This is a genomic window from Edwardsiella sp. A.80236 (assembly GCF_044540725.1).
Taxonomy (GTDB): Bacteria; Pseudomonadota; Gammaproteobacteria; order Enterobacterales; family Enterobacteriaceae; genus Edwardsiella; species Edwardsiella tarda.
On record NZ_JBIUCY010000004.1, the window covers coordinates 57,672 to 173,014 of the forward strand.

Consider the following 115,343-nt stretch of genomic DNA (forward strand, 5'->3'; position numbering starts at 1 on the left):
ACTGCTGCGGGCTGTAGTACCCCCCCTGTCCTAGGGTGTAGCCACTCAGATCTTTATCGTAGTGCCAGAGCATATTGCTCAGCCCAACGCTAACACGACGATGATCTTCGTTGATGAGCTTATAATAGTAGCCCCCCATCCAGCGCACGCTGCTATTACTCTCGACATTTTTTCCCGTCAAGTAATCGGCACTCAACGCCCCCCACAACCCCGATGGGCCACCACGATCATAGCTGGCGTTCAACGTCACGCCATTGCGTCGCACCCCGCCCCATTCCGTACCGCTAGCGGGATCACGCTGACCTCCCAACGCCAGCAATGAACTGGACAGTGGACGCCGATGAGCCTCCAGCGTCCAGCCAATATTCCGCCAGTCGCCGTTGTAAGCGATTCCGCCCACCCAATCCACCACACGCATCCCGATGGGGGTGGTGCCCAAATCCATCTGCCAGTCCGCATTTTGCCAGCCGATGGCCAGGCTAGCGCCGGTGCTGCGTTGCCGCTCGCCGGGTGGGCAACCATTCACGTAACAGCTACCGAATTTATCCTGGTAGGCTCCGCCCGACAGGCGCCCCTCATCCATATCGACCAGATCACTACGGGCAAACAGTCGACCGTCATAAAGCGGCATGTCGGCCTGTAGCATCGTCGTATGCGCCTTCAGATCGGAATAGCCGCCGCTACCACTCGATCCCCAGTAATCATGCTCCAGGGTGAAACGGACCTCCTGCTGCCGATAGAGATCGGCGCTATCGGATCGAATACTGCGTTTAAGCCAATCATCTTGGCTATCGATACGCGTAAGACGCGTAAAACCCTCGTTATCTTGGGCGGCAACTTCGCCGATCGCCGCCACGCCCATCGCCGCGCGCAGATCGTCCTGCGCCCGAGGGGTCTGCCCCAACTGGCGCGCCAGACGCGCATCATCGCGCAACAGCAAAGCACCATTCATTCCCGGCGTGCGTCGCGCCTCGGACAACAACGGATCGAAGAGACGCTGCGCCTGTGCCGGATCGCCACTGGCAGCCCAGGCGTTGGCGAGACGCCGTTGCGTGCCGAGATCGACCGGTACACGCGGTGGTGGCTCGTTTTGCAAGGCGGCTCGAGCCGCCGGATAGTCCCCCTGTGCCACGCGTGTCTCTATCATCCCGAGACGCGCATCGGCATTCTGCGGATCTCGGGCCAGCACCTGCTGATAACCTTGTAAGGCGGTGTGATAGTCATCGCGCGCCAGGGCCCAATCGGCCAAGGTCAGATCGATGGCCGGAGAGGAGGGTTGGCGTTGTAAGTAAGCGATCGCTTGCGTCTCATCGCCCGCATCGCGTAGCTGGTTGGCATGCGCCAAGATACGGTTTGCCTGCAAACGTAGCGCCAAGGCCTGCATCCCGTCGCTCCACTGGTCGCGCGGCAACTGCCGTAACACCGCCTCCGCCTGCTGGGTCTGATCGCGTGATGAAAGGTAGAGGGCATGCGCATAGATTTGATCGCGATCGTGCGGGAAACGCTGTGCCATCCGCTGCATCAAGGCATCGCCACGTAGCGGTTGTCCCGCGCTGACCAGCGTACCGGCCAAGCGATAATTCAGCCAAACATCATCCGGCGTCAGCTGTTGTGCCGCCGTCAGGCGCTCAAGTGCGGGTCCCCACGCCTGGCGCCCCGCCAAAACAGCGGCCTGCTGTTGCAATGCATCACTCTGCAACGACTGATAGTTGGCCTTGAGGGCGCGGCGTTGCGCGCTAGGTAACTGTTGCAAATACATCAACGCCTTATCGGGCGACTGCTGTTGGTAAACGCCCACTAACTTACGTAAGGCGCTGCCGTTGTTGCTATCGAGCTGTAATGCTCGCTGATACGTCCGCTCGGCGCTGGCCAGATCACCCTGTGCCGCGGCCACATCGCCCAGACCGATCAGGGCATAGGCCTCCTGACCGTCCAAGGCCTGTGCTTGGCGGTACTTCTGGCGCGCCTCATCATAACGTCGCGCCGCTAACGCCTCATCGCCCTGCTTAACGAGCAGCCAATAACGATTGGTCTTCAATAGGCTGTGCCACTTCCCCTGTTGATCGCTATCCGGTGCGGCGGCGATGGCGCGTTCGAAGAGTGTGATCGCCTGTTGGCGCTCCCCGCGTTGCGAATATGCTTCCGCCAATGCCCCCAAGGCGGCCCCATTATTATTCACCGCCTGAGCGGGGGGCTCGGGCTGAGTGGCGGCGTTCAGCGAGGTTTCACCCACTGCGGCAGGGAGCGATTGGGTACCCGCCTGAGCGGGGATGGACTGAGTGGCGGCGTTCGGCGAGGCTTCACCCGCTGCGGTAGGAGCCGATTCAGCGCCCGGTTGAGTCGCCGCCAGCTGTGCCTGGAGCAATGTCTCGGCATCGGCCACCGCCTGCGGCACCCCTTGGAAGCGTTGAATATAACGGCGTAACGCCGCAATACGCTCACTCCCCGGCGGCATGCGCTGAATCTGTGCCAACCCGATCGCGGCGGCGCGAGGACGCGTCGCCTCATTCTCCGCCATGCGCATCAACAGCGCGTCGGCCTCTTGCTGCTGCCCCTGCGATAGCAGCAGCTTCACTAAAGTCTCTGCGACAGCGACATCGTAAGGATAACGCTGATTTAACGCCTGGAGTGCCGCGATCGCGCGTGGCGTCTGCCCCGTAAGACGAGCGACGGTTCGCCAATATTCTGCGGCCAGATCCAAGGGCGGCGGCGCCCCCTGCCATAGGGCATCATAGGCCGCCACGGCCGCCGTATACTGGCCAGCCGTGGCCAACAGGCGCGCCTGCTGTAATGCCTGGCGCCCCTGCGGCGTGTTCAACGCCAGCAACATCCGCGCACGCTGACAGACCGCCGCCTGGTTAGCCGGCAGACAGAGCTGGTCGGCCAACTGCCCGGCCCCCTGGGTGTTACCTTGACGCAGCAACAAACGTATGCGCGCCATGATGACCTCAGGATCGTTCGGGGCGATCATCATCAGCCGATCGAGTGACTGCATCACCAGATCATAACGCTGCTCAGCCTCGCCAATACGCACCTGCTCCAACAGCCAGTCGGTCGCATTCACCTCGCCGGCACTCAGCGGACCACTCAACGCTAGCGCAACCGGCAGCGCACTCAGACTCAGTGGGAAACGACGCATGTGGCACCCCAATTTGGCACCAGTTCACCCTGTAGGTTAAAACGGAAACGCTGCTGATCCCAGCCGAGACCAAACAACATCAGGACTGAACTGTAGTAGTTATCCTTACCTGGCGGGTTAGTCAGTACTCGCTGGCGTAGCGTCGCCAGCAAAGGACTCTCACTCGCCGCTAAAAATGGCAACATGGCGGCGGAGAAACCGACGTTACCTTCACCTTGTGGCACGCCATCGAGAACGCCCACCTTTTCTGGGATATACCCCAACTGCTCACTCAATTGTGCCATCGGCTGCCAATGCTTGATCAGCGTGCGCTTCGCCGGCGCCCCCTCGGCCAGCATACCAGCCCAGAGATAGGCGCGAATCGCGTCATAGCCGCTGATATAGGCGCGCCCCGGCGTCGCTAACCAGCCCTTATTACGCTGCCAATTGGTCCAATCCGGCACGATGCCGCGCGGTGAAGTCACCTGCAGCATACGCAGCGCACTGTACTGCAAACGGTTCCAAGGACCATGTAATGGCGCGAGGCGCGCCAGGATCTGCGGGGGCAGATAACTGGGGTTGATGGTCCACAAGGCGCCACGTCGGAAGCCATAGCGTCCCGGTAACAGCATCATGCCGAAACCGGGCAAGGCAACCACCTCTTCGCGGGCGATGCGGGCCAGCAAGGCGATCCCCAGCCGCTGATAGTGCTCCTCCTGCCATAGCCGTCCCGCCTCCAACAACGTGTAAGCGATCCACAAATCGGCATCCGACGCGGAGTTATTGTCCAATACCCGCCATTGGCCATCGTCGTGCCGTCCCCAGAGCCAAGCCGGAAGGCGCTGTTTTAGGCTTCCTTGCGCCAGATTGTCCTGGGTCCAGGCCAGTAACCGAGCGAACAGCGCCCTATCGTTATCCACTAGCGCGAAGAATAAGGCGTAGCTTTGTCCCTCCGAGGTGGTGACCTGGCGCGGCGTACTGGGATCGATCACCCGCCCGTCGGGCGTGATGTAATCCTGGCGAAACTGCATCCAGGCCGGCCATTCACAGGCCGCCCCCAGGACACCGCCGGCGCTAGCGCCCAGCAAGACCACGGCCATCAAGGCTCGGCAGACATATTCCCTCATGCATTTATCTCCTCTCGTCGGACTCCAGACGGCGGCGACGCAGCCAGCTCGGCACACGCCACAGCACCAGGCTCACCAATACGATCGCCAGCAATGCCAATGCGGCTAAAATGTATGGGTGTGAGGAGAAGGTATACCACAGCCGTTCCCACCACGGCAGATGACCGACATAGTAAATATCACCGACTCGTAGACTATTGACACCGGAGCTACGCACGATAGCGACCGACCCATACATGGCGGCGGTTTTCCCCTTATCGATCAACGCCTCATTGAGTAGTGTATAGCCCGCTTGATCATCCGCCAGCAACGCGACCACGCTGCGCTGCGCACTGAACGGCGATTCGAAGCCGACGATCACCGCCAGAGGCGCCTGGGCGCTGAATGTCGTTTTCGCGGCCGGACGTTGGGCATCGGGATCGGGAATGGTGTTATCCGGCGCCGTATTACTCATCGGACTCATCAGCCAGCTCTGGGTTGCATCGACCAACATCGCCACCCGATCGGCATCACGCAGTGTCGACGGAATCCGCCCGATCACCAAGATGTCGCGATCCTGCGCACGCGCCTGAGCAACATCGTCGCTCAAGGTGACCGCTAATGCCGGGTAACCGGTCTGAGCGCCGATGTTTCCCAGGGTCGCCAGCAGCGTGCTCACCTGAATCGGCGAGGGCTTCGAAGCCACGACCACCAGGGTCTGCGACAGATCGGCCAGGCGGCTAAAGGGGAAGCCGGCGTTGGCAAAACTGCGCAGATTCGGCATGGCGATGAAATGGCGGAAACCCGACAGATCGAGAGTAGAACTTTTTTCGATGGCCGCCGTATTCGGCAGCGGCTGATAAGAGACGCACTCGCCGCTCGCCGGCGTCAGATAGGGCACCACATAATCGAAGTCGAAGCGCAGATTGTTTTCAATCCCTAACTTCACCGCCGGAATGGTGACCTGATCCAGTTTATCGATCAGTCCCTGAATCAGCGGGATATGCAACACCGCCTGCCCCTCGTTCTCCGTCGGCACCAAGGGGAATGCCTGTACGAACTGACGATTGATGCTAACCGCCATCCGCGAGCCATCCTTAAACGGTGGCTGGGTATAGCGATACTTGAGGTTCATATCCACGTAGGCGTTGCGATGCAAAAAGAGATCGGGCGGCAGGTTCAGCGTCAACGAGATCGGCGCGGGGCGGATGCCGACAGATTGCAATTGCTCGTCATAGTCTTGCAGCTCGCCGAAGGTCACCGGCCGATCGGTCGGCACCCAGTTAGGCGCATCGTAAGGCTGACGGGGCGCCAAGGTCTCGACCTGATCGATGGCGACGCGATCCCCTCGCAACATGGCATTACCCTGAGCAAGGCCACGCACCGCCGTCATCAGATCGTTATCGTCGCGCCCCAGGATCAGTAACAGCTTAATATAGGGATTATTCGGATGAGACATCATCGCGACCGTTGGCCCCTTCACCGCCGGGTAGTCACGCAAGAAGTCGGGACGAGACGTGTTGGTGGCGAACACGACCCCATGGCGATCCGGCAACTGGTTATACAGCACCGGGAAACGCTGGCCACGCCACTGCGCCTGGACGCCAAACCAGGAAGCTAACACCGCGGCGGCCTGCTGCTGTGCCAAGTCCGGCTGAGCCGCAAACACCACCGGCAGGGTCAGCGCCGCCTTACTGAAGCGATCAAAGAAGGGACGCGGGAATAGCGCCAGATCATTCTGTACCGCCAACGCCTGCGTCTCTAAGGTCAGGCTACTGTTCTTACCGATGGCCAGCCATAGCGTCGGATGCCACTCATTTTCACACATCCGATACGGCTGATAACGGCCGACAAACTCCAGTCGGATGCGGTTAAAATCGGTAATATAGTGGGCATCGATGGGGATCTGGAGTTGATTTGCATGCCCCAACTGCGCCTTTTCCACGGTCACCACACCGATCAAATCATCGTTCAAGAATAGTTTTACCTGGGAGATCAACGGGACCAGTGAAGGCGACGGGGTAAACTCCAGGTTAAGGATGGCGCGCGTCACCAACTGGTCACGTGCGACGCCGAACTCCATATAGGCGTTGGGATTATCGGCGCGCAACACCGTCGGTCCCGAGGATAGCTGTGTCAGATCCAGCGTCTGGGTCGCTCGTGGCGCCGACATATCCGTTGACGCCACGACAGGGGCCGCTGGCGACACCGCGTCCGTCGTCATACGCTCGGCGGCCAAGGGGGGCGGCGTCACCGATATCGGTGTGCTATCCGTCGCCGTGCTCTCCGTAGTCAGGGGCGACGGAGATTCAGCCTGCGCCAGCATACTCACACCTAACACCGTAGCAGCCCACAATAGGGGAAGGCTCTTCATCATGGGTATCTCCGTAACTCCATTAGTTAATACCTACTCACGCCGTGTCGACCGTCGATACTAGGCGTTCGGCTGACGCGCGACCGGGCGTGGCAGAAAAGAGAGCAGCCAAGCGCTCAGACGAACTACCGCCACGATCGGTGTACTCCACGGGGCCGGCGCATACTCCGCAAGATTGCGATAACCCCGGCCGACCAAACGCAAAATAGTGACAAATCCACCGCCTAAGTGATCCTCCGGGATCGCCTGTTGCCACAGCGCCCAGGTATCGGCGCGGGCGAAGGTACACTGCACAAAAGCGATATGTTGCGCGACGCTTAATCCCTCTAAGCGCAACCCGGCACGACGACCAAACACACGCGTCACGGTGATGGGGAAGACGAAACTCTCCGTTCCCTTCTGTAACAACAAGGAAATGGGCTCACCTTCCTGTAAGACTAGACGATCATCGGCAAGCTCCACACCGACACCGCCATCGGAATAGTCACGCAGCGTGCAGGGATAGAGGTGCCCATCATGGCGCATCAACACGGCAGGCATCGCCATTTCGACGCGATGCGCCTGGCGCAATTGCCGCACTTCAACCGCCACGGCGGCGGCGCCCCCGAGAATAATCAGGTTATACATCACCCATGCGACGGTCAGCAGCACGGTAAATAGCTCATTCTCTGGCCCAAATAGCAGGCGCCAAGCACCGAACAGCAACCCCAACACATTCAGCAGGACCAGGATGAGATAGGGCGAGGAAATCACCCAATCCATATGATTCTGCGCCACCAGCCCCCCCTTCTGGGTGACATTAAAGCGGCCTTTACGCGGATTGATTAACGCGACTAAGGTCGGCCGGGCGATATACCAGGCCAGCACCGTCTCATAAATCTCATTCCAGTAAGAGTGGCGATAGCGTCCCTGTAGGCGGACTCGCGCGAGGCTGGAGTGGTACATATGCGGGAGGACGTACAGGATGATCGCCAGCGCTGGCGCGAAGATGACATAGGTATGGAACAACAAGAATGCCAATGGCGCGAGCAAGAAGATCAAGCGTGGGATCCCGGAGAGAAAGTGCAACATGGCGTTGGCGTAGCACAGGCGCTGCCCCATACTCAATCCGCGCCCCAAGAAGGGATTATCGAGGCGAAAGATCTGTGTCATACCGCGTGCCCAACGCATACGTTGGCCAATGTGGGCTGACAGGCTCTCCGTTGCCAAGCCCGCGGCCAAGGGGATGCGAATGTAGGCCGATGACCACCCCTGACGATGCAAGCGCAGCGAAGTATGCGCATCCTCGGTGACGGTTTCGACGGCGATGCCGCCGATCTCATCCAGTGCGCAACGGCGTAATACGGTACAAGATCCACAAAAGAAGGCGGCGTTCCACATGTCGTTGCCATTCTGCAACAAACCATAGAACAGTTGCCCTTCGTTCGGCGTCCGCCGGAAATTCCCGAGATTGCGCTCGAAAGGGTCGGGGGAAAAGAAATGGTGCGGCGTCTGCAAAATGGCCAGTCGCTTCTCACGCAGGAACCAGCCCATGGTCAATTGTAGGAAGGTACGAGTCGGTACATGGTCACAGTCAAACACCGCGACAAACTCCCCCGTGATCCGCTTCAGCGCATAATTTAAGTTCCCCGCCTTGGCATGTTCATGCGTCGGGCGGGCGATGTAGTGGATCCCCACCTCCTGGGCAAAATCGCGGAAACTCTCACGATTCCCATCATCCAACAGATAAATATTGATGCGATCCCGCGGCCAGTCGATACCCAGGGCGGCATAGATGGTCGGTTTGACGACGCGTAAATCCTCGTTATAGGTAGGAACGAGGATGTCGACCGTCGGCCACTGCGTCACATCTTTCGGCAAGGCCACCGGTGGCCGATTCAGCGGCCAGATCGATTGGAAATAGCCCAACACCAGCACGACCCAGGCATAGCTCTCGGCCGCCAGCAATAGGAGCCCACAGATCAGGCTGAAGGGATCATCCCAATTCAGGGTAGTGGTATAGCGCCACCAGATGTAGCGGCAGGAGACGGTGATCGATAACAATACCAGCAGCAGCGTCGTAAACCGGCCGGGAATGTGGCGGATCACCATGGCGCACCCCCACAGTAACAGCACGAAGATGGCTTGCGACACGAGATCAAAAGGCTGCGAGATACATAACAGCGCCAGCGCCGAGGCGAGCAAAATCACGACCGCAAGGATGATGCGACGCAACCCGGAAGGGAGTGCCGACAATAGGGAGACGTCATCCTCACTGTGCGGTGCCAGGCGGGATGGTAAGGCCGCCAGCCATTGCAGCATACGCCGATAGCCACACCGTACCCATCCCAGCAGGGTCATCGACGCCGGACGACCGATGGATACCAGCCAAAGACCTTGTAGCAGGTAACGTAACGGATCGAGCAAGCGTGGCCGTAACGGATCAATATGCGGAAACCAACGCGCACGCTGCTGGCGTACCGCTTGCCAAGCCGGTGACTCCAGGCAGAGGATCGCCCAGGCCAACGCCACCCAACAGCAGCCCACCCCCGCCGAGAACGACGACGCGCCATGCTCACGGTAAGCGCGATAGCGATGAATCCATGCTCGCCGGGCATCCGCCGCCAATAGCACATCCAGCACGTGCATCATGGCGTCGTCCCTCCCGGATCCTGATTTGGCTCCGCTCGCGCCTGCAATAGACACCACGCCGCCAGACTCGTGATCTCCTGAGCCACCAGCGAATGGGGGGCGAACTCGCCCACCGGCTGCTTACTGGCCGCGGCCTCGGCCATCGCCTCATCACGATGCAGTACCAACGGAATCAGCGCCGGAAGCGTTTGCTGCCAGAGTAAGTAAATGTCCTCCTGCAACACGCTACTGGGTAATAGCTGGGTAATCAGCAGATGGGCATCGCGGGGGAGCGCCTGGCGATGTAAGCGCAGATGACAGTTCGCCTCGGCAAGCGCCAGCACGATCAAGAGTTCGCTCCAGGCCGTCATCTGACGCGTTAATGCATGCTCACCACTCCCGATGTCCAACACGATCCAGTCATAAGCATCACGTAATAGCGTGAAGGCAGACAGCCCCTCGGAATGGTGAAGGCTTGCCGCTAGCCTAGGCAAGTGATCGGCCGCGACGGCGCCGAAGGGAAGAAAATCGAGCCCTTGCGCATAACGCCACGCCGTCTCTTGCCAGGCTCCGCCCGCCAAACATGCGCTGGCCCACCCCCCGCGCTCAGAGAGGGGTAAATTAAAATGCATCGCCAATTGATCGTCAGGAGTGGCATCCACCACCAGGACTCGCTTCCCCAATCGATGAAGCGCCCACCCCAGCGCCGCAGCGGTACTGGTCGTACCGACTCCGCCATGTAACCCCTGTAGCGCCACGATCGTCATAGCGGTCAATCCCTTTGTTGAGTCTGATTACGGCACTCGGCCAACAGTGGCCAGCGTTCAAATACTCTATTTATGTGCTCCATTCGCACAACATTGACATACTCAATCTTCATCGCACCGTATATCTTATACAGCGCAGACAGATCTTCCGACGCCAATGGATCGCTATCCAAGCGAGAGTTTGTTTGTTCATGCATTCTGCTAACCAGAAAAATTCAGCTATGGTTTAAATGAGTATAGCAAGGTAAAAAAAGGACGCGGCCAGAATGCAAAACAGAATTTATAAGCATGTTTATTATTTAATATTTTAATTAGACGAGATATTTCTCTGATATTAGAGATGGACTAACCCTTTACTCACGCAAAGTCGATACGCCATGGCACAATCATTTACTCTCGGCATCTCGCAACTGTGGGACGAGCTACAAGTTGGGCAGCTACATGGCCTCTACTGGTTAGGGTGCGATCGGACGCAAGATGTGCTCAGCCTATGCCGCCAAACGATCCAGGCGCAGCAAACGGTCGCTCGCGTTACCCTCATCGATGTTGGGGGTGAGGCCGCGTCGATACTGGAAGAGGGCTATCAACAAGGGCCCGAATCATTAGCGATTTATCGCCTGGCGCCGACACCGTCAGCATTGATGGCATTCCCTAATGAGTTGAGCCGCCTCCTCAATCAACGCCCCCATCTGCTATTGCTCTTGCTCCCCGCTGCGGCATTAGTGCATCAGCCGGCAAATTGGCTCGCAGAGTGGCTCCAGCGTATTAGCGACGTATTACAGCGACACAACGCGACGCTATTCATTTTTAACCACGGTATGGGAACTGATTCATTACGCAATCAATTAATTCCCTTAAATCGGCAACTTTACGGATTAGTCAGTCTACGCTGGCAATTAGATTGCTGGCGCTATGATGTCGCCTTCTGGAGTAATACATCCGGCGTTTCCGCTCAGCAGAATATCGAACTGATCGCCACGCCACAGGGCTGGGAGGTTGCTAACAATGCGACGATCATGCTACAGCCTCATCAGGATGAACAGGAGTATCTTGCGCATAACGCCGCGCTAGAGGGTGCCCCCCCGTTCTCTGAACACTGGCATCTCTTCGCGTCGAATCAAGAGTTGTTTACCGCGGCCCTGACGGCGCAAGCGGCCACCCTGCTGTTTTCCCTTGCGCAAAATGATCAAGTTGACGATTTGGCGCGCCAAATCCATACATTACGACGTCAACGGGGCAATGCGCTAAAAATCGTGGTGCGCGAGCTGACGACCAAGCAACGCAGCAGCGATGAGCGCCTGCTACTGGCCTGCGGCGCGAATACGGTCATTCCCTTGGGGGCAACCCTATCCAATACCTTAGTCATCATCGAAGGGTTACAGGGGCATACCTTTCCGCGTCACGTGCCCGCGAATATCACCACACTACTCAACTCGCTACGCCCCCTCAAGCTGCGTGGTTATCAGCCCTATTTACGTTTCTGCACATTGCTGCTCGATCTGCTCGATAATCCCCTGTTACCGCACAATGGGCGCGGGACCTTGGTCTCCTTGCAGCCCGTCTCCGGGATGGAGGCAGAGCAACTTCTCGCGCTCTGCCGCGTGCGGCGTGACGGAGATCTGATCACCCTTGACCAACAGCGTTTGGTACTGTTTCTCGCCTATTGTCGCCCCCATGAGCTGAAGACGGCCTTGCGATCTATTTTTCCCTTATCGATCGCCGAGCTGTTCAGTAGCTACCGCATCTGGCACCAAGATGGCGAACTGCTTCTGGAACTGACGCGCATGCGCGATCAAGCGCCCTCAGCGAGACCGGCGCTCGACACGCCGGCCCCCTCATTCTGCGAGGCGCCAGAACAACACCAGGGGCCCCAGCCACGACGCCTCCCCACACCGATTGTGTTGGGTCGCGTTTCAGCGGAGGTGACGCAATGATCACTATAACGGACATCCTGCAATTGATCGCCTTATGCGCACTGGTGATGCTACCCGCCGGGTTTTACTTACACCGGCGCTGCCCCCACCCGTTACGTTCACTACGGCAGAGACTCATGCCGACACGTTATCTTAAACCGGTTACGGTGCTACACCGCCGCCCTCTCTCAGCAACGGTAGATAAACATGGCAAAACACACTGAGCCGAAGAGCATGTTATCCGATCGGGGCTACCACTGGCGCGGGCTAGGCGGCTGGAATCTTTACTTCCTGCTCAAGCTGGCGCTGTTGTGGTACGGCTACCTTAACTTTCACCCTTTCGCCAACCTGGTGTTTCTGGCTTTCCTCCTGTTTCCTCTGCCATCGAGCCACCTACATCGTCTACGTAACTGGCTGGCATTACCCATTGGCCTGGCCCTGTTTTACTACGATACCTGGCTACCTGGGCTGAATAGCATCATTCATCAGCGGGCGATGTGGAGTCATTTCAGCGCACCTTATGTATTAGAACTCGCCCGACGATTCATCAACTGGAATATGATCGGCGCAGCACTGGTGATCGGCGTCGCCTATCTGTTTCTTGCCCAGTGGCTCCGCATCACCACCTTTACGATTGCGGCCCTGCTCTGGGTCAACCTCGGGGCGCTAGGCGTGCCGCAACTTAGCTTCTCTGCCGACGCGCGAGAGGCGCAATCCAGCGTAACGACACGCCAGGAAATGGCGAGCGTGAGCGCTGGCATGACCGCAGCAGAGAGCAGTACGGCAGACATTCCGCCCCAGAGTGCGCCGCCAAGCAATCAGAACCTTAACGACTGGTTGAATCGCTTTTACGCCAGCGAGCAACAGCGACAAACCCATTTTCCAACGGTGCTTCCGGCGGGATCTCAGCCGTTCGATCTGCTGATCCTGAATATCTGCTCGCTCTCCTGGAGTGACCTTCAGGCCGTCGGTTTACAGGATCACCCACTGTGGAAACGCATGGATATTCTGTTCAGTAACTTCAACTCGGCCACCGCCTATAGCGGCCCGGCCGCTATCCGCATCATGCGTGCTAGCTGCGGCCAACCCTCGCATAAAGCGCTCTATAGTCCAGTCTCGACACAATGCGATCTGATGACAAACCTGGCTCGATTGGGATTCCGCCAAGAGCTCGCGCTGGATCATTCCGGGGTATTCGGTGACTATCTGCAACATCTGCGTCAATACGGCAACATACAAGCCCCTCTCAGCGCCAATACTGGTCTACCGAGCGAGCTAACCGCCTTCAATGGTGAACCTATCACCAACGATCTGGCGCTACTCCAACGCTGGTTGAGCAATACCGAGCAACAGGGTGATGTCCGTAGTGCCAGCTTTATTAACCTAATTCCCCTACACGACGGCAACCGTTTCCTCGGTAGCCACCAAGGTGCGGATTTCAAACCGCGTGCCCAAGACCTACTCGATCAACTGAATAGCTTCCTGACGGAGTTAGAGAAGTCGGGGCGTCGCGTGATGGTAATGATCGTTCCCGAGCATGGCGCCGCGGTGGTCGGAGACAAGATGCAGATGGCGGGGCTACGCGATATTCCCAGCCCGGCGATCACCCATGTACCGGTCGGGATCATCTTTAGCGGCATGAAAGCACCGGCGCCGACGGCCCCGGTTATCGTTAGCCAGCCCAGCAGCTATCTGGCCCTCTCCGAGCTGGTCGCCCGCACCCTCGACGGCAAGATCTTCAGCCAACCCAGCGTAGACTGGCAGGCATTGGTGCAACATCTTCCGCAAAGTGCCGTCGTGTCGGAGAATGACAACGCCATCGTCATGATGTATCAAGGTAAACCTTACGTCCGCCTCAACGGCGGCGACTGGGTGCCTTACCCGCAATGACAGCGTGCGTCATCATAAAAAAAGCGCCTATCGGCGCTTTTTTTATTCGGCGACTGACTGGGAGGGAGCCGCCTCCTGCTCCACAGCGAAACAGGCGATCCGTTGCCCATCGTAGTCACGCAGTTGGGGTTGCAGCTGACGACACATGTCGAAAGCACAACGGCAGCGGGCATTGAAGGCGCAGCCAGGCGGGGGATTCAATGGGCTGGGCAGTTCGCCGCTCAACTTGATACGCTGCCGGCGTGCCTGCGGATTGAGGCGGGGCGTCGCCGATAACAGCGCCTGGGTATAAGGATGGCGCGGATTAGCGAAGACCTGCGCCTTGCTTCCCTTCTCGACACAGCGCCCCAGGTACATCACCATCACCTCGTCGGCGATATGTTCCACCACCGACAGATCGTGCGAGATGAAGACATAGGAGAGCCCCAGCTCCTGCTGCAGATCCATCATCAGGTTCAGAACCTGAGCCCGTACCGAGACATCAAGCGCCGATACCGGCTCATCGGCGATCATCACATCGGGATTGAGCATCAAGCCACGCGCAATGGCGATACGCTGGCGCTGGCCGCCGGAGAACATATGTGGATAGCGATCGTAATGCTCCGTCTTCAAGCCGACCCGCGCCATCATCGCCAACGCCCGTTCGCGGCGCTCCGCCGCAGAGAGCGTCGTGTTGATCACCAGCGGCTCCTCCAGGAGCGCGCCGATCTTCTTGCGCGGATTGAGTGAAGCATAGGGATTCTGAAATACGATCTGAATTTTCTGGCGCCGCAACTTCTGCGCCGCCGGATCGCGCTGGAGCAGATCTTGTCCCTGGTAATAGAGTTCACCGGCGCTCGGGGTCTCGATCATGGTCAGCAAGCGGCCCAACGTCGACTTACCGCAGCCGGATTCACCGACCACCGCCAACGTCTTACCTCGCTCCAGGCTAAACGAGACGCCATCCAAGGCCTTCACCAAGCGCTGCGGGGTAAAGAGTCCCCCCTTTACCGGGTAGTGCTTCTTTAGATCTACCGCTTGCAGCAACGGTAGCTGTTGTCTGGTTTCACTCATGCGGTCGGCCTCCCGGCATCGTCCAGTGGAGTATGGCATTTCACCTCGCGCCCATTCAGGCTACGCAACGCCGGTTCTTCTTGACGGCAGCGCTCCGTGGCATAGGGACACCGCGGATTCAATAGGCAGCCTGTCGGACGATCATACTTACCCGGCACCACCCCCGGCAGCGACACGAGGCGCTCGCCATCGACGGCAAACTCGGGCAGCGCCCGCAGCAACGCCTGGGTATAGGGGTGGCGCGGGGTATGAAAAATCTCGCCAGCCAATCCGGCCTCGACCACCTGGCCGGCATACATCACGATAATCTTATGTGCCGCCTCGGCCACCAGCGCCAAGTCGTGGGTGATCAGTACCAACGCCATATTTTCCCGCTGTTGTAGCGCCAGCAACAGCTCGATGATCTGCGCCTGAATGGTGACATCCAGCGCGGTAGTCGGCTCATCGGCAATCAACAGCTTCGGCCGACAGGCGATCGCCATGGCGATCATCACCCGCTGGCTCATACCGCCAGACAGCTGATGCGGGTAGACATCCAAGCGTGAAGCGGGATCGGGAATACCGACTTGGGTGAGCAGGTCAATCGCGCGCTGGCGTCGGGTACGGCGATTACCGCCCTGATGTACCTTCAAGGCCTCCATGATCTGATAGCCCACCGTATAACAGGGATTTAGGCTGGTCATCGGATCCTGGAAGATCATTGCCACTTCGGCACCCACCAGTTGGCGCCGCTCGCGCTCGGAGAGACGCTGCAGATCGGCGCCATTAAAGTGCAACTGCTGTGCCATCACCCGACCGGGAAAATCAATCAACCCCATGATCGCCAGCGAACTAACGGACTTACCCGATCCCGATTCGCCGACGATACCGACGACCTCACCCTGCTCCACCTGATAGCTAATGCGGTCAACCGCGCGGAAAGGGGCGTTCGCGTCGCCAAAATGAACCGATAGCTGATTTACGTCTAATAATGCCATTGCTCTTTCCCTTACTGCTTCAGCTTCGGATCCAGCGCATCGCGCAGGCCGTCACCCATCAGGTTAAACGCCAATACCGTCAGCAGAATCGCCACCCCGGGGAAGGTCACCACCCACCAGGCACTCTGGGCGAACTGCAACACATCGGACAGCATGGTGCCCCACTCCGGCGTCGGTGGCTGTGCTCCCATTCCCAGGAAACCTAACGCCGCCATGTCGAGAATCGCGTTAGAAAAACCCAGCGAAGCCTGCACGATCAACGGCGCTAGACAGTTGGGTAGAATATTGATAAACATCTGGCGTAACGCACCGGCGCCGGCGACACCGGAGGCGGTGACATAGTCGCGATGCACCTCCGCCAGCACAGCGGCGCGCGTCAGGCGCACATAGTGTGGTAAGGCGACAAAGGTTAAGGCCAGCGAGGCATTAACGATGGAGGGACCGAAGATAGCCACCAGCACCAATGCCAACAGCAAGCTCGGCAGCGCCAGCATGATATCCACCACGCGCATGATCAACGCATCCACCCAGCCGCCGAAATAACCGGCCAGCAGTCCTAACACCACCCCTAACACCAGAGAGAGTGCCACCACCAAACAGCCTACCAACAGCGACAAACGGGCACCGTAGATCAAACGCGATAACACATCACGCCCGACATCATCGGTACCGAGAATAAAACGCCAGCTTCCCCCCGTCTCCCAAACCGGCGGGCGTAATAGCGCATCACGGAACTGCTCCTGTGGCAGATGGGGAGCGATAAAATTGGCCCCCAGCGCCACCAGAACCACGATCACCACATAAATCAAACCCACGACAGCGCCCTTATTGCGACTGAAGTAGTGCCAGAATTCCTGGAGCGGCGTCAGCGGCTGCGGGGCGGCCAGCGGTGGCGTCGTCTGTGCCGCCGTCTCGGCCATCATTCGTTCAGACATCTGTCAGCCTCCTAGTGTTTATGGCGGATGCGCGGGTTCACGATGCCGTACAGCACGTCCACCAGCAGGTTAACCAGGATGATCATACTGGCGACCAGCAACACCCCCCCCTGTACCACCGGGTAATCGCGACGTTGTAGGCCATCGATCAACCAACGTCCTAACCCCGGCCAGGAGAAAATGGTCTCGGTCAGAATGGCCCCGGCGAGTAGCGTGCCGACCTGTAGGCCGATCACCGTTACCACCGGCAGCAGCGCGTTACGTAGAGCATGTACCACGATCACCCGCATACGACTCAGTCCCTTGGCGCGCGCGGTGCGGATATAGTCCTCGCTCAAGACCTCCAACATCGCCGAGCGGGTCATCCGTACGATAACCGCCAGCGGAATGGTACCCAATACGATGGAAGGTAAGATCAGATGCATCAGCGCATCCTTGAAGTCACCCGATTCGCCCCATAGCAGGGTATCGATCAGCATGAAACCCGTCAGCGGGTGACTATCATCCAGAAACACCGTATCGCTGATGCGCCCCGACACCGGCGTCAGATCGAGCTGTACCGACACCAGCATGATCAACATCATGCCCCACCAGAAGATCGGCATGGAGTAACCCGTCAGTGATACGCCAACCGCCGTATGGTCGAACACCGAACCACGCCTGACCGCGGCCAGTACCCCGATGGGTATCCCCAATAGGATGGCGAACAGCATGGCGCAGAAACCGAGCTCTAGCGTCGCCTGGAAACGTGGCACGAACTCCTGCCAGACTGGCGTTCGGCTCTTCAACGACTGACCGAGATCGCCATGGAGGACATCACTGACGTAAGTGAAATATTGTTGGTATAGCGGCTTATCCAGCCCCATCTCAGCCATAATCTGCGCATGACGCTCCGCCGAGATCCCACGCTCGCCTGCCATGATCATCACCGGATCGCCGGGGATCATATGAACGAAAGCAAACGTCAGTAGGGTGATGCCGATAAACGTTGGGATGACCAGCCCCAAACGTCGGAGAATAAACTGCAACATAGCCCGAACTCTCTGTATTCGGTCGGCGTAAGCCGACCCATGGCGGCACGTGAGACCACGCGCCGCCTGACTCTAGTTACCGCTCCCGGGCCTGAGGGCCCGTTACCGCGAGGGGGCACGATGCCCCTCCCAAAGGAGGGGCAAACGGCTTACTCCAGGGAGACCTGATCGAAGTGGTGTTTGCCCAACGGATCCACCACATACCCCTTCACTTCTTTGCGTACCGGTTCATACACCGTCGAGTGGGCGACGATCAGTGCCGGCGCCTGATCATGCATGATCACTTGAGCCTGCTTATACAGATCGGCACGCTTGGCCTGATCCGCCTCGGCACGGGCCGGTTGGATCACCGCCTCAAAGGGCTGGTAGCACCAGCGGGAGTAGCCCGAGCCCTGCTTGGCCGCATCGCAGCTAAACAAGGTGGCGAAAAAGTTGTCCGGATCCCCGTTATCCCCGGTCCATCCCATCATCACCGCCTGATGCTCACCATCTTTGGCGCGTTTCAGGTATTCCCCCCACTCATAGGTGACCACCTTGGCCTTGACGCCAATCTTGTCCCAATCGGCCTGGATCATCTCCGCCATACGGCGGGCGTTCGGGTTATAGGGACGCTGGACCGGCATCGCCCACAGATCGATGGTGAAGCCATCCGCTAAACCCGCCTCTTTCAGCAACGCCTTAGCCTTGACGGGGTCATAAGGATAATCCTGCACCGCATCGTTATAGCCCCACATGGTCGGCGGGATCAGGTTCTTCGCCGGTTGCCCAGCCTTCTGATATACCGCCTCAATGATCGCCGGCTTATTCACCGCCATGATCAATGCCTGACGCACCTTGAGGTTATCCAGTGGCTTCTTCTCTACGTTAAACGACAGGTAACCGACGTTTAGCCCCGGCTGCTCCAGCAGGTTGATGCTCTTATCCTGCTTCATACGCTCCAGATCGGCCGGGTTCGGGTACGGCATTACCTGGCACTCATTCTTTTGCAGCTTGGCATAGCGCACCGAGGCATCTGGCGTGATAGAGAACACCAGGCGGTCGATCTTCGGCTTCGCCCCCCAATAATCCTTATTGGCCTTGTAGAGGATCTTGGAGTCTTTCTGATACTGCAACAGCTGGAAGGGGCCGGTACCCAGCGGCTCCAGGTCGATCTTCTCCGGTGTGCCAGCCTTCATCATGGCATCGCCATACTCGGCGGAGAGGATCGAGGCGAAATCCATCGCCAGATCGGCCAGGAAAGGTGACTCCGGATGATTCAATACGATGCGCACCGTGTGGTCATCCACCTTCTCGACCTTGGCGATCAGCTCCGGCAATCCCATACCCTGGAAGTACTCATAGCTGCCGCCGGAGACTTTGTGGTACGGGTGATTGGCATCGCGTTGGCGCTCAAAGGAGAACACGACGTCGTCGGCATTAAAGTCACGGGTCGGTTTAAATAGTTTATTACCCTGCCACTTCACCCCCTTACGCAGGTGAAAGGTATAGGTCTTACCGTCGGGGCTCACCTCCCAGCTTTCCGCCAGACCGGGCTCAATCTCAGTAGTTCCCTTTTTAAATTCGATCAGACGGTTATAGATGGGAACTGCACTGGCATCATAGGTGGTGCCCGAAGTAAACAACTGAGGGTTAAAGCCCTCCGGCGATCCCTCGGAACAATACACCAGCGTCTTAGCCTGAAGGCTACCGGCCACGGCCAGCGCCACCAGCCCAATGCCCCATTTTAGCGCGACACATCCCGCTCCACGGCCCGTGGATACATTATTCTTGGCAGACATAACGTTGAACTCCGTACTGTGATGTTGTGTGAACCGGCAGATCTCTGTTTTTTTCTCTACGATCCGTCCGGCGGCGGCCTGTACGGCCAAGGCGGGTGTGCGACAACCCGGCGAGGAACGACTCGCCAGGCTGCCCATCGATATGTGAATAAGGGTATCGCGAAGCGCGCTGCCCGCCTTATACGCCTCAATTTCGCAAGTGTTCCGGTTGGCGTCAATATAACGAAGGGATGTTTATCGATTAATAAACGATCAGTTTCTTTATATAAAACGTGATAAATAAACAGCATATATAGGTTGAAATTTGTACTTAGTATGCACGTGCCACGCATTTCACTAAGTAATAAATTCTTACCAGCCGATTTCACTGATCGCCGAGGTGAAAAAATTTATCCTAAGCGTCGAATATATACTCAATCCCCCTGATGAGAGGGATATCGATAGAGAAAAATGCTGTCGATGGCGGGTCGCTAACTTGGTCATCGCCATTTTTGCGGGACGATGCGCATGCGTCACACGCTGGCGGCGTTATCATCTGCCTATTGTCATCAAGAGGAGAGAAACGGTGTCACAGGCAACATTTGAACGATTACAGGCGCTGCTGGACAGCCATGCGGCGCGTTATCGTGTCGTCGAGCATCCGAGCGCAGGAAAATCTGAAGAGGTGGCGAAGATCCGCGGAACACAACTTGGTCAAGGGGCTAAGGCATTGGTATGCCACGTTAAGGGGAACGGTATCAAGCAACACGTATTGGCCGTGCTTCCCGCCGACCAACAGGCCGATTTGAACGCCTTGGCACGCGGTATCGGCGGGACACGCGCCTCGCTGGCGAGTCCGGCAGAGGTCAATGCGCTGACCGATTGTGTCTTCGGCGCCATTCCCCCCTTTAGCCTACATCCCGACCTGTTACTAGTCGCCGATCCATTACTGTTCAGCCGCTTCGATGAGTTAGCCTTCAACGCCGGTACCTTGGAGCGTTCACTGATCCTCAACTGCGAAGATTACCGTCGTATTGCGGCGCCCCGTAGTGTGATGTTTATCCACCAGACGGTAGAGAGCTAGCAGCGGCTCAGACTCGGCGCTACGGCCGGATAGGGTCAGAGCACCCTAAAGCAAAAAACCCAGCCATAAAGGCTGGGTTTCTCAGGAATTTGGTCGGCGAGAGAGGATTCGAACCTCCGACCCACACGTCCCGAACGTGTTGCGCTACCAGGCTGCGCTACTCGCCGAATGCGGTGCGCATGTTACTGCTAGCATGCAACGGCGTCAACACATTAAGGAGAATGTAGGTCCGGCTTTTACTCCACCGGGTGTAAACGGCGCATAACGCAAAAAACCCAGCCATAAGGGCTGGGTTTCTCAGGAATTTGGTCGGCGAGAGAGGATTCGAACCTCCGACCCACACGTCCCGAACGTGTTGCGCTACCAGGCTGCGCTACTCGCCGAATGCGGAGCGCATGTTACTGCTCAGCGTTCAGCGCGTCAACCCTCTTTTTGCATTACTTTTGCCGTTTGCCGAGAAAATCGGCCATCATGCGTGAAATCTCGCTCATCGGCGGTATTTTTGCCCTTATTCTCACCATCCCAATAGCAAAAAGCATGGCCGAAGCCATGCTTTTTTTCCGACGATATCGAGCGGTCAGGCATTCGCCTGCGCCGACTGTCCGACGCCATTATCCGCCTGCTGGGCACGCAGGAAAGGCAGTAAAAATAGGGCAGACAAGCAAGCCGCCACGGAAATGACCACGAAAAAGCCATTCCAATGCCACACTTCCATCACACGCGCGATCGGATAGCCCGAGAGCGCGGCACCGAGGTAAGCGAACAGACCGACGAATCCGGTAGCGGCCCCGGCCGCATCTTTATGGGAACACTCCGCCGCGGCCATGCCGATCAGCATCTGCGGCCCAAAGATAAAGAAGCCGATAGAGAAGAAACAGGCAGCCTGGAGGGCATAGCTCCCACCCGGCATCAACCAGAGAGCGGCTACGGACAGGAAGATACCAATGGCAAAGATCAGGTTCATCGGGCCACGGTTACCCCGGAATAACTTGTCGGAGCCCCAACCCGCGACCAGTGAACCGATAAAGCCGCCCACCTCGAACAACGACAACGCCGAGTTGGCGGTCATCAGCGAGTAGCCTTTCGTCTGAGTCAGATACAGGTTCCCCCAGTCGTTAATCGCCGTACGCACGATGTAAACCAGCACGTAAGAGACAGCCAACAGCCAGATATATTTGTTGGTCAGCACATAGCGCTTAATGATCTCCTTGTTGGACAGCCCCTGACCTTCGGACTCTTGTACCAACTCTAGGGTATCATCACGCCACTTACCCACACTCGGCAGCCCCATGGTGACCGGCTTATCGCGCAGGCGCCAGCACATCAGCACACCCAGTACAATCCCGATAATCCCCGGGATGATCATGCCGTAACGCCAGCTGAAATGCAGGGAGATAAAACCCACCAGCAACGGAATCAGCGCACCGCCGACGTTATGCGAGGTATTCCAAATGGCCCACCAACTACCACGCTCAGCCCGCGAGTACCAACTGGTCAGAATCTTAGAGCACGGCGGCCAGCCCCAACCTTGGAAGAAGGCGTTCACCATCCATAGCGCCCCCAGCACCATCAGCGAGGAGCTCATGCCGAAGATGATGTTGATAATCCCGGTCATGATCAGCCCTAACCCCATAAAATAACGCGGGTTAGAGCGGTCACTGATCATCCCGGAGATAAATTTAGAACAGCCGTAGGTGATGTAGAACAGCGTCCCCATGATGCCGATATCGGACATACTCAGTCCCAGATCGCTGATCATTTCCGGCATGATGAAGTTGAAGCTTTTGCGAGTAAAGTAGAAGGCAGCATAACCGACGTACATCACCCACATCAGTTGGATACGCCAATATTTATAGGTTGCGTCAACCTTGGCGCGATCCTGGATCTCGGGCGCGTCGGCGCGGCTTTTCAGGAAAAACCACATGGGAAAATACCTCGTGCGTGGAAACTCATCGTTGTAGCCGCTATGTTGCGATGTACACGCGCGGGATAACTAATACAAATCCCCTGGCGTCGTTAGGAAAAACTCTTAGTTAGCACACTCTGCAGATAAAACTGCGGGCAAGATCACAGCCAATCGCGTCCCTTGCGCGCTTTCCAGCTGGAGTTCGCCGCCCATGGCGCAGATGCGTTCACGCAAGCCACGCAACCCATAGCCCGGCGTCAGATTCACCAGATCGATGCCGCAGCCATCATCGCAGATAGTCACATGCAACAATCCCGCCGCATCTTGCCAGCCATGCACCTCGATATGGCTGGGATGCGCGTGACGACAAGCATTGGTGACCCCTTCTTGGCACAGGCGATACAGGGTGATTTTTAGCGTGTCGTCCAGGACTGACTCATCGATACGCCAATCCAGTCGCGTCGTTATCCCCTGATCGGGTGGCAGCAGGTCTCGCAGCAACGCCGCCAACGCCGCCGCCAACGGCAGATTGCTCAGCGAGGCTGGCCATAATTGAGCCAACAGCTCATGTACCCCGTCGTAGACCCGCAGAGCGTAATTCTCTATCGCCTCCGCACTGGCCAACAGGCGCGGCTCGTCGCTCAAACGGCGAATGATACCCGCCTGGGTACGGATCACGGTGATGGTCTGGCCGACCTCGTCATGTAGTTCGCGTGCGATCTCCCGTCGGGTTGTCTCCTGCGCCATCACCAACGAACGCGCCAGCGAACGGTTCTCCTCCAGACGCTGGCTCAGCTGGCGGTTCAGATCGCGTTGGCGCTCGATCCCCGCGCCCAACAGCATGCCAGTCAGGCTCTGCGCCAATAGAGAGAGCAACAGATCGCGGTGCGGCGCCACGCCCTGCGGTTCTGTCGCAATCAACACCACACCATTGAGCAGGGTCGCCAGCAATGCCCCCTGCCACCCATAACGGTAGGACATAAAGACGATCGGGATCGCCAGACAGAAGGGGACAAAACGACGCAACTCAGCATGTTGTGCCAGATGCTGTAGCCAGAGACTCAATGCGAATAACAGTAGGTAGGCACCGATATGGCGCAGGCGTAAATTCACCGGACGATGCAGGATTCCGGGCATCAGCGGCAGCCAACTCTGTTGTGCCAGGTAGTGCCAGATCAACAGGCAGGTCGGTGCCACCGTCAAGCCGCCACAGAGTCCCAGCAGCAGCGCCGGTCCAGGCATGGCGTCGCACACCAATGACCAGAGTAGCGCCTGCAAGAGCGCTGCCAGTGCCACCACCCCGCCCTGCTGCAACGGCCAGCGCCACTCGGCCCCCTGACTTTGCTGATGACGTAACCATGCCCCCGCCCCCCAGGCTAATACCAGGCACGACAGCAGACCAAGCAGCGTCGCGCCCAGCCAGTCGCCCATGCCGAGTTGATTCGCTAAGAAGAGCTGGAGCGCCACATCGCCCGCGACGATCCCAGGCCAGTAACGCGGCGGAGTCTGTAATAGGATGCCCATACGCAGGCCAAAGGGGAAAAGCAGCAGGGCTTCGACAGGCATGACCACCAGTGCCGATCCGATGGCCCATAGGCAAAAGCCGGCGATGGTGTAGCAAAAGAAGATAGCCAGGGTCGAGATCAGGTGTTGCATCACTGCCCCAACAGGCGATGTGCCAGTTCGACGTTGTTGTTGACCCCAAGTTTGACGAAGAGATTGGCACGATGGACATGGACAGTCTTGGGCGACAGGCCGAGGCGTTCGGCGACCTCTCGCACCTCAAGCCCCTGAGCCAGCATCATCGCCACTTCACGCTCCCGACGCGTCAACGGATCGATGCGCGTCCGCGCCAACTGTTGCGCGATCTCCGGCATCAGATAGACGCCGCCCTGTGCAACGGTACGCACTGCGCTGGTCAAATCCTCAGGACAGCAGCGTTTAGAGAGGAACCCTCGCGCCCCACGATCGAGCGCCAGCTCCACCAGCGCCGCGTTATCATGCATCGACAGCATGATCACCGCTAAGCCTGAGGGCAGATCGGCCAAGAGATCTAAGCCACTCTCATCCGGCATCGAGATATCGCAGATACAGACATGCACATCTAATCCCGGTAGACCCGCTCGCGCCTCCGCCGCCGAACTAAACTCACCCACGACCGCCATATCCTCCTCCAGCGACAGCAACTGGACGAAGCCGGACCGAACGATATAGTGATCGTCGATAAAGGCAATGCGATAGGTCATAGTCAGCTCCGGCGGGCAACAACAGTGTGCGAATTATACACATATTCGGCCACATCCCGTAACTGTGCCCGCCGTCCCAGCGCTTACACCAGCTTGAACGTCGCCATGCTCTGCATCAGCTGTTCACTCTGCGTCTCCAACGAGGCGGTCGCAGCGGTCGATTCTTCCACCAATGCGGCGTTTTGCTGCGCCACCTGATCCATCTGAGCAATCGCCTGGTTGACCTGCTCGATGCCGCGACTCTGCTCCTGAGAGGCGCAGGAGATCTCCGACATCAAGGCCGTGACGCGCGCCACCTCGCCGGAGATCTTCGCCATGGTATCCGCTGCGGCACTGACGCGTCGCTCTCCCTCGCCTACCTGATGGACCGACTCTTCGATCAACTGCTTGATCTCCTTCGCCGACTGGGCGCTGCGCTGCGCCAGGTTACGGACTTCACCGGCTACCACCGCAAAGCCACGCCCCTGCTCACCGGCACGCGCCGCCTCAACGGCAGCATTCAGCGCCAGGATATTGGTCTGGAAGGCAATACCGTCGATCACACTGATAATGTCGGCAATCTTCTGCGAGCTCTGGGAAATACTCCGCATCCCGACGATCGCTTCATTGACGATGGCCGCACCATGATTGGCGCTATTAGAGACCCCATCGGCTAGCAGATTCGCCTGCTCGGCATTCGCCGCGTTCTGGCGTACCGTGGCCGTCAACTGCTCCATACTGGCTGCCGTCTCTTCGAGTGACGCCGCCAGCTCCTCAGTACGCTGCGAGAGATCACTGTTGCCGGCCCGCAACTCGCGCGCCCCCACATCAACCTGCTCGCTGGCATCCCGCACACGACGTACCGTGCCGGCCAACGCCCGCTGCATCTGCGTCAATTTCTGCCCGAGCAGGGCTATCTCGGAGCGACCACTCAACGTCAACGAACGAGCCAGATCCCCATTCGCAATCTCCCCCACATGCTCATCCAATTGCGTCAACGGTTGTAGGATGATGCGACGCAGCGCAAACCAACAGAAGACGCCCATCCCCAGCAGCAGCAGGCAGGCTGAGATGATCAGCGTCATCGCCCGTTGGTAATCCTGAGCGGCCTTTTGCAGCGCCTCTCGCCCTAACCTATCGGCAAACTGACGAAACTCACGCAGGTCGCGATCGTATTCCGTCGAGTGCTGACTGACCTGATTCTCTAGAAAACCGTAATAGGCATCCAAGTTCTGTTGCGCCAATGCCTGTACCATCGGGCGCAAACCGTCATGAATGTAAGCTTTGTAACTCTGCTCCACACGCGAGCTCAGGCGCTGCCCCTCGGCAGTGACCTTTTTCAAGGCAGAGAACTGCGCCATGATCTGATCAGACTCGGCAATCAATCCCTCCGCCGTCTGGCGACTGGCATCGGCATCGGCCGTGTGTGCTAGCGTCAACTGCCGCGCCGCAACGGCGGCGGCGGAGCGTGCACGAAGCGTAGCGCTAAACCCGGTTGAAAGCGGCCCCAGTTCATCCGCCTGCAACTGATTAACGACCGCCAGAGAATGATTACTCTGACGTAAAAAATAAATTCCCATGCTGCTGATAAAGAGCAGTAATAAGGTATAAGTGCAGATTATGACTAATAATCCGCCACGCACTGTTATACGTTGATTCATCAATTATTCCCTGTAAATAACGCTTCGGCATGGGATCATCCCTCAGCCGGTCTACCGTGAGGTCGACGTTCACGTTATCGGTCAGCAAGAGAGAAACTTGAGCCAGATCACATAATGTGATGTGTGATGTGAGCCTTCTGGCCATCACAGGGAAATTTGCGCCGCCGCATCAGGACGGCGCAGACTACTCGAGGAGTAAGCGGGGACTTAGCGGCGACTCATCGCCTCTGACTTAGCGATACAACGGCCGATCGCTTCAATTACCGCTGCCCGCATCCCCTTCTCTTCTAATGCCGCGACCGCCTCGATGGTGGTACCCGCGGGGGAACAGACCATATCTTTTAATTCAGCAGGATGCGTACCCGTCTCCAGCACCATCTTTGCCGCCCCCATCACCGCCTGGGCGGCAAACTGATAGGCCTGGGCACGTGGCATCCCCGCCTGTACCGCCGCATCCGCCATCGCTTCGATAAACATAAAGACATAGGCTGGAGCCGAACCACTCACGCCGACGACCGCATGGATCAACCCCTCAGGCACCACCTCCGCACGCCCAAAGCTACGAAAGAGGGTGACGATGCGTGCACACTCCTCGGCGCTGACACGGCTATTCGGGGTCACCGAAGACATGCCCGCATTGACCAACGAGGGGGTATTCGGCATCACCCGCACCACCTTTTGCTGCGCCGCTAGCCCCGCTTGTAGGGTGTCTAGTGTCACGCCCGCCGCGATGGAGACGACGATGGTCTCGGGGCGCAACGATGCCTTAATCTCACTCAATAGGGCGACCATACCATTAGGCTTCACGCCCAACACCACGATATCCACCTCGGCCGCCAGCGCCTGGGCATTCGCTGCCGCCTTTACGCCATATTCATCGACAATGGCTCTGACGCTATCTGCGGTGCGGTTATACACCCAAATATCTTGCGCCTGCGCATACTGGCTGGCGAGTAGCCCCCCGAGAATAGCCCGGCCCATGTTGCCACAGCCGATAAAACCGATTTTTTGCTCCATACGTCCTCCAACCCAGGCTTTCAGCATTAAGACAGGGAGTCAGATGCAGCCCCTCCCTACTCGTGCCAGACTACCACCAAGCATCGGGGAAAAATATGCTGCCTACACGATAGCGGTATATGGAAAGAGGTAGCCTAAATATCATTTAGCAGAGCGCGGATCATCGAGGGAGGTTCATAACGAATCAATCAGATACGTGGTTCGCCGATACGCTAAGCGCCGGTAGGGGGAGCCAGCGCGATACCCGCGAGTCATCCGACACGGTACATGGCCTCATGCTTATCACTATCCGTGATATCGACCCTATACCACTTCACGCGGACACGCGGCAAGATGCTGTAAGACTTGCGGTAGGCAGACACGAAACCAGGGTGTGTAATAATCCGGCTGCTGAGCCATATGTTGTAGGATCTGCTCAGGCGCGCGCCACGCAAAGGCATCAACCTCTGCCGGATTGAGCTGTGGATTCTGCTCGCTACGCCCTACAAACACATGAGTCAACTCATGCTCGGTCAACCCTTGCCCCACATCTACGCGGTAACACAACGTTAAGGCCGGGTCGAGCGCACATTGCATCCCCATCTCTTCCTGCAAACGGCGCATCGCGGCCTGGTCGTTCGCTTCCCCTGGCAACGGATGGCTACAACAGGTGTTACTCCATTGCCCACCGGCATGGTATTTATCGGCGGCGCGCCGTTGCAGCAACAGTTCGCCTCGCGCATTGAAGAGATACACCGACAGGGCTCGGTGCAGGCGCCCCTCACGGTGTGCCGCCAGCTTCTCCATCCGTCCTAGCGGCTTATCCTGCTGATCAACCAAAACAACTTCAATCACCGACTCCCCTCCCTACCTACACAATATGGAACGCCACCGTGTCATCACAGGTACACGGTACAAGAGCCGGTTACCATACCTTATCCTCAGCGACCTTTTTAGTACTGAACTGCTTTTCTCGTTAAAAATCCGACGATAACATGTCTTACTCTCCATGGAGCATAAGAGATAACGAGGATAAGAATGGGCCCATGACCGTAACGGATAAGGTAGCAAAAGACTACTGATATGAGCGGTAGAAGAGAGCAAACATGCTCGGGGGGAATGTGACGACATCCGTGTCAAACAACGCCAGCTAGCGACGCGTGCTATCGTAGAGACTAGGATAACATGGCACCATCACGATAACGATGCACATAATTTAACGGCGTCATTCCGTAATATTCCTTAAATACCGAAATAAAATAAGAGGTACTACTATAGCCACATAAGGCTGAAACTTGTGAGATATTCTTATTGAAGACTAATAACTGCTCTACTGCATAGCGCATGCGGCAATCGGTGACAATTTTACTGTAACTGGTCTGCTCATTTTTTAGTTTTTTCTTTAATGAGCTGGGACTCAAGCACAGACAACTCGCCACCGTCGTCAGGCTCCAGGTCTTGTTGATATCACTTTGAATAATATTGTAGACATTTGCGCTAATATTGTTCCGCACCATCCTCATTAAAAATGGAATAAAATTCTTATTGTTAAGGAAGATGGATAGTGCGGCAAATGTCAACGAACGCTTGCGTTCATACTCGATCTCATCAGTATCCCGCATCACCGAATGGCGTGCCGCTTCTTTGAATACATAGGGTGTTCGGCAAGGCTCCATCATGTAGGGTGGGAAATTACGTGATATCGGAGCATAACTGGTCAGATCTTTTTTCAAAAAGTGCAGATAATCTTTTATCAAATCTCTAGTAATATAAAGCACATAAGCTGGCTCTAGTAGCGAAAAGTCTATTGCATCATTCTCCACAGAGATCAACATCAAATGATTAGCATTAAACTTAACGGGTACGCCCTCGCTAAACCTGACATTCACATCACTTTCTGTTAAAACTATCGCACAACATTCATCACAGCAAAGTTTCATAGCAGACATCCTACAAAATGAACAAAATGCCTTATCTCACTACCACCTTGTGGTGCCAGCACATAGCATAAAAGAGAAGCCTAAAATTGCTCCCAATAATGAAAGTAACATACCGAATAATATGATTATTTCAATCTCACTGGAAAATTTTCACTGTAGCGTTTTCTTTACACGATAGGATTACTCAAATCTTATCGATATACTTATCCTATTCTGATACTAAGCAGACAGAGAATTAATAACTATTTATTATATCCAAAAAAAACGCGGAGGATTCTCCGCGCAATAATTACCTAGTTATTATAATGCTACGATGTCTTTGCTACATTATCGTCAGTAGATCACCAACAATAATTCTATCTAACGCCGGCGTGATTATTACTCTCCTAGCCATACTCAGAACATGGCCAAATCATACCAACACCAACGTCAATGACCTTGCATAATATCTAAAATAATATGCATAAAGTAAAATTACGCCACGCCATCACAACGTTAATTTTTAGTATTACGCGGCAGCCAGCGTGATGCAAGGGGGAGGCCTCAGCGAGAGACATATGGAAAACATTAAACAATCAAAAAGTTACGTTAAAATAAATCAAAAAATACAATAAACATTTACTCCGAAGAATTATTTTTTTGGCTCATAGTGATATCAGTGAATTATTGAGGCAGCGAGAAACATCCCAATCTAATCGTATGCCAAAAAGGCTCACTAACCAACACGATAAAGATCGCTAGCCGATCACCCCCTCCCAAGGCGACAGAGGTCGCTATGGACACCAAGTGGCTGCGCCCGTGATACCCACGCAGCCATCGAGAAAACGCCTCAAGTCATCAAGAAATAGCGACGATCTCAGCGAATCACTAACACATTCGTCTTGGCATGACGAACGATAGCCGCCGCGTTAGACCCCAGTAGATAAGTCTTCACACTCGGACGATGGGAGCCAATCACGATCAAATCAGCCCCCATCTCCTCGGCCTGTAGCAAGGCCTCATCACGTGGAGTACCGAAACGGATAGTGTAAGACATCCGCTCTCGCGGCAGATCGATATGATCGATCAACGTCAGCAACTTCTCCTCTGCGTTTGCCACGGCTTTATTTTCAAACTCTTTGATACCAAAGGAGTATGCAGTGACGAATGCCTGTGCATCAGGCAGAACATACAGGAAATGCACCTCGGCATTCGTCAGTTTAGCCATGTAGATCACATGCTCCAGCGCATTTTGCGTCAGGAGATCTTCCTCAATATCGACAGGCACCAAAATATTCTTGTACATCGTAACCCCCTCCTCCTGGCTCACCGTAAAACAGCGCGATTCCTGCGTGGATCAGCACACCAAGCACCAGCCACCCAATGCCCTCCGGTGTTCTGGTTCTGGCATAGCCCAAGCATCGGTCTAGCATACTGCCTGATAAGAATAGACAACATTACGTTGCTGCGCTTTTGTGAGATACCACAGAGTATGACGTACGCCCCCTCTCGATACGGCTCTCCTTCCCGCCTATCGCCCCATGCGCTATGGGGGAAACATCGCCTATCGTACAATACGTAATGTCGCTCCTTTCATTTCATGTCAGATAATAACCAATCACTCATCCTATCGATAAAATAAACAATCAAACGAAAACACTATTATTTTTGTATTCTCCATTATTTCTTCATTTTTTATCGTGCTGCACAACAATGTGCAGAAATTATAAAATAGCCGAAAATACAGAACGCCTTTTTATTTTTGCAGCACCCTTTTTGCATATTATTTCATGCTTAGCGAAAGCACTTTAGGTTAAATGTGAGGCAGACAGCATAAAAATCTCACGCTATAATCGTCGGTAAATAACACAGGGAATTTAAATGCTCACGATGAGTAGGGCATTGCATATACCTAATTCTTAACAGAAGAATCCTTACCCGGAGTCCATTATGAGATACATCGTCTTATTGCTCGCTGCCCTGGTATTAAGTGGCTGTGCCCATACCCCACCAGTCCACAATAATAATTTCGGCAACCTCGCTGACTGCGGTATGTGTACCTATAACGATACCTTCTACACCAGTTTCGACGAGTAATCACCCATAGCGAAGACGCTGTCCCGCTATCCGCGGCTCGCCGCATAAGCACCATGACGCGAGCCGCATGATAGCGTCCTTATCATCGCACAGTCCCACGAGTATTCGCCGGATGCGAAAGTGAATGATGCATCGCTATCCCTATCCATTGGCGGCATGCTCGTCGCATTGTACCCAGCGCACATATCTGCGTTTCATACAACCCCAAAGCATACTGGTCCTATCGCCTCCCTCACAACGACAAAAAACGAAAGATCTCATCACCTTCGTATTAAGGGGCGGAGCCAGGCTCACTGCCTACGCACCACCGAACGTCATCACTCACCCTCACCAACACGGTGAGGTACGATGCTTTTACCTTCGACCACAACCGAACACGTTCAATCGGCCAGATGTGTCGCCGCCAGCGCATTAACAAACTCGCGCTTAATCAGGATATCGGAGATAAAAATCACCGATATCTGCTGCTGACATTGGATATAGGCGGCACGAAAACTACGGGGCTTCAACACTATTTTATACTCAAGAATGGTTTTCCCCTGATGCTTCAAACCCCACGCCGCCTTAATTTTATGAGGACGCTGGCTGATAATCTGCGGTAATTCATGGTAGAGATTAGCCTTGATCGTCGCTTCATCACGTGAAAATTTTTTAAAGAATGCGCGCATCGCCGTATTGTCATCAATCGTCACCGCCAATGCCGTGGCAAAGCTCCCCTCACTCATACCATTCTCCTTACGCTGCTAACCCATGAGCACTCCAGTGAATGATAGTAGCGCGCCGCCTCTGCGCATGATATCTCAAGGCCAGCAGACGACCCGCACGGGAGACAGGAACGAAAACCCCCTAACACCAACAACGCAACGCGCCCTTCCCCACTACCGCATCGAGTCCCACGCCCCACACTCCCATCGGGTATTACAGCAGCCCCTTCTGGCAGAAGGTCAGTCGGGTCGCCTCATTAAGATCCATCCCGGCCAGTGCCTCAGGCATAACCCAGGCCACTTGCTGAAACTCTTCATTAAAGATAATGTCCCGATTGCGGCTAACGCAGTCGAAGATCAGGTAGACCATGTAAATCTCTTCGGTACGGCCATCCGCGTAACGCTTGGTTCGTACATCATCACGGAATGTCCACGGCGTTATCTCGCTAATCACCAAGGACTCTCCCAACTCCTCGCGGATCTCACGCCGTAGGGCCGCCTCCATGGTTTCCCCGACCTCCATCCCACCACCCGGTAGCGCCCATTGTCCAGGGAACACGCCTCGATCATCCGCCATCTTACACAACAGAAACGCCCCTTCATTCTGAATGATAGGGCATACAATAATCCTCTGACGCATCGCTCCCTTACCTCCGCTGATGTGAATGGGTAGCACTGATATCACATTACTCACGATCTCCAATCAGGCATCATAACCTGTGATGTCAAGACACGAAGTGAAGCGGTTCATAGAATAGCGGCACCTCTCTTCCCCTCATCACGGATTGGCGTATCAGGCTCACTCGTTAGGTATCATGTGGAAATAAAGGAACCGGATCAGCGCCTGCATTTAATGCCGCTAAATGACGTATCGCGATTTCGGCCTCTTTCGGGGGCGTCTTACGTGTTTTCTTCAAAAAGGCGTGCAGCACCACCAGATCGTTAGAACGGCTCAAGGTAAATAGCACCCGCGCAGACTGTGCGCCACAATCCACACGGAGTTTATAGATAGTGCCTTTATATCCCCATATCGTGGGTTTCAGGATTTTTAGACTTGAGGAGGAGTAGATCGTCTCCTGGGTACTGAAAGCGATCAACTTCTTTTTAATCGACTCGGCTAACTTCCCAGACAACTGTCCAAGGAAATGTACCATCGGTGCGGCTCCCCCCTCCGCTGCCGGAAAACAAAGAATTTTCATCATCGACCTACCTAGAATTAATCTTGAAGCGGGGCCCGATTCTCGACAGACCAATCCCGCTCAACGCCCTGGCGTCATAGCGGATAATACCTGGCCACCCAGTACACAGACTATTCCCACCAGGCAGATCCCCACAGCAAATAGAGGAAGATAGGCCATACCCAGAGTGATCGTTAGGTAACTATTGAGCAGGCCGGCTGGTAGGTAGGCAATACAGGAGAAAAATATCACGGAATATGGCACAGATACGCCGCCGCTAGCACCACAAAAGGCCGCGCTCCCCTGCTGTACGCTGGATATCACAAACACAAGCCAGCAACAGTGGACACTTAGCATCACCATGATCGACGAAATCAAACTCACAGCACAAAACGAAAATAGCAGGAAAATGAGCAACGAGATGATTGATACCCCCAGCCAAGCCCATCCCGCCCCCCAGCGGGGCCCCAACACGCGCATCCCAGGATAAAAACCCAATACAATCAAATCAGAAACGGCTATCACCATGCCGGATTGCCATGTAGAAAAGTCAAAGAGCGTCTTCATCAGTGTGGGAAACGACATAAACAACATATGGGAGGCCAAACAGATACTCCCCCAACCAATAACCATGAATAAGCGTCTGGTCACCATGATCTCCATGACCGACCAGTGCCGCGCAATCGGAACATCCGACACGACACGCGCCCCAGGTACCAGATATCCATAGAAAATAGCGGCGGCAAGCCCTCCCAGCCCCCCCAACGAAATTCCCCGCACAGGATCCGGCATCAACGCGGCAAGGGAAATACCGCTCACCTCTCCGATGATCAATGACAGCGGCCAGCGATCAGGCTGCCAACATCGTGAGAAACTCACTTGATGGGGAAATGCCCCGAGCGACAACAGGAGGCATAAGCAGCTATGGATAATCCCCAAGAGAAAGAGTGTACAGGCCAGTAGGACAACAGAGACATACGCAGGAACCAACAACATCAATATGGCATACAGCAAGAGCAACGAGCCGCCCCAACAGGACAGGCTTCGCATGCCACGGAGAGATCGAAATAGCCATAGGCCGATAAATGCGCCAGCCCCCCAACAAGCCATCATCCCGCCCATCACTTCATAACCATAAAGATAGGCATCAGAAATATATTGAGGGAACAACATCAACGTAAATGAAATATTAAACATGGCGAACCCAACCATTGCTCTCAAGTCAGGTTCGTGGCGATTGTTTACACCACGCAGATTTAGCATGGCTACCGAGGGGAGGTACAGACCTCCCCCGCTCCATCAATTAAGCATGATATCGTCACCACCAATCACCGTCCCAATAATACGAATATCCTTCAGCCGCTCACGAACAGCCTCCGTGGCCTCCTCCTCCAGCACGGTAAAATCTGCCCATTTACCCAGCTCAATGCTACCGCGTACATCATCTTGGTGCGCCAGCCATGCATGGTTATACGTAATCACCCGCATGGCCTCATCCACGGTGAGACACTGATCCTCACCATAAACGACCCCAGTCAGGGAGCGGCGATTGACGGCGCACCAGGCAGAGAAGAGCGGAGCGACCTCCGTCACCATATCGTCAGAGTGCACTCCATGCTTCAATCCATAGCGGGTAGCACTGCGGCAGGCATCCATCCGACGGACGCCGTGGGGACCGACCGTGTACTTGCAGTGTACGTCGCCCCAAAAGTAGAGATGATTGGCAAATAAATTCGGTGTGACACCGAGCCTTGCCATGCGGTAAAACTGATTCTCTGTAGCCAGCTGGCAATGCTCTAAAGAATGGCGGAAACCAGGGTTCGGATTATTGGCGCGAACCAGGGCGATAGCCTCCAGCGCCGCCTCGGTAGCACCATTACCATTGGTGTGGATCGAGCACGACATACCATGACTCTCGGCCAGAGCAATATGCTTAGCCATCGCGTCTGCATCCATCAGCAACAAGCCATTCGGTTTACCTGGCGTCACATATGATTGATCTGGCAATAGGTGCGCCGTAAAGGCCTGGATAGAACCATCGGCTAATAACTTATAATTTCCCACGCTCAGGCGCGGATGATATTCATTGCGCAAGGCTTCGACCGCCTCCCATCCCGACCATGTCTTGTATCGCCAACGTTCTATCGTGGAAAACCACGGTTCCATAATAACGCGAGTATGTAACCGCTTCTGCGCCGCCCCCTTAATCCAGGCTTCTGCTGCCATATTCCCCGGTATCACAGGAATATTGGTTCCTTTATCCGTAATCGATGTACAACCATGTATACGGGCAATCCGAGTGGCGATTTCTCCAGCATCAAGTAATCCCTCTAGAGAGAAATCCATACGGGCGGCGCCATTAGCAATGGCGGGTTGCATCATCGCCAATTCTGCAATGGTGCCGTTTAAACGACCATCTTCATAACAAAATAGGTTAGGGTCGGCAGGCATGCGCTCATAACCACACAGGGTTAATGCGCGGGAGTTCACATTGATAACATGCCCGGAAGCATGGCTAAGACAAATAGGGTACTCCGTCGAGACCTGATCCAAGACATCACGGCTGACATCCGCATTATTCAACAAGAGAGGGTCGAATCCCCAACAGTTTAGCCACTGTGTAGCCGATGAGGCCAGACGAGCATGATCGTGGCGGAGCAGCTGCCGAAGTCGCTCAATTAATGCGTCAACGGACTGAATGCCCGGAAGGCGCGTCCCATCCACGCCTTTACGGTCGACATAACCGATATAATGAGCATCACGCAAGAATGCACCCATCATATGGGGATGCATATGGTGTTCGGAGAAACCCGGATAAATATAATATTCACGAAACCTATCATCGACCTCAATGGCGCAATGGTGTAGCGCTAATGCTTTCATGACCGTCTCTGTCGGCCCCACCGCCACAATCGTGCCATGTTGGCTGGCGACACATTCGGCACATGGAGCCGCCGGATCCATAGTAATGACTTTCTTAGCGAGAAATAGCGTTACCGGACTCGTCATATCAATCAAACGAAAAGCAATATTATCCATTTTCATACTATTGATTCCTTCACGCATAGAATTATCAGATAACTTAATCGCTACCCACTTTTTCGCTGCTTGCCCTCACCGTCCAGCCTTGAGTGGGGATACCCATAAAACCGGGAATATGGAGTAATACCAACAGTACTAGTGACCAAAACGCCCAACGAGCTGATTCAATACGGGCAATTTTATAGATAGCCAGCGCCTTCTCCGCCTCCTCGGCCGAGGCTCCGGCATTCTGAATGCGTTCCAACATGGCCTGATTGGCCATAAAACCATGAACCGGCGTGTTGGCGACATAAACCTTTACGATCGTGGAGACCTCGCCATTTTCAATCCGGTTTTTAAAGATAGCGGTCGAGCCGAACAACATCACCGCGCCAATGATCGCCACACCTGCCGCCTGCCAAACATTGCGCGTAGAACATTGAATACCACCAGATTGTGCCGCATCACGGGGATTCAGGGCCGCCGCCACAATCATGGCAGACTGAGAGGAATACCCACCCTGTCCGGCACCAAGCAGGGCGAGGCCGGGATACATCAGTATCGGATCGAAGCCATCAGGCAATAATGCACTCAGTATCAATACAGTTCCGGCTACCACCATCGCCGTGGAGGCCAGCACAACCCCACGAGGAGAGAGGTGACTGGCTTTCTTTGGAATAGTAAGAGACAGCACGATCATAGGGATGGCCATGACCATCATGGCCAGACCGGATTCAATCCCGCTCCATCCGGCGACGACCATAACCCAAGAGACAATCACGAAAAAAGCGCCGCCGAAGACCACAAAAATAAGCCCGGTCACATATAGCCCATTGCGCACCTGGCGGGTACGAAGAAAAGAACGAGGGAGTAATGCGGCACCATGTTTTTCTTCAATACGCTTCTCTACCCATACGGTCACCGCCATGATTATGACGCCAAGGAGTGCCAAAGGCAGGGCCGGAGACACCCCCAAGAAGGTGAAAGGAGCAGACATCGGTTCAATCAATCCCCATAGACTGATCTTTGAACAGCCGATGATAAAGGACAGTAAACCGAGCGAGACCAGCAGGGTACCGAGATAGTCAATGCGTATGCGACTCGGCTTAATCTCCGGAATACTCCTCCACGCAACCAGAAAAACCGCGATAAACCACACCGATAGCGTCAGAAACGCCGCACGGTAGCCGAGTAAATCCATAATAAAACCCGCACCGACAGGCATAATCACCACGGCAAAACCGGTCGCAGCCCCCACGCCGCCAAAAGCAATGGCGCGAGCCTTCCCCTCATACAGCGAGACAATCACGCCCAAAACAGATGGGATCATCAGGGCGGCGCCTAAACCGGTAAGTGTCCGCGCGCCCCAAATCAGTAGCGCCATGGTCGGAGCCATCACGGCCAGCGCCTCGCCGACCACGCATAAGGCTGCTCCCGCCATAAAAACACGCTTGAATCCCTTGGCGATGCCCAACATGCCACCAAAGACCATCAGGGCACCGGCCAACAAGCTGTAGACAATGTTGGCCAGTTGCACCTGATCCATTGAGGCCGCCAACTTATGGATAAACTCATTGGTCGCTATCGAGAGCACGGCGTTATCGCCGGAAGTCCCTATCTGGGCGATACAGACGACAATAAGCGGTAGCCACATCAGTGTATTTTTTACCGGACTGCGTTCCATAATATTAATCCTGATCGAGTCATTAATATAATCAAGGCAACTCAGTGAATAAGCATGAACGACGAGTGACAACGAGGTTGTCATACTGTATTGAATATCAATCGACTGAGTAAGTAACGCGACAAGAGATGAATAGCCATGGTTCATTATGATCGTGTTCACCACATTACTCTGCGCTCTCTAGTGAACGATTCAATCGATAAGGTGTAACTTCGTGCACCTTGCCCACTTTATGGCTACACTTTATGAAATTCAAATAACGACTCCGCCTTATCAGGGTAAAGTCGATGGCAGTAATGATTTATAAAATCAATGTTTAACTAGAAAGCAATAGATATGATACGAGAGAGGATGCGGACAATGGAGGGGGCTCTAATGAGCCAAGCTCAAGTCATTAGAATAATTAATTTTTAAGAATGGCTTGTTTATAAAAACTATAAATTTATTTTTATCCATAAGTAGACGTAGAGGGCGCGATGACAGAAGCGGCCTACGGGACACCATCAAGCAATTTTTCTTAATGGCGATAAGCCAAAATATTTTTTCTAATTTTCTCATCCTGCTTGGTTATAAAGTCACTATCCCAGGATAATAATTTCCGATAGCACGGCTCACTCTCTCCACAAGAGAGAGTCATTTCACGGTGATGTGTGTTGACCCTTTCTGACCGAAATCCATCAACAAATTATCGTCGCTATTGAGTCGCCAAGATTTAAAACACCGCCTCGAAGGCCGTTTCGATGGCATGAATCACCGCTCTGACTCGCGCAGCTTGCTGTACATCCTGATGAGTGACCAACCATATTTCATAAGGGTTGGCACGTTGCCGCTCTGGCCAGATCCGCACCAATCCCGCCTGCTCTGCCAGTGGGATAGGCATCTCGCCAAGCCCCAGCCCCATCAAAAGCGCTTGGCGTAACATCAGACTGGTATCGACCCCTGCGGCTATCTTAGCGCCATCAGCTGGCTCCGCCAGGATAGTGGTGAAGCGGGAGCTCTGCCAGTGGGGCTCGTAAACGACCAAAGAGTGACCACGCAAGCCGTTACCCATCTTCGGCAGGCCATGACGGGCCAGATACGCCTGTGAGGCATAGAGGCCGATCGGCCAAGAGGCTAGCTTACGGATGACCAAGTCGGGATTGGTCGGCTTCACCGTGCGAATGGCGATATCGGCCTCACGCAGGGTCAGGTTAACCACCTGTGTAGACGCCTTAAGGATCACCCTTATATCAGGATGATTACGATGCAAAGCGCCTAGGGCGGGTAACAGGAAATCCGTGCCTAGGGTATCGGTCGTCGCTACATTCACCTCGCCGACCAATCGCTTATCGACCCCTTGGGCGGCACGAACAAAGTCCGTCGCGGCTAACTCCATCTGCTGGGCGCTGGCGAGCACGACCTCACCAGTATGGGTCAGACGATAACCTTTCGGGGTCCGTAGAAATAACGTGGCGGCTAACGCGTGCTCCATGGCGGCGATACGTCTCCCGATCGTGGCCTGATCAACCCCCACCCTGCGGGCGGCGCCCCTCAGGGTACCTTCACGATAGAGAGCGAGAAAAATTTTAGCGTCGTCCCAATTCATCTTAGCTCCTGGTCAAGATGCATTTTTGCATTAGTTTGCCGCAAAAATACTGCGTTTATTCATCAGCAATTTCTATTATCTTCGAAACCAACTACAACGACAAACCCGCTACCGGAGTTTCTGTGAGCCGTCAAGCTATGAGTCTAATTGTCGCCTTAGGCCTCGCCTGTACTGCGTCGACACAAGCAAGTGAAAGCGTCACTCAAGAAGAAAACAGAGTAAATAAATTTCATACCGCTAATAAAACCGATATTGAGGATTACGATACCTTACATTATATTGGTTTAGGTAAAGCCAGGCAGCAACTTCGTGTATTCCAAGAAAAAAGTAAGCGTATCTACGATAAATACATTTATAAAAAAAACATTCCTTATGGTCTGAGCTCTCGAGAAAGCTTTGATCATTTCCATAACCCAACATTTAGTCACAAAGACACCCGTGGTATATTTATTTTTATTCATGGTGGATATTGGCAAGGTGAAGTAAAGGAATCTTATGCTTTTATCGGTGAGCAACTATTAAAAAATAATATTGATGTTATATTAATCGAGTATGACCTCACAAAGGAGAATGTGGTAGATGGAAAAACAGTACCACGAGTAGGCATGACCGCCTTAGTCAACCAGGTAGGCCGAGCTCTTGATACCCTACAGACGTATATGAATGATAATAATCTGTCTGGTCTACCGGTCTATTTATCTGGGCACTCTGCAGGTGGCCACCTTGCTGCCTTCTGGAAAGATCATCCGGTCGTCAACTCAGCCGTGCTACCTATCAGCGGCCTGTTTGATCTATCGCCCATTGCCGCGACCAAGAAAATTGGTGCTGCCTTACAACTCAGCGATAATGAAATTATAAAACTAAGCCCCATAAATAATATTCATCCGGCAAACAAGCACTCACTACCGATGTATATTTACTATGGTGGTGATGAGCAACCAGAACTCAAAGGGCAATCCCTCAGCTATAGTCAAAAGTTACAACAGCACGGTCACGCGACCTCGCTGAGAGCGGTAGATCATGTCAATCATTTTGAAATACTTTCCTCACTTTTCACCAAACCAGATAGCGATATGTTAATGCGCATCATCAAAAAGTAGCTAGAACACACCAACAACTTTAATAAAGCTGCTCATATTTACATCATACTAAAAACCAAAAATCATATGAGCCAACACTTACCAAGAATCCAGTGACAAACATAACTGGAACATCATCGCTAGGATTTTATACAAATATCTTTAAGGAGCGGATTTATGCGAGCATCGATTTATCATCAATTTGGCGAGCCTTCTCAAGTCATTAATGAAGCAGAAACATCTCTGCCATCACTAGGCTTTAATCAGGTCAGAGTTAAAACCATTTTATCCCCTATTCATAACCACGACCTATGGACAATCCGTGGAACATATGGCCACAAGCCCAATTTGCCCGCAATCGGTGGTAGCGAGGCCTTGGGGATCATCGATGCTGTCGGTGATGGTGTCAAATCGCTCACACCAGGTCAGCGTGTTGTGGGATCACCCATTATGGGCGTATGGGCTGACTATTTCTTGGCTCCAGCGGAAATATTAACGGTTATTCCCGATACCATCAGTGACGAGGTGGGGGCACAGCTCGGCTCGATGCCATTTAGTGCACTGTTACTACTTGAATTTTTAAATGCGAATGCTGGGCAATGGATCATTCAAAATGCGGCAGGAGGCGCTATTGGCAAATCCCTATCGATCCTTGCAAGAGAACAGGGGGTGAATACCCTCAGTCTCGTTCGTGACAATGAAACCGAAAAAATGTTGACGGAGCAAGGTATTGAGTATGTCGTTTCGACCGCTAACCGACACTGGCAGCAAAGAGTTCATGCACTGACAGCCGGCGCGCCTATCAGTTATGCCATTGATTCTGTTGGAGGGTCAGCAACAGAGGCGCTAACGGCACTACTCAGCGAAAATGGCCTGCTGGTTTCCTTCGGTTCGATGTCAGGGGCGCCGATGCACATCCCTGCGGCAGACATTGCATTCAAACAGATTACGGTCAAAGGATTTTGGCAGAAGAAAATCAATCAGTCCATGGCCGAAGAAAAAAGAAAAGCGATGATGGAAAGGCTTATCGCCCTGGCAGAAAAAGGAACACTAAGACTACCCGTGGATACGATTTATCCGATGAGTGATATAAAAAAGGCGGTAACAGCAAGTCTGCAATCATCGCGTAAGGGTAAGATACTGCTTCGCCCATAATTTATGGGATTAGCTCGTCTGAGCTGTATTTCTTTCAGCACCATGTCTATTAGACAGAAATGTGTACAAAAAGCTTATACACACCACTATACATATTTTCATGAATTTAGAGAGAACGCACCGGACTATTACAGATAAGTGATTCGCTATATTTATTGAAAAATAAAGGTTTTTTAGATGTTCTCGGATGAGTGCGGAGGAGGTTTGGCGGAAGATCACAGGAGTCGAACCTGCCCGGGACCGCTGGCGGCCCCAACTGGATTTGAAGTCCAGCCGCCTCACCGGAGACGACGATCTTCCCTCGCGGGCGCGAGTATACCCTAAAACCATGCAGTGCGCACAAGAGGAAATCCCTACCCAGCACGCCGGGTAGGGAGAGACCTTATAACAGGCGTGACAGATGATTGAGATCGGACTGAATAGCGCCTGCGGTCACGTCCCGCCCGGCACCCGGGCCTCGGATCACTAACGGATTATCACGATACCAGCGACTCTCGATAGCGAAGACGTTATCGCATGGCAGCAATGCCGCCAGCGGGTGATCGGCGCGTACCGCCTCAACACCGACACGCGCCTTGCCATTAGCATCGAAACGAGCCACATAGCGCAATACCAGCCCCATCTCATTAGCGGCCTCCAGGCGCTGTAACATCTGCTCGTCCAAGGCCTCGCTATTCTCGAAGAAATGGTCGATGGAGCCCTGCTCCCCACCGGCGGGGACCAACGACTCCACTCGCACCTGTGATGGCTCGATGTCATAACCCGCCTCACGCGCCAGGATCACCAGCTTGCGCATCACATCCTGACCGGAGAGATCAACCCGCGGATCCGGCTCCGTCAGCCCTTGCTGCCAAGCCTGATCCACCAAGGCGCTAAATGGCACCGTACCGTCAAATTGCAGGAACAGCCAGGAGAGCGTACCGGAGAAAATACCGCTGATAGAAAGGATCGTATCACCGCTATCACGGAGATCACGCACGGTATAGTTGACCGGCAGGCCGGCGCCGACAGTGGCATTATACAGCCAGTGACGCCCTGTCTTCTCGAAAGCATCACGGATCTGACGGTACTCTTGGCTGGCCGCGGCACCGGCCAGTTTGTTGGCGCTGACCACATGGAAGCCATAACTGGCGAAATCGCGGTACTGCTGCGCCAACGCAGCACTGGCAGTCACATCCAACACCACCAGATCATCATAAGGGTGGGCACGCATCCACAGGAATAGCGTCTCCTCATCCATCGCTTGAGCTTCCTCGTCGAAGAAAGCTAACGCCCGGCTGGCATCTAACCCCTCGTAATTCAATAGGCTACGATTGCTATCGACGACCCCGGACAGAATAAACTCGAAGCCGCTGCGCGCAGAGAGGTTACCCTGCTCCCGGGTGAACAGCTCCAGCCAACGCGAACCGATGTTGCCCTTGCCGAACAACACCAGACCGACGCGCTTCTCCGCTCGGAAGAGCGAACTATGCAGTCCCTGCACCAAGGCTTCAGTCGGCCCACAGCGCAACACCGCCACCAGGCTGATGCTCTCCTCCGACTGCCAGATAAACTCAACCGGCTGCTCTTTCAGCTGTTGATAAAAACGATGGGCATGCAGTGGATTACGACTCACGCCGGCACCGACCATCGCCACTAACGCTAAGCCATCACGCAATTGCAACAGTCCGGGGATCGCCGACTCCTCCAACAGCTTGAAGGCACTCCCCACCACCTCGGCGGTATAGCACAACTGGATCAGGCGACGGTCGCGGTGAATCCCCCGCGCCAGCGGACGCAGCTGCACACGTGTCAGGATGCGCTCCACTTCCTGCTGTACATGGTTAAACTCATGATCTGCCGGAACATGTAACTCGATAAGGCAGACATCATCATGGCTGGTGACAATCTTGGCACCGTTACCGCTGGCCAGTACCCGCTCAATACGCGTTGACCCTTGCTGTGGTTGATAGCTGCAACGCAGTTGTAAGTCGATATCGCTCGCAGAGACGGGCTGTAGCGTGCGGGCATGTAGAACCGGAGCCGCTAAGCGAGCCAGTTCGCTGGCCTCATCTAAGCGCAGCAACGGAAGTAGACAGGCATCTTTGACCTTGCGCGGATCGGCACTGTAGACCCCGGCGACATCGCTCCAGATGGTCACCTTGCGCACACCTGCCAAGGCGCCGATCTGGGTGGCGGAGTAGTCGGAACCATTGCGTCCCAGCAACACACTCTCCCCCGCACCGTTGCGGCTGATAAAGCCGGTCACAACCAAGCGCTTAGCAGGATGCTCGGCCAGCAATTTCTGCAGCAAGGGGTGAGAGCGGGCTTCATCGACCTGCGGTTGTGCGGCACGTTCGGCACAGAGGAAATCACGCGCGTCTAACCAGGCCGCCTCCATTCCCTGCTGCTGCAACACCGCCGCCATCAAACGGGCGGACCAGATCTCGCCATGCCCGACGACCTCGGCATACACCGCATCATCAACCGTACCGTCGAGCAGGGCAGCCAGGCGCTCAAGATCGCGGATGAAACGCGCCAATAGTGGCTCGGCCATCTCCGCAGGCAATAGCCCCGAGATCAGCTCACTCTGGTAACGGCGCAAGGCCTGCTGTACCTGATGGGCAGAGATCCGATCGCTTTGGCTGAGCTTCAGCCAGCTAATCAGCTGGTTAGTGGTACTACCCGCCGCTGAAACGACCATCATGTCACCGGGTTGGCTATACTCCGCCATGATTCCCGCCACACGCAAATAACACTTCACATCCGCCAGGCTGCTGCCGCCAAACTTATGCAGCTGGCGCTCTGCCGCTTGCTGCCCCGTTACCGCTTGTGCACTCATCACTTACCTCGTTGCTGCTGCCTGAAATGCCTGTTCCAGATCAGCGATTAAATCATCACCGTCCTCAATTCCCACGGAAATTCGCAGCAGGCTGTCGCTGATGCCTGCCGCCCTGCGCGCTTCCGGCGCCATGCCGGCGTGAGTCATGGTGGCGGCATGGGAGATCAGGCTCTCCACCCCCCCCAGGGACTCTGCCAGTGTAAACAGTTGCAGCGCTTTTAGGAAACGCCGTAAATAGGCCTCGTCACCCAGCAATTCAAAACTGAGCATGGCGCCAAAACCGCGCTGTTGACGCCGGGCGATGGCATGGCCGGGGTGATGTGGAAGAGAAGGATGAAACAGACGTGCAACCTGAGGCTGCTGTTGCAACCAATCGACAATACGTAAGGCATTGGCCTGCTGTAATGCGATGCGCGGTGCCAACGTGCGTAGGCCACGCAGCAAGAGATAGCTGTCGAAGGCGGCACCCGTCACGCCAATGTTATTCCCCCACCAAGCCAACTCCTGTGCCAGCTCGGCCGATCGCGCAATCACCGCCCCAGCGACGACATCGGAATGGCCATTCAGGTACTTCGTGCAGGAGTGTAGTACCAGATCCGCCCCCAAAGAAAAGGGTTGCTGTAATATCGGACTGAGGAAGGTGTTATCCACTGCCGCTAATGCGCCTACCTGATGGGCAGCCGTGCAGAGTGCGGCGATATCCACCACACGCAGTAGCGGATTACTCGGCGTCTCGATCAGCACCAGTTTCGGCCGTTGTGCCAGCGCCTGAGCTAACGCCTGAGCATCTCCCTGATCGACGAAGATCACGCGGAAGGCACCGCGCCGCGCGAGACTATCGAATAACCGGTAGCTACCACCGTAACAATCATGCGGCGCAACCAACAGATCTCCCGGTGAGAGTAATGCGGTACACATCAGGTGAATCGCCCCCATACCGCTGGCGGTAATCACCGCGCCCGCACCGCCCTCCAACTCCGCGAGCGCCCGTTCGGCGACGTCGCGAGTCGGATTACCGCGCCGGGCATAATCATGGGCGCGGGGTTGATTGAAGTCGGTAAAGTTATACGTGGTGGAAAGATGGATCGGGGGAACCACGCTGCCATACTGCTCATCGTCGTTCAATCCACAGCGCACTGCCTGAGTTGCCGGTTGATAACTCACCTGGTTACCCTCCCTGAGATGGTCGCGAGAATGGATAGAGCGTAACCGCTGCAAAATTGGACGTCAATACGTCCAGACATCTAAAAGTCTTTGCGTATGGATTGTGATGGCGGAGATTAGCCGCTAAAATTGACTCAATCTTATCATGGGTATCCACCGTCAGCGCCGGCGCATGAAACGCGATCTGCCGCGCGGATCCCCCCGCGTATCCCGGTTTGTATTAGGGATACGGGATACAATCGGGCATAATAGCCCGTTGGTCTCGGAATAATTTTTTGTGAAGGTATCTCCTCATGGCAGCAGAATGGAACGGCGAATACATTAGCCCATACGCTGAACACGGCAAAAAAAGTGAGCAGGTTAAAAAGATTACGGTATCCATTCCACTGAAGGTGTTAAAAATCCTCACGGATGAGCGTACCCGCCGCCAGGTGAATAACCTGCGCCACGCCACCAACAGCGAACTCCTGTGTGAAGCCTTCCTGCATGCCTTTACCGGACAACCACTACCGGATGATGACGATCTACGCAAAGATCGTAGCAACGAGATCCCCGAAGCCGCCAAAGAGCTGATGCGCCAGTTGGGGATCGACCCGGAAAGCTGGGAATACTAAGGTACAGGGCCGGATGGTACTGCGCCGCCCTCGGCGCATCACCGACGACTCCGGCCTTCGTCTCTGCCTCCCATACCACACACCGCTCACTGAATCGATGACCCTCTTCCTGTTGCAGCGCTCTCCGGCACCTTGCTGGATTCACTATTGATGTCTCTTTCTCACCTCCCTTTGCTCAACGGCCTATCCCCTGAAATCGACGAGGAGTGATAGCACCAATAATATTTTCACTACTTTTTATTTCCCATTCATCTTTTTTTATATATTTTATATTTTTTCTTTTTAATGAGTATTTTATTAGAAAAGAATTAAGATATTTCTCCTCATGCATTTAGGTTAAGTCTAAATAACCACGATTCAATAAAATAGATAATTTTATCGATATTTATCACTTTTTATTATTTTTATACTATAAATTAGCAATGAATACAGATTTTATATCTAAATATCGCTTTATTTATAGTGAATAGAACCACCTGTTTGTTAAAAAACTAGCATTTGATTTCATACTTTTATCTTTATATAAGAAAAGAGATAACATATACTGCTCTCAGCAATATAAAACCTGATTGTTTATTCAGAATAAGTATAGGCTATCGATGATGACCAAGTGCTAACAGCTAGTATGTTGATAATCCATTAACGATTAAAGAGGCTATGTTGTATCTCGTCTCACTGAACTGTTTTGCCACACCATGAGTATATAAATACCAGTATACCTATAGTGCGATAGATATCGTCGGTTGTACTTATAACAAGCTAAGGATGGATAGACCGTCTGAGCCTTATTCAAGAGGATAATATATCAGGATAAGATACATTATTGTCATCTATCGCTACTCCATAACACACTGATATTTTATTTAATCAGTTAAGGAGTTTTTTTACTGTCTCTCTACATTATTTCTTACCCTTGTTTTATCGGGGTATTGCACTATACCCACTCATAGCTCAAAGGAGAGAGTAATAGTTGAGTGATTATACTCACACATAACTTTACGGTGTAATACTATGAAAAAAATAGAGTTCACTCACCCTGGTTATGCATTGCAACCAGGGGAAGTAACTGAAGAGCAATTTCGCCTACTGGTTGACATCTCGCCTGTGCGTAGCGCAAAAGTCATCATGGCACTACGCGACTATTTTGTGCTTGGCCACAGCCGGAAATTAGTTTGCGAGCGCAATCAAGTCAATCCTGGCTATCTTTCCATTAAAATAAGGGAAATACAGGCGCTATGTCGACGTATTTTAGAATTGTACCCACATCTCAGCTAATGATGGAATAAAGAATCCATCCTTGTAGGGTACGGGTATAGTCACCACATTGATGCGAGGGCGACTCGCAATCAACCATGCCCATACCGCGCCGTAATAATATGGCGAGGCAGGCTGATATCAAAGCTACTAGCCTAATGGGGTAGATTTTCCGCCCCGCGAGAACGTCGCTCTCGTGCGGAAATAATTCGACGCACCGAGGGCATGTGTATACTAGACGACGAGCGTGCAAAAAACTGGAGAGCACGCCCACATTGTCTTGCTAAGGCAAAGACCCCACGCGATAGATCCCATAAAAAAAGGCACCCTGTGGGTGCCTTTTTCGCCGGATCCAAATTACTTGGAACCAACCATGTTGAAACGCTTGTTGAAGCGGTCAACGCGGCCGCCGGTAGCGACATCACGCTGCTTACCGGTGTAGAACGGGTGGCACTTGTCACACACGTCCAGGTTCAGATCGTGACCAACGGTAGAGTGGGTCTTGATCACGTTGCCGCAAGAGCAGGTTGCAGTGATAGCAACGTAGTTCGGGTGGATACCTTCTTTCATGGGAAAACCTCTGTTAAGGCCGCGTCGCTATCCGGCCCTCTTCCGCCAGACACCACGCGTGGTTGATAAAATTGGGTTTGATACAAAACGATATCAAAGGCGGCGAATCATACAGAAAATAGCCGCCTAACGCAATCACCCACATCGATCCCAGCACCATCCGGTGTACACTGTAACGCCGTTCACCTGCAGGAAAACGCGATGTCCGTAGCCCATGTAGCGCTGCCCGTACCTTTGGCCCGCACCTTTGACTACCTATTACCCGCCGACATGCTCGCTCAACCGGGTTGTCGCGTCCGCGTTCCCTTTGGGCATCGCACCATGATTGGCCTCATCGTCGCGACCAGTGAACACAGCGAGCTGGCACCGGAAAACCTGAAAAGTGTCGAGCAATGCCTCGATAGCGAACCGCTGTTCAGTCCCACGCAATGGCGTCTACTGCGCTGGGCCGCCGACTACTACCACCATCCCATCGGGGAGGTACTATTTCATGCGCTGCCGATGCTATTACGCCAGGGTAAAGCAGCCTGTCACCCCCCACGTTGGCGTTGGCATCTGACCCCACAGGGTGAGCGTGTCGACCCCGCCACCTTGACGCGCGCGCCGAAGCAACAACAAGTGTTAGCTATCCTGGCACGTCAGACGCTTTATCGCCACCAGGTCGAAGAGTTCGATCTCAGCGACAGCGCGTTTACGGCATTAAAAAACAAAGGACTCATCGCCTTAGAAAGCGAGTCGGCAGCGCCTAAAGAGTGGCGTTCCACCTTTATCCCTCACACCGATCGCCTGACACTCAATGCTGAACAGGCAACCGCCGTCGGCGCCATCCGCGCCGACGACGAACAATTCAGCCCTTGGTTATTAGCCGGGGTAACGGGCTCCGGCAAGACCGAGGTCTACCTGAGTGTCATAGAGAACCTGTTGGCCCGCGGTAAACAGGCACTGGTACTGGTGCCGGAGATCGGCCTGACCCCTCAGACCATCGCCCGCTTCCGACAGCGTTTTAATGTGCCGGTAGACGTACTGCACTCCGGGCTCAACGACAGCGAACGACTGGCGACCTGGCTACGTGCCCGCGATGGTGAAAGTGCCATCGTCATCGGCACGCGCTCAGCGCTGTTCACCCCCTTCGCCCGCCTGGGTGGCATCATCATTGATGAGGAGCATGACGGCTCCTACAAGCAACAGGAGGGGTGGCGCTATCATGCCCGCGATCTGGCCGTGCTGCGCGCCCATCTGGAGGGGATCCCGATCCTGCTCGGCTCCGCTACCCCGGCACTGGAAACGCTACACAACGTCGAGGTCGGGAAATACCGCCGCCTGTGCCTCACTCAGCGAGCCGGTAACGCCAAGCCCGCCACGCAGCATCTGATCGACCTCAAGGGGTTGCCCCTAAAAGCGGGCCTGGCTCCGCCGCTGATCGAACGCATCCGCCAGCATACCGATGCCGGTAACCAGGTGATCCTGTTTCTCAATCGGCGTGGCTATGCCCCGGCGCTGCTGTGCCATGAATGTGGCTGGATCGCCGAATGCCCACGCTGTGATCACTTCTACACGCTGCATCAGGGTCAACACCTGCTACGCTGCCACCACTGTGACAGTCAGCGACCCGTTCCCCGCCAGTGTCCACAGTGTGGCTCGACCCATCTGGTGCCTGTTGGTCTCGGTACCGAGCAGTTGGAGCACGAGCTGGCCGAGATGTTTCCACAGGTGCCATTGACCCGCATCGATCGCGATACCACCAGCCGCAAGGGCGCCTTAGAACAGCAGCTAGCCGAGGTACATCAGGGTGGGGCGCGTATTCTGATCGGTACACAGATGCTGGCGAAGGGCCACCATTTCCCCAACGTCACGCTCGTGGCACTCCTGGATGTCGACGGCGCACTCTTCTCCGCTGACTTTCATGCCGCGGAACGTTTTGCCCAGCTGTACACCCAGGTGGCCGGACGTGCCGGACGCGCCGGCAAACGCGGCGAAGTCCTACTCCAGACCCATCATCCCGACCACCCCTTGCTGCAAACACTACTGCATCAAGGATACGATGCCTTCGCCTGCCAGGCGCTGCAAGAGCGCCAAAGCGTGTTCTTGCCACCCTTCACTCATCATGTGATGGTGCGAGCCGATGACCACGATAACCAACAGGCCAACGCCTTCTTGCAACAACTACGCACCCTACTGGAGACACATCCGCTGCGTGACGAAGGACTCTGGTTACTCGGGCCGGTTCCGGCGCTCCAGGCCAAACGCGGTGGACGCTATCGCTGGCAGCTGTTGTTGCAGCACCCCTCACGCGCCCGCTTACAGCAATTACTCCAGGCGACGTTACCCCTGCTCCCAACCTTGCCGGCCTACAAGCGGGTAAAATGGTCGCTCGATGTCGACCCGATCGACAGTTAAGCGCTTCCTCAGCGCGAATGAAGTGCGATCAGGATCGAAAAAATCTATTTACATCACACTTTTCCTGCAAATTAAGTAACGGTCCTTCCCGCTGTTCCGTTTAATATGTGATCGTATACCCATCGGCTGCCCGCTCAGGGCAGCCATTCCCGGTAATGGAGCAACATGCCGCCGGGTATGGCAGTGCTATCGCTGGCGCAATCGTTACCTTCGCCGCGGGATAATGATCGGGAAGTCATATCATCGCGCCAGTATGGACTGACGCAAGGAGAAACGCGTTGGAAGAGAAAGCAATGAACGCCACCATGAAAGATGTGGCGGAATATGCCGGCGTATCGACCGCAACGGTATCGCGGGCCTTAATGAATCCAGAGAAAGTCTCCGCCGCGACACGGCAAAAAGTGGAGCAGGCCGTCTTAGCCGTCGGCTACGCCCCACACACCCTAGCCCGCAGCAACAAGCGAGGGGAGTCACGCACCATCCTGGTGATCGTCCCGGACATCTGCGATCCCTTCTTCGCCGAGGTGATCCAAGGGATCGAGCGCACCGCCGCCGAGCATGGCTACCTGGTGTTGCTCGGCGACTGTGCCCAGCAGATGCAACAAGAGAAAACCTTCGTTAACTTGATTATCACCAAGCAGATCGACGGCATGCTGTTGCTCGGCTCCAACATCCCTTTCGATGCCAGCAAGGAGGAGCAACGCAATCTACCACCGATGGTGATGGCAAACGAATTCGCCCCCGAACTGGAGCTGCCAACCGTACACATCGACAATCTGACCGCGGCCTTCAAAGCGGTGCTCTACCTACACGATCTGGGCCACCAGCGTATCGGCTGCCTTGCCGGTCCAGAGCACATGCCGCTGAGTCAATATCGTCTACAGGGCTACATCCAGGCGTTGCGCCGCTGTGGACTCAACGAGGCGGGTTATGTGGTACACGGCGACTTCACCTTCGAGGCCGGAGCCAAGGCGTTAGCTAAGCTGATGGCATTGCCGCAACCACCCACCGCCCTCTTCTGTCATAGCGATGTGATGGCGATCGGGGCACTCTCCCAAGCGAGGAAGATGGGGATCCGCGTGCCCGATGATCTCTCGATCATCGGCTTCGATGATATTCGCCTCGCGCAGTATGTCGATCCACCGCTGACTACCGTGGCCCAACCCCGCTACCAGATTGGACGCGAGGCCATGCTCTTACTGCTGGAGCAGCTGCATCATCACCGGACTGTCAGCGGTTCACGCTTGTTGGAAAGCGAGCTAATTATCCGTGGCAGCACAGCGGTGGCGAAACGCTAGTGAATTACACCTGAGTTCAGTAACATGGCGTCTTGATATTGACTATTGAGTTGTAGCGAAACGACAGTGGCACAAAGAGACTATGTGAGTCGTGGGCGCGCTTCGGGCGCCAAACGCAAAAGCAATGGCCGGGGAAAGAAACGGCGCTCGGGTTCTGGGGTATCTCGGACCATGATGGTGCTCGCCCTGGCCGTGCTGGCAACCTTTGCCGGTGGCCTCTATTTTCTGACCCAGCATAAACCGGGCGGCGATACGCTGCTACCGGAGGCGTCGCCGCATCCGAAGAATGGCTTACCACCGAAGCCAGAAGAGCGCTGGCGCTATATCAAGGAGCTGGAAAACCGCCAAGTCGGCGTCACGATGCCGACCGAACCGAGCGGGGGGATGCCCCCGCAGGGACAGCCGCAGTTGACCGAAGAACAACGCCAACTGTTGGAACAAATGCAGGCCGACATGCGCCAGGCACCGACACAGCTATCCGAGGTACCCTATAACGATCAGTCTCCTGTGGCCGTCACCCCGCATAATAGCCGGATGCCGGAGCCGCGTTATAGCCAGCCCACCCCGCCTCCCCAGCCAGCGTATCAGGAGCCGGTGCGCCAGACTCAACCGGCACCGGTGGCGCGTAATCCATTCTCTCAAGCGCCCAGCAATGCCGCCCCGTCGCGCCCAAGCCAGGCGCAGACGCCCGCTCCCGTGAATCGAGAGCGGGAGAAAGAGCGCGTCGTAACGCCGCCCCCGGCGCCGCAACCGGCCCGAGAGAAACCGGCCGAGAAAGCGGAAGAGAAGGCGAGCAGCCAGAAGTGGCTGATCCAATGTGGCTCGTTCCGTAATACCGATCAAGCCGAGTCCGTTCGCGCCCAGCTAGCCTTCGGCGGTATCGAAAGCCGCATCACCAGCGGTGGTGGCTGGCATCGCGTACTGCTCGGTCCCTATGCCAATCGGGCGGCGGCAGACAAGATGATCAGCCGCCTAAAAGGAAATGGCATGGCCGGCTGTATCACGCTGGCAAGCGGGGGTTGAAATTCCCAAAATCTCCCCCATTTGATCAGGTAATGCCTCCCGTCCTATGCGACGGGAGGATCACTTTTCAGCCACGGGGGTCTGTTCATGACAACAATAGTTAGCGTTCGCCGTAACGGCAAAGTAGTGATCGGTGGGGATGGTCAGGCCACGCTGGGCAATACCGTAATGAAGGGTAACGTCCGCAAGGTACGCCGCCTGTACAACGATCGCGTCATCGCCGGGTTCGCCGGTGGTACCGCCGACGCCTTTACCCTGTTTGAACTGTTCGAACGCAAACTGGAGCTGCACCAAGGTCATCTGGTGAAGGCAGCGGTCGAGTTAGCCAAAGATTGGCGTACCGATCGTATGCTACGCAAGCTGGAAGCCTTGTTGGCCGTCGCCGATGAAAACGCCTCGCTGATCATCACCGGTAACGGCGATGTGGTCCAACCGGAAAACGATCTGATCGCCATCGGCTCCGGCGGCCCCTATGCTCAAGCCGCCGCTCGCGCACTGCTGGAAAACACCGAGCTGGGCGCCCGCGACATCGTAGAAAAGGCGCTGGGGATCGCAGGTGATATCTGCATCTACACCAACCAGTTCCACACCATTGAAGAATTAGATTATAAAGCGTAAGGACTGCACATCATGTCTGAGATGACCCCACGCGAAATTGTCAGTGAACTCGACAGTTACATCATCGGCCAACACTCCGCCAAACGCGCCGTCGCCATCGCGCTGCGTAACCGCTGGCGTCGCATGCAACTCGGCGAGGCGCTGCGTCACGAAGTCACACCGAAAAACATCCTGATGATCGGTCCAACCGGTGTCGGGAAAACCGAAATCGCACGCCGTCTGGCCAAGTTGGCCAATGCTCCGTTCATCAAGGTTGAAGCCACCAAATTTACCGAAGTCGGCTACGTTGGTAAGGAAGTCGATTCCATCATCCGCGATCTGACCGATTCAGCGATGAAGATGATCCGAGCGCAATCCATCGAAAAGAACCGCTACCGCGCCGAAGAGATGGCGGAAGAGCGCATCCTGGATGTATTGATCCCGCCGGCCAAGAACAACTGGGGACAGGCCGAACAAAGCAACGAGAACTCACCGGCACGCCAGAGTTTCCGCAAGAAGCTGCGCGAGGGCGAGCTGGACGACAAAGAGATCGAGATCGAACTGGCGGCCGCACCGATGGGTGTCGAAATCATGGCGCCTCCAGGCATGGAAGAGATGACCAGCCAACTGCAATCCATGTTCCAGAACTTGGGCGGGCAAAAGACCAAGCCGCGCAAGATTAAGATCAAGGATGCCTTCAAGCAGCTGATCGAAGAAGAAGCGGCCAAGCTGGTCAATCCTGAAGAGCTGAAACATCAGGCCATCGAGGCCGTCGAGCAGAATGGCATCGTCTTTATCGACGAGATCGACAAGATCTGTAAGCGGGGCGAAAGCTCAGGGCCGGATGTCTCGCGCGAAGGGGTACAACGTGACCTGTTGCCACTGATCGAAGGCTGTACCGTCAATACCAAGCACGGCATGGTCAAAACCGATCACATCCTGTTTATCGCCTCCGGTGCCTTCCAGGTTTCTAGCCCTGCCGATCTGATCCCTGAACTGCAGGGCCGCCTACCGATCCGTGTCGAGCTCCAGGCGCTGACCACCGAAGACTTCGAGCGCATCCTGACTGAGCCTAGCGCTTCACTGACCGAACAGTACCAGGCACTGATGGCAACCGAAGGGGTTAACATCACCTTTACCGCCGACGGTATCCGCCGTATCGCCGAAGCCGCCTGGCAGGTCAACGAGAGTGCCGAAAACATCGGTGCCCGCCGTTTGCATACCGTGATGGAGCGTCTGATGGAGGAGATCTCCTTCGATGCCAGCGAAATGAACGGTACCGCCATCACCATCGATGCCGATTATGTCCGTAATCACCTCGATGAGTTGGTAGCAGATGAAGATCTGAGCCGGTTTATTCTATAATCGATCCAGAAACCGTCCTTTTCGATCGTTGTCAGGGGAAGGCGTCCGCCTTCCCCCTTTTTATTGCCACTGGTTGAAGCAACAGATAGCTAACGGTTTGTTAAGATAAACACATGAGATAACCCGGCAACGGGCCGCTCAGCGCATCGCTGATGGTCGCATGCCTCTAGTGATTGAAACCATATAATGACTTCATTAACCCCGATCAGCCGGCCGCGTGCCTGGCTAGAAAGTCTGCGTCTGCGCACGCTGCCGTTGGCTCTGGCCTCGATTGTCACCGGCTCGGCCATCGCCGCCTGGCAACATACCTTTAGCCTCGCTATCGCCCTGTTGGCGCTGCTGACCGCCGCGTTGTTGCAGATCCTCTCCAATCTGGCCAACGACTATGGCGACGCCATCAAAGGCAGCGACACCCCAGAGCGTATCGGGCCATTGCGTGGCATGCAGAAAGGCGTGATCACCCAGGCACAGATGAAACGCGCCCTGATCATTACCGTCCTGTTGACCATTGTCTCCGGCGTCGCGTTAATCGCCGTCGCCTGCCAAAAACCCCAGGATATCATTGGATTCTTGCTACTCGGCCTCATGGCTATCATCGCCGCCATCACCTACACCGTTGGTACTCGCCCTTACGGTTACATGGGATTGGGCGACATTTCGGTATTGATCTTCTTCGGTTGGCTAAGCGTCGCGGGGACTTACTATCTCCAGGCCGGAACCTTCGATCAGGTGGTCATGCTGCCGGCAACAGCCTGTGGGTTGTTGGCCGCCGCTGTACTGAACATCAATAACCTACGCGATATTGAGAACGATGCGCGTAATGGCAAGAACACCCTGGCGGTACGCCTCGGGCCGCGTAACGCTCGCTATTACCATGTGGCGCTACTCGGTGGTGCGGTGCTCTGCCTGGCGCTGTTCGCACTGTTGGATCTACGCAGCCTGGTTGGCTGGCTGTTCGTCCTAGCGATCCCGATGCTCTATCGCCACGCCAGCTATGTGTTTCATCAGCGTTCCCCAGAGGCGATGCGCCCGATGCTAGAAAATATGGTCAAAGGTGCGTTGCTGACCAATCTGTTGTTTGCCGTCGGTACCGTATTGAGCTGATGGCCAGGCGCCGCTGAGCGTAGGCGGCGCCATATAATCGCCGCTTTTGCCAACAACCGCATTAAGGAGATATACTGATCATTCCTGCGGCAACCGGACGTGGACCCATGAAATACGATACTTCCGAACTATGTGACATTTACCATGAAGAGGTGAATGTTGTAGAACCGTTGTTCTCCAACTTCGGTGGGCGTTCTTCCTTTGGCGGCCAGATCATTACGGTCAAATGCTTTGAAGATAACGGACTGCTCTACGATCTGTTGGAAGAAAACGGTCGGGGCCGGGTTCTCGTCGTCGATGGCGGTGGCTCGGTGCGGCGTGCGTTGATTAACGCCGAACTGGCACGGCTGGCAGTACAAAATGAGTGGGAAGGCATCGTGGTATACGGTGCGGTGCGTCAAGTCGATGACCTAGAGGAGCTCGACATCGGTATCCAGGCGATGGCGGCTATTCCCGCTGGCGCTGACAGCGCGGGGATCGGCGAGAGCGACATTCGCGTCAACTTTGGCGGCGTCACCTTCTTCTCCGGCGACCATCTGTATGCCGACAATACCGGCATCATCCTGGCGGAAGAGCCACTGGATCTCGAATAATCGCCGTATGATGGCAGCAAAAAGGCGCTCACCGAGCGCCTTTTTCATTACCAGGGTAAACGATCAGTTCACTTCGTCCATCTTACCCAGCAGTGCACGCAGGCGCTCCTGCCAATCACCCTGTTCATGCTTCAGCTGTTCATTCTCACGCAGCAATGCTTCACGATTGCTCGCTGCCTGCTGAACCTCCTGATTAAGCTGATTATTCTTATCCTTCAGCTCTTCGATTTCCATCTGTAGCAGGGTAATGGTGTCGATCGCCTGCTGAACTTTCGCTTCCAGTTTCTCAAATACTTCAAATGACATGATCTGTCCCCTCAATAGTAGCCAGGCGTACGTCTTACCGTTACGCACGCCGCCGCAACGACGGCGAACGTATCCTTAATGGGCGCCCACACCGCGCAGGCCGTCAGGCCAACGCACAAACCTCATTGACTCGATTGTATGTAGCCCACTGCTTACTGTCTAGGCCGGGTCCCAGTCTGTAACAAATTCAGCTATGGCGCCCGCACTTTTACACCGTCATAAACGATTTAAAAAAAAGTTACCAACAAACATAAAAGAAACAAATGCCCCTCGCCGTGATCTCCGTCAGTGGCCAGATCACAAAACGTTGCGCGGCTAAGTCACACAATATAAGCGAAAACGACCATTTTTTTGACAAAACACACACATTTAAATTTCGCTATTTCTCGTTTTCGCGCGTTAACGATAAATTCACATCGCAACGTAACGTGTTCCATTTTCACACCGGGTAATTATCTTCCACCTCTTCGTCGCAGGATTCCTTGTTATGAGCCAGACAGCGAGTACGACATTAAAAGGACAGTGTATCGCCGAATTTCTGGGCACCGCCCTGCTGATCTTCTTTGGCTGTGGCTGTGTCGCCGCCATGAAGCTGGCTGGTGCCAGCCTGAGCCTCTGGGAGATCAGCGTTATCTGGGGTCTGGGCGTGGCGCTAGCCATCTATCTGACGGCTGCCATCTCCGGTGCTCACCTCAACCCGGCGGTCACCATCGCCCTTTGGCTGTTCGCCTGTTTCGAACGCCGCAAAGTGATCCCCTATATCATCGCTCAGGTCGCCGGCGCATTCTGTGCCGCCGCGTTAGTCTATGCTCTGTATCACAACCTGTTTATCGACTATGAACAGACCCATAATATGGTACGCGGCAGCGAGGAAAGCCTGACGCTGGCTGGGATCTTCTCGACCTATCCGAACCCACACATCACCGTCTGGCAAGCCCTGTTAGTAGAAACCGTCATCACCGCCATTCTGATGTGCCTGATCTTGGCCCTGACCGACGATGGCAACGGTATCCCGCGCGGCCCACTGGCACCGCTGCTGATCGGTGTGCTGATCGCCGTCATCGGTGCCGCGATGGGGCCCCTGACGGGCTTCGCCCTGAACCCTGCGCGTGACTTCGGACCGAAAGCCTTCGCGTGGATGGCGGGCTGGGGTGAGATCGCCTTCACCGGCGGGCGCACCATCCCCTACTTCCTGGTCCCCATCGTTGGCCCGATTGTTGGTGCCTGCCTGGGTGCCTTCGGCTACCGTGCCTTGATCGGCCGCCATCTGCCGTGTGATGTCTGCACCGCCGATGAAGAGAAAAAGCAGAGTGAGCAGTCCAAAGCCTGATAAGGTTTCCGGGGAGGAGACTCCCCGGTTTTTGAGCGCAAACCGTACCCCAAACATCAACCCAGGATAACGACCATGACAACCCAACAAAAATACATTGTCGCGCTTGACCAGGGCACCACCAGTTCTCGTGCCGTGATCCTCGATCATGACGCCAACATCGTCAGCGTATCTCAGCGCGAATTTGAGCAAATTTACCCCAAGGCAGGCTGGGTCGAACACGATCCCATGGAGATTTGGGCGACCCAAAGCTCCACCCTGACCGAGGCGATGGCAAAAGCCGATATCGAATCCGATCAGATCGCCGCCATCGGCATCACTAACCAGCGTGAAACCACCATCGTCTGGGAAAAAGAGACCGGTAAACCGGTCTACAACGCCATCGTCTGGCAATGCCGCCGCACCGCCGACATCTGCGAGCAACTGAAGCGCGACGGCCTGGAGGAGTACATCCGCCACAATACCGGCCTGGTGGTCGACCCCTACTTCTCTGGTACCAAGGTAAAGTGGATCCTGGACCACGTCGAAGGAGCCCGTGAACGTGCCAAGCGCGGCGAGCTCCTATTCGGTACCGTCGACACCTGGCTGGTTTGGAAGATGACTCAGGGCCGGGTACACGTCACCGACTACACCAACGCCTCCCGTACCATGCTCTTTAACATCCATACCCTGGACTGGGATGAGCGTATGTTAGAGGTCTTGGATATCCCACGCGCCATGCTGCCGCAAGTGCGCGCCTCTTCCGAGATCTACGGCAAGACCAACATCGGCGGCAAAGGAGGCACTCGTATTCCTATCGCCGGTATCGCCGGCGACCAGCAGGCGGCGCTATTCGGCCAGTTGTGTGTTCAGCCGGGGATGGCGAAGAACACCTATGGAACCGGCTGCTTCTTGCTGATGAACACCGGTAAGGAAGCGGTACCGTCACAGCATGGCCTGCTGACCACCATCGCCTGTGGTCCGCGCGGCGAGGTCAACTATGCCCTGGAAGGGGCGGTGTTCATCGGAGGGGCCTCGATCCAATGGCTGCGCGATGAGCTGAAACTGATCAACGATGCCGCCGACTCCGAGTACTTTGCGACCAAAGTCAAAGATAGCAACGGCGTCTATGTGGTACCGGCCTTCACCGGCCTAGGCGCCCCCTACTGGGACCCCTACGCCCGTGGCGCCATCTTCGGCCTGACGCGTGGTGTGAATAATAATCACATCATCCGGGCGACCCTGGAGTCCATCGCCTATCAGACACGTGATGTGCTGGATGCGATGCAGGCTGACGCCAACACCCGCCTGCAATCGCTGCGCGTCGATGGCGGGGCGGTCGCCAACAACTTCCTGATGCAGTTCCAGTCTGACATCCTCGGTACCCGAGTCGAGCGCCCGGAGGTACTGGAAGTCACCGCCCTTGGCGCCGCCTACTTGGCGGGTCTGGCTGTCGGCTACTGGAACGATCTGGATGAGTTGAGCAGCAAGGCCTGTATCGAGCGCGAATTCCGCCCTGGTATTGAAACCGTAGAGCGTAATTACCGCTACAGCGGTTGGAAGAAGGCGGTCGCTCGTGCCCAAGCCTGGGAAGATCACGACTGATCCCCCCATTCTCATGTCACCCAGGGGCGAGCAATCGCCCCTTTTTTATTTTTGGTCAAGGTTAGCGCGGTTTTCCGACGCAAACGTTTCACCCGCTCTGTGTTAGAATCGCCCCCCGTCATCTTATTGCTTATTTTATTCTCATCATTGCAGGACCATCATGAAACGTGAATTAGCCATCGAGTTCTCTCGCGTCACCGAAGCGGCGGCACTGGCCGGATATAAGTGGTTGGGGCGCGGCGATAAAAATGCAGCCGACGGCGCCGCTGTCAACGCCATGCGCATCATGCTTAACCAGGTCGATATCGACGGGGAGATCGTCATCGGTGAAGGGGAAATCGACGAGGCGCCGATGCTGTACATCGGTGAGCGCGTCGGCAGCGGCCAAGGCGATCAGGTCGACATCGCCGTCGATCCTATCGAAGGGACCCGCATGACCGCTATGGGGCAGGCTAATGCGCTGGCCGTGATGGCTGTCGGCGACAAGGGGACATTCCTGCATGCCCCAGATATGTATATGGAAAAACTGGTGGTTGGCCCGCAGGCTAAAGGCTGCGTCGATCTCACTCTGCCGCTTGAGACTAACCTGCGCAACATCGCCGATCGCCTGGGCAAACCACTATCCCAGCTGACGGTGATCACCCTGGCGAAACCACGCCACGACGCGAACATCGCCACAATGCAGGCGTTAGGTGTACGTGTCTTTGCCATCCCCGACGGCGATGTGGCGGCGTCGATCCTCACCTGTATGCCGGAGAGCGAAGTCGATGTGATGTATGGTATCGGCGGCGCCCCGGAAGGCGTCGTTTCCGCCGCCGTGATCCGCGCCCTAGATGGTGATATGCAGGGGCGTCTGCTGGCTCGTCATCAGGTGAAGGGGGATACGCCTGAGAATCGTCGCCTAGGCGAGCAAGAGCTGGCGCGCTGCGCCCAGATGGGTATCTGTGCCGGCGAGGTACTCGCGCTGGGAGACATGGCGCGTAACGATAACGTGATCTTCTCGGCGACCGGTATCACCAAAGGTGATCTGCTGGACGGCATCTACCGTAAGGGTAACGTCGCTACCACCGAGACCCTATTGATCCGCGGCAAGTCACGCACCATCCGTCGTATCCGCTCTACTCACTATCTGGAGCGGAAAGACGCCCAGATCCGTGACATCATCCTGTAACATCATCGGGATACAAAACGGCGCGCCCATGGCGCGCCGTCTGCTTAGCACGAAGCTCAATGCCATCCCCGCGAGTTACAGGATCTGCCCCTGCTGACGCACCTTATGCGCGATGGGCAACCAACACAGCAGGATCATCACCGCCATGGCACTCATCAACATTCCCAGGCTGAACTGACTATTCTGCGGTAATAACGCGGAAAACCAAGCCATCGCGCCTGAGCCGACGTTTTGTAATCCACCGACGAGCGCACCCGCCGCACCGGCTAACAGTGGGAAAGGCTCCATCGCCCCAGTGGTCGCCAGCGGGAACAGCATACCGGCACCAAAGAAGAACAGGGCTGCCGGCACGATCAACGTCCAAATATTAATGATCCCAAACCAGCTCGGCATCCACATCAGCAACCCAGCTAGCAGGCAGCTAAAGACCGCATGCCACATCAACGTCGCGAAGGATTTCCCCGGACGCCCCGCATACCAGGCACCGAAGAAAGCCGCCGGGATCGGTAAAATAAACAGGATGCTGACCACAATACCACTGAGATGCAGTACCCCACCCAGCAACACCCCGGAGCAGGCCTCAAACACCGCCACGCCCGCTAATCCCCCCACCAGCATAATCAGGTAGCAGACAAACTGACCGCTCCCCAACAGTTGACGATAGCTGGTAACCAGATTGCTGTTGCCCGCCGCCGCCGGGCGTGTCTCCGGCAGCCAGCGGAACATGCTGTAAGCGACACCGGCACACAGCAACAGCAGAAAGGCAAAGCAAGCCCGCCAGCTGATAAAGGCATCCAATAGGCCACCGATCACCGGTGCCAGTAAGGGGCTGACCAAGATCCCCATATTCAACAAGCTATTGGCGTAACGTAATGCCGTACCACTATACAAATCGCGCGGCATGGTACGCGCCATCACGCCCGCGACCCCGGTCCCTAACCCTTGCAGAGCCGCTGCCAATACCAAGATATGCAGACTGGGTGCGAGCAACGCCGCTAACGCCCCCAGCATGAAGATCCCCATCCCGGCCAAAATCACGGGACGACGACCGACACGATCGGACAACGGGCCATAGATCAGTTGCGAGGCACCATAAGTCAGCAAATACGCCGCCATCACGCTTTGCAGTGCGCCGCTACGCACACCCAGATCATGCCCCATATCAGGGATCGAAGGCACATAGATGGTCTGCGCCATCTGACCGACGGCGACCAGCAGGATCAACATGACCAGCAGATGAAAATTTTCTAGCTTTCTCATTATGTTACGCTTACCAACGCATTATTAACCAGAGTGATAAACCACAGAGATAATGTATTTGTGGAATCTATGACCATATTCGGGCGCATAATCTAACAGATAAAGCTAAAATTTGTTCTCTACGTCGCGCTTTGTCCTGATTTTTATTGGCAGCGCGGATCGCCGTCAGCGTAAAGTAAATGTGACAGCCGGGAAGGGATTCTGCGACAGGTTTAAAAATAAAGAATATTTATCATTTAATGGAGTTTTATAAATTATTAAACTCAGTCGATTATCAATGTCTCGCTTACCACAAGGATCTGTGCCATGAAGACACCCGAATTAATCTTGTTGCAGCTAAAGAGTCTGGGTCCGCAGTCGGCCAAAATGTTGGCGGAGCGCATCGCCATCACTACCATGGGGGTACGTCAGCATTTGCAGCAACTCGAACAACGGGAATTGGTTTGTTATGAGGAGTCGCGCACCAAGGTCGGTCGCCCTACCCGCTTCTGGTCGCTGACCAGCAAGGGACATGCCCAATTTCCCGACCGTCACCGCGATCTCTCCCGCACCCTATTGGAGGGGACACAGAAACTGTTCGGCAACCAAGGCGTCGAACAGCTGCTCGAAATCCGTGAAGATGCCCTCTATACCCGTTACGCCAATGAGTTAGCACAGCATCCCGAGGGCGAAGAACGCTTCCGCGCGCTGGCTCGCCTACGTCAAAGCGATGGCTATATGGCCGAGGTTGAGTTCGAAAATAATGCGGTGGTATTGGTCGAGAACCACTGTCCCATTGGCATCGCCGCCAATACCTGCGGTAAGCTGTGCCACTCCGAGCTACGCCTGCTTAACCGCCTGCTAGGCTCCGAGTATCACATTGAACGCGTAGAGCACATCATCAGCGACTCACGTCGCTGCGCCTACCGCATAACCTCCCGGGAGTGATTAACATATGGCCGAATGGGTAACGGGTACCATTACGCAGGTTCAGCACTGGACCGATAAACTGTTTAGCATTCAGCTGCAAGCTCCGATCAAGCCGTTTCAAGCGGGGCAGTTCGGCAAGCTGGGCATGGATATTGGCGATGAGCGTATCCAACGTGCCTATTCGTTCGTTAACCCACCGAGTAGCGATACGCTGGAGTTTTATCTGGTCACCGTCCCGGATGGACTACTCAGCCCACGCTTAGCGGCGCTGCAACCGGGTGACACCCTACTGATCAGCGATGAGGCCAACGGCTTCTTCGTCTTGGATGAGGTGCCGGACAGTAAGATCCTCTGGATGCTGGCCACCGGTACCGCGCTCGGCCCGTACCTCTCGATGCTGGAGGAAGGGCGGGATCTGGATCGTTTCGAGCATCTGGTACTGGTGCATGCGGTGCGCCATGCGGCCGATCTCAGCTACCTTCCTCGCATGCAGCAGCTGGTGCAACGTTATCATGGCAAGCTACGTATCCAGCCCGTCATTAGCCGTGAAGCCGCTGCTGGCGCCCTCCAAGGCCGGGTTCCCGCCTTGATCGCCAACGGGGCCTTAGAGGCCGCCGTCGGCCTACCGATTAACGCCGAAGAGAGCCATGTGATGCTGTGCGGTAACCCGCAAATGGTTCGCGACACACAACAGGTACTGAAAGAAACGCGCGCCATGCGTAAGCATCTGCGTCGTAAGCCAGGTCACGTCACCAGCGAGCATTATTGGTAAGCGTACTCAGCGGCGGGCGATCCCTGAATCCCCGCCGTTAGCCGCCAAAACGGCGCCAGTTCACCGCCACTGCCGGTGGACCATAACGGTTATCCCCCGCCGTACCGGCGAAGACGCCGCAGTCTAATATCAGCATGATATAGATCAGCAACGGCAAGAAGCGTCCCAAGGCCCAAACCCACACCGGCCCCAACATCGTCCAGTTACCGGCGGCCAACATCCAGGCTAACACCGCCAGCAAGGCCCACCAGCCGGACTTGTTGCGATCGTGCAGGCGTTTCACCCATACCGCCGCCGTCGGCCATAATGACAAGACCAATAAAAAGGCAGCCGCCTGGAGTGGAAGCATCCCTGCACCCGCTAGCGAAAATAACACCAGCAAGAGCAGCAACCAGATCCCCATCCAAGCCCAAAACGCTTGTCGCCCCAAGCGGCCACGTAGCGAGAAGCACCACTGTTGTAAGCCCATGCGCCATCCTTTTATCATTTGGTTCAGCCAACAGAGCGCCGCAGTGTACCCGATCCCCCCCGCTCTTCAGCGGAATTTTTACGCGGCTTTTTGACAAACATGGTCATAAAACGCTTTAATCATCCCTCGGATCGTTACCTGCCGTTTACTGGATTATGAGCATGCTGCGAATCGCCCTACTCTCCATCCTCTTGCTGGCCAGCCTGCCCGCTGCCAGCGACGCCGCCTCGTCCGATCCGGCCCCCGAGTCATCGACCGCCGCCTATCTCTTACCCGGTGCACCGACCTTCGATCTTACCCTGGTTAGCTTCCGCACACGCTATAATCAAGACTTTCCGATGCTCCCCTTGGCAGAGTATCGCGCCATCAGCGTACAGGATGAGGATCTGCCGCTAACCCGGGCCGCAACGCGTATTAATCAGGCGATTTACTCCTCCGTGGTGTTAGAGAAGGGGACAGGGAAGATCAAGAGCCTACAGATCACCTATCTGCCTGAGAGCGACGCCGAGGTAAACAACACGCGAGAGAAGGGGAAACGGGAGGCCAAGAATGGGGCGGACAGTACCGATCGGCAACTGGCTATCCGTTATATTGCAGCCATTATGCAAAGCTTCTCACCCACGCTCTCGGCACAGCAAAGCCTGGAAAAAGCCACACAGCTATTGAGCCGTGGTAAAAACCACGCCTACTACAGTCAACAGGATGGTTCCTTACGCTATGTGGTAGCAGATAGCGGAGAAAAAGGCATTACATTCGCTGTTGAACCGATTAAGCTAGCACTATCAGAGGATGCTGATCCCCAAAATCCATAGGCATTTAATGATGGAAAACAAAGCGTCTGACGCGCAATTTTTTATACTGTCAGACAGAATATGCCGATGAGGCAAATTGATTTCGATTATGTGTTTCCCAATTGGAGGAAAGAAAATGCGTCAACCACTCGTTATGGGTAACTGGAAACTGAACGGTAGCCGCCACATGGTTCACGAACTGGTCGCCGCGCTGCGCGCCGAGCTGAGCGATGTCGCGGGCTGTGACGTCGCTATCGCACCGCCGACCGTGTATCTGGATATGGCCGCTCATGAGCTGGCCGGTAGCCGTATCGCTCTCGGTGCCCAGGACGTCGGCATCAATGCCTCCGGCGCATTCACCGGTGAAACCGCTGCCGCCATGCTGAAAGATGTCGGTGCGAAATACATCATCATCGGCCACTCCGAGCGTCGTACCTATCACAAAGAGAGCGATACCTTCATCGCTGAAAAATTCGCCGCGCTGAAAGAAGCTGGTCTGATCCCGGTTCTGTGCATCGGTGAAACCGAAGCAGAAAACGAAGCCGGTAAGACCGAAGAAGTCTGTGCGCGTCAGTTGGATGCCGTACTGAAGAGCATGGGCGCCCAAGTCTTCAAAGGTGCGGTCATTGCCTATGAGCCCATCTGGGCTATCGGTACTGGCAAATCGGCTACGCCGGCGCAGGCTCAGGCCGTGCATAAGTTCATCCGTGACCACATCGCAAAACACGATGCGGAAGCCGCCCAGGAAGTCATCATCCAGTACGGTGGATCCGTCAACGCGGCCAATGCTGCCGATCTGTTCAAACAGCCGGATATCGATGGTGCATTGGTTGGCGGCGCTTCGCTGAAAGCTGATGCCTTCGCGACCATCGTACGTGCTGCCGCCGAAGCCGCACAGGCCTAAGTCGCCCGTACGTCATCTACGCGATAATAAACGGCGCCCCTCACGGGCGCCGTTTTTTTTATTCCGTCCCCACGCCGTAATCAGCGTATCGGCACGGCCCAGCGTCAACATAAAAAAGCCCCGCCGAGGCGAGGCTGATAAAACGGTCAGCGGTAAGACTGAAGTTAGAACAACATCTTAGCCGTATCCAGCCAATCGCCCTTAAACGGACGCTTCATGTTTTCCACTGCATCGATGATATCGTGATGTACCAGTTTTTCGTTCTGGATACCGACGCAACGGCCACCATATCCTTGTAACAGCAACTCAATGGAGTAAGCGCCCATTCGCGAGGCTAAGATGCGGTCATAGGCGACCGGCGCACCGCCGCGCTGAATATGGCCCAAAACCGTCGAGCGCGTCTCACGGCCGGTTTCCTGCTCAATAAACTTAGCCAACTCATCAACATCACAGATATGCTCAGTGATCGCGACGATGGCATGTTTCTTACCCTTGGTGATACCCGCCTTGATCTCTTCGACCAAGTCCTCACGCTTAAACTCCACCTCCGGCAACACGATGTATTCGCAACCACCCGCAATCGCCGCAGCCAGGGTCAAGTCGCCGCAGTAGCGGCCCATCACTTCCACGATGGAAATACGCTGGTGAGAGGATGACGTATCACGCAGGCGGTCGATCGCCTCCACAACGGTCTCCAGCGCGGTGAAATAACCAATGGTGTAGTCCGTCCCAGCCACGTCATTATCGATGGTGCCCGGCAGGCCGATACAAGGGAAGCCCATCTCAGTCAGACGCTTGGCTCCCATATAAGAGCCATCGCCACCGATGACGACCAGGGCATCCAGGCCAAACTTACGCATATTCTCCACCGCTTGCGCCCGCACTTTCTCATCGCGAAACTCCGGGAAACGTGCAGAGCCGAGGAAAGTACCGCCACGGTTGATCACATCGGAGACGCTATAGCGATCCAGTTGCTCAATACGTCCTTCATACAGACCGAGGTAGCCATCATGGATGCCATACACATCTAACCCTTTGGACAAGGCTGCACGCACGACACCGCGGATGGCCGCGTTCATGCCCGGCGCATCACCGCCACTGGTCAAAACACCGATTTTTTTGATCATGACTACCTCTGAGCTTGTGGATACTATTTCTTAGAAATGGAGTGGATTGGCGCGTATAACGCTGGCTCGACCACCGCATACGACGGTAGCCAACGCCCTCACGCTGCCCGGTACCCGCAACACCGGCCCAGGCCCCGCCTTCTGGTACAGAAAATGAACACATTAGTCGATTACTGTGTAATATTATAGCAAAGTAATCAAGCTGAATTGATTCAGGTCAGTCCACACATGGTAAATATTTTACTGTGTAAAAAAAATAGCAGTGCTGTAATCCGGCTCACAAACTGATATTTTTTAACACTCCCATCGCCCTTTTTGTTCAAGGGGCACCACCGAGGTCGGATCTTGGTGAATGATCACATCTGCACCGGGAAAGTGTTGCAATAGATCATGCTCAACCCGATCGGCAATAGCATGAGCTTCTACCAGCGGCAGCGCATCGTCCATCTCAATATGTAACTGAATAAAACGGGTCGGCCCAGACTGACGGGTACGCAGATCATGCAACCCCAATACGTCACGATGACGATGGATCAACGAGACAATCAGTCTACGCTCCTCTTCACTCAATGCTCGGTCAAGCAACGACTGCACCGCCTCATAGCCCATACGCAAGGCGCTATAGAGAATATAGACCCCAATTCCCAACGCAAATATGGCATCGGCCCAGGTCACACCATACCAACTCAGCCCCAACGAAATCAGGATCGCCCCATTCATCAGCACATCAGACTGGTAATGCAGCATATCCGCCCGCACCGCCTGACTCTGAGTCTTACGCACCACCCAGCGCTGAAAGGTCACCAGCAACATGGTGCTGATCAAGGCGAAAGCCGTTACCCAGATCCCGACACCGGGATCGTGCAACGGCGCCGGCTTAATCAAGTGTTGGAAGCCCGTTAGGAACAGGAACAGTGCAGAACCGCTGATAAACATGCTCTGTGCCAACGCCGCCAACGACTCCGCCTTACCGTGACCAAAGGTATGGTCTTCGTCGGCTGGCTGCAGGGAGTAACGGATCACCAATAGGTTAGTCAACGAGGCCGCGATATCCACCAGTGAGTCCACCAACGAGGCCAGCAGACTGACCGATCCGGTGTACCACCAGGCCAATATTTTAAAAATCAGCAGGATTGTGGCTGTCACTGTCGCGGCTAATGCCGCAACCTTGACCAGTCGTGCATATTGCTGATGCATAGATCCACCCAAAAATAGTATTTGCGATTAGCCGACCAGTATAGCGAATTGCACAGCAAAAAAGGCAGCTCATCGAAAACCCAAGATTTGGCCCACACTGCGCCAGCCCCGTCACGCGACCGACCCGACAACACGGGTGTTCAGCGCTATGAAATGGGTCACCCCAATTGAATGGAGAGGCTCAGCCATGTCGATGTAAAAATAACAAGCGAAAAGCCGGTGAGAAAGTCGTGGACGGAACTATACCGATCAACAGGCAAGCGGGTATGGCTATCCAGAGGAAAAATCATGGAGACGCCACACCAGCCGCTTCATAGCAATATTTTTGTCTTAAAAGATGACTCGGGATAGGAGACGAGGAACGCACCAGCGTTTCTTGTACTCACCCGACATAAAACCATAGGAGTATTTCACATCGGCACCTAATTCGGCGACGCGCTCAATATTACGCCACATCAACATGGTGCCGAGGGGGTGCTCGCAGGTAACATCGTAACCAATGTTGATAAAATCGACAAAGATACCTCTGACGGACTCTGTTTTAAGCAATAGTTGGATGCCGATGATTTGCCCATTTAACGTAGCGATATCGCCATAAAAACAGTGCTGAAATCGCCGAAAGAACGCCTGATTCATCGCCAAGTTTGTAACACCTTGTCCCCAACGCTTTTTAAGTAGCGCATCATAACTATCTAGCAGTACATCAGCAGAGATAGTGCTAATATCGATAAAAGCACCACCAGATTGCTGAAATTTTTTTATTTCACGACGTCGAGTCTGCTGTGTTTTTTTAGAGAAATCGGGGATCTTTTTTGCTATCGCTTCCAGACGCTTAGAAAATTTTTTAGTAATATTCAATGAGTAGGGGTAATCACCACTCAAGCAACGCGCCTTAAAGGGTGCACAACAAAATACATCACGTCGCATCGGTAACACAATTCCCGATACCGGCAGCGGTAAGCCGACAATAGATTTATTATTATTTTTGAAATCATTAACCAACCATCCATTATCAATACAAGCTGCCGCAACTATCTCGCCATGATGATAATAGGCAATAAAATTAAATTTCGCCCCATAGTTAATCATGAATTCAATATAGTCTGGCGCAGATTCCGCACTATACCCATAGCGTTGCGCTACCATCTTATAGCTAGCAAAATCACATTGCTGCCAACCGAGTAGTTTTTTAATAAGCATTGACTAAACTTAGACATGTAACACATCAATGCCATCTCGGTAGAGATAATAGCCACCCCACATACCGGCCAACAAATAGCCACGTCTGCTAGATACTCTCAAAACCGACAAACACGTGTTACTCGTCTACTTTCCCATAAAGTAAGATTAAAGATAAATTCATCATACGATTAATATTACAATATATCATAAAATGTAACTTTGTATAATAAACAATTAATATACAAGAAAGTGATTATATTGATGCTGACGAGGGGCGTTCACGATCTCGTGACGCTCGCATGAATACCATGGTGACGAACGATGATCAATACCTCAGCGATCGATGAGGGAAGAAGGATAAACAAGAGATAAAAAAAACCCCCACATCATGTGGGGGAAGACAGGGATGGTGTCTATGGCAAGGAAAAACAGGGTGCTACTCGGTCGTACACTACTTCTGGGCAGAAGTATTCTGCATGTACGCTATCTGCTGCTGCCAACCGGCGATTCTCTGCTGATAACGTGCATTTAACTGGGCCTTCTGTTCCGGCGTCAGGAGGTTAAACATCAGGTTACGGATACGAGCCATTTCAACCTGGCGATCAACACTCTCCTGTGCCATCTTCTCTGCCAACGCTCTCACCGCGCTGGCATCAAACTTTTCTGCGGTCATCAGGCGATGCATGGCTTCGATATCATGCAGATTCACGCTCGAAAAACCGTGGCGCGCCGTCTGCATCAAATCCCGCATTTGCTGGCGTTGATGCTCTGTCAGACTCACACCATCAAACATATGGTTATGGTCCATACTCTGTTGCATCATGTCGCTGCCCTGATGCCAACGGCTAATCTGCTCACCCTCATTGGCAGAGACAGCGACGCTGGTCAGCGTAAGCAAAGCGGCCATGGTCAGGGTTGCAGTCTTTTGCATCTCTCACTCCTATGTACCGGCTCGCTCATTGATTCGATGTAGTGCAGTCTACCCGCGCAGCTGAAAACATGCGTCAGGGGATGTAAAACTAAGTAAAGTCATGGATTAGCGGCATTTGATATCGTATTTTGCGTCAGGAGGTAACACCCAATGAATAAGATTTTACTGGTTGATGACGATCGCGAACTGACGTCGCTTCTTCAGGAACTGCTTGATCTTGAAGGATTTGAAGTTATCGTCGCTCACGATGGTGAGCAGGCCTTAGCCATGCTGGACGCCAGCATCGACTTACTACTGCTGGATGTCATGATGCCGAAGAAAAACGGTATCGATACCTTAAAAGAGTTGCGTCAACATCATCAGACCCCGGTCATTATGCTCACCGCCCGCGGCAGTGAACTCGACCGTGTCCTCGGATTGGAATTAGGCGCCGACGACTATCTTCCTAAGCCGTTCAACGATAGGGAGTTAGTAGCACGTATCCGCGCTATCCTGCGCCGCTCCAGCTGGAACGAACAGCAGCAAAACGGCGATAATGGAGCACCGATCCTTCAGGTCGACCGCTTACAACTGAATCCTGGGCGCCAAGAAGCCAGTTTCGATGGCCAGCCACTGGAGCTCACCGGTACCGAGTTCACCCTGCTATACCTGTTAGCGCAGCATTTGGGGCAGGTCGTCTCGCGCGAACATCTCAGCCAAGAAGTTTTAGGTAAGCGGCTAACGCCCTTCGATCGCGCCATCGACATGCATATCTCTAACCTTCGCCGCAAACTTCCGGAGCGCCAGGACGGTCAGCCATGGTTTAAAACGCTGCGCGGACGCGGCTATCTGATGGTATCCGTTTCATGATCAATAGCCTAACGGCGCGTATTTTTGCCATTTTCTGGCTGACGCTGGCCCTGGTGTTGATGGTGGTGCTGATGCTCCCCAAGCTCGACTCGCGCCAGATCACCAGCCTGCTGGACAGTGAACGGCGCCAGGGCATCATGCTGGAGCAGCATGTCGAAGCCGAATTGGCCGTCGATCCTCCCAACGACCTACTGTGGTGGCGTCGACTATTCCGCGCTATCGATAAATGGTCACCGCCGGGCCAACGCCTGCTGCTGGTGACTAGCGAGGGGCGTGTGATCGGAGCCCAACGCAACGAGATGCAGATCGTGCGTAACTTCATCGGCCAATCCGATAACGCCGATCATCCGAAGAAGAAAAAATATGGTCGTGTCGAGATCCTCGGCCCCTTCCCCATCCGTGATGGCGAGGATAACTACCAGCTATATCTGCTACGCCCGGCCAATAGCCCGCAATCTGACTTCGTCAATCTGCTCTTCGACCGTCCGTTACTGCTATTGCTGGTCACTATGCTGATCAGTTCGCCGCTGTTGCTGTGGTTAGCCTGGAGTCTGGCGAGCCCAGCCCGCAAGCTGAAGATGGCGGCCGATGAAGTTGCCAGCGGCAATCTGCGCCAGCATCCTGAACTGGAGTCTGGACCCCAGGAGTTCTTGGCGACCGGCGTCAGCTTCAACCAGATGGTGAGTGCACTTGAAGGAATGGTTAAGGCGCAACAGCGCCTGATCTCCGACATCTCGCACGAGCTGCGCACGCCGCTGACCCGCCTGCAATTGGCCACCGCCCTGATGCGGCGACGCCATGGTGAATACAGCGAGCTGGCGCGCATCGAGACCGAGGCTCAGCGCCTAGATAGCATGATCAACGATCTGTTAGCCCTATCGCGCAACCAGCACAAGACCGAATTGGATCGCGAACCATTGCGTGCCGATGAACTATGGTCCGATGTTCTAGACAATGCCCGCTTCGAAGCAGAGCAACGCGGTAAAAAACTGGAGGTACCAACGCCTCCCGGCCCATGGCCATTGTTTGGCAGCCATGCGGCACTGGATAGCGCATTCGAGAATATCGTGCGTAACGCGCTGCGCTACTCCAATAGCCACATCGTGATCCATTTCAGCTGTGACAAACAAGGGATCACTATCCATGTGGATGACGATGGCCCCGGCGTTGCCCCACAGGATCGTGAGCAAATCTTCCGCCCCTTCTACCGTACCGATGAGGCGCGTGATCGCGAATCCGGTGGTACCGGGCTGGGACTGGCCATTGTCTCTACCGTGGTCGAGCAGCATCACGGCTGGGTTAGGGCCGAAGATAGTCCATTAGGTGGGCTACGTCTGACGCTCTGGCTACCCCTCTCCAGTCGTAGCGGCGTGGGCAAAGCCTAACACTCTGCGTTATACTGCGCCCCCTGAACTCTGGGGGCGCCAATGCTGAACATCGTACTCTTCGAACCTGAAATTCCACCCAATACCGGTAATATCATCCGCCTATGTGCCAACACGGGCTTCCATCTCCACCTGATCGAGCCGCTGGGCTTCACCTGGGACGACAAGCGACTGCGCCGCGCCGGCCTGGATTACCATGAGTTCGCCGACATCCGCCGCCATCACGACTATGCGACCTTTCTCGCCAGCGAATGTCCACAACGCCTGTTTGCCCTGACAACCAAGGGTACTCCCGCTCACAGCGCGGTCAGCTACCAGGCTGGCGATTATCTCTTGTTCGGTCCGGAAACACGTGGATTGCCCGCCACGATCTTGGACAACCTGCCGGCGCAGCAAAAGATCCGTATTCCCATGCTGGCCAGCAGCCGCAGCATGAACCTGTCTAATGCCGTCTCCGTCGTGGTCTACGAGGCTTGGCGTCAACTTGGCTATGCCGGTGCCCTACTGCGCGAGTAATGCCAAGGGCGGTCACTGACCGCCCTCGCTATCCGATCCGGCGCGCCTAAGACACGCTTAAATACCGCTGCCATCCTCGAAGCCGTGGCTATTACCATTGAAGCGCTGATCCATATCCATCGAGGGTTTGTCGCTCTCCGGTCGACCGACAATGCGCGCCGGCACGCCAGCCACCGTCGTGTGCTCCGGCACCGCATGCAACACGACCGAACCCGCACCGATCTTGGCACCACGGCCTACCTCGATATTACCTAAGATCTTAGCGCCGGCACCGATCATCACCCCCTCACGGATCTTAGGATGGCGATCGCCACACTCCTTGCCCGTCCCCCCCAGGGTAACCGACTGCAAGATCGACACATCGTTCTCCACCACCGCCGTCTCACCGATGACGATACCGGTGGCATGATCCAGCATGATGCCACAGCCGATACGGGCCGCCGGGTGAATATCCACGCCGAACGCCACAGAGATTTGATTCTGTAAATAAATGGCCAAGGCTCGTCGCTCCTGGCGCCATAACCAATGACCGATACGATACGCCTGTAGCGCATGGAACCCCTTCAGGTATAACAAGGGGGTGGAGTATTTATCGACAGCCGGGTCGCGTTGCCGCACCGCCAGGATATCGCGCGCGGCATAGTCCACCATGCAAGGATCGGCACGATAAGCCTCCTCCGCCACCTCTCGAATGGCGATCGCCGGCATGATCGGATCGGCCAGCTTATTCGCCAGGATGTAGCTCAACGCGCCAGACAGATTCTCATGCTTCAGTAACGTGGCATGGAAAAAGCTGGCTAACATCGGCTCACACTCCGCCAGCCCGCGCGCCTCCATCTTGATGTTATGCCAGATGAGCGCCAATTCTTCTGTCGACATGTTTATGCTCCCCTCCTCGTTGCCGGCGATACCCCGGCCTTACAAAGCGATCCTCGTGCTATCCCCCGTCCTCCAGGTAATGGAACGCATGCGGCCACATGGCAGCGACCGCCGACGCCAGACACTCACAGGAGAGGGAAATGGAGAGGATCGGATAATGAATTACGTTATTAATTAATCAGACAGGGGCGCGCGCGGTCAAGAAGAGGATAGCGATAATCCCGACCTGATTCACACCCCTAGGATGAAAGGATGCGGTATCCGCCGATACGGCGGATACCTAAACGGCGCTCAGCGGGCGTTTTCGTCCTTACTGGCGCGCCCTAACAACGAGAGGGCGGCCTCACGGACGTTCTTATGACAGTACAACACTTGGTAGATCTGCTCGGTGATCGGCATCTCGACGCCATGGCGCTGTGCCAGCGACATCACCTCTTTGGTATTGCGATACCCCTCGACCACCTGGCCGATCTGCGCCTGCGCCTCCTCGACGCCCATCCCCTGCCCCAGCATGATACCGAAGCGGCGGTTACGCGACTGATTGTCGGTACAGGTCAATACCAAGTCACCCAGCCCGGCCATCCCCATGAAGGTGGCAGGATCGGCGCCGAGCGCAACGCCCAGCCGACTCATCTCGACCAGACCACGCGTAATCAGCGCGGTACGCGCATTGGCACCAAAGCCGATACCATCCGACATCCCGGCACCGATGGCGATGACGTTCTTCACCGCCCCCCCCAGTTGCACCCCGATAAAATCGGGATTCAGGTAGACGCGAAAGCTCTTACCGCAATGCAACAGGTGCTGTAAATCCTCAGCGAAGGCCATATCTTGCGAGGCGACGGCAATCGCCGTCGGCATCCCGGCGGCCAACTCCTTGGCAAAGGTAGGCCCGGAGATCACCGCTAACGGGATATCCGGCCCTAACGCTTCGCGAGCCACGTCTTGCAACAAACGCCCGGTCTCCGCCTCCAACCCCTTCGTCGCCCAAACCAGACGTGCATCCGGACGCAGATGAGGACGAAGCTGACGCAACACATCGCCAAAGACATGGCTCGGTACCACCACCAATACATCACGGCTCGCGGCCAATGCCTGTGCCAGATCGGTCTCTAACGCCAAGCTGTCGGGGAAACGCACATCCGGTAAGAAGGCCTGGTTGCAGCGTGCCGCCTCCAGCGCCGCGATGTGCGCCGGATCGTGACCCCACAACACCACCGGATGCCCGTTACGGGCTAAGGTAATGGCCAACGCGGTGCCATAGGAGCCGGCACCGATGACCACCATGGAAGCGGCGGGCGTCGTCATTACGCTTCCTGAGTCGGCTCTTCGCCGGCCTGCTGCTGCAGATAGTTCATGAACAGAGCGTCAAAGTTCACCGGCGCCAAGTTCAATTGCGGGAAGGTGCCACGTGCGACCAGGTTGGTGATGCACTCACGCGCATACGGGAACAGGATGTTCGGGCAGTAAGCGCCCAGGCAGTGCGCCATCTGAGTTCCTTCGATACCCGAGATGGTAAAGATACCCGCCTGCTGAACTTCACACAGGAATGCCGTCTCTTCGCCCATGGAAGCCGTCACCGTGACGCGCAGAACGACTTCGAAGACGCCTTCGGCCAGTTGGCTGGACGCCGTGTCCAGATCCAGTTTTACCTCCGGCTGCCACTCTTTCTGGAAGATCGCCGGTGCGTTCGGCGCTTCAAAGGAGATGTCTTTGGTATAGATACGCTGGATCTGGAAAGACATTTCGGTGTTGTTTTGTTCAGACATGGTTGCTTCCTAATCTTTAACTAATGGGTTAATCCCGATTAAACATCGACGCCAGTTACAGCAGTGGGTCAAGCTCACCCCGGGCATCTAATGCGTGCAGGTCATCACAGCCGCCGATGTGGCGCCCGTCGATAAAGATCTGCGGCACGGTGGTGCGGCCACTGCGCGCAATCATCTCTTCACGCTTCTCGGGATGCGCGTCGATGGCGATTTCATCAAACCCAGCCCCTTTAGCCGTCAACAGCGCCTTGGCGCGTAAGCAGAACGGACAGGTCGCTTTGGTATAAATCTCAATCTTGGCCATGATGACTCCTCAGTCAATATCAGCTTATTTTCCGCGGGCTAACGGCAGATTATCGCCCTGCCAGCCAGCAATACCATCTTTCAGAGAAAATACCTGGGCGAAACCCGCGTTAACCAGATGCTCCCCGGATTGACGAGAGGTCATGCCATTGGCGCACACGACGATCACCGGCTGCGCCTTATGCTTCTCCAACTCACCAAAGCTGCCACTCTTCAGTTCGCTCGGCGTCAGGTTTACGGAGTTGGCGATGTGCCCCTTGCGGTACTCGTCACGCGTCCGGGTATCGACGACGACGGCGTCCTCTTTGTTGATCAGTTGGGTCGCCTGGCCGCGACTGATATCTTTCACCTTAGAGAAACGGCTTTTTATCGTCATGACGACAACCGCAACAAACAGCACAATCCACGCCACGCTCAGCACAGGGTGGGCCGTGACGAATTGCATAATCTCTTGCATTTGCATGGGGGGTTACTACTCCCGAATCGGTTAAAGGGCTAAATCAAGGGAACAGAGTATACCTTCGCCTCGCTCCAAATACAGCCGATTAGCACGCGCCGGGCGCTGAAACTGCGGCCTGGCGCGAAAATTTCCCCCTCACCGCTTGCCCTCCTCGCGGCGTGATAGGACACAAAAGGGGCTCTCTTGATTTTTCTACAGCCAAGCGGCAACGGATTGTAGTAAAATTACGCTAATTCACGACGGAATAGCCGTGTATATTGGGGCGAGTCTCACCATCGCCTGTGGCGCCTCACCTTCATCGGCACCGCAGGGGCAATTGCACCGTGTGTGCACGGCTATTCACTCTTGAACTTATCAACATATGAGGTTGTTGTAATGTCGAACGCCAAAAAACCGATGGTTCTGGTGATCCTTGACGGCTACGGTTACCGTGAAGATCAGCAGGATAACGCGATCCTGAATGCTAAGCGTCCGGTGATGAACCGTCTGTGGGCCGAATATCCGCATACGCTGATCTCAGCCTCCGGCCTCGATGTCGGTCTGCCGGATGGCCAGATGGGTAACTCCGAAGTTGGTCACGTCAACCTCGGGGCTGGTCGTATCGTGTACCAGGACCTGACTCGCTTAGACAAAGAGATCAAAGAAGGTGATTTCTTCAACAATGCGGTGCTGACGCGCGCCGTTGATAATGCCGTCGCCGCAGGTAAAGCAGTACATATCATGGGCCTGATGTCTCCGGGCGGCGTACACAGCCACGAAGATCACATCATGGCGATGGTCGAGCTGGCCGCACAGCGTGGCGCCGAAGCGATCTATCTGCACGCCTTCCTCGACGGTCGCGATACCCCGCCGCGTAGTGCGGAATCAACACTGAAACGATTCACCGATCGCTTTGCCGTCCTGGGTAAGGGTCGCATCGCCTCGCTGGTCGGGCGTTACTACGCCATGGACCGCGACAACCGTTGGGATCGCGTCGAACTGGCCTATGACCTGCTGAGCGAAGCCAAGGGTGAGTTCCAGGCCGATAACGCCATCGATGGCCTGCAGGCCGCCTACGCTCGTGGCGAAAATGATGAGTTCGTCAAGCCGACCGTAATCCGCGCCGCTGGCCAAGCCGATGCCGCGATGCAAGACGGTGATGCACTGATTTTCATGAACTTCCGTGCCGACCGTGCGCGCGAAATCACCCGTGCCTTCGTGAATGCCGACTTCGATGGCTTTGCCCGTCACAAGACCGTACAGCTGGGCAGCTTCGTCATGCTGACCGAGTACGCCGCCGACATTCAGAGCGAGTGCGCTTACCCGCCTGCCTCACTGACCAACACGCTGGGCGAGTGGTTGATGAAGCACAACAAGACCCAGCTGCGTATCTCCGAAACCGAAAAATACGCGCACGTCACCTTCTTCTATAACGGTGGTGTCGAGACGCCCTTCGAAGGCGAATCTCGCATTCTGATCAACTCCCCGAAAGTGGCAACCTACGATCTACAGCCGGAGATGAGCTCCGCCGAGCTGACCGAGAAACTGGTTGCCGCTATCGGTAGCGGTCAGTACGACACCATTATCTGTAACTATCCGAACGGCGACATGGTCGGCCATACCGGTGTCTACGATGCCGCGGTGAAGGCCGTAGAAGCGCTGGATGCCTGCATCGGTCAGGTTGTCGAAGCGGTACAGAAGGCCGAGGGCCAGCTGTTAATCACGGCCGACCACGGCAACGCCGAACTGATGCGTGACCCGCAAAGCGGCCAGCCGTACACCGCCCACACGAACCTACCTGTCCCGTTGATCTATATCGGTAAACAGGCTGAAGCGGTCGAAGGGGGCAAGCTGTCTGATATCGCGCCGACGATGCTGACCCTGATGGGCATGAATGTCCCGGCAGAGATGACTGGCAAGCCGCTGTTCATCGTGAAATAATCGATCCCCATGAGGGGAAACGATCTGTTTTGCATAACTCGCCTGGACGTCGTGCCGTCCGCCGGGAATGACACCTGCGCCACCACACTGGCGGCGCAGGTGCGTTGTCGTCTCTCGCGCCTGTCCATGGTCTGTGCCGGCGTCCTCTTCGCCGGCAGCACACTGTTCCCCACCGCAGCTTTAGCGGCGGACAGCAACAAGCAGCAACTGCAATCTATCCAGCAAGATATCGCGGCCAAAGAGAAGAGTGTCAAACAGCAGCAGCAACAACGCGCCGCCTTGCAAGATCAACTCAAAGCCCAAGAAAAGCAGATAGCCCAGGCAGGTCGTGCCTTGCACGATACCCAGGCCGAGCTTAGCAAGCTGGATCAGCGCATCACCGCGCTCAATGCCTCCATCCGTAAGCTACAAAGCAAAGAAAACGGTCAGAGCGAGCTCTTGGCACGGCAGCTCGACATCGCGTTCCGCCTCGGCAAGCACACCGGTATGCAGGTATTGCTCAACGGTGAAGAAAGTCAGCGCAGCGAACGCCTACTCGCCTACTTTGGCTACCTCAACACCGCCCGCCAGCAGAATATCGCCGCCCTGCAAGAGACTCGCACCGATCTCAGCCAGCAGAAGCGTGAGCTGGAAAGCGCCAAGATCAAGCAGAAAGCGGTATTGACCACCCAGCAGGAGGCGCAGCAACTGTTGCAGCAGGCGCGTGCCAGCCGCCAGAAGACGCTGAGCGCGCTGGAGAGCTCGCTAGCCAAGGATCAGCAACAGCTGGACGAATTGCGCCAGAACGAGGCTCGCCTACGCGACAAGATCGCACGTGCCGAACGCGAAGCACGCGCACGCGCCGAGCGTGAGGCGCGTGAGGCCGCACGTGTACGTGCCGAGATGAAAGCCAAAGAGGCCCAAGCCAAGAAGAAGGGCACGACCTATAAACCCAGCGAGAGTGAGCGCGCGCTATTGGCGCGTACCGGCGGTCTGGGACGGCCGGCCGGCCAGGCTATCTGGCCAGTACGAGGCCGCGTCATCCATGGCTTCGGCGAGCCGCTACAGGGCGAGCTGCGTTGGAAGGGAATGGTTATCGCCGCCCCAGAGGGCAGCGAGGTCCACGCCATCGCCGATGGCCGTGTACTGTTGGCCGATTGGTTACAGGGTTATGGCCTGGTCGTGGTAATCGAGCATGGCAAAGGCGACATGAGCCTATACGGCTACAATCAGAGTGCGCTGGTTAACGTCGGTGCACAGGTCAAGGCCGGGCAGCCGATTGCGCTGGTCGGCGATAGCGGCGGGCAGGGGCAGTCGGCCCTTTACTTTGAGATCCGCCGCCAGGGGCAGGCGGTTAACCCGCGGCCATGGTTAGGGCGTTAACGCCCGCCAATACGCCTATAGCAGAGAAGGAATAGGCCTTGCGCTCACTGATCCGACTGACTTCACTCGCGCTGCTGTGCAGCGCGTTGGCCGCACCGGCGCAGGCCGGTAAACTCGCCATCGTCATCGATGATTTCGGCTACCGTCCGCATGAAGAAAAGCAGGTATTGGCACTGCCGTTACCCATCACCATCGCCGTGCTACCCAATGCCCCTCACGCCCGCGAGATGGCGCTGCGCGCCCATGCCCAAGGACGTGAAATCCTGATCCACCTGCCCATGGCACCACTCAGTAAACAGCCCTTAGAGCGCAACACGCTACAACCCACCATGAGCGAGGCGGAGATCCAACGCATCATCCGCCAGGCGGTCGATAACGTCCCCTATGCCGTCGGCATGAATAACCATATGGGTAGCGCCATGACCTCCAACCTGGCCGGCATGCAGAAGGTGATGCGCGCGTTGGAGCAATACCACTTCCTTTATTTCCTCGATAGCGTCACCATCGCGCACAGCCAGGTGAGCAACGCCGCCCAGGGTACTGGCGTAAAGGTGATCAAGCGTAAGGTCTTCCTCGACGACGCGCAGAACGAAAGCGCCATCCGGGCGCAACTCAATCGTGCGATACAACTGGCACGACGCAACGGATCGGCCATCGCGATAGGTCACCCACACCCCACCACGGTACGCGTCCTACAGCAAATGCTGCCTAACCTGCCGGCAGATATCGTACTGGTCAAACCCAGCGCACTACTCAACGAGTCGGGGGTTGCGGCTAGCATCAACGCACCGCAAACGACACAACCGGCCAAACCGCGCCCACCTCGCTTCAGCGGGATCCGCCAGTGTCACCTGACATCAACGGCCACACCGATCTACGCCGATCGTGCCTGGCAGGTGATCGCACAAAGCGTCACTCACGCGACGCCACTGAAGTGGCTTCAGGCTCGCTGGACCTTTTGGCTGGCGTGAGAAACGGGGGCAAAAGGGATATATTTCAATATAAAATCTAATCCGTAAGTAAGGTAAAAATGGCTGGAAACACCAGCAATCAAGCTGATTAGCATTACTAAAACTAATTGAAATTAAAAACCCTTAGAAAAACTCAGTCGCACAGAATGTCTCGGCTCACTATTCTGCCTACTTTCTCCCGTTTCCCTGGCTGTACGGACGAGCAGAGTCATTATGTTACTGAGCATTCTCTATATTATTGGTATTACTGCCGAGGCGATGACCGGCGCATTAGCGGCGGGACGCCGCCAGATGGATACCTTCGGCGTGATCATCATCGCCTCGGCGACGGCCATCGGGGGCGGCTCGGTACGTGATATGTTGTTAGGCCATTACCCGCTGAGCTGGGTCAAGCATCCGGAAAACATCGTGATCGTCGCCTGCGCCGCCGTACTGACCACCTGGGTAGCGCCACTGATGTCACACCTACGCCGTTTGTTCCTGCTATTAGACGCCGTCGGACTGATGGTCTTCTCCATCATCGGCGCCCAGGTCGCCTTAGAGATGGGACATGGCCCGATCATCGCGGTAATCGCCGCCGTGATCACCGGGGTATTCGGTGGCGTGTTACGTGACCTATTCTGCAACCAGATCCCCCTCGTGTTTCAGAAGGAACTGTATGCCGGTATCTCCTTCGCCGCCGCCTGGCTCTACCTGGGTCTGCTCTATCTGCAAGTGCCGCAGGATCTCACGGTGATCATCACCCTGGTGGTCGGCTTTAGCGCACGTCTACTGGCGTTACGCTTCCACCTGAGCCTGCCCGTATTCGACTATAAGCAACCAGAACGCGAATAGTTCGTACGGCGAAATCGCCATACCCAGGCAACGAGAGCGCTGCAACCGTCACCATAGCCGTGTATAATGAGCGGATATCTTGCTATATTTCGCTCTTTTACACGCTGACAAGACACACACATGGTACAAGGTACGCTCTATATCGTTTCCGCGCCGAGCGGCGCTGGCAAATCCAGCCTGATCCAGGCCCTGCTGAAGACGCAGCCAGCCTATGACTCCCGGGTTTCCGTTTCGCACACCACGCGCGCCAGCCGTCCGGGCGAACAGCACGGTGAGCATTACTACTTTGTCTCTGTGGACGAGTTCCAGGCGATGATCGCTCGCGACGATTTCCTGGAGCACGCGGAAGTCTTCGGCAACTACTATGGCACCTCGCGTCAGGCGATAGAAAAGGTCCTGGCGCAAGGCATCGATGTTTTCCTCGATATCGACTGGCAGGGCGCCCGCCAGGTGCGCAATAAGATGCCGCAGGCCCGCAGTATCTTCATCCTGCCGCCGTCACGCGAGGAACTGGCTCGCCGCCTACATGGGCGCGGTCAGGACAGCGATGAGGTCATCGCCGGACGTATGGCTAAAGCCGTTAGCGAAATGTCGCACTATAGCGAGTACGACTATCTCATCATCAACGACGACTTCGACGTCGCGCTCCAGGATCTGCGCACCATCATTCGCGCCGAACGCCTGCGCCGCGAGCGTCAGCAGTTGCGTCATGATGCTTTAATCAGCAAATTATTGGCAGACTGAGCCTAGTTTCAGTATCATGCCCAGTCATTTCTTCACCTGTGGAGTAGCACATTTATGGCACGCGTAACTGTTCAAGACGCTGTAGAGAAAATTGGTAACCGTTTTGACCTGGTGTTGGTCGCTGCTCGTCGCGCGCGCCAGATGCAGACGGGCGGCAAAGAGCCGCTGGTTCCGGAAGAGAACGATAAGACCACCGTTATCGCCCTGCGCGAGATCGAAGAAGGTCTGATCAACAACCAGATCCTGGACGTGCGTGAGCGTCAGGAGCAGCAGGAGCAGGAAGCCGCCGAGCTGCAAGCCGTCACCGCCATTGCGGAAGGTCGTCGTTAATTAACCTCAAGGGCAGCCTTTGTATCTGTTTGAAAGCCTGAATCTTCTGATTCAAAAATACCTGCCAGAAGAGCAGATCAAACGCCTGAAGCAGGCCTATCTGGTCGCGCGCGATGCGCACGAGGGGCAGACACGCTCCAGTGGTGAGCCCTACATTACCCACCCGGTCGCAGTGGCCTGCATCCTGGCTGAAATGCGTCTCGACTACGAGACGCTGATGGCCGCCCTGTTACACGACGTCATCGAAGATACCCCCGCCACCTACCAAGACATGGAACAGCTGTTCGGCAAGAGTGTCGCCGAACTGGTGGAAGGGGTATCCAAGCTCGATAAACTGAAATTCCGCGATAAGAAAGAGGCCCAAGCGGAGAACTTCCGCAAGATGATCATGGCGATGGTGCAAGACATCCGCGTCATTCTGATCAAGCTGGCCGACCGTACCCACAATATGCGCACCCTCGGGTCGCTGCGCCCGGACAAACGACGCCGCATCGCACGCGAAACCCTAGAGATCTATAGCCCGCTAGCCCATCGCCTGGGCATCCATCATCTGAAAACGGAATTAGAGGAGCTAGGCTTTGAGGCCCTGTACCCCAATCGCTTTCGCGTGATCAAAGAGGTGGTCAAAGCGGCGCGGGGCAACCGCAAGGAGATGATCCAGAAAATCCTGGCGGAGATCGACGGGCGGCTGAGTGAGGCAGGGATCGTCTGCCAGGTCAACGGGCGTGAGAAACACCTCTACTCTATCTATCGCAAGATGCATCTCAAAGAGCAGCGTTTTCACTCCATCATGGATATCTACGCCTTCCGCGTGATCGTCAAGGATGTGGATACCTGCTATCGGGTGCTCGGACAGGTGCATAGCCTGTACAAACCCCGTCCTGGTCGGGTGAAAGACTACATCGCCATCCCCAAGGCCAACGGCTATCAATCGCTGCATACCTCTCTGATCGGGCCGCACGGTGTTCCGGTCGAGGTACAGATCCGTACCGAAGACATGGATCAAATGGCCGAGATGGGGGTTGCCGCACACTGGGCCTACAAAGAGGGCGAGTCGAGCACCACCGCCCAAATTCGCGCCCAGCGTTGGATGCAGAGTCTGCTGGAGCTACAACAGAGCGCCGGTAGCTCCTTCGAATTTATCGAGAGCGTGAAATCGGATCTCTTCCCCGACGAAATCTATGTTTTTACCCCGGAAGGACGCATCGTCGAACTCCCCGCCGGGGCGACACCGGTCGACTTCGCCTATGCGGTCCATACCGATATCGGCCACGCCTGTGTCGGCGCGCGCGTCGATCGCCAACCCTATCCGCTCTCTCAGGCCCTAAACAGCGGCCAGACCATCGAGATCATCACCGCACCGGGCGCGCGTCCCAACGCCGCCTGGCTGAACTTCGTGGTCAGCTCCAAGGCGCGGGCCAAAATCCGCCAGATGCTGAAAAACCTCAAGCGCGACGACTCCGTCAGCCTGGGGCGCCGTCTGCTGACCCATGCACTGGGCAATGGACGTAAACTGGCGACTATTCCACCACAGAATATCCAGCGTGAATTGGATCGGATGAAGCTCCAATCGTTGGACGATCTGCTGGCGGAGATCGGCCTGGGTAACGCCATGAGTGTCGTGGTAGCACGCAATCTGCTCGGCGAGCAGGATACCCCACCAGGCGGGCGCAACCTGCCGATCAAAGGCGCCGATGGGGTGTTGCTCACCTTCGCCAAGTGCTGCCGCCCGATCCCCGGCGACCCGATCGTCGCCCACGTCAGCCCTGGCAAGGGGTTGGTGATCCACCACGAATCCTGTCGTAATATTCGCGGCTACCAGAAGGAGCCGGAGAAATTTATGCCGGTAGAGTGGGACAAGGCGATCGATCAGGAATTTATTGCCGAGATTAAGGTCGACATGTTCAACCATCAGGGGGCGCTGGCCAACCTGACGGCGGCGATCAATGCCACGGCCTCCAATATTCAGAGTATGAACACCGAAGAGAAAGACGGCCGCGTCTACTCGGTGTATATTCGCCTGACTACTCGTGATCGCGTGCATCTGGCCAATATCATGCGCAAAATCCGCATCATGCCGGATGTGATTAAAGTCACCCGAAACAGAAACTAATCGCCATGACCCCACAACGCTATGCCCGGATCTGTCAGATGATGGCGGCACGTCAGCCCGATCTGACCGTCTGCATGGAGCAGGTGCACAAACCGCATAACGTCTCCGCCGTGATCCGTACCGCTGACGCCGTCGGCGTTCATCAGGTCCACGCCGTGTGGCCGGGTAAGAGTATGCGTACCCTGGTCTCCACCGCCGCCGGCAGCAACAGTTGGGTCAGTGTCAAAACCCATCGCGACATCGCCTCTGCCGTCAGCGAACTCAAAGGCCAGGGGATGCAGATCCTGGCGACCAACCTGTCGGCAACGGCGGTCGACTTCCGCGAGATCGACTACACGCGCCCTACCTGTATCCTGATGGGGCAAGAGAAGCGCGGTATCAGCGCCGAGGCGCTGCAACTGGCCGATCGCGATATCATCATTCCGATGGTCGGCATGGTGCAGTCGCTCAACGTCTCCGTAGCGAGCGCCCTCATCCTGTATGAGGCACAGCGCCAACGCCAGCAGGCTGGCATGTACCAACACCATCAACCGCGTCTGAGCGACGAGGAGCAACAACGCCTATTATGGGAAGGTGGCTACCCCGTTCTGGCCAGCGTCGCGCGCCGTAAAGGGTTGACGCGTCCCCACATCGGCGACGACGGGCAGATTGAGGCCCCGCAGGCTTGGTGGGACGCTATGCAGGCTGCCAGGAGCTAACATGCAGGGCCGCCTGCTCGACGCCGTCCCGCTGACCTCGCTCTCCGGCGTAGGTGCCAGTCAGGCGGGTAAGCTGGCCAAACTCGGGCTGGTCACCATACAGGATCTACTGCTACATCTCCCGTTGCGCTATGAGGACCGTACGCGCCTCTACCGCATCGGCGAACTCCAGCCGGGCCAAGTGGTCACGATAGAGGGGGAGGTGCTACGTACCGACGTCGCCTTTGGTCGCCGCCGCATGCTGACCAGTCAGATCAGCGATGGCAGCGGTCTGCTGACCCTACGCTTCTTCAACTTCAGTGCCGCGATGAAAAATAGCCTGGCTCCCGGCAAGCGGGTACTGGCCTACGGTGAGATCAAGCGCGGTCACCATGGTGGTGAAATCATCCACCCCGAATACCGTATCCAAGGCGACGATGCCCCCATCGAGTTGCAAGCCGCCCTGACACCGGTCTACCCCACGACCGAAGGCGTACGCCAGGCGACACTGCGCAAGCTGAGCGATCAGGCATTGGCGCTGCTCGACATCACGCCGATCCCCGAGCTGCTGCCCGAATCCCTAGGGCAGGGGCTGATCAGCCTACCCGAGGCGTTACATACCCTTCACCGCCCACCAGCCGATATCCGTCTGGAGGATCTCGCCCAGGGCCGCCATCCAGCACAGCGACGGTTGATCCTGGAGGAGTTATTGGCGCACCACCTCAGTATGCTGGCGGTACGCGCGGGTAATCAACGCCAGCATGCCCTCGCACTCGGCGCCAACGATAACCTCAAGCAACGCCTACTGGCGGCACTGCCGTTCACGCCGACAGCCGCACAATGGCGTGTGTTGGCCGATATCGAGACCGATATGGCCAAGAGCGTGCCCATGATGCGCCTGGTACAGGGCGACGTCGGCTGCGGTAAGACGCTGGTCGCTGCTCTGGCGGCGCTACGCGCCATCGCCAATGGCCATCAAGTGGCACTCATGGCCCCCACCGAGCTGTTGGCCGAGCAACACGCCGCTAACTTTCGTCACTGGTTCGAGCCGCTGGGGCTACGCGTGGGTTGGCTGGCTGGCAAGCAGAAAGGTAAGGCGCGCCAGACGCAAATGGCCGCTATCGCCGCCGGCGAGGTAGACATGGTTGTCGGTACCCATGCTCTGTTTCAAGAGCAGGTGCAATTCGCCGATCTCGCGCTGGTGATCATCGACGAACAGCACCGCTTCGGTGTGCATCAACGTCTCGCATTATGGGAGAAGGGCCAGGCGCAGGGCTTTCACCCCCATCAATTGATCATGACCGCTACTCCGATCCCACGCACACTGGCGATGACCGCCTACGCCGATTTAGATACCTCGGTGATCGACGAGTTACCGCCAGGACGGACGCCGGTCACCACCGTCGCCATCGCCGACACCCGGCGAGAACAGATCCTGGAGCGCGTGCGTCATGCCTGCCTGACGGAGAAGCGCCAAGCCTACTGGGTATGTACCCTGATCGAAGAGTCGGAGGTATTGGAGGCGCAGGCGGCAGAGGCAACCGCTGAGGCCCTAAGCCAACAGTTACCTGAGCTGCGCATCGCCCTGGTGCATGGGCGGATGAAAGCGGCAGACAAACAACAGGTAATGGCACGATTCAAAGCGGGAGAGATCGATCTACTGGTTGCCACCACGGTGATCGAGGTCGGCGTCGACGTACCTAACGCCAGCCTGATGATCATCGAGAACCCCGAGCGTTTGGGGCTAGCCCAGCTTCACCAACTGCGTGGACGCGTCGGACGCGGCGCAGTCGCCTCCCATTGCGTCTTACTATACAAGGCGCCGCTGAGCCAGACGGCGCAGCAACGGCTCCAGGTACTACGTGACAGCAATGATGGCTTCGTGATCGCCCAACGCGATCTCGAGATCCGGGGACCCGGCGAGCTCTTGGGCACCCGCCAGACCGGCAACGCCGAATTCCGCGTCGCCGATCTGCTGCGCGACCAGGCGCTGATCCCCGAGGTGCAACGCATCGCGCGCCATCTACACAGCGCCTACCCACAACATGCGCAGGCACTGATCGAACGCTGGCTACCGGCGGGCGATCGCTACTCTAACGCCTAATCGCCCGCCTCGGCTTAGCCAAGCACCTGAGCGAACAATGGCAGCATCAAATACAGCTTGATGATGATGGCGTTGGCGATATCGATAAAGAAAGCCCCCACCATCGGTACCACCAAGAAGGCCAGGTGAGAAGGGCCAAAGCGCTCGGTGATCGCCTGCATGTTGGCAATAGCCGTTGGGGTTGCCCCCAGGCCAAAACCACAGTGCCCCGCCGCCAATACCGCCGCATCGTAATTCTTGCCCATCACCCGATAGGTGACGAAGATGGCATACAACGCCATCACCAACGTCTGTACGGCCAAGATGGCCAACATCGGCAACGCCAGTGAAGCCAACTCCCACAGCTTGAGGCTCATCAGCGCCATCGCCAGGAACAGAGAGAGGCTGACGTTACCCAGTACCGAAACGGCGCGTTCGAAGACTTGATAAAAACCGATCTTAGACAGGGTATTACTCAGGATAACCCCGACGAACAGCACGCAAACGAAGGTTGGCAGCTCCAGTGCAGAGCCACGCAGCCAACCGGCAATCAACTGACCAACCGTCAGGCAGATGACGATCAGGGCCAGGGTCTCAATCAGCACCAGTGAGGTGATCATTCGCCCACTCTGCGGCTTCTCAAAGGCGCTGGGTACGGCGTTGTCATCCGGAGCCCCATCCGGGGTCGAGGAGCGCTGAACCAGATAACGCGCTACCGGGCCACCGATCAATCCCCCGAGCACCAGGCCGAAGGTGGCGCAAGCCATCGCGACTTCGGTGGCATTCTGGAAGCCGTAGCGTTCAATAAATAGCTTACTCCAGGCCGCTCCGGTGCCGTGACCGCCAGAGAGAGTGATCGAGCCGGCCAGTAACCCCATCAACGGATCCAGCCCTAACAGCTTCGCCATGCTGATACCGATCGCATTCTGCACGATCAGCAAACCAACCACGACAAACAGGAAGATGCTGAGGGCTTTGCCACCCGCCCGTAGGCTCGCCAGGTTAGCGTTCAAACCGATCGTAGCGAAGAAGGCCAACATCAATGGATCCTTCAGCGACATATCAAAGTCGATTTCGAATCCGACACTCTTCTTCAAAACGAGCAGGGCCAAGGCGACCAGCAGACCGCCGGCCACCGGTTCGGGGATAGTGTATTTGGTGAGTAATGGTATTTTTTGCACCATCTGACGCCCCAGCAATAACACCAGCGTCGCGGCAACCAACGTGCCGTAAATGTCCATATGATACATTCAGGTACTCCATATAGTTTTTATATTTCAGAAAGTTATATAAACACACCTTCTTAGTACAGTTTTGGAATCCACCAATGTAAAGGTAAAGGTTATGGTGCAGCAAGTTTTTAGAGAAAAAAACTGATGTAGGCAAAAGCGCGAAAAAAAGAGCACGCGCCCATACGCAAACGTTTGCTTTTGTGCGCTAGATCATTAAAATGCGCCCATTGTCGATCCTGGATGCCGTACTCATGACCACACATACCACAGAGCTCAACCCTGCACGCCCGTCACACACAGCTCCGGCCACGACCAGCGAACTGATTTATCGCCTGGATGATCGTCCGCCATTGGCGCAAACCCTGTTTGCCGCCTGCCAGCATCTGCTGGCGATGTTTGTCGCCGTGATCACCCCCGCACTACTGATCTGCCAGGCACTCGGCCTACCGGCCCAGGATACGCAGCACATTATCAGCATGTCGCTCTTCGCCTCGGGATTAGCCTCGCTGCTACAAATCAAGACCTGGGGCCCGGTCGGTTCGGGGTTATTGTCGATTCAGGGCACCAGCTTTAACTTTGTCACCCCGTTGATCATGGGGGGCATGGCCTTGAAAACGGGTGGCGCGGATATTCCGACCATGATGGCGACGCTGTTTGGTACCCTAATGCTGGCCTCCTGTACCGAGATCATCCTGTCCCGCTTCCTGCATCTGGCGCGCCGCATCATCACGCCACTGGTCTCCGGCATCGTGGTGATGATCATCGGTCTATCGCTGATTCAAGTCGGCCTCATCTCCATCGGCGGCGGTTACGCCGCGATGAACGATCACAGCTTCGGCGCGCCGCGCAATCTGTTGCTGGCCGGGGCGGTACTGCTGGTGATCATCCTGCTCAACCGCCAGCGTAACCCCTATCTGCGCGTCGCCTCATTGGTGATCGCCATGACCGTCGGCTACGCCCTAGCCTGGGCGCTGGACATGTTGCCCTCATCGGCAGCCGAGCCGAACACTGCACCACTGATCACCGTGCCGACGCCGCTGTATTATGGCCTGGGCATCGACTGGAACCTGCTAATCCCGCTGATGCTGGTGTTTATGGTGACCTCGCTGGAAACCATCGGCGACATCACGGCCACCTCGGATGTCTCGGAGCAGCCGGTGTCCGGGCCGCTGTATATGAAGCGACTAAAGGGAGGGGTACTGGCGAATGGTCTCAACTCGATGCTCTCCGCCGTCTTCAACACCTTCCCCAACTCCTGCTTCGGCCAGAATAACGGCGTGATCCAACTGACGGGGGTCGCCAGCCGTAAGGTGGGCTTTGTGGTAGCGCTGATGTTGATCCTGCTGGGGCTATTCCCGGCGGTAGCCGGCTTTGTCCAACACATTCCCGAGCCGGTACTCGGTGGTGCGACCATCGTCATGTTCGGCACCATCGCCGCCTCAGGCGTACGTATCGTCTCGCGTGAACCGCTCAACCGCCGCGCCATCATGATCATGGCCCTGTCACTGGCCGTTGGACTCGGGGTATCCCAGCAGCCGGAAATCCTGCAATTCGCACCACAATGGCTGAAGACACTGCTGGCCTCCGGTATCGCGGCTGGCGGCATCACCGCCATCGTACTGAACCTGATCTTCCCACAGGAAACAGCCCGCTAATCGCATTCTCGGCGGGCTGCCCTGGCCCGCCCTCTCCTTTCGGAACGCTCCCTCTTGAGCCTCCAGCGCAATTACGGCATAAACTAGAAGATATCCCGCCTCCGCGGCCTCGTCTGGATTCGCTCGCCTGCCCCTATCGGGTACGGGCAGACAGCGACGAGGCGATATTGAGGGCGCGGCGGGTTCATAGGCAGGGTCTGACTCTGCGGGTTACTGAAAGGACGGATCGCCATGAAAGTTGTCGGGAAACTACTCTTGACCCTCATCGCACTGTTGTTGCTGATGTCGGTTGCAGCCTATTTCGTGTTGCAAAGCCAGTGGGGCGCCCGCCAGATCAGCGCCTGGGTCAACGACCATACCCGCTACCGCATCACCTTAGGCGGGGTACATCACGACATCCGCCGTCCCAGGGCACTGCAACTGACGGACTTCAGCTTGGCGCGCGCCGGGCAGCCCAGCGAACTGCACGCAGCAGCCGTTACCCTGACCTTCGGTGGACAACAGTTCAGTGCACCACGTCATTTCAGCGCCATTCGCCTGAGCCAGGGTACGCTTCGGCTAACCGCTACGGGCCTGCCAGCCCTCCCCATCAGTGCCAACACCCTACAGCTACAGGACATGCGCCTCGACTGGCCGCAGAGTGATTGGCCGCTCCAAGCGACGGGAGTTGATGGCGGTATTGTCCCTCTGCAATCTGGCTCCCCGCATGTCGCCTTCCAGTTTAGCGCCGCCACCTTGCGTATCGGCGAAATTCCGGCACAGAATGTCCTAATCCAAGGTGAGTACCGCGATCGCCAGCTGTGGCTCACCAATCTGGGAGCCGACCTCGCCAACGGCCAAATGACCGCCCAAGCGCAGCGTCTCGCCGATGGCACCTGGAACATCGAGTCGATACGCCTCAGCCAGATCCACTGGCAGAGCCCGCAAACCTTGCGTCCGTTCTTACAGACGTTAAAACGCTTACCACCGCTAACGCTTCAACGTTTGGAGCTATTAGGTGCGAATCTGGAGGGTAACGGTTGGGCGCTGAGTGGACTCGATGCGAGCCTTTCCCACGTCTCACTGACTCGTGGCGACTGGCATAGCCGACAAGGTACCTTGGCCTTCAACGCCCGTGACATTGTGCTAGGCGGTATCCACCTGAGCGAGCCGCTGTTCGATGCCGACCTGACGCCACAAGGGATTAGCGTTCGCCAATTCAGCACCCGTTGGGATAATGCGTTATTGCGTACCAGCGGATCCTGGCGTCGCGATACGGGAGCGCTGGCACTGAACGACCTGGCAATTGTCGGATTAGAATACAGCCTGCCGACGAACTGGCGCGAACTGTGGCTACGCCCACTGCCCAATTGGTTGGCGACGATTACCCTGGATCACTTCTCACTCAGCCGCACGCTGCTGGTCGACGTCAATCCCGAGTTTCCCTTCCAGATGACCGCATTGGATGGATTTGGCAATCAAGTAACACTGGCTCGTCAGCATCGTTGGGGGATCTGGCATGGACAAATGCAATTCAATGCCAGCGAGGCGACCTTCAACAAGGTCGATCTGCGGCGGCCATCCTTCACCCTCCAAGCCGACGAGCAAGGGATCCGCATCGACGATCTCAGCGCCATCTCTCAGAAAGGGTTGCTAGAGGCAAACGTGAGTTTAAATCGCCGCGATGATCGGTTGAACCTGACCCTCGATGGACGCGGCGTGCCAGCGAATCAGTTGAATGCATGGGGCTGGCCTTCTCTGCCGCTCCAAGGCGACGTTAACCTGCAACTGTCGCTACATGCGCCACTGCGTGCCACGACACCGTTTCGTCCGGGGGTGAACGCCACCCTGAACGCCCAGGATGCCAACGGGAATCGTCTGCAACAACGCATGGTCGATGGGGTATTGATGACGAGTGAATAAGCCGTCTCGGCGACGACGCGAAATGGTCGACGCGCCCCAGCTCACGGCGGGGCGCGCCAGCGGCGCATTGGGGATTACTGCGCGAAGGTGAGGGTGCCAAGGACCCCATTGGCGATATTCGCCGCCTCTTGGCGGTTATCCCCCGGCAGAGAGATCTGCATGGTCATCAGTTGATCGCCGATCTGTGCCAGGATGATGCTGGAGTAGACAGCATGGCCATTAGCCTGCTGCATGCTCACCACCTTCTCCACCGACTTACCGCCCAGCGTCACGGCTTCCGATGAGACCAGCTGCAAGCTAGCATCACGCGACTTCTGCTGGTCGATCAGGCGAGATGACAGGGTATTCAGGCTATCCTTCGGCATCGGTGCCAGAATGACGATCACCGCCTGTTGGCCGGTCTTATTGGCATACACCGACATATTATTGGTCTGTGAACCCAACTTGCTGGTCTGATCGCTCAATCCGGCCGGCAGCGTAAAGCTAATCTTGCCATCCAGCAGGCTCACCTTAGCCCCCGCAGGTACGCTGGGCTGCGTCGCACTCGCCCCCTGCGCTGGCGCGCTAGCCTCGGTGGTGGAGTTGCCATCACAGGCGGCCAGCCCGGTAACCAATAGCCCGACGCCGATCAACTTCACTAAATTACCCATGGAAATTCCTTATGTTGTCCGAAGGTCTGATTCCACATCGCACCCGATCGCGGAATAAAAAGCAAGTAACCGAATGTTACGCCGCATCCAAACACAACGCTTTGGCCAATCGCAGACGATAGTCAGCCACCGCCCCCTGTGGTTGCAATTGGATGATGCTGTAACCATTCTTGATCAACATCATCAGCATCGCAGGAAAACCATTACGCGTCTTGACCTCGATGCGCCGATAACCGTGCTGTATCGCCCACTGTTGCTGCGCCTGCAAGAGAGATTGTGCGACGCCAGCCCGTCGCCACGCAGGCAACACGCCACCGAGCCAACTATAAACGGTCTGGCTATCCAGCGCGTAGCCGATCTTAAAACCAACGGCCTGCCCCGCGATACGCGCAATCAACAAACTGCTTTCGCGTCCATCCAGACGGGCGTGTAAATCCGCCAGCGTATGGCGTGAGTTAAACTCCGGAATGGCGCGATATAACGCCAAGATCTCCTGCGGGGTCGCCGCATGCAGAGTAATCGCCGTCATCGCTTTCTCCTCGGGATGAGAAAACATCATAGCGTAAAATGGAGGTAGTGAAACGAGGCGACATCATTACGCCGCAGGGACGCCATCAGCGACGTCCCCTATGGATGCCGAGCTATGCCAACGAGATCTGTTGGCGAAAAGCGATACGCTTCAACAGCATATTCAGCATGACACCATACATCGGCAGGAAGAAGACCATGCTGATCAATAGCTTGAAGGTATAATCCACCAGCGCAATCTCGACCCAATGCGTCGCCATAAACGCATCACTACTGTGATAGAAGGCAATAAAGAAAAACGATAGCGTATCGCTAATATTGCCAAACAGCGTCGACGCGGTCGGTGCAACCCACCACGCCCGAGTCTGGCGTAGCCGGTTGAAAACATGCACATCCAGGATCTGGCCGAGGACATAGGCCATAAAGCTGGCGCACGCGATACGCGCCACCATCAGGTTCATACTGCCCAAGGCGGCGAACCCTTGCCACTGCCCCTGGAAAAAAAGCGCAGAGACACAGTAGGAGATCAGCAACGCTGGCACCATCACCGCGAGGATGATACGCCGTGCCAGTGGCGCACCGAAGATACGCACCGTGAGATCCGTCGCCAGAAAAATAAAGGGGAAGGTGAATGCACCCCAGGTGGTATGGAAGCCGAAAATCGTAATCGGCAACTGCACCAAATAGTTACTTGATGTGATAATTAACACATGAAAGAGGGACAGCCAACACAAGGCTGTAAACCGCTGTTGCGGGGTAAAACTAAACATCAATGTCACCTTTTTGGTTATTGGGGTGAGGGAACCCAAGAAAAATAATTATCCACTAATGGATGCGGCGGCGATCATACCCGGCTCACGCCATGATGCAACGGTTATTTTTCACGCAAACGTTAACGCCCTTTGCAGCGCACGGCCCGGCAGGTACACTAACGACGTAATACTATGGACCCGAACGAATGACCGCCAACGCGGCCGCAGCCAGAGACCCAGCATGACCGATCCCTTTGCCAACCCAGACAAAACCTTGGACGCCTTAGGCCTACGCTGCCCGGAACCCGTGATGATGGTACGTAAGACCGTTCGCCATATGGCGGCGGGCGAAACCCTACTGATCATCGCCGACGATCCGGCTACGACCCGAGACATCCCCGGCTTCTGCCGCTTTATGGATCACACCCTGCTGGCACAGGAGGCCGACCAGGCACCCTACCGCTACCTGGTGCGTAAAGGTGGGGCATAAGCCGCCCTCTACGAGCGGCTTATCAATCACAATTTACAGCGGGCTTAAGGTGATCTCGACGCGACGGTTCTGCGCCTTACCTGCGGCGGTGCTGTTGCTGGCGATCGGGTTCGCAGGCCCCATACCGATGGTACGGATACGCCCCGCCGCCACACCCTGTGTGATCAACGCGCTGGCCACACTGTCGGCTCGCTGCTGCGATAGACGCATGTTCAGATCGCGGCTACCGGTGCTATCGGTATAGCCCACAACATTCACCGCAGTCTTCTGATACTCCTTCAGCACCATCGCGACCCCTGTCAGCGTATTGGCACCGGCGGGCTTCAGGTTACTGCTGTTAGAATCGAAGGTAACATTGTTCGGCATGTTCAGGATGATGTTATCCCCCTGGCGCGTCACGCTTACCCCAGTACCCCGCATCTTGTCACGCAGCTTAGCTTCCTGCACATCCATGTAATAGCCAATCCCTCCCCCCAGCGCCGCCCCAGCGGCCGCGCCGATCAGTGCGCCTTTACCGCGATCGCTCTTCGATGAGGAGAGTGCGCCGACCCCGGCGCCTAGCAAGGCGCCCAGTCCGGCGCCGATGCCCGATTTCCCAGCCTGGGACTCACCGGTATAAGGATTGGTGGTACAACCGGAGAGGATCAGCGCCGCACTGACCAGGCCTGCGATGCACAAACGGCTTTTTTTCATGAAGAAACCTCAATGTCGGTAAATGCCCCCGCTCCCGGGGGCGTAAAATCCACGAGATAAACTCGTACTTGGCTCAGAGCACGCTGCCTGAGCCACACTGCTCCCGTCTGACCGGAACGGTGTGTATTGGTTCCCTATGAGTGGAGCAAAAATCAGGTCACACGATAAGGGTAACAACTCCTAAAGTGGCAAACAGCAATGCAGAAAGTCGCCGCCCCCAACCACTTGTCAGGTAGGGCTGTAGACGAGCGCCAAACCACAACATCGGTGCATTGGCTAGCACGATCCCCAACGTCGACCCCAGAACGACCCAGGTAAGATGCTGGTAATGCGCCCCAAGCAGGACCGTGGCGATCTGTGTCTTGTCGCCAATTTCGGCGAGGAAGAACACCATCAGAGAGGTCCAGAAAGGATGGCCTCCCCGGATCTCACCGTCATCCCGATCGGGAAACAGTACCCATATCGCCATCGCCAGGAACCCCATGGCGACCATCCAACGCATCATCTGGGGATTGAGGAACTGATTGACCAATTCGCCAATTAGCGCAGCGAAATAGTGATTAACCAGGGTGGCTAGAGTGATCGCCAACAGAATCAGGAAAGGTTTACCAAAACGCGCCACCAACAGTAGCGTCAAAAGCTGAGTCTTATCGCCGATTTCAGCTAAGGCGACGGAACTCATCGAAGTTAAAATAATAGACACGACAGACAAATACCGGGGTGAGTAATCTGGACATATGGCGCGGCCAGGCCCTCACCCCGGAGTGCGCCTTAGCCGACCACAGGTCTCGTCGACCCATCGCGTGATGGGCGCTGACGCCATGGTGATATCACCAAGTTTGTTGACGCCAGCGCCGGGGTGATAACACACCGGCAGACTACTCCCCCATGATGGAAGAGCGCGCAGTGTAATCAAGCCGCCGCCTTTTCTCAAGATCTCCCCCGGCCCGCCATAACAGCGTCGCCACCGCCTGACCGGTACTCGACTGGATCTGCCGATCCAGACAACGGAATCCCTGGCGACGATAGAAAGCCAATGCTCGACGGTTAGCGCAATACACCTCCAACAACAGCCAAGGATGGTGGCGTTTGGCATGACGCATGAGACGTTGAGCGAGGCCACGTCCACGGTAACGGGGGGCCACAAACAGCGCGCCGAGTAAATGGGGCGGAAGGATGCAAATGAATCCACACACCCGATGCCCATCCAGCGCCAACCAAGTCTGCCCCTGCGGCAGGTAGGTATCGCGCACCCATGGCAGGCTGGATCGCCAATAGCCGGGCGGGATCGCCGGATGAGCCTGAATCGTCAGCCTCAACCACAGCGCCAACAATGCCGGGCGATCAGCGGGATAGGCCGGGCGGAGACGAAGGGGAAGAATCATGATGCAGATAACATCCTGGTTGGTGATCGTTCACCATCCCACACGCTTGCATGAAGGCATAGCAAATGGTCGTGCCAACGAAAGTGAAACCGCGCTGTTTCAGCGCCCGTGCCAGCGCATCAGAGGCTGCGCTACGCGTCGCTCCCGCCACGTCCGACCGGACCGGCGCGCCAGCGACGAACGACCACAGAAAGGGGGAGAAGACCTCACCAGCTTGCGCCATCGCCAGCAGGGCGCGGGCATTCGTGATGATCGCCGCCAGCTTACGCCGGTTGCGGATCACGCCCGCATCATGCATCAGTAGCTCAAGCTCCTCCGGCGTCATCGCAGCAACCCGTACAGGATCGAAGTTATGGAAGACGCGTCGATAATGCGGGCGCTTCTTCAACACCGTCAGCCACGATAATCCGGCCTGCTGTCCTTCGAGACACAATAACTCAAACAGCGCCCGCTCATCATAGAGTGGACGTCCCCACTCCCCATCGTGATAGGCGATATAATCTGGATCCGCCGTGACCCAGGCACAACGTTGCACCGCATGCTGCTCCATTTTGCCTCCCGCTGATAACCAGCCACCAATCATACCCCGAGCGGCCGCCCGCGAGGCGCCCGATAGCCGATTTTGCACGTAAAATCCGCAATAGCGGCGCCTGTGGGGTAAAAAAGCGCACCTCGTCGCACTATTGCTGTATATCTTACGCACAGGCGGTATACTGATCCTTTCTGTTTCAATCCACTTGAACGCGTGCGAACACATCCAACATGCAAAAGTTTGATATCAAGACCTTTCAGGGGCTGATCCTGACTCTGCAGGACTATTGGGCGCGCCAGGGCTGCACCATCGTCCAACCGCTGGACATGGAAGTCGGCGCCGGCACCTCTCACCCGATGACCTGTCTGCGAGCGCTGGGCCCAGAGCCGATGGCAACCGCCTATGTGCAACCGTCCCGTCGCCCGACCGATGGCCGCTATGGCGAAAACCCGAACCGACTGCAACATTACTACCAGTTTCAGGTAGTGATTAAGCCATCCCCGGACAATATTCAGGAACTGTACCTGGGCTCGCTCAAAGAGCTGGGTCTGGATCCGACCGTGCATGATATCCGCTTTGTCGAGGATAACTGGGAAAACCCGACCCTGGGTGCCTGGGGCCTGGGCTGGGAAGTGTGGCTCAACGGGATGGAAGTCACTCAGTTCACCTACTTCCAGCAGGTAGGCGGCCTGGAGTGTAAACCGGTCACCGGCGAGATCACCTACGGGCTAGAACGTCTGGCCATGTACATCCAAGGCGTCGAAAGTGTATACGACTTGGTATGGAGCGACGGCCCGCTGGGTAAAACCACCTATGGCGACGTGTTCCACCAGAACGAAGTCGAGCAGTCTACCTACAACTTCGAATACGCCGACGTGGATTTCCTGTTTGCCTGCTTCGATCAGTACGAGAAAGAAGCTCGCCTGTTGCTGGAGCTGGAAAATCCGCTGCCGCTGCCGGCCTATGAGCGAATCCTGAAGGCTGCCCATAGCTTCAACCTGCTGGATGCGCGCAAGGCGATCTCCGTCACCGAGCGCCAACGCTATATTCTGCGCATCCGCACCCTGACCAAAATGGTCGCCGAAGCCTACTACGCCTCTCGTGAGGCACTGGGCTTCCCGATGTGTAAAAAAGATTAAGAGGCAGCCATGACGCAACAGACTTTCCTGGTTGAAATCGGCACGGAAGAGCTGCCGCCGAAAGCCCTTCGCTCACTGGCGCAAGCCTTCGCCGACAATTTCCGTAGCGAGTTGGACAACGCTGGCCTGGCACATGGCGACATCGCCTGGTTTGCCGCACCGCGCCGTCTCGCGCTGAAGGTTGCCGCCCTTGATGCGGCACAGCCCGATCGCGAGATCGAAAAACGTGGCCCGGCCATTGCTCAGGCCTTCGATGCCGACGGCAAGCCGACCAAGGCGGCCGAAGGTTGGGCCCGAGGCTGCGGGATCAGCGTTGAGCAGGCTGAACGCCTGACGACCGATAAGGGCGAATGGCTCCTGTACCGCGCCCAGCAGAAAGGGCAGCGAGCACAAGAGCTGCTGCCTACGCTGGTCGCGAATGCGCTGTCACGCCTGCCGATCCCTAAACTGATGCGCTGGGGTGCCAACGATACGCAGTTCGTGCGTCCGGTACACACCGTCACGCTGCTGCTAGGCAGCGAGAGTATTCCGGCCACCATCCTCGGCATTCAGTCCGATCGCGTGATCCGCGGCCATCGCTTTATGGGCGAGCCCGAGTTCACCATCGATAACGCCGATCAGTATCCGCAGATCCTGCTGGAGCGCGGTAAGGTCATCGCCGACTATGAGGCCCGCAAGGCGCAGATCAAGCGTGATGCGGAGGCGGCAGCGGCACGCATCGGCGGCCAAGCCGATCTGAGCGATAGCCTGCTGGAAGAGGTCACCTCACTGGTCGAGTGGCCGGTCGTCTTGACCGCCAAGTTCGAAGAAAAATTCCTCGCCGTACCGGCGGAAGCCCTGGTTTATACCATGAAGGGCGACCAGAAGTACTTCCCGGTCTACGACGCCCAAGGCAAGCTGCTGCCGAACTTTATCTTTGTCGCCAACGTCGACTCGAAAGATGCACAGCAGATCATCGCCGGTAACGAGAAGGTGGTGCGTCCGCGTCTGGCCGATGCCGAGTTCTTCTTCAAAACTGACCGTAAACAGCGTCTGGAAGACAATCTTCCACGTCTAGAAAGCGTGCTGTTCCAACAACAGCTGGGCAGTCTGCGCGACAAGACCGACCGTATCGCCGCTCTGGCGGGCTGGATTGCACAGCAGATCGGCGCCGACGTCAACATGGCGACTCGCGCGGGTCTACTATCCAAATGTGACCTGATGACCAATATGGTGTTCGAATTTACCGACACCCAAGGGGTCATGGGAATGCACTATGCCCGTCACGACGGAGAAGCTGAAGAGGTCGCCGTCTCCCTGAATGAGCAGTATATGCCGCGCTTCGCCGGCGATGCGCTGCCCTCATCTCTGGTAGCCTGCGCCGTCGCGATCGCCGACAAGATGGATACCCTGGCGGGGATCTTCGGCATCGGTCAACACCCGAAAGGCGATAAGGACCCGTTCGCGCTGCGCCGCGCCGCGCTGGGCGTACTGCGTATCATCGTCGAGAAGAAACTGCCGCTGGATCTGCTGACACTAACTCAGGAAGCCGTGCGTCTGTATGGTGACAAGCTGAGCAACGCCAAGGTGGTGGAAGACGTGGTCGACTTTATGCTGGGCCGCTTCCGCGCCTGGTATCAGGAAGAGGGACACGCCGTCGACACCATTCAGGCGGTGCTGGCACGCCGTCCGACGCGTCCGGCCGACTTCGATGCCCGCGTACGCGCCGTCAGCCACTTCCGTACGCTGGATGAAGCCGCAACCCTGGCCGCCGCCAATAAGCGCGTCTCTAACATCCTGGCGAAGTCTTCGGATACGCTGGCCGACCAGGTGCAGGCGACGCTGCTGAAAGAGGCGGCAGAAATCCGCCTGGCCGCTAACCTGATCACCCTGCAAGAAAAATTGGCACCGCTGTTCGCCGCCGGTCAGTACCAAGAAGCCCTGGTCGAACTGGCGACCCTGCGTCAGCCGGTCGATGACTTCTTCGAACAGGTCATGGTGATGGCGGATGATGAGCAGGTACGCATCAATCGCCTGACACTGCTGAGCAAACTGCGCGACCTGTTCCTCCAGGTTGCCGACATCTCCGTTCTCCAGTAAGTGTCGACCCAACTTTACTCAACCCGCCGCCAGGCGGGTTTTTTACTTTATGGCTGTTATCCCGCGTGTTACGGGGTAAACTAGATCGGTTAACAGATTTCGCACCACCCTTGCGCGCTACAGGAGTCACTCACATGGCATTCGCGGTAAAAACATGGGCCCAGCGTCTGCTGCTGCCCGTAATGGCACTCTTTCTGGTCACGCAGCTAAGCGGCTGCGGCGACAGCGATAAAGAGCAGCAAAAAGCCTTCATCGACTATCTGCAAAACACCGTGATGCGGAGCAGCGTCACCATCCCTACACTGAGCGAGGCGCAGAAACAGCAGTTGGGGCACTATGCCAGCGACTATGCCGTACTGGTTACCTTTTCGCAGAACTTCGGGCGCGCCATGGATGCCAGCATGACGCCGTTATTCAACACGTTGCAACAGATCCGCGCCCCGCAGGATTACCTAGCCCAACGTGATCGCCTGCAACAGGAGCTCGGTGCGTTGAATATGCTCGGTCAACAGATCCAGAGCGCCAAGGCGCAAGCCGACAACGCCTATACCACGCTGAAGCAGCCGGAAGAAGTGAAGGCGGCCTTCGATAAGGCCTTCAATAAGGTGGTCACCGGCCCGAGCAATGCCATCATGCCGATGATCCCACAGGCTGCCGCCGTGGCCCAGACGCTGGTACAGGTCGGTGATTTCCTACAAAACCTGGGGCCGCAGGCTCGCTTCGACAACCAAGGTGTCCAGCTGCAGACCCAGGCTCAGGTGGATCAGTACAACCAGCTAATGAGCGATCTCTCCGCCAAATATCAGGCACTGATGGCCGCCAAACAGCAAAATGCCTCGCTGATGCAGAACTGAGTCCCACACCATCATCGATCACCCGGCTACGGCCGGGTTTTTTTATCGCCTACGTCCGGCTCGTCTTCTCCTCGAGCCCACACAGGCCGAAACGTCGCTCACCCGCACATCTCTTCCGCCGCCTCGCGGTGGGCACGCTCGACTTCCTCGGCCAAGATCTGCACCCCTCGCTCGATCACCTCGGGCTCTGGAACGTAATTCATGCGCATGCATTGCCGCGTATGCGGCCACTCCTGCGCCAGCCCCGGGAAAAAGTAATCGCCGGGTACCATCAATACGCCGCACTGTTTTAGGCGTTGATACAGCGTCTCGCTATCGATCGGCAGATCGGGAAACCACAGCCAGAGGAAGATGGCCCCCTCCGGACGATGGATCAGGCAACGCGCCGGCGTGAGATAGCGGCGAATGATCGCCAACGTCTGTTCGACGCGCTGCTGATAGAAGGGACGGATCACCTCACGGCTTAGGCGCAGTAGGTCACCACGTTCGATCATCCGTAGCGCCAGTGCTGGCCCGATGCTTCCCGGCGAGAGACTGATGATACCGTTCATGTTGCTCAAAGCCTGGATGGTCTCGCTATCAGCGACCACAATGCCACAACGCACCCCCGGTAGCCCCAGCTTCGATAGGCTCATACACAGGATGGTATTCGGATTCCACAGCGGCGTCGCCTCGCTGAAGATGATTCCGGGAAAGGGGAGCCCATACGCATTGTCGATCAATAATGGGATACCGTGCGACCGCGCCAGGCTGTCTAGTTGTGTAAGTTCCTCATCGGTCAACACGTTACCGGTAGGATTCGTGGGGCGTGAAACACAGATCAGGCCGATATCATCGCCGATCGCTAGCTGATCGAAGTCGATATGATACTTAAACTGCCCCTGCGGCAGCAGGGTGATGCGTGGCTTAGCCGCCACAAACATCTCATCGTCCAAGCCGGCATCGGCGTAGCCGATATATTCCGGCGCCAGCGGAAATAATACCCGGCGATGCGTACCGTCGTTACGTCGCCCAGCAAACAGGTTAAATAGGTAGAAAAATGCGCTCTGGCTGCCATTAGTCAGCGCAATATTTTGTGCACTGATCGGCCAGCCATACTGTTCTGAGAGGAGACGAGCCAACGCCTCTAGCAGATCGTTCTTCCCCTGCGGGCCATCATAGTTGCACAACGCCTCTCCTAATACCCCCTCATGCAACAACGTCTGGCAGAGATCCGTGAAATAGGCCTCCAGTGGGGCGATACGCGCCGGATTGCCGCCGCCCAGCATTATGGCACCCGGCGTCCGCAGACCATCATTGAGATCGTCCATCAGACGAGTAATCGCCGAATAACGGGTAAACTTGTCGCCAAAAGCAGAAAACGTCATAGCAAACCACACAGAGGATTGGAGAAGAGTCAGGCCACACCTTACCCCCTGCCACGCGGCACGACAAGTCGACCTCAGAAGCTTGATTTTTGATTATTCTAGTTAATTTAGAAATAGCAGCATAAAAAAAGGCGCAGCTAACGCTGCGCCAAGTCGAGAGGGTTTATACCCGCAGACGGGTATGGCAGATCTTATTATGACTGATGGGTATTCTCGTCGTCCCGACAAGCCAACGCTGCGGGCTCAGGCTGCGCACCGATGACGATACGCTGCGGCTGTAGTGCTTCTGGCACATGGCGCACCAGATCGATATTCAGAAGACCATTTTCGAAGGCGGCGCCATCGACGGTCAGATGTTCAGCCAACGTAAAGCTCAATTCAAATGCCTTACAGACCAGGCCTTGATGAAGGTACTCTACCGGCTTCTCCGGCTGTGCCGGATTACCACGCACGGTCAAACGTGGGCCTTCTACCTCAATATCCAGCTCACTCTGGCGGAATCCCGCGAGCGCCAGAGAGATGCGATAGTGATTATCATCACTCTTTTCAATGTTATACGGTGGGAATCCCTGCGGCTCTAACGAGGTTTGCATGGCATTTGCCAGCTTGTCAAAACCGATCCACTGACGCATTAATGGGGAAAGATCATAATTACGCATATTGACTCCTTCTAAGAAGCGAGATGTTAATAATCCCAGGCGGCATAATTTCCACCTGTATTGCCCCCAAAGGCAGGCAAGAATAAATCTGTCAGTTGCTATCGCTTATTTAATGGCGATCTTCCGCGCCTGCTGAGACTCAGGGACAATGCGCTCAAGGTCGATAAATAATAGCCCATTCTCTAGCCGTGCGCCTTTTATCTGAATATGCTCGGCCAGTTGGAATTTACGCTCAAAGTTACGCTCGGCAATGCCTTGATACAGGTAGCTACGCGGCTTCTCACTCGCAGCACGAGATCCTTTTACAATCAACGTATTAGTATGAGCGGTAATCTCAAGATCTTGCTCAGCAAAACCTGCAACGGCGATAGCAATACGGTAGTGGTTGTCATCTACCAGCTCGACGTTATACGGAGGATATCCTCCATTACTATTATTTTGCCCCGACTCGATCAGGTTAAATAAACGATCGAATCCAATAGCCGAACGATACAACGGCGCCAGATCAAAATTACGCATACAACATGCCTCCTAAACAATTCAGCGAGGATGGAATAATCTTCCTAACGGACAGATTGATAAAATGAATACCCAATCGGCATACTCATCATTACTCTGTTTATAAAATGGCGACGCGATCCACTTTTTCAAGAGGAGGATAGAAAAATTTATTGCACCACACAAATTGATAAAATTTTCATCCAAAGCAAACACGCCGCAGACGTTCCGGTATATGCTACATGACATCACACCCCCAGCGAGGCATGCTGGCAGAGGGAAACTAGCCCAGGATGAGATCATGACTATGCCCTTAGGCGTGCGCCAAATCACGCTCCTGTTGACCGGGAGCCTCCTGTTACTCGGCAGCGGATGCTCCAGCGTCATGACGCGCGTCGGCCCCAATCAGGGCTACTATGCGGGGACCAAGAACGATATTGAGATGATCCAGAGCGAAGAGAGCGGCTGGGCCATGCGTCCACTGCTGGCGCTGGATCTCCCCCTGTCTGCTGTCGCCGATACCCTGCTGTTGCCTTACGACTACTACCGTGCCGACGATGACCCAACCAAAGAGTCGCCACGCGCACGCGTGCTACGCGCCGAGCAAGCCAGCGCCGCCCAGATGGCACCGCTGGCCACACAGGCAGACTAACCCCTCGTCACTCATCGTCAACGGTTAGACGAGCAGCAAAAATTTGCGGCCAACCGTCGATCTCCCGCATGTAGGCGACCCAATGGCCATCGGGTGATGGTACTACCGCCTCGGCGCAGGGAGGCTGAGCGCTGCGCGCCGTCACCCGAGCGACCGCCCCGCTCGCCACATCGCAACGCACCACACTGTTATCCATCACCATCAGGATCGAGCGGCCATCCGGGTGCCAGTTGAACGCGGATTGAACGTCATGCTCGCCCCGCGTGATCTGGCGGGCCTCACCACCATTAGGTGAGATCAGCCACAACTGCACCACTCCCTGCTCATCGCTCATGAGGAAGGCGATGGCACTGCCATCGGGGGAACTACGCACCCAATGGCGTGGTGTCGTTGCCAGGCCTGGATGACGCCGATCATGGGTAAAGGTTAGCCGACGTTGGCGGATGCCCGCTGGCGGCGCAGGAAGCGTACGTGACGTTCCCTGCAACGGTCGGTCGCCAGCGCAGCGATAAGCCGCCATCTCCGCCGGCAGGTCGACAATAAACAGCTCTGCGACTCGGGAACCATCCCGCGCCAAAGTATCTCCGATGAATGCCAGTGCCCAACGTTGCTGCTGGCCATTCTCCTTGAGGTAGCCCTGCTGACCGACCCATGCCTCTTCATAAGCCCGGGTAATATCATCACTACCAGGACGCGGTGTGGGTGTTGTCTCACTGACCAGTACGCAGAAGTGGCTGCCGTCATACTCGCGTGGATGCCGTTTCTCTACCTGTACCGGCCCCATCGGCAAGGCTATCCCGATGTTACGCTGATCGCGCTCAGGGCAATGCTCGTGCATCACATGATCGTTATAGGTGAAGCTCAGACGCGAACCATCCGGGCTGAAGACATGCACATGAGAGCCGCCGCGTAGGGCGCCGGGGAGATAGGGTGCGGTGATCGCTAACGCGTCCAAGGTCTCCGCGTGACCAGGATGCTCGGCACTGACGATGACGCCGCGTCGATGATGGAAGTCATACTGCCACTGCGCATCGGGATGCTCTGGACCATGAATAAAAACATAGCGTTCCGGCAATGTCGGTGCCACCGTAACCACGCCGACACCGGCGCCGTCAGCGGCACGATAGAGTACCTCACAGCGCCCATCCGGTACGCTGACCCGCTCGATGGTCACACCGCTAAACGAGGCGGTGTGCGGGCGGACATCGTAAGCAACCCAGCGGCTATCTGGGGTCCAGATGCCGCTATTGGTCAACTGATGCCCGCGGGCATCGTGGGTAAGCTGTAACTCTGAAGGATGATGCATAGGAGCGAGCCTCTTGGCAGCCTAGTTTCCTTCAGCATAAACCAGGCGCCACGACGAGACGATGGTTTTATCTCGCCGAATCAGGCGGCATTAAGCACCCACTGCCGAATCGCCTGCGCTACCCCATCTTCACGGTTACTGGCCGTCACATACTGCGCCGCCGCCAGAATAGCCGCATCGGCATTCCCCATCGCGACCCCCAGACCGGCATACTCAATCATCGCCAAGTCATTGCCATGATCGCCAATGCACATCACCGACTGACGCTCAATACCCAGATGCTGTGCCAGGCGGGCGATCCCTTTCCCCTTATCCACATCGCGATGCAGAATCTCCAAGAAGAAGGGGCTGCTGCGCAGCAAGGTATAGCGCTGGAAGACTGAAGAGGGGATGCGGGCTATTGCCGCTTCCAACACCTCGGGATGATCGATCATCATCATCTTAGGAAAACGCAACGTCGGATCCATCGACTCGGCCGGGCAAAAGTGCAGTGGGATGCCGGTGATAAAGGCCTCATGTACCGTATACTTGCTGATGTCACGGTTAGCGGTAAACAGACGCCCAGCGTCCAGAGCGTGGAAGTGGCTGCCCACCTCACGCGCCAACGCCTCAAGGTAACGGTAATCGTCATAATCTAATGAGGTCTCGAAGAGGACCTCACCGCTATCGGCATGAACGACCAGCCCCCCATTGTTGCACAGGCAATACTCTCCGGCGGTATCCAACGCCAGCTCCTGGAGATAACGTTGTACACCCACCAATGGGCGCCCGGTGGCCAATACCACGCGCACCCCCTGCCGACGCGCGGCGGCAATAGCCTCTTGCACCGCGGGTGTGATTTCCCGCGCGTCGTTCAACAAGGTTCCATCGAGGTCGATGGCGATCAGTTTTATTGGCATGATTAACTCCCTTATTCGATGCTCACTGGCTACTGCATAGCAAAAGGGGACGTTCCCGTCCCCTTGAATATCGACTCGACTTTACGCGATTAGAAGTCCAGGTTGGCGGCCTTCAACGCGTTCTCTTCGATAAAGGCACGACGTGGCTCGACCGCATCGCCCATCAGCGTCGTGAACAGCTGGTCGGCAGCGACCGCGTCTTTGATCGTCACGCGCAACATACGACGCCCCTCCGGATCCATGGTGGTTTCCCACAACTGCTCCGGGTTCATTTCGCCCAGCCCTTTATAACGCTGAATAGCCAGGCCGCGTCGTGACTCTTTCACCAACCAATCCAATGCCTGTTCGAAACTGGCGACGGGTTGACGACGCTCGCCGCGCTCGACGAAGGCACTCTCTTCCACTAAGCCGCGTAACTTGTCACCGAGGGTACAGATACGGCGATATTCGGCGCCGTGAACAAAGTCGAAATCGAAGAGGTAGTCGGTGTCGACCCCGTGAGTACGCACGCGTACCGCCGGTTCAAACATCTGACGCTCACGATTTTCCACGATCTGGACGCTATAGACGCTGCCATGCTGCTCTTTCTCATTCAGCGTCGTGACCAGCGTGCCAATCCACTGCTCAACCGCCGCCTGATCGCTCAGATCGGCCTCGCTCAGGGTCGGCTGATAGATCAGCTGATTCAGCACCGCCTTGGGATAACGGCGCTCCATACGACCGATCAGCTTCTGTACCTGATAGTGTTCAGCGACCAGCTTCTCCAACGGCTCGCCCGCGAGCGCCGGAGCGGCCGCATTGGTATGCAGGGCGGCACCATCTAAGGCGATGGCGATCTGATATTGATCCATCGCCTCGTCGTCTTTGATGTACTGCTCCTGTTTCCCCTTCTTCACCTTATACAGGGGCGGTTGGGCGATATAGACATGACCTCGCTCGATGATCTCCGGCATCTGACGATAGAAGAAGGTCAACAACAGGGTACGAATGTGCGAGCCGTCGACATCAGCATCGGTCATGATGATGATGCTGTGATAACGCAGCTTGTCAGGGTTGTACTCATCCCGACCGATGCCACAACCCAACGCGGTGATCAGCGTCGCGACCTCCTGCGAGGAGAGCATCTTGTCGAAACGCGCCTTCTCGACGTTAAGGATCTTACCCTTCAGCGGCAGGATGGCCTGATTCTTACGGTTACGCCCCTGCTTAGCAGAGCCGCCCGCCGAGTCCCCTTCCACCAGGTAGAGTTCGGAATGTGCCGGATCGCGCTCCTGGCAATCTGCCAGCTTACCGGGCAGCCCGGCCAGATCCAGGGCCCCCTTACGGCGCGTCATCTCACGCGCTTTACGCGCGGCTTCACGAGCACGGGCAGCATCGATGATCTTGCCGACCACGATCTTGGCGTCATTCGGGTTTTCCAACAGGTACTCGGCCAGTCGCTCGTTCATCAGCGACTCGACGGCCGACTTCACCTCTGAGGAGACCAGCTTATCCTTAGTCTGCGAGGAGAACTTGGGATCTGGCACCTTCACAGATACCACGGCGATCAACCCTTCACGTGCATCGTCACCGGTGGCGGAGATCTTGTTCTTCTTGGTGTAGCCTTCACTCTCCATATAGCTGTTCAGGGTGCGGGTCATCGCCGCCCGGAAGCCCGCCAAATGGGTCCCGCCATCACGCTGCGGAATGTTGTTCGTGAAGCAATAGATGTTCTCTTGGAAACCGTCGTTCCACTGTAGCGCCACCTCGACACCAATGTCGTCTTTCATGGTCGAGAAGTAGAACACGTTCGGATGGATCGGCGTCTTATTCTTGTTAAGGTACTCGACAAACGCCTTAATCCCACCCTCATAGTGGAAATGGTCTTCACGATCATTGCGCTTGTCGCGCAGGCGAATGGAAACCCCAGAGTTAAGGAACGACAGCTCGCGCAGGCGTTTGGCCAGGATGTCATACTGGAACTCGACCACGTTGCTAAAGGTTTGCATGCTCGGCCAGAAACGCACCCGGGTTCCGGTCTGCTCGGTATCACCGACCATCTTCAACGGCGCCGCTGGCACGCCATGATGGTAGATCTGCTCATGAACATGGCCATCGCGGCGGATCACCAGTTCCAACTTCTCGGACAGCGCGTTTACCACGGAAACGCCCACGCCATGCAGACCACCGGAAACCTTGTAGGAGTTGTCGTCGAACTTACCCCCGGCATGCAGCACGGTCATGATGACTTCGGCGGCGGAAACCCCCTCTTCCGGGTGGATCCCTGTCGGGATACCGCGCCCGTCATCCTGCACGGAGACAGAGTTATCACTGTGAATGGTGACGATGATATCTTTGCAATAACCAGCGAGCGCTTCGTCAATCGCGTTATCCACCACCTCAAACACCATGTGGTGCAGACCTGTACCGTCATCGGTATCCCCGATGTACATGCCCGGGCGCTTACGAACGGCATCCAGCCCTTTTAATACCTTGATACTTGAGGAGTCATACGTATTTGACATCAGCCTTTCTCGCTCATTGGATAACTATCGTAATAAATCGAATCTAAACGGCTATTTTACCCTGTTCTACGCGGAACATCTTGCCCTTTTCATCAACCATGTCGCCGACCTGATCGGCATTGACCGCACTGACAAACACCTGTGCACCGGTACTTTTCAACCGTTCGGCCAACAAACGGCGCCGACCGGCATCCAGCTCCGAGGCGAAATCATCGATCAGATAGAGGCATTGGCGGCCACTGTGACGCGTCAGGTATTCCCCCTGCGCCAAACGCAGGGCGCACATCAACAGCTTTAACTGGCCACGCGATAGCAGATCTTCGACCGGCGTCCCATCGGCACGAATACGAAAATCCGCCTTATGCGGCCCTAACGCGGTATAGGTGAGCGCGCGATCGCGCTCAAAGTGACGCTCCAGCAATTCGCCATACTCACTCTCTCGATCCCAGCCACGCATAAACGAGAAGGATAGTGCATACTCAGGCAAAAACTGGCTACATGTCGCCGCGATATCCTGCGCGATAGCCTCACTATAGGCCGCACGCAGGGCACTGACCTTATTGGCTAGCGGCACCAACTCCTGATCCCAGGGACGGATTTGGGCATAACGCGTCACTTGGCGTAACGCGGCGTTACGCTGTTTGAGAAGGCGGCGGAGATTGCTCCAGGCGGTAAAAAAATCTCCATCACCGTGGAAACAGCCCCAATCAAGGAAGGCTCGCCGATATTTGGGCCCCCCATTAAGCAACGTGAACCCTTCCGGCGTAATCAGCTGCATCGGCAGCATCTGTGCCAGCTCGGCCACCTTATGACCATCACTGCCATCGATGCGTACCTTACTGTCGCCCTGGCGATTCTTACTTAATCCCACCGCCCATTCTCGCTCGCCACCCGCATCGATCCGTCCATGTAAGATGAACGTGGCACAGTCATGACGGATCACTCTCCCAGCCTGCTGGCTACGAAAGGCTCGACCATGTCCCAAAGTATAGATGGCCTCCAAGACACTGGTCTTGCCGCTACCATTGGCACCGACGAGGAAATTGAACCCGCTCGAGGGCGCCAGATCGGCACTCTCGATATTGCGAAAATCGCGGATCATCAGACGAGTCAACGCCATGCGCACCATCCCTCTGAGCACGGCGCTCCTCTCCTGCGAGGCGACACCGCCAACGTACGCACAATGTCAATGACCCACATGATCACAGACGCATCGGCATCACGACATAGACCGCCGCCTGGCTGGCGGCATCTTCGATCTGCACGCTGGATACCGCATCCGTCAACATCATCACCACACGCTCACACTTCAGCGCATTGAGGACATCCAGCACATAACTGACGTTGAACCCAATCTCCAGATCGCTGCCGGGATAATTGACATCCAGCAACTCTTCCGCCTCTTCCTGCTCGGGGTTATTCGCGGTGATCTTAAGCTGGTTATGACTGACATGCAGACGCACCCCACGGAATTTCTCGTTCGAGAGAATCGCCGCCCGGGCGAAGGCCTGCTTCAATTCATCACAGCCAGCTTCAAGCGTTTTATCGGGGTTTTTCGGTAATACGCGGCGATAATCTGGGAAACGACCGTCAACGAGCTTAGAGGTGAAGATAAAGCCACCGACGTGTGCTCGCAGGTTGTTGCTGCCGATCTGCAAGCGCAACGGCGTCTCACCCCCATCCAGGAGTCGCATCAGCTCGATGACCCCTTTACGCGGCACGATCACCGAATGGTGCGGCAGACTTTGACCGATAGGCATCGAACACACGGCCAGACGATGGCCGTCTGTCGCCACGGTACGTAGCTCTTCTCCCTCGGTCTCGAACAACATACCGTTCAGATAGTAGCGTACATCCTGGTGGGCCATCGAGAATTGAGTGGCCTCGATCAGGCGCTTCAGGGTCGCCTGCGGTAGGGTAAACTCGACCTCACTCTGCCAGTCATCCAGATTGGGGAAGTCCGCCGCTGGCAATGTTGACAGGGAGAAACGACTACGCCCAGAGCGCACCAGCATGCGATCGCCATCCAGCGCTACCGAAATCTCGGCGCCGTCCGGCAAGCCGCGACAAATATCCAAAAACTTGCGCGCCGGTACGGTGGTCGCCCCCGCTTCATGGGGCTGTGACAGCGGCACTCGGGCCACCATCTCCATCTCCAGGTCAGTGCCGGTCAGCGACAGATGGCCATCTTCCACCTGCAGCAACAGGTTACCCAGGATCGGCAACGTAGGACGGCCGCCCAGCGGACTGCTCACCTGTTGCAACGGCTTGATAAGATGCTCACGCTCAACAATAAATTTCATATCGCTACGATGACTGTTAGGTAATTAGGATGACAACGTTCTGATTAGATTTGAAAAATCTTCTTTGATGTCGTGGCTCTCTTCCCGCAGTTGCTCGATCTTACGGCAGGCATGCAGTACCGTGGTATGGTCACGGCCACCAAAGGCATCCCCGATCTCCGGCAGACTGTGGTTGGTCAACTCCTTGGCCAAGGCCATCGCCATTTGACGTGGACGCGCGACCGAGCGGGAACGGCGCTTGGAAAGCAGATCCGCCACTTTAATTTTGTAATACTCCGCCACCGTCTTCTGAATGTTATCGATGGTGACCAGTTTTTCTTGCAGTGCTAGCAGATCTCGCAGCGCCTCACGCACAAAATCGATGGTGATCGCGCGTCCTGTGAAGTTAGCATTAGCAATCACGCGGTTCAGTGCACCCTCCAACTCACGCACATTGGAACGCAGACGTTTGGCAATGAAGAACGCCACCTCACCCGGCAAGCGGATGTCGTTCTCGTCGGCCTTCTTCATCAAGATGGCGACGCGCGTCTCCAACTCCGGTGGCTCGATGGCGACCGTCAATCCCCAGCCGAAGCGGGATTTCAGACGATCCTCGACCCCATTAATCTCTTTAGGATAGCGGTCGGAGGTCAAGATGATCTGTTGATTGCCTTCCAGCAGCGCGTTGAAGGTATGGAAAAACTCCTCCTGCGAACGCTCTTTGTTGGCGAAAAACTGAATATCATCAATCAATAATGCGTCGACGGAGCGGTAGTAACGCTTAAACTCTTCGATCGCGTTGTTCTGCAACGCTTTCACCATATCCTGTACGAAGCGCTCGGAATGCATGTAGACCACCTTAGCATTGGGCTTACGCGCCATGATGCCATTGCCCACAGCGTGTAACAGGTGAGTCTTACCTAAACCGGTGCCGCCATACAAGAACAGTGGGTTGTAAGCCCCGCCTGGGTTATCCGCCACCTGACGCGCCGCCGCGCGCGCCAATTGGTTAGACTTACCCTCGACGAAGTTATCGAAGGTGTGCTTTGGATTCACATTCGAGCGGTAAGAGAGCTCAGGCTGCGCTGCCACGCGCTCCCAGCTCGGGCGAGTCGGGCTAGTGGCCCGTACGCTGGTGGGTGCCGGACTGGCGCCATTACCCACGTGATGGTTCACTACGCTCGGCGCCGCTGGCTTGCTGCCGACCTCGAAACGTAAAACAGGAGCGTCCGCACCGCAAAAGTCGTTGAGTAGTCCATTGATATTATTTAAATATTTATCACGAACCCAATCGAGAACAAAGCGGTTGGGCGCATACAGCGCCAGCGTGTTGTCACTGAGCTCCGCCTGAAGAGGACGGATCCACATGCTGAATTCTGTGGCAGGTAACTCATCCTGCAATCGGGCAAGACACTGCTGCCAAAGCGAAAGTGACACGGCGGACTCCACTCGAACAAAGATAAATAAGAAATGATTAGGATACTCAGAGTTTTTTCATTACCGGAAGTGCAGTCGATAACCCGCGACACGCAATGCGTCCGGATCCCAACAGGGAGGCGGGGATCATAAACAGGTTACCCACAACTTGACCACTTCCTGGTCACCGCTTGCGCGGACTTTTCGCACAACCGCTTTCCCGTAGTGGGGATCGCGATCAGGATGGCGGATCATAGCCTAAACCACACAGAAGATCCTCTTCTTCTGCACAGAATCGATCCTTTTTATCCACAGTCCCTGACGAAACCAATGATGGATTATCTCTTTTTCTATCCACTATAGCGTTAGTAATGACACAAAGTAGGGAATTTCAGAGAAACCGTCGCGCGGCGACGCACCGATCCGAGGATCGACACAAGGATCACACTAAGATCCTTGCGCTTTGATAGGGAGTCCGTATAATTTGCCACCCACGCGTTACGCCTGCGTTCTGTTGCCGGAAACGCAGTATCCCAACCCTCCGGAAGGTTAGGTGTGACGGTGAGAGGCGGGTTTACCCGTCTGAGCTCAGGTGAGCTGCTTGGCATAAGTCAATTGACTCAGGACTGTACAATTATTACAATCCTGCCTCTTTAATATATGCGATTGAGGCGTCGGTCGTTCTCACGTCGAGTAGCCAAACGCGTTTACTGATCAGTAATTATTTAAAGTTTAGGTAGAAATCGCTATGAAACGCACTTTCCAACCGTCCGTATTGAAACGCAACCGTACCCACGGTTTCCGTGCTCGTATGGCAACCAAAAACGGCCGTCAGGTTCTTGCCCGTCGCCGCGCTAAAGGCCGCGCTCGTCTGACCGTAGCCGGTTAATTTAGCTGACCAGATTAGTGGTTAAGCTAAGTTTTCCTAGGGAGTTACGTTTGTTAACTCCCAATCACTTCAATTTCGTCTTCCAGCAACCGCAACGAGCCGGTACGCCCCAACTTACCATTCTCGGCCGTATGAACTCGCTGGGGTATCCCCGCATCGGTCTTACTGTCGCCAAAAAACATGTCAAACGCGCTCATGAGCGTAACCGCATCAAGCGTCTGACACGTGAAAGTTTCCGCTTGCGTCAGCATTCGCTGCCAGCCATGGACTTTGTGGTAATCGTCAAAAAGGGCGTTCAGGAACTCGATAATCGGGCGCTGACAGAGATGTTGGAAAAATTATGGCGTCGCCATTGTCGCCAGGTTCGCGCCTCCTGATTACGCTGATACGAGGTTATCAGCGTTTCATCAGTCCGCTACTTGGGCCACACTGTCGCTTCCATCCCACCTGCTCGCAATACGGAATTGAGGCATTGCGCAGGTTTGGAATGGTAAAAGGCAGTTGGTTGACACTGAAACGCGTATTAAAATGCCACCCTTTGAACCCAGGTGGCGATGATCCCGTGCCGCCGAAAACCAATAACAGAGAACATTAAGATGGATTCGCAACGTAATCTATTCCTCGTCGCTCTGCTGTTCGTGTCCTTCTTAATCTGGCAGGCCTGGCAGACGGACCACAATCCGCAGCCGGTCGCTCAGACAGCAGGACAGAGCGTCAGCGACGCCGCTAGCCAAGCAGTACCGGAAAGCGGCCAGGGTAAGCTTATTACGGTTAAGACCGATGTACTGGCTTTGACCATCAACACCCGCGGTGGTGACATCGAGCAGGCCGATCTGTTGGCCTATCCGGCTACTCTGGGCTCAAATACCCCATTCCAACTGCTGGAAACCACACCACAGTTTATCTATCAGGCTCAGAGCGGTCTGACGGGTAAAAGTGGCCCGGACAATCCGGCCAATGGTCCGCGCCCGCTGTATAACGCGAACCAAACCAGCTATGAGATGCTGCCGGGACAGGATGAGTTACGTATTCCGTTGACTTATACCGCACCGAACGGCGTCGTCTATACCAAGACCTTCGTACTCAAGCGCAATGACTATGCCATCGCCGTTGACTACAAGGTGAAGAACGACAGCCACGAGGCGCTGGATCTGACCCTGTTCGGTCAGCTTAAGCAGTCTGTCGATCTGCCGAAACACCGCGATACCGGTAGCAGCAACTTTGCGC

General features: G+C 55.9%; 104 protein-coding genes, 3 tRNA genes and 1 riboswitch (2 of these 108 cut by a window edge). Of the genes, 46 read left to right on the plus strand and 61 right to left on the minus strand.

Annotated elements, in window-relative coordinates; all coding sequences use genetic code 11:
- The 6 genes in view from bcsC to bcsR are tightly spaced (at most 57 nt apart) and all read right to left on the minus strand, a layout consistent with a single transcriptional unit that may run on beyond the window.
- On the minus strand, nt 1-3,139 hold the 5' portion of the coding sequence (gene bcsC / locus ACEQFP_RS05440; RefSeq protein ID WP_396463977.1) for a cellulose synthase complex outer membrane protein BcsC. Its footprint begins 383 nt before the window's first position; 3,139 of the gene's 3,522 nt are visible here — the first part of the coding sequence; the start codon lies at nt 3,137-3,139; the stop codon falls past the left edge of the window.
- Complete coding sequence (gene bcsZ, locus ACEQFP_RS05445; protein ID WP_005290796.1) at nt 3,121-4,245, minus strand: cellulose synthase complex periplasmic endoglucanase BcsZ; 1,125 nt, start codon at nt 4,243-4,245, stop codon at nt 3,121-3,123. The genes bcsC and bcsZ overlap by 19 nt, the downstream gene beginning before the upstream one ends.
- A 4-nt stretch (nt 4,246-4,249) precedes the next feature.
- Complete coding sequence (gene bcsB, locus ACEQFP_RS05450; RefSeq protein WP_005290799.1) at nt 4,250-6,601, minus strand: cellulose biosynthesis cyclic di-GMP-binding regulatory protein BcsB; 2,352 nt, start codon at nt 6,599-6,601, stop codon at nt 4,250-4,252.
- Nucleotides 6,602-6,658: 57 nt separating this feature from the next.
- Nucleotides 6,659-9,229 (minus strand): UDP-forming cellulose synthase catalytic subunit, encoded by a 2,571-nt coding sequence (gene bcsA, locus ACEQFP_RS05455; RefSeq protein ID WP_047058954.1) that lies wholly within the window; start codon nt 9,227-9,229, stop codon nt 6,659-6,661.
- A complete protein-coding gene (bcsQ, locus tag ACEQFP_RS05460; RefSeq protein ID WP_068870203.1) occupies nt 9,226-9,975 on the minus strand; it encodes a cellulose biosynthesis protein BcsQ in 750 nt (249 codons plus the stop codon). The genes bcsA and bcsQ overlap by 4 nt, the downstream gene beginning before the upstream one ends.
- Before the next feature lie 5 nt (nt 9,976-9,980).
- A complete protein-coding gene (bcsR, locus tag ACEQFP_RS05465; RefSeq protein WP_005290809.1) occupies nt 9,981-10,172 on the minus strand; it encodes a cellulose biosynthesis protein BcsR in 192 nt (63 codons plus the stop codon).
- 180 nt (nt 10,173-10,352) lie between these two features.
- Here bcsR and bcsE point away from each other — a divergent pair, with 180 nt between their 5' ends.
- The 3 genes from bcsE to bcsG are packed head-to-tail and all read left to right on the plus strand — an operon-like array spanning nt 10,353 to nt 13,778.
- Nucleotides 10,353-11,909 carry a cellulose biosynthesis protein BcsE gene (gene bcsE / locus ACEQFP_RS05470; RefSeq protein ID WP_370547131.1) on the plus strand — a complete coding sequence of 519 codons (1,557 nt, stop codon included), beginning with the start codon at nt 10,353-10,355 and terminating at the stop codon, nt 11,907-11,909.
- Complete coding sequence (gene bcsF, locus ACEQFP_RS05475) at nt 11,906-12,112, plus strand: cellulose biosynthesis protein BcsF (RefSeq protein ID WP_005290815.1); 207 nt, start codon at nt 11,906-11,908, stop codon at nt 12,110-12,112. The genes bcsE and bcsF overlap by 4 nt, the downstream gene beginning before the upstream one ends.
- Nucleotides 12,096-13,778: a cellulose biosynthesis protein BcsG gene (gene bcsG / locus ACEQFP_RS05480; protein ID WP_068870207.1), complete on the plus strand. Its 1,683-nt coding sequence runs from the start codon at nt 12,096-12,098 to the stop codon at nt 13,776-13,778. The genes bcsF and bcsG overlap by 17 nt, the downstream gene beginning before the upstream one ends.
- Nucleotides 13,779-13,820: 42 nt before the next feature.
- Here bcsG and dppF read toward each other — a convergent pair whose 3' ends face one another.
- The 5 genes from dppF to dppA all read right to left on the minus strand — a co-directional run bounded on the left by dppF (nt 13,821) and on the right by dppA (nt 19,552).
- Nucleotides 13,821-14,831: a dipeptide ABC transporter ATP-binding subunit DppF gene (dppF, locus tag ACEQFP_RS05485; protein WP_035599792.1), complete on the minus strand. Its 1,011-nt coding sequence runs from the start codon at nt 14,829-14,831 to the stop codon at nt 13,821-13,823.
- On the minus strand, nt 14,828-15,808 hold the full coding sequence (dppD, locus tag ACEQFP_RS05490; protein WP_005290824.1) for a dipeptide ABC transporter ATP-binding protein: 981 nt from the start codon (nt 15,806-15,808) through the stop codon (nt 14,828-14,830). The genes dppF and dppD overlap by 4 nt, the downstream gene beginning before the upstream one ends.
- An 11-nt stretch (nt 15,809-15,819) precedes the next feature.
- Nucleotides 15,820-16,743, minus strand: coding sequence for a dipeptide ABC transporter permease DppC (gene dppC, locus ACEQFP_RS05495; RefSeq protein WP_139108570.1), 924 nt, complete (start codon nt 16,741-16,743; stop codon nt 15,820-15,822).
- Nucleotides 16,744-16,754: 11 nt separating this feature from the next.
- Nucleotides 16,755-17,774, minus strand: a complete 1,020-nt coding sequence (gene dppB, locus ACEQFP_RS05500) for a dipeptide ABC transporter permease DppB (RefSeq protein ID WP_068870209.1) — start codon at nt 17,772-17,774, stop codon at nt 16,755-16,757.
- A 149-nt stretch (nt 17,775-17,923) separates the two neighbouring features.
- Nucleotides 17,924-19,552 carry a dipeptide ABC transporter periplasmic-binding protein DppA gene (gene dppA / locus ACEQFP_RS05505; protein ID WP_370547130.1) on the minus strand — a complete coding sequence of 543 codons (1,629 nt, stop codon included), beginning with the start codon at nt 19,550-19,552 and terminating at the stop codon, nt 17,924-17,926.
- A 565-nt stretch (nt 19,553-20,117) separates the two neighbouring features.
- On the opposite strand from dppA, the gene ACEQFP_RS05510 reads away from it, so the two are divergent.
- Entirely contained in the window at nt 20,118-20,615 is a 498-nt protein-coding gene (locus tag ACEQFP_RS05510) for a YbaK/prolyl-tRNA synthetase associated domain-containing protein (RefSeq protein ID WP_068870213.1), read from the plus strand.
- 90 nt (nt 20,616-20,705) lie between these two features.
- On the opposite strand, the gene ACEQFP_RS05515 is transcribed toward ACEQFP_RS05510, so the two are convergent.
- The 10 genes from ACEQFP_RS05515 to ACEQFP_RS05560 form a co-directional block, all read right to left on the minus strand.
- Nucleotides 20,706-20,782, minus strand: a tRNA-Pro gene (locus ACEQFP_RS05515).
- A 139-nt stretch (nt 20,783-20,921) separates the two neighbouring features.
- A tRNA-Pro gene (locus ACEQFP_RS05520) sits at nt 20,922-20,998 on the minus strand.
- 194 nt (nt 20,999-21,192) lie between these two features.
- Nucleotides 21,193-22,539 (minus strand): MFS transporter, encoded by a 1,347-nt coding sequence (locus ACEQFP_RS05525; RefSeq protein WP_370547129.1) that lies wholly within the window; start codon nt 22,537-22,539, stop codon nt 21,193-21,195.
- Nucleotides 22,540-22,644: 105 nt separating this feature from the next.
- The gene (gene uhpB, locus ACEQFP_RS05530) at nt 22,645-24,177 is read right to left on the minus strand and encodes a signal transduction histidine-protein kinase/phosphatase UhpB (protein WP_109610996.1); all 1,533 of its coding nucleotides are present in this window, start codon (nt 24,175-24,177) and stop codon (nt 22,645-22,647) included.
- The gene (gene uhpA, locus ACEQFP_RS05535; RefSeq protein WP_370547128.1) at nt 24,177-24,767 is read right to left on the minus strand and encodes a transcriptional regulator UhpA; all 591 of its coding nucleotides are present in this window, start codon (nt 24,765-24,767) and stop codon (nt 24,177-24,179) included. The genes uhpB and uhpA overlap by 1 nt, the downstream gene beginning before the upstream one ends.
- A gap of 83 nt (nt 24,768-24,850) precedes the next feature.
- On the minus strand, nt 24,851-26,407 hold the full coding sequence (locus ACEQFP_RS05540) for a methyl-accepting chemotaxis protein (protein WP_068870219.1): 1,557 nt from the start codon (nt 26,405-26,407) through the stop codon (nt 24,851-24,853).
- A 207-nt stretch (nt 26,408-26,614) separates the two neighbouring features.
- Nucleotides 26,615-27,424, minus strand: a complete 810-nt coding sequence (proC, locus tag ACEQFP_RS05545; protein ID WP_005295591.1) for a pyrroline-5-carboxylate reductase — start codon at nt 27,422-27,424, stop codon at nt 26,615-26,617.
- A 303-nt stretch (nt 27,425-27,727) separates the two neighbouring features.
- Nucleotides 27,728-28,258 carry an isopentenyl-diphosphate Delta-isomerase gene (idi, locus tag ACEQFP_RS05550; protein ID WP_005290867.1) on the minus strand — a complete coding sequence of 177 codons (531 nt, stop codon included), beginning with the start codon at nt 28,256-28,258 and terminating at the stop codon, nt 27,728-27,730.
- 320 nt (nt 28,259-28,578) lie between these two features.
- Nucleotides 28,579-29,343: an AraC family transcriptional regulator gene (locus ACEQFP_RS05555; protein ID WP_005295593.1), complete on the minus strand. Its 765-nt coding sequence runs from the start codon at nt 29,341-29,343 to the stop codon at nt 28,579-28,581.
- 856 nt (nt 29,344-30,199) lie between these two features.
- Nucleotides 30,200-30,628, minus strand: a complete 429-nt coding sequence (locus ACEQFP_RS05560; protein ID WP_005295594.1) for a universal stress protein — start codon at nt 30,626-30,628, stop codon at nt 30,200-30,202.
- A 644-nt stretch (nt 30,629-31,272) separates the two neighbouring features.
- Between ACEQFP_RS05560 and ACEQFP_RS05565 the strand changes: the two genes are divergently transcribed.
- Nucleotides 31,273-31,419, plus strand: a complete 147-nt coding sequence (locus tag ACEQFP_RS05565) for a hypothetical protein (protein ID WP_005290879.1) — start codon at nt 31,273-31,275, stop codon at nt 31,417-31,419.
- A 380-nt stretch (nt 31,420-31,799) separates the two neighbouring features.
- Here ACEQFP_RS05565 and ACEQFP_RS05570 read toward each other — a convergent pair whose 3' ends face one another.
- The 7 genes from ACEQFP_RS05570 to ACEQFP_RS05600 all read right to left on the minus strand — a co-directional run bounded on the left by ACEQFP_RS05570 (nt 31,800) and on the right by ACEQFP_RS05600 (nt 39,591).
- Entirely contained in the window at nt 31,800-32,144 is a 345-nt protein-coding gene (locus ACEQFP_RS05570; RefSeq protein WP_370547127.1) for a hypothetical protein, read from the minus strand.
- Between the two features lie 193 nt (nt 32,145-32,337).
- Complete coding sequence (nudI, locus tag ACEQFP_RS05575; RefSeq protein ID WP_005295599.1) at nt 32,338-32,763, minus strand: nucleoside triphosphatase NudI; 426 nt, start codon at nt 32,761-32,763, stop codon at nt 32,338-32,340.
- Between the two features lie 166 nt (nt 32,764-32,929).
- Entirely contained in the window at nt 32,930-33,325 is a 396-nt protein-coding gene (locus tag ACEQFP_RS05580; protein ID WP_005290887.1) for a type II toxin-antitoxin system RelE/ParE family toxin, read from the minus strand.
- A gap of 57 nt (nt 33,326-33,382) precedes the next feature.
- Entirely contained in the window at nt 33,383-34,498 is a 1,116-nt protein-coding gene (locus ACEQFP_RS05585) for a hypothetical protein (RefSeq protein ID WP_139108571.1), read from the minus strand.
- Nucleotides 34,499-34,600: 102 nt separating this feature from the next.
- The gene (locus ACEQFP_RS05590; protein ID WP_005295602.1) at nt 34,601-36,346 is read right to left on the minus strand and encodes an amidohydrolase; all 1,746 of its coding nucleotides are present in this window, start codon (nt 36,344-36,346) and stop codon (nt 34,601-34,603) included.
- 37 nt (nt 36,347-36,383) lie between these two features.
- Complete coding sequence (locus tag ACEQFP_RS05595; RefSeq protein WP_254654742.1) at nt 36,384-38,168, minus strand: MFS transporter; 1,785 nt, start codon at nt 38,166-38,168, stop codon at nt 36,384-36,386.
- Nucleotides 38,169-38,718: 550 nt separating this feature from the next.
- The gene (locus ACEQFP_RS05600; RefSeq protein WP_035602877.1) at nt 38,719-39,591 is read right to left on the minus strand and encodes a LysR family transcriptional regulator; all 873 of its coding nucleotides are present in this window, start codon (nt 39,589-39,591) and stop codon (nt 38,719-38,721) included.
- A 122-nt stretch (nt 39,592-39,713) separates the two neighbouring features.
- On the opposite strand from ACEQFP_RS05600, the gene ACEQFP_RS05605 reads away from it, so the two are divergent.
- The gene (locus ACEQFP_RS05605) at nt 39,714-40,691 is read left to right on the plus strand and encodes an alpha/beta hydrolase (protein ID WP_139108572.1); all 978 of its coding nucleotides are present in this window, start codon (nt 39,714-39,716) and stop codon (nt 40,689-40,691) included.
- A 156-nt stretch (nt 40,692-40,847) separates the two neighbouring features.
- Complete coding sequence (locus tag ACEQFP_RS05610) at nt 40,848-41,825, plus strand: zinc-binding dehydrogenase (protein WP_068870228.1); 978 nt, start codon at nt 40,848-40,850, stop codon at nt 41,823-41,825.
- Between the two features lie 205 nt (nt 41,826-42,030).
- Here the strand turns inward: ACEQFP_RS05610 and ACEQFP_RS05615 are convergent.
- From ACEQFP_RS05615 to metB, 3 genes are all read right to left on the minus strand, one after another.
- A tRNA-Sec gene (locus tag ACEQFP_RS05615) sits at nt 42,031-42,125 on the minus strand.
- A gap of 82 nt (nt 42,126-42,207) precedes the next feature.
- Nucleotides 42,208-44,646, minus strand: a complete 2,439-nt coding sequence (locus ACEQFP_RS05620; protein WP_068870230.1) for a bifunctional aspartate kinase/homoserine dehydrogenase II — start codon at nt 44,644-44,646, stop codon at nt 42,208-42,210.
- Between the two features lie 3 nt (nt 44,647-44,649).
- Nucleotides 44,650-45,810 (minus strand): cystathionine gamma-synthase, encoded by a 1,161-nt coding sequence (metB, locus tag ACEQFP_RS05625; protein ID WP_005295611.1) that lies wholly within the window; start codon nt 45,808-45,810, stop codon nt 44,650-44,652.
- A gap of 293 nt (nt 45,811-46,103) precedes the next feature.
- On the opposite strand from metB, the gene metJ reads away from it, so the two are divergent.
- Nucleotides 46,104-46,424, plus strand: a complete 321-nt coding sequence (metJ, locus tag ACEQFP_RS05630) for a met regulon transcriptional regulator MetJ (protein WP_005290910.1) — start codon at nt 46,104-46,106, stop codon at nt 46,422-46,424.
- Between the two features lie 1,011 nt (nt 46,425-47,435).
- Nucleotides 47,436-47,699, plus strand: a complete 264-nt coding sequence (locus ACEQFP_RS05635) for a PapB/FocB family fimbrial expression transcriptional regulator (protein ID WP_005295615.1) — start codon at nt 47,436-47,438, stop codon at nt 47,697-47,699.
- Between the two features lie 336 nt (nt 47,700-48,035).
- Here ACEQFP_RS05635 and rpmE read toward each other — a convergent pair whose 3' ends face one another.
- The gene (gene rpmE / locus ACEQFP_RS05640; RefSeq protein ID WP_005290918.1) at nt 48,036-48,248 is read right to left on the minus strand and encodes a 50S ribosomal protein L31; all 213 of its coding nucleotides are present in this window, start codon (nt 48,246-48,248) and stop codon (nt 48,036-48,038) included.
- A gap of 201 nt (nt 48,249-48,449) precedes the next feature.
- Here rpmE and priA point away from each other — a divergent pair, with 201 nt between their 5' ends.
- From priA to rraA, 7 genes are all read left to right on the plus strand, one after another.
- Nucleotides 48,450-50,645, plus strand: a complete 2,196-nt coding sequence (priA, locus tag ACEQFP_RS05645) for a primosomal protein N' (RefSeq protein ID WP_005290923.1) — start codon at nt 48,450-48,452, stop codon at nt 50,643-50,645.
- 293 nt (nt 50,646-50,938) lie between these two features.
- The gene (cytR, locus tag ACEQFP_RS05650; RefSeq protein ID WP_005290926.1) at nt 50,939-51,943 is read left to right on the plus strand and encodes a DNA-binding transcriptional regulator CytR; all 1,005 of its coding nucleotides are present in this window, start codon (nt 50,939-50,941) and stop codon (nt 51,941-51,943) included.
- Between the two features lie 66 nt (nt 51,944-52,009).
- The gene (ftsN, locus tag ACEQFP_RS05655) at nt 52,010-52,966 is read left to right on the plus strand and encodes a cell division protein FtsN (RefSeq protein ID WP_370547125.1); all 957 of its coding nucleotides are present in this window, start codon (nt 52,010-52,012) and stop codon (nt 52,964-52,966) included.
- 87 nt (nt 52,967-53,053) lie between these two features.
- Nucleotides 53,054-53,584 (plus strand): ATP-dependent protease subunit HslV, encoded by a 531-nt coding sequence (hslV, locus tag ACEQFP_RS05660; RefSeq protein WP_370547124.1) that lies wholly within the window; start codon nt 53,054-53,056, stop codon nt 53,582-53,584.
- A gap of 12 nt (nt 53,585-53,596) precedes the next feature.
- Nucleotides 53,597-54,928 carry an HslU--HslV peptidase ATPase subunit gene (hslU, locus tag ACEQFP_RS05665; protein WP_005290936.1) on the plus strand — a complete coding sequence of 444 codons (1,332 nt, stop codon included), beginning with the start codon at nt 53,597-53,599 and terminating at the stop codon, nt 54,926-54,928.
- A 186-nt stretch (nt 54,929-55,114) separates the two neighbouring features.
- Nucleotides 55,115-56,032 (plus strand): 1,4-dihydroxy-2-naphthoate polyprenyltransferase, encoded by a 918-nt coding sequence (locus ACEQFP_RS05670; RefSeq protein WP_068870232.1) that lies wholly within the window; start codon nt 55,115-55,117, stop codon nt 56,030-56,032.
- A gap of 107 nt (nt 56,033-56,139) precedes the next feature.
- Nucleotides 56,140-56,625, plus strand: coding sequence for a ribonuclease E activity regulator RraA (rraA, locus tag ACEQFP_RS05675; RefSeq protein ID WP_035597186.1), 486 nt, complete (start codon nt 56,140-56,142; stop codon nt 56,623-56,625).
- Between the two features lie 63 nt (nt 56,626-56,688).
- Here rraA and zapB read toward each other — a convergent pair whose 3' ends face one another.
- On the minus strand, nt 56,689-56,931 hold the full coding sequence (zapB, locus tag ACEQFP_RS05680; protein ID WP_005295631.1) for a cell division protein ZapB: 243 nt from the start codon (nt 56,929-56,931) through the stop codon (nt 56,689-56,691).
- A gap of 487 nt (nt 56,932-57,418) precedes the next feature.
- Between zapB and ACEQFP_RS05685 the strand changes: the two genes are divergently transcribed.
- From ACEQFP_RS05685 to glpX, 3 genes are all read left to right on the plus strand, one after another.
- Nucleotides 57,419-58,261 carry an MIP/aquaporin family protein gene (locus ACEQFP_RS05685; protein WP_005290952.1) on the plus strand — a complete coding sequence of 281 codons (843 nt, stop codon included), beginning with the start codon at nt 57,419-57,421 and terminating at the stop codon, nt 58,259-58,261.
- 75 nt (nt 58,262-58,336) lie between these two features.
- Nucleotides 58,337-59,845 (plus strand): glycerol kinase GlpK, encoded by a 1,509-nt coding sequence (gene glpK / locus ACEQFP_RS05690; protein WP_005290956.1) that lies wholly within the window; start codon nt 58,337-58,339, stop codon nt 59,843-59,845.
- A 160-nt stretch (nt 59,846-60,005) separates the two neighbouring features.
- Nucleotides 60,006-61,016 (plus strand): class II fructose-bisphosphatase, encoded by a 1,011-nt coding sequence (gene glpX / locus ACEQFP_RS05695; RefSeq protein WP_005290958.1) that lies wholly within the window; start codon nt 60,006-60,008, stop codon nt 61,014-61,016.
- 75 nt (nt 61,017-61,091) lie between these two features.
- On the opposite strand, the gene emrD is transcribed toward glpX, so the two are convergent.
- A complete protein-coding gene (gene emrD / locus ACEQFP_RS05700) occupies nt 61,092-62,276 on the minus strand; it encodes a multidrug efflux MFS transporter EmrD (RefSeq protein ID WP_005290961.1) in 1,185 nt (394 codons plus the stop codon).
- Nucleotides 62,277-62,582: 306 nt separating this feature from the next.
- Between emrD and ACEQFP_RS05705 the strand changes: the two genes are divergently transcribed.
- Both ACEQFP_RS05705 and fpr read left to right on the plus strand, forming a co-directional pair.
- Complete coding sequence (locus ACEQFP_RS05705; protein ID WP_005290967.1) at nt 62,583-63,203, plus strand: metalloregulator ArsR/SmtB family transcription factor; 621 nt, start codon at nt 62,583-62,585, stop codon at nt 63,201-63,203.
- A gap of 7 nt (nt 63,204-63,210) precedes the next feature.
- Nucleotides 63,211-63,957: a ferredoxin--NADP(+) reductase gene (gene fpr / locus ACEQFP_RS05710; RefSeq protein WP_005290969.1), complete on the plus strand. Its 747-nt coding sequence runs from the start codon at nt 63,211-63,213 to the stop codon at nt 63,955-63,957.
- A gap of 37 nt (nt 63,958-63,994) precedes the next feature.
- On the opposite strand, the gene ACEQFP_RS05715 is transcribed toward fpr, so the two are convergent.
- Complete coding sequence (locus tag ACEQFP_RS05715; protein WP_005290970.1) at nt 63,995-64,426, minus strand: DUF805 domain-containing protein; 432 nt, start codon at nt 64,424-64,426, stop codon at nt 63,995-63,997.
- A 161-nt stretch (nt 64,427-64,587) separates the two neighbouring features.
- Here ACEQFP_RS05715 and ACEQFP_RS05720 point away from each other — a divergent pair, with 161 nt between their 5' ends.
- Both ACEQFP_RS05720 and tpiA read left to right on the plus strand, forming a co-directional pair.
- Complete coding sequence (locus ACEQFP_RS05720) at nt 64,588-65,238, plus strand: DUF1454 family protein (RefSeq protein WP_005295639.1); 651 nt, start codon at nt 64,588-64,590, stop codon at nt 65,236-65,238.
- A gap of 115 nt (nt 65,239-65,353) precedes the next feature.
- On the plus strand, nt 65,354-66,121 hold the full coding sequence (gene tpiA / locus ACEQFP_RS05725; protein ID WP_005295642.1) for a triose-phosphate isomerase: 768 nt from the start codon (nt 65,354-65,356) through the stop codon (nt 66,119-66,121).
- Nucleotides 66,122-66,285: 164 nt separating this feature from the next.
- On the opposite strand, the gene pfkA is transcribed toward tpiA, so the two are convergent.
- The 4 genes from pfkA to cpxP all read right to left on the minus strand — a co-directional run bounded on the left by pfkA (nt 66,286) and on the right by cpxP (nt 70,558).
- Nucleotides 66,286-67,248: a 6-phosphofructokinase gene (gene pfkA, locus ACEQFP_RS05730; RefSeq protein ID WP_005290977.1), complete on the minus strand. Its 963-nt coding sequence runs from the start codon at nt 67,246-67,248 to the stop codon at nt 66,286-66,288.
- 294 nt (nt 67,249-67,542) lie between these two features.
- Nucleotides 67,543-68,445: a CDF family cation-efflux transporter FieF gene (gene fieF / locus ACEQFP_RS05735; RefSeq protein WP_005290980.1), complete on the minus strand. Its 903-nt coding sequence runs from the start codon at nt 68,443-68,445 to the stop codon at nt 67,543-67,545.
- A gap of 330 nt (nt 68,446-68,775) precedes the next feature.
- A complete protein-coding gene (locus ACEQFP_RS05740) occupies nt 68,776-69,645 on the minus strand; it encodes a Mig-14 family protein (RefSeq protein WP_005290982.1) in 870 nt (289 codons plus the stop codon).
- A 433-nt stretch (nt 69,646-70,078) separates the two neighbouring features.
- Nucleotides 70,079-70,558 (minus strand): cell-envelope stress modulator CpxP, encoded by a 480-nt coding sequence (gene cpxP, locus ACEQFP_RS05745; protein WP_005290984.1) that lies wholly within the window; start codon nt 70,556-70,558, stop codon nt 70,079-70,081.
- A 150-nt stretch (nt 70,559-70,708) separates the two neighbouring features.
- Here cpxP and cpxR point away from each other — a divergent pair, with 150 nt between their 5' ends.
- From cpxR to trmL, 3 genes are read left to right on the plus strand one after another with little or no spacing between them, the layout of a single operon-like run.
- The gene (gene cpxR, locus ACEQFP_RS05750; RefSeq protein WP_005290987.1) at nt 70,709-71,407 is read left to right on the plus strand and encodes an envelope stress response regulator transcription factor CpxR; all 699 of its coding nucleotides are present in this window, start codon (nt 70,709-70,711) and stop codon (nt 71,405-71,407) included.
- On the plus strand, nt 71,404-72,792 hold the full coding sequence (gene cpxA / locus ACEQFP_RS05755; protein WP_005290989.1) for an envelope stress sensor histidine kinase CpxA: 1,389 nt from the start codon (nt 71,404-71,406) through the stop codon (nt 72,790-72,792). Before cpxR ends, cpxA begins: the two co-directional genes overlap by 4 nt.
- 42 nt (nt 72,793-72,834) lie before the next feature.
- Nucleotides 72,835-73,308 carry a tRNA (uridine(34)/cytosine(34)/5-carboxymethylaminomethyluridine(34)-2'-O)-methyltransferase TrmL gene (trmL, locus tag ACEQFP_RS05760; RefSeq protein WP_005290991.1) on the plus strand — a complete coding sequence of 158 codons (474 nt, stop codon included), beginning with the start codon at nt 72,835-72,837 and terminating at the stop codon, nt 73,306-73,308.
- 57 nt (nt 73,309-73,365) lie between these two features.
- On the opposite strand, the gene cysE is transcribed toward trmL, so the two are convergent.
- From cysE to ACEQFP_RS05785, 5 genes are all read right to left on the minus strand, one after another.
- A complete protein-coding gene (cysE, locus tag ACEQFP_RS05765; RefSeq protein ID WP_005290993.1) occupies nt 73,366-74,187 on the minus strand; it encodes a serine O-acetyltransferase in 822 nt (273 codons plus the stop codon).
- A gap of 291 nt (nt 74,188-74,478) precedes the next feature.
- Complete coding sequence (gpsA, locus tag ACEQFP_RS05770; RefSeq protein WP_005290996.1) at nt 74,479-75,495, minus strand: NAD(P)H-dependent glycerol-3-phosphate dehydrogenase; 1,017 nt, start codon at nt 75,493-75,495, stop codon at nt 74,479-74,481.
- Nucleotides 75,495-75,956, minus strand: a complete 462-nt coding sequence (gene secB, locus ACEQFP_RS05775; protein WP_005290999.1) for a protein-export chaperone SecB — start codon at nt 75,954-75,956, stop codon at nt 75,495-75,497. The genes gpsA and secB overlap by 1 nt, the downstream gene beginning before the upstream one ends.
- A gap of 55 nt (nt 75,957-76,011) precedes the next feature.
- Complete coding sequence (grxC, locus tag ACEQFP_RS05780; RefSeq protein WP_035596257.1) at nt 76,012-76,260, minus strand: glutaredoxin 3; 249 nt, start codon at nt 76,258-76,260, stop codon at nt 76,012-76,014.
- Between the two features lie 24 nt (nt 76,261-76,284).
- Nucleotides 76,285-76,716 (minus strand): rhodanese-like domain-containing protein, encoded by a 432-nt coding sequence (locus ACEQFP_RS05785; protein WP_035595513.1) that lies wholly within the window; start codon nt 76,714-76,716, stop codon nt 76,285-76,287.
- Nucleotides 76,717-77,094: 378 nt separating this feature from the next.
- Here ACEQFP_RS05785 and gpmM point away from each other — a divergent pair, with 378 nt between their 5' ends.
- The 9 genes from gpmM to recG all read left to right on the plus strand — a co-directional run bounded on the left by gpmM (nt 77,095) and on the right by recG (nt 87,774).
- On the plus strand, nt 77,095-78,639 hold the full coding sequence (gene gpmM / locus ACEQFP_RS05790) for a 2,3-bisphosphoglycerate-independent phosphoglycerate mutase (protein ID WP_370547123.1): 1,545 nt from the start codon (nt 77,095-77,097) through the stop codon (nt 78,637-78,639).
- Between the two features lie 9 nt (nt 78,640-78,648).
- Complete coding sequence (envC, locus tag ACEQFP_RS05795) at nt 78,649-80,001, plus strand: murein hydrolase activator EnvC (RefSeq protein WP_005291012.1); 1,353 nt, start codon at nt 78,649-78,651, stop codon at nt 79,999-80,001.
- A gap of 38 nt (nt 80,002-80,039) precedes the next feature.
- Nucleotides 80,040-80,972, plus strand: a complete 933-nt coding sequence (locus ACEQFP_RS05800; RefSeq protein ID WP_068870245.1) for a divergent polysaccharide deacetylase family protein — start codon at nt 80,040-80,042, stop codon at nt 80,970-80,972.
- Between the two features lie 213 nt (nt 80,973-81,185).
- On the plus strand, nt 81,186-81,806 hold the full coding sequence (locus ACEQFP_RS05805) for a trimeric intracellular cation channel family protein (protein WP_005291020.1): 621 nt from the start codon (nt 81,186-81,188) through the stop codon (nt 81,804-81,806).
- Nucleotides 81,807-81,926: 120 nt separating this feature from the next.
- Nucleotides 81,927-82,550: a guanylate kinase gene (gene gmk, locus ACEQFP_RS05810; RefSeq protein WP_005291023.1), complete on the plus strand. Its 624-nt coding sequence runs from the start codon at nt 81,927-81,929 to the stop codon at nt 82,548-82,550.
- Between the two features lie 54 nt (nt 82,551-82,604).
- Nucleotides 82,605-82,880 carry a DNA-directed RNA polymerase subunit omega gene (rpoZ, locus tag ACEQFP_RS05815; protein WP_005291030.1) on the plus strand — a complete coding sequence of 92 codons (276 nt, stop codon included), beginning with the start codon at nt 82,605-82,607 and terminating at the stop codon, nt 82,878-82,880.
- A 19-nt stretch (nt 82,881-82,899) separates the two neighbouring features.
- A complete protein-coding gene (gene spoT / locus ACEQFP_RS05820; RefSeq protein ID WP_005291033.1) occupies nt 82,900-84,993 on the plus strand; it encodes a bifunctional GTP diphosphokinase/guanosine-3',5'-bis pyrophosphate 3'-pyrophosphohydrolase in 2,094 nt (697 codons plus the stop codon).
- Nucleotides 84,994-84,998: 5 nt separating this feature from the next.
- On the plus strand, nt 84,999-85,691 hold the full coding sequence (trmH, locus tag ACEQFP_RS05825) for a tRNA (guanosine(18)-2'-O)-methyltransferase TrmH (RefSeq protein ID WP_005295651.1): 693 nt from the start codon (nt 84,999-85,001) through the stop codon (nt 85,689-85,691).
- Between the two features lies 1 nt (nt 85,692).
- A complete protein-coding gene (gene recG / locus ACEQFP_RS05830; protein ID WP_035596268.1) occupies nt 85,693-87,774 on the plus strand; it encodes an ATP-dependent DNA helicase RecG in 2,082 nt (693 codons plus the stop codon).
- A 14-nt stretch (nt 87,775-87,788) separates the two neighbouring features.
- Here the strand turns inward: recG and gltS are convergent, their stop codons facing one another.
- The gene (gene gltS, locus ACEQFP_RS05835; protein ID WP_005291042.1) at nt 87,789-89,003 is read right to left on the minus strand and encodes a sodium/glutamate symporter; all 1,215 of its coding nucleotides are present in this window, start codon (nt 89,001-89,003) and stop codon (nt 87,789-87,791) included.
- A 233-nt stretch (nt 89,004-89,236) separates the two neighbouring features.
- Here gltS and ACEQFP_RS05840 point away from each other — a divergent pair, with 233 nt between their 5' ends.
- Nucleotides 89,237-90,640, plus strand: coding sequence for an NCS2 family protein (locus ACEQFP_RS05840; protein ID WP_205439078.1), 1,404 nt, complete (start codon nt 89,237-89,239; stop codon nt 90,638-90,640).
- A gap of 231 nt (nt 90,641-90,871) precedes the next feature.
- Nucleotides 90,872-92,542 (plus strand): AsmA family protein, encoded by a 1,671-nt coding sequence (locus ACEQFP_RS05845; RefSeq protein WP_370547122.1) that lies wholly within the window; start codon nt 90,872-90,874, stop codon nt 92,540-92,542.
- Nucleotides 92,543-92,616: 74 nt separating this feature from the next.
- On the opposite strand, the gene ACEQFP_RS05850 is transcribed toward ACEQFP_RS05845, so the two are convergent.
- The 3 genes from ACEQFP_RS05850 to ACEQFP_RS05860 form a co-directional block, all read right to left on the minus strand.
- Nucleotides 92,617-93,192: a DcrB family lipoprotein gene (locus ACEQFP_RS05850; RefSeq protein WP_035596274.1), complete on the minus strand. Its 576-nt coding sequence runs from the start codon at nt 93,190-93,192 to the stop codon at nt 92,617-92,619.
- Nucleotides 93,193-93,268: 76 nt separating this feature from the next.
- Nucleotides 93,269-93,721, minus strand: coding sequence for a GNAT family N-acetyltransferase (locus tag ACEQFP_RS05855; RefSeq protein WP_047058945.1), 453 nt, complete (start codon nt 93,719-93,721; stop codon nt 93,269-93,271).
- A gap of 112 nt (nt 93,722-93,833) precedes the next feature.
- Nucleotides 93,834-94,490 (minus strand): 7-cyano-7-deazaguanine/7-aminomethyl-7-deazaguanine transporter, encoded by a 657-nt coding sequence (locus tag ACEQFP_RS05860; RefSeq protein ID WP_005291057.1) that lies wholly within the window; start codon nt 94,488-94,490, stop codon nt 93,834-93,836.
- A gap of 223 nt (nt 94,491-94,713) precedes the next feature.
- Here ACEQFP_RS05860 and tusA point away from each other — a divergent pair, with 223 nt between their 5' ends.
- Nucleotides 94,714-94,962, plus strand: coding sequence for a sulfurtransferase TusA (tusA, locus tag ACEQFP_RS05865; protein ID WP_005291062.1), 249 nt, complete (start codon nt 94,714-94,716; stop codon nt 94,960-94,962).
- A 33-nt stretch (nt 94,963-94,995) separates the two neighbouring features.
- On the opposite strand, the gene ACEQFP_RS05870 is transcribed toward tusA, so the two are convergent.
- The 4 genes from ACEQFP_RS05870 to ACEQFP_RS05885 all read right to left on the minus strand — a co-directional run bounded on the left by ACEQFP_RS05870 (nt 94,996) and on the right by ACEQFP_RS05885 (nt 97,575).
- On the minus strand, nt 94,996-95,655 hold the full coding sequence (locus ACEQFP_RS05870; protein ID WP_370547121.1) for an OmpA family lipoprotein: 660 nt from the start codon (nt 95,653-95,655) through the stop codon (nt 94,996-94,998).
- 157 nt (nt 95,656-95,812) lie between these two features.
- Nucleotides 95,813-96,358, minus strand: coding sequence for a TMEM165/GDT1 family protein (locus ACEQFP_RS05875; protein WP_223931163.1), 546 nt, complete (start codon nt 96,356-96,358; stop codon nt 95,813-95,815).
- 91 nt (nt 96,359-96,449) lie between these two features.
- Nucleotides 96,450-96,554, minus strand: a riboswitch (yybP-ykoY riboswitch).
- A complete protein-coding gene (locus ACEQFP_RS05880) occupies nt 96,534-97,040 on the minus strand; it encodes an N-acetyltransferase (protein WP_035596280.1) in 507 nt (168 codons plus the stop codon). Its footprint overlaps the riboswitch before it by 21 nt.
- Nucleotides 97,000-97,575 (minus strand): DNA-3-methyladenine glycosylase I, encoded by a 576-nt coding sequence (locus ACEQFP_RS05885; RefSeq protein WP_172460021.1) that lies wholly within the window; start codon nt 97,573-97,575, stop codon nt 97,000-97,002. The genes ACEQFP_RS05880 and ACEQFP_RS05885 overlap by 41 nt, the downstream gene beginning before the upstream one ends.
- Nucleotides 97,576-97,802: 227 nt before the next feature.
- Between ACEQFP_RS05885 and glyQ the strand changes: the two genes are divergently transcribed.
- The 3 genes from glyQ (at nt 97,803) to ACEQFP_RS05900 (ending at nt 101,644) form a co-directional block, all read left to right on the plus strand.
- Nucleotides 97,803-98,711: a glycine--tRNA ligase subunit alpha gene (gene glyQ / locus ACEQFP_RS05890; protein WP_005291083.1), complete on the plus strand. Its 909-nt coding sequence runs from the start codon at nt 97,803-97,805 to the stop codon at nt 98,709-98,711.
- Between the two features lie 9 nt (nt 98,712-98,720).
- Nucleotides 98,721-100,790: a glycine--tRNA ligase subunit beta gene (gene glyS / locus ACEQFP_RS05895; RefSeq protein ID WP_005291086.1), complete on the plus strand. Its 2,070-nt coding sequence runs from the start codon at nt 98,721-98,723 to the stop codon at nt 100,788-100,790.
- A 134-nt stretch (nt 100,791-100,924) separates the two neighbouring features.
- On the plus strand, nt 100,925-101,644 hold the full coding sequence (locus tag ACEQFP_RS05900; RefSeq protein WP_005291090.1) for a DUF3053 domain-containing protein: 720 nt from the start codon (nt 100,925-100,927) through the stop codon (nt 101,642-101,644).
- 98 nt (nt 101,645-101,742) lie between these two features.
- Here ACEQFP_RS05900 and ACEQFP_RS05905 read toward each other — a convergent pair whose 3' ends face one another.
- The 3 genes from ACEQFP_RS05905 to ibpA form a co-directional block, all read right to left on the minus strand.
- Nucleotides 101,743-103,011: a valine--pyruvate transaminase gene (locus ACEQFP_RS05905; protein ID WP_068870255.1), complete on the minus strand. Its 1,269-nt coding sequence runs from the start codon at nt 103,009-103,011 to the stop codon at nt 101,743-101,745.
- A 194-nt stretch (nt 103,012-103,205) separates the two neighbouring features.
- A complete protein-coding gene (gene ibpB / locus ACEQFP_RS05910) occupies nt 103,206-103,670 on the minus strand; it encodes a small heat shock chaperone IbpB (protein ID WP_005291096.1) in 465 nt (154 codons plus the stop codon).
- 105 nt (nt 103,671-103,775) lie between these two features.
- Entirely contained in the window at nt 103,776-104,189 is a 414-nt protein-coding gene (gene ibpA, locus ACEQFP_RS05915; RefSeq protein WP_005291098.1) for a small heat shock chaperone IbpA, read from the minus strand.
- 286 nt (nt 104,190-104,475) lie between these two features.
- On the opposite strand from ibpA, the gene ACEQFP_RS05920 reads away from it, so the two are divergent.
- Complete coding sequence (locus ACEQFP_RS05920; RefSeq protein ID WP_005295667.1) at nt 104,476-104,820, plus strand: YceK/YidQ family lipoprotein; 345 nt, start codon at nt 104,476-104,478, stop codon at nt 104,818-104,820.
- Between the two features lie 7 nt (nt 104,821-104,827).
- On the opposite strand, the gene ACEQFP_RS05925 is transcribed toward ACEQFP_RS05920, so the two are convergent.
- The 6 genes from ACEQFP_RS05925 to dnaA form a co-directional block, all read right to left on the minus strand.
- A complete protein-coding gene (locus tag ACEQFP_RS05925; RefSeq protein WP_005295669.1) occupies nt 104,828-106,126 on the minus strand; it encodes a DUF3748 domain-containing protein in 1,299 nt (432 codons plus the stop codon).
- 80 nt (nt 106,127-106,206) lie between these two features.
- Nucleotides 106,207-107,025, minus strand: a complete 819-nt coding sequence (gene yidA, locus ACEQFP_RS05930) for a sugar-phosphatase (RefSeq protein WP_005291111.1) — start codon at nt 107,023-107,025, stop codon at nt 106,207-106,209.
- A gap of 89 nt (nt 107,026-107,114) precedes the next feature.
- Nucleotides 107,115-109,529 carry a DNA topoisomerase (ATP-hydrolyzing) subunit B gene (gene gyrB, locus ACEQFP_RS05935; protein WP_035596291.1) on the minus strand — a complete coding sequence of 805 codons (2,415 nt, stop codon included), beginning with the start codon at nt 109,527-109,529 and terminating at the stop codon, nt 107,115-107,117.
- A gap of 43 nt (nt 109,530-109,572) precedes the next feature.
- A complete protein-coding gene (recF, locus tag ACEQFP_RS05940) occupies nt 109,573-110,649 on the minus strand; it encodes a DNA replication/repair protein RecF (RefSeq protein WP_035596349.1) in 1,077 nt (358 codons plus the stop codon).
- 82 nt (nt 110,650-110,731) lie between these two features.
- Nucleotides 110,732-111,832, minus strand: coding sequence for a DNA polymerase III subunit beta (dnaN, locus tag ACEQFP_RS05945; protein WP_005291121.1), 1,101 nt, complete (start codon nt 111,830-111,832; stop codon nt 110,732-110,734).
- Nucleotides 111,833-111,856: 24 nt separating this feature from the next.
- Nucleotides 111,857-113,248: a chromosomal replication initiator protein DnaA gene (gene dnaA / locus ACEQFP_RS05950; RefSeq protein ID WP_068870257.1), complete on the minus strand. Its 1,392-nt coding sequence runs from the start codon at nt 113,246-113,248 to the stop codon at nt 111,857-111,859.
- A 727-nt stretch (nt 113,249-113,975) separates the two neighbouring features.
- Here dnaA and rpmH point away from each other — a divergent pair.
- The 4 genes in view from rpmH to yidC are tightly spaced (at most 17 nt apart) and all read left to right on the plus strand, a layout consistent with a single transcriptional unit that may run on beyond the window.
- Nucleotides 113,976-114,116, plus strand: coding sequence for a 50S ribosomal protein L34 (gene rpmH, locus ACEQFP_RS05955; RefSeq protein ID WP_005291132.1), 141 nt, complete (start codon nt 113,976-113,978; stop codon nt 114,114-114,116).
- Nucleotides 114,117-114,133: 17 nt separating this feature from the next.
- A complete protein-coding gene (rnpA, locus tag ACEQFP_RS05960; RefSeq protein ID WP_005295677.1) occupies nt 114,134-114,493 on the plus strand; it encodes a ribonuclease P protein component in 360 nt (119 codons plus the stop codon).
- Nucleotides 114,457-114,711 (plus strand): membrane protein insertion efficiency factor YidD, encoded by a 255-nt coding sequence (yidD, locus tag ACEQFP_RS05965; protein WP_071523913.1) that lies wholly within the window; start codon nt 114,457-114,459, stop codon nt 114,709-114,711. The genes rnpA and yidD overlap by 37 nt, the downstream gene beginning before the upstream one ends.
- A 1-nt stretch (nt 114,712) precedes the next feature.
- A protein-coding gene (gene yidC / locus ACEQFP_RS05970; protein WP_005295679.1) for a membrane protein insertase YidC crosses the window boundary here: on the plus strand, nt 114,713-115,343 show its 5' portion. 995 nt of this gene lie beyond the right edge of the window; only the first 631 of its 1,626 coding nucleotides appear in the window; the start codon lies at nt 114,713-114,715; its stop codon lies off the right edge, out of view.

Bases quoted from the DNA above. Each gene is read 5' to 3' on its own strand.
- ACEQFP_RS05670 (WP_068870232.1), top strand. From the start codon at position 55,115: ATGACTTCATTAACCCCGATCAGCCGGCCGCGTGCCTGGCTAGAAAGT.
- yidA (WP_005291111.1), bottom strand. From the start codon at position 107,025: ATGCCAATAAAACTGATCGCCATCGACCTCGATGGAACCTTGTTGAAC.
- ACEQFP_RS05850 (WP_035596274.1), bottom strand. From the start codon at position 93,192: ATGGGTAATTTAGTGAAGTTGATCGGCGTCGGGCTATTGGTTACCGGG.
- dppA (WP_370547130.1), bottom strand. From the start codon at position 19,552: ATGTCTGCCAAGAATAATGTATCCACGGGCCGTGGAGCGGGATGTGTC.
- gyrB (WP_035596291.1), bottom strand. From the start codon at position 109,529: ATGTCAAATACGTATGACTCCTCAAGTATCAAGGTATTAAAAGGGCTG.
- ACEQFP_RS05610 (WP_068870228.1), top strand. From the start codon at position 40,848: ATGCGAGCATCGATTTATCATCAATTTGGCGAGCCTTCTCAAGTCATT.
- hslV (WP_370547124.1), top strand. From the start codon at position 53,054: ATGACAACAATAGTTAGCGTTCGCCGTAACGGCAAAGTAGTGATCGGT.
- glyQ (WP_005291083.1), top strand. From the start codon at position 97,803: ATGCAAAAGTTTGATATCAAGACCTTTCAGGGGCTGATCCTGACTCTG.
- fpr (WP_005290969.1), top strand. From the start codon at position 63,211: ATGGCCGAATGGGTAACGGGTACCATTACGCAGGTTCAGCACTGGACC.
- gpsA (WP_005290996.1), bottom strand. From the start codon at position 75,495: ATGACGACGCCCGCCGCTTCCATGGTGGTCATCGGTGCCGGCTCCTAT.
- cpxR (WP_005290987.1), top strand. From the start codon at position 70,709: ATGAATAAGATTTTACTGGTTGATGACGATCGCGAACTGACGTCGCTT.
- bcsB (WP_005290799.1), bottom strand. From the start codon at position 6,601: ATGATGAAGAGCCTTCCCCTATTGTGGGCTGCTACGGTGTTAGGTGTG.
- hslU (WP_005290936.1), top strand. From the start codon at position 53,597: ATGTCTGAGATGACCCCACGCGAAATTGTCAGTGAACTCGACAGTTAC.
- ACEQFP_RS05880 (WP_035596280.1), bottom strand. From the start codon at position 97,040: ATGATTCTTCCCCTTCGTCTCCGCCCGGCCTATCCCGCTGATCGCCCG.
- uhpA (WP_370547128.1), bottom strand. From the start codon at position 24,767: ATGACCTATCGCATTGCCTTTATCGACGATCACTATATCGTTCGGTCC.
- ACEQFP_RS05580 (WP_005290887.1), bottom strand. From the start codon at position 33,325: ATGATGAAAATTCTTTGTTTTCCGGCAGCGGAGGGGGGAGCCGCACCG.
- envC (WP_005291012.1), top strand. From the start codon at position 78,649: ATGAGGGGAAACGATCTGTTTTGCATAACTCGCCTGGACGTCGTGCCG.
- ACEQFP_RS05860 (WP_005291057.1), bottom strand. From the start codon at position 94,490: ATGTTTAGTTTTACCCCGCAACAGCGGTTTACAGCCTTGTGTTGGCTG.
- secB (WP_005290999.1), bottom strand. From the start codon at position 75,956: ATGTCTGAACAAAACAACACCGAAATGTCTTTCCAGATCCAGCGTATC.
- ACEQFP_RS05805 (WP_005291020.1), top strand. From the start codon at position 81,186: ATGTTACTGAGCATTCTCTATATTATTGGTATTACTGCCGAGGCGATG.
- grxC (WP_035596257.1), bottom strand. From the start codon at position 76,260: ATGGCCAAGATTGAGATTTATACCAAAGCGACCTGTCCGTTCTGCTTA.
- glpK (WP_005290956.1), top strand. From the start codon at position 58,337: ATGACAACCCAACAAAAATACATTGTCGCGCTTGACCAGGGCACCACC.
- gpmM (WP_370547123.1), top strand. From the start codon at position 77,095: ATGTCGAACGCCAAAAAACCGATGGTTCTGGTGATCCTTGACGGCTAC.
- tusA (WP_005291062.1), top strand. From the start codon at position 94,714: ATGACCGATCCCTTTGCCAACCCAGACAAAACCTTGGACGCCTTAGGC.
- ACEQFP_RS05855 (WP_047058945.1), bottom strand. From the start codon at position 93,721: ATGACGGCGATTACTCTGCATGCGGCGACCCCGCAGGAGATCTTGGCG.
- ACEQFP_RS05870 (WP_370547121.1), bottom strand. From the start codon at position 95,655: ATGAAAAAAAGCCGTTTGTGCATCGCAGGCCTGGTCAGTGCGGCGCTG.
- bcsA (WP_047058954.1), bottom strand. From the start codon at position 9,229: ATGATGCACGTGCTGGATGTGCTATTGGCGGCGGATGCCCGGCGAGCA.
- glyS (WP_005291086.1), top strand. From the start codon at position 98,721: ATGACGCAACAGACTTTCCTGGTTGAAATCGGCACGGAAGAGCTGCCG.
- recF (WP_035596349.1), bottom strand. From the start codon at position 110,649: ATGGCGTTGACTCGTCTGATGATCCGCGATTTTCGCAATATCGAGAGT.
- ibpA (WP_005291098.1), bottom strand. From the start codon at position 104,189: ATGCGTAATTTTGATCTGGCGCCGTTGTATCGTTCGGCTATTGGATTC.
- ACEQFP_RS05740 (WP_005290982.1), bottom strand. From the start codon at position 69,645: ATGCTTATTAAAAAACTACTCGGTTGGCAGCAATGTGATTTTGCTAGC.
- dppF (WP_035599792.1), bottom strand. From the start codon at position 14,831: ATGAGTGAAACCAGACAACAGCTACCGTTGCTGCAAGCGGTAGATCTA.
- glpX (WP_005290958.1), top strand. From the start codon at position 60,006: ATGAAACGTGAATTAGCCATCGAGTTCTCTCGCGTCACCGAAGCGGCG.
- trmL (WP_005290991.1), top strand. From the start codon at position 72,835: ATGCTGAACATCGTACTCTTCGAACCTGAAATTCCACCCAATACCGGT.
- ibpB (WP_005291096.1), bottom strand. From the start codon at position 103,670: ATGCGTAATTATGATCTTTCCCCATTAATGCGTCAGTGGATCGGTTTT.
- ACEQFP_RS05620 (WP_068870230.1), bottom strand. From the start codon at position 44,646: ATGAGTGCACAAGCGGTAACGGGGCAGCAAGCGGCAGAGCGCCAGCTG.
- bcsQ (WP_068870203.1), bottom strand. From the start codon at position 9,975: ATGACGATCGTGGCGCTACAGGGGTTACATGGCGGAGTCGGTACGACC.
- rraA (WP_035597186.1), top strand. From the start codon at position 56,140: ATGAAATACGATACTTCCGAACTATGTGACATTTACCATGAAGAGGTG.
- dnaN (WP_005291121.1), bottom strand. From the start codon at position 111,832: ATGAAATTTATTGTTGAGCGTGAGCATCTTATCAAGCCGTTGCAACAG.
- rpmH (WP_005291132.1), top strand. From the start codon at position 113,976: ATGAAACGCACTTTCCAACCGTCCGTATTGAAACGCAACCGTACCCAC.
- ACEQFP_RS05905 (WP_068870255.1), bottom strand. From the start codon at position 103,011: ATGACGTTTTCTGCTTTTGGCGACAAGTTTACCCGTTATTCGGCGATT.
- tpiA (WP_005295642.1), top strand. From the start codon at position 65,354: ATGCGTCAACCACTCGTTATGGGTAACTGGAAACTGAACGGTAGCCGC.
- ACEQFP_RS05585 (WP_139108571.1), bottom strand. From the start codon at position 34,498: ATGTTTAATATTTCATTTACGTTGATGTTGTTCCCTCAATATATTTCT.
- ACEQFP_RS05920 (WP_005295667.1), top strand. From the start codon at position 104,476: ATGCCCTTAGGCGTGCGCCAAATCACGCTCCTGTTGACCGGGAGCCTC.
- pfkA (WP_005290977.1), bottom strand. From the start codon at position 67,248: ATGATCAAAAAAATCGGTGTTTTGACCAGTGGCGGTGATGCGCCGGGC.
- fieF (WP_005290980.1), bottom strand. From the start codon at position 68,445: ATGCATCAGCAATATGCACGACTGGTCAAGGTTGCGGCATTAGCCGCG.
- dppC (WP_139108570.1), bottom strand. From the start codon at position 16,743: ATGTCTGAACGAATGATGGCCGAGACGGCGGCACAGACGACGCCACCG.
- zapB (WP_005295631.1), bottom strand. From the start codon at position 56,931: ATGTCATTTGAAGTATTTGAGAAACTGGAAGCGAAAGTTCAGCAGGCG.
- ACEQFP_RS05590 (WP_005295602.1), bottom strand. From the start codon at position 36,346: ATGAAAATGGATAATATTGCTTTTCGTTTGATTGATATGACGAGTCCG.
- ACEQFP_RS05705 (WP_005290967.1), top strand. From the start codon at position 62,583: ATGAAGACACCCGAATTAATCTTGTTGCAGCTAAAGAGTCTGGGTCCG.
- ACEQFP_RS05900 (WP_005291090.1), top strand. From the start codon at position 100,925: ATGGCATTCGCGGTAAAAACATGGGCCCAGCGTCTGCTGCTGCCCGTA.
- gmk (WP_005291023.1), top strand. From the start codon at position 81,927: ATGGTACAAGGTACGCTCTATATCGTTTCCGCGCCGAGCGGCGCTGGC.
- bcsF (WP_005290815.1), top strand. From the start codon at position 11,906: ATGATCACTATAACGGACATCCTGCAATTGATCGCCTTATGCGCACTG.
- ACEQFP_RS05720 (WP_005295639.1), top strand. From the start codon at position 64,588: ATGCTGCGAATCGCCCTACTCTCCATCCTCTTGCTGGCCAGCCTGCCC.
- ACEQFP_RS05560 (WP_005295594.1), bottom strand. From the start codon at position 30,628: ATGTACAAGAATATTTTGGTGCCTGTCGATATTGAGGAAGATCTCCTG.
- ACEQFP_RS05555 (WP_005295593.1), bottom strand. From the start codon at position 29,343: ATGAAACTTTGCTGTGATGAATGTTGTGCGATAGTTTTAACAGAAAGT.
- cpxP (WP_005290984.1), bottom strand. From the start codon at position 70,558: ATGCAAAAGACTGCAACCCTGACCATGGCCGCTTTGCTTACGCTGACC.
- bcsZ (WP_005290796.1), bottom strand. From the start codon at position 4,245: ATGAGGGAATATGTCTGCCGAGCCTTGATGGCCGTGGTCTTGCTGGGC.
- ACEQFP_RS05525 (WP_370547129.1), bottom strand. From the start codon at position 22,539: ATGTGGTTTTTCCTGAAAAGCCGCGCCGACGCGCCCGAGATCCAGGAT.
- dppD (WP_005290824.1), bottom strand. From the start codon at position 15,808: ATGGCATTATTAGACGTAAATCAGCTATCGGTTCATTTTGGCGACGCG.
- bcsE (WP_370547131.1), top strand. From the start codon at position 10,353: ATGGCACAATCATTTACTCTCGGCATCTCGCAACTGTGGGACGAGCTA.
- recG (WP_035596268.1), top strand. From the start codon at position 85,693: ATGCAGGGCCGCCTGCTCGACGCCGTCCCGCTGACCTCGCTCTCCGGC.
- ACEQFP_RS05540 (WP_068870219.1), bottom strand. From the start codon at position 26,407: ATGAATCAACGTATAACAGTGCGTGGCGGATTATTAGTCATAATCTGC.
- gltS (WP_005291042.1), bottom strand. From the start codon at position 89,003: ATGTATCATATGGACATTTACGGCACGTTGGTTGCCGCGACGCTGGTG.
- nudI (WP_005295599.1), bottom strand. From the start codon at position 32,763: ATGCGTCAGAGGATTATTGTATGCCCTATCATTCAGAATGAAGGGGCG.
- trmH (WP_005295651.1), top strand. From the start codon at position 84,999: ATGACCCCACAACGCTATGCCCGGATCTGTCAGATGATGGCGGCACGT.
- metJ (WP_005290910.1), top strand. From the start codon at position 46,104: ATGGCAGCAGAATGGAACGGCGAATACATTAGCCCATACGCTGAACAC.
- bcsR (WP_005290809.1), bottom strand. From the start codon at position 10,172: ATGCATGAACAAACAAACTCTCGCTTGGATAGCGATCCATTGGCGTCG.
- rpmE (WP_005290918.1), bottom strand. From the start codon at position 48,248: ATGAAAGAAGGTATCCACCCGAACTACGTTGCTATCACTGCAACCTGC.
- yidD (WP_071523913.1), top strand. From the start codon at position 114,457: ATGGCGTCGCCATTGTCGCCAGGTTCGCGCCTCCTGATTACGCTGATA.
- ACEQFP_RS05570 (WP_370547127.1), bottom strand. From the start codon at position 32,144: ATGAGTGAGGGGAGCTTTGCCACGGCATTGGCGGTGACGATTGATGAC.
- ACEQFP_RS05845 (WP_370547122.1), top strand. From the start codon at position 90,872: ATGAAAGTTGTCGGGAAACTACTCTTGACCCTCATCGCACTGTTGTTG.
- cysE (WP_005290993.1), bottom strand. From the start codon at position 74,187: ATGTCGACAGAAGAATTGGCGCTCATCTGGCATAACATCAAGATGGAG.
- ACEQFP_RS05785 (WP_035595513.1), bottom strand. From the start codon at position 76,716: ATGCAAGAGATTATGCAATTCGTCACGGCCCACCCTGTGCTGAGCGTG.
- cpxA (WP_005290989.1), top strand. From the start codon at position 71,404: ATGATCAATAGCCTAACGGCGCGTATTTTTGCCATTTTCTGGCTGACG.
- cytR (WP_005290926.1), top strand. From the start codon at position 50,939: ATGAACGCCACCATGAAAGATGTGGCGGAATATGCCGGCGTATCGACC.
- ACEQFP_RS05600 (WP_035602877.1), bottom strand. From the start codon at position 39,591: ATGAATTGGGACGACGCTAAAATTTTTCTCGCTCTCTATCGTGAAGGT.
- dppB (WP_068870209.1), bottom strand. From the start codon at position 17,774: ATGTTGCAGTTTATTCTCCGACGTTTGGGGCTGGTCATCCCAACGTTT.
- rpoZ (WP_005291030.1), top strand. From the start codon at position 82,605: ATGGCACGCGTAACTGTTCAAGACGCTGTAGAGAAAATTGGTAACCGT.
- ACEQFP_RS05840 (WP_205439078.1), top strand. From the start codon at position 89,237: ATGACCACACATACCACAGAGCTCAACCCTGCACGCCCGTCACACACA.
- ACEQFP_RS05685 (WP_005290952.1), top strand. From the start codon at position 57,419: ATGAGCCAGACAGCGAGTACGACATTAAAAGGACAGTGTATCGCCGAA.
- proC (WP_005295591.1), bottom strand. From the start codon at position 27,424: ATGGAGCAAAAAATCGGTTTTATCGGCTGTGGCAACATGGGCCGGGCT.
- uhpB (WP_109610996.1), bottom strand. From the start codon at position 24,177: ATGCAACACCTGATCTCGACCCTGGCTATCTTCTTTTGCTACACCATC.
- ACEQFP_RS05565 (WP_005290879.1), top strand. From the start codon at position 31,273: ATGAGATACATCGTCTTATTGCTCGCTGCCCTGGTATTAAGTGGCTGT.
- ACEQFP_RS05925 (WP_005295669.1), bottom strand. From the start codon at position 106,126: ATGCATCATCCTTCAGAGTTACAGCTTACCCACGATGCCCGCGGGCAT.
- ACEQFP_RS05635 (WP_005295615.1), top strand. From the start codon at position 47,436: ATGAAAAAAATAGAGTTCACTCACCCTGGTTATGCATTGCAACCAGGG.
- ACEQFP_RS05715 (WP_005290970.1), bottom strand. From the start codon at position 64,426: ATGGGCTTACAACAGTGGTGCTTCTCGCTACGTGGCCGCTTGGGGCGA.
- priA (WP_005290923.1), top strand. From the start codon at position 48,450: ATGTCCGTAGCCCATGTAGCGCTGCCCGTACCTTTGGCCCGCACCTTT.
- bcsG (WP_068870207.1), top strand. From the start codon at position 12,096: ATGGCAAAACACACTGAGCCGAAGAGCATGTTATCCGATCGGGGCTAC.
- emrD (WP_005290961.1), bottom strand. From the start codon at position 62,276: ATGAGAAAGCTAGAAAATTTTCATCTGCTGGTCATGTTGATCCTGCTG.